Source organism: Pseudomonas koreensis, assembly GCF_036668835.1.
Taxonomy (GTDB): Bacteria; Pseudomonadota; Gammaproteobacteria; order Pseudomonadales; family Pseudomonadaceae; genus Aquipseudomonas; species Aquipseudomonas koreensis_I.
In genome coordinates this window covers 456,319-568,990 of sequence record NZ_JAZEVW010000003.1, presented here as the reverse complement: position 1 = coordinate 568,990, position 112,672 = coordinate 456,319, and the positions used below count along the sequence as shown (strand labels likewise).

Sequence of the window (112,672 nt, the reverse complement as noted above, 5' to 3'; positions counted from 1 at the left end):
GTCGGTGCGGCGAATGCCGAGGTCTTCGGGCAAGGCGATCAAGCCTTCGCGGCGCATGCGTTCGGTGTCTTTCGGGTTGTGGCGCAGGCCAATCGCGGTGACACCGGCGACGGCGGCGATCATCGCCTGGCGTTCTTCCAGCGAGCGCGCCTTGTACAGGTAGGCGATGCCTTCTTCAGTGAGCAGGTGGGTAACGTCGTCGCCGTAGATCATGATCGGCGCCAGCGGCATGCCGCTTTTCTTCGCCACTTCGACCGCGTCGAGGGTTTCGACGAACGTTGGTTTGCCGCCCTCCTGGAACGTTTCGACCATTTGCACCACGAGCTTCTTGCCGCGTTCGAGCATCGGTTGCGGCGCATCGCCGTGACGCATATCGAGCCACGCCGGCGTGCCGTGACGGCGACCACGCGGGTCGTGGCCCATGTTCGGCGCGCCACCGAAACCGGCGAGGCGCCCACGGGTGACGGTCGAGGAATGCCCGTCGCCATCGACTTGCAGCGTCGCGCCGATAAACAGGTCCACCGCGTACTGCCCGGCGAGTTGGCAGACCATGCGGTTGGAACGCAGCGAGCCATCGCGGCCGGTGAAGAACACGTCCGGCCGGGCGGCGATGTAGTTTTCCATGCCGAGTTCGGTGCCGAAACAATGCACGCTTTCGACCCAGCCGCTTTCGATCGCCGGGATCAGCGTCGGGTGCGGGTTGAGGGTCCAGTTGCGGCAGATCTTGCCTTTGAGGCCGAGGGATTCGCCGTAGGTGGGCAGGATCAGTTCGATGGCGGCGGTGTTGAAACCGATGCCGTGGTTGAGCGACTGCACGTTGTGTTTTTCGTAGATCCCGCGGATCGCCATCATCGCCATCAACACATGCACAGGCTTGATGTGGCGCGGGTCGCGGGTGAACAGCGGTTCGATGTAGAACGGTTTGTCGGCGACAACGACGAAATCGACCCATGAGGCAGGAATGTCCACGCGCGGCAGTTCGCTGACGTCATCCACCAACTGGTTGACCTGGACAATGACGATGCCGTCGCTGAACGCGGCCGGTTCGATCAGTGCCGGGGTGTCTTCGGTACTCGGGCCGGTGTAGATGTTGCCGGCGCGGTCGGCCATGAACCCGGCCGAAAGCACGACGTTGGGGATCAGGTCCACCACCAGCCGTGCATAGAGTTCGATGTAGGTGTGGATCGCGCCGACTTCGAGCAGGCCGTCTTCGAGCAACTGGCTGATGCGCAGGCTCTGGGTGCCGGCGAAAGAGAAGTCGAGCTTGCGAGCGATGCCGCGCTCGAACAGATCAAGGTGCTCGGAGCGGCCAACGCTGGGCATGATCATGTGCAGGTCGTGGAGCTTTTGCGGGTCAGCCTTGGCCAGGGAACGGGAAAGAAAATCCGCCTGCTTCTGGTTATTGCCCTCCAGCACTACACGGTCGCCGGGATGGATCAGCGCTTCGAGCGCGGCGACAATTTTGTCGCTGGGCAACACCGCACCATCGGCCAGCCCGCGCACCATGTCGAGCCGGCGCTGCTTCTCATCGCGCCGCCGCGTCCAGCGCGAGTCGGGGGAAATTATTGTTGTCATGCTCACTCCACGGGGTTCGCTGTCGTGGAGCCAAGGTAGGCGTGTGCGTTGGAGGCATCAATCAAGCGCGGTGGTGAATCGTTACGCTGAGCGTAATGGTCAAGAGCGCCCTCACCCTAGCCCTCTCCCGGAGGGAGAGGGGACCGATTGGGGGATGCTCAAGGGATACGGCGACCTGATCGTGCTTTACCAAATCCATAATCGACTGGGTATTTCAGGTCAATGCATAGCGCCAGACACCTCGGTCGGCCCCCTCTCCCTCCGGGAGAGGGCTGGGGTGAGGGTCGGCTTTTTTTCGCTATTCCGTCGGCACCAACCTGTCCGACACGCGGTTGACCGCCATCTCCGCCACCATCACCACTTGCGCAATACCCTGCACAGTTTTGCGGTGCGTACCTTCCACCATTGCCGCATGGTTATTGAGCATCACCGTAGCCGAGCAGAGGGTTTCGCTGGCGTCGGCCAGCAGGGATTCGGTGTCGGCCTTCGGGTTGGCCATGTACAGCGTATTGGGGTGTAAGGCGTGGCCATGAGGTCCCCCATCGCTGGCAAGCCAGCTCCCACAGTGTCCGAGTTGTATTCGAATTCGGTGTACCACACAAAACCCTGTGGGAGCTGGCTTGCCAGCGATGAGGCCCGTCAGAACAACACAAATTCCGGATCAGTGCACCAGCCCCGCCGCCACCAACAACTGCTCCAGCGCCAACAAATCCGGCACCTTCGCCACCTGCTCGCCGACCTGCACCGCCGCCCGCTCCAGCCCGCACAGCGGCACGTCGACATAACTCAACTGGCTGTCGAGTTTGTACGAGCGCGGAATGCCCTGCACCAGCAACGCGATGAACCTCAGCTCCGGCAACCCGCCCAGCGCATTCAGAATCACAATCCGTACCCGCTCGCCGATAACGATTTTCTGCCCGCACGCCGACTCGAAACTGATCAGCGGGATCTGCCGCTCGCGCCAGGCCACCCGCCCCAGATACCACGGTGGCGTGTCGAGGTCGAAGGCGCTGGCCTGGTAGTCGATCAGTTCGGCGACGGCGACGTTGGGCAGGATCAGGTTGCGGTCCGCCAGCGGCAACAACAGGCCGGTGAGTTGGCTGCTGCGCAGCGAGTGCCCGTGTTCATGCATGTCTGTTGCTCCAATGGGCAATGCTTTCGAGCAGCACCGATTCCTGATACGGCTTGCCGAGATAGTCGTTGACGCCGATGGCAATCGCGCGGTCGCGGTGTTTCTGGCCGGTGCGCGAGGTGATCATGATGATCGGCAGGTGCTGCAGGCGTTCATCGTTGCGCACTTGCGTGGCGACTTCGAAGCCGTCCATGCGCGGCATTTCGATGTCGAGCAGCATCACGTCGGGCAGGTGTTCTTCGAGCAGCAGCATCGCGTCGACGCCGTCCTTGGCAGTCAGCACGTTCATGCCGTGGCGTTCGAGCAAACGGCTGGTGACCTTGCGCACCGTCACCGAGTCGTCGACCACCATCACCAGCAGCGGTTTCTGTGGTTCGCTGTCGAGGTCGCTCAGTGCCTGCGGCTGCGCAACCCGCGCCTGCATCGCGCGGATCGGTGCGAGCAGATCAAGGATCAGCACCACTCGGCCATCGCCGAGAATCGTCGCGCCGGACACGCCCTGCAACGCGGCAAACTGCGGGCCGAGGCTCTTCACCACGATTTCCCGGGTGCCGGCCATGGCGTCGACCAGCACGGCGATGCGCCGGTCGTTGCAGTGCACCAGCAGCACCGGCAGCGGCAGATTCTGCCCGAGCAGTTTCGGCCGTGGCGCGGTTTTCAGCAGCTCGCCCAGGTAGCACAGTTCATAGGTCTGGCCGGCGTAGTGATAGCGCGGCGGATCCTGACGAAAGTGCCCTTCCAGATCATTCGGCAATACGCGCACGATGCCTTCGATGGTGTGCAGCGGAATCGCGTACTGATCCTCGCCGCACTGCACCATCAACGCACGGTTGACCGACACGGTGAACGGCAGCCGGATACGAAAATGCACGCCCTGCCCCGGCACCGAATCGATGCTCATGCTGCCGCCGAGCTGACGCACTTCTTCGTGGACCACGTCCATGCCGACGCCGCGTCCGGAAATCTGCGTGATCTTTTCCGCTGTGGAGAATCCCGGCTGCAGGATGAACTGCAACACATCGCGGTCGCTGATCTCCGCCTCCGGCGCAAGCAGTCCACGTTTGATCGCCTTGCGCCGCACCGCTTCCAGCGGCACACCGGCGCCGTCATCGCGAATATCGAAAACGATGTCGCCGCCTTCTCGGGACAGGTCGAGGGTGATCCGCCCCTGTGCCGGTTTGCCCGCCGCGAGCCGCACTTCGGCGGACTCCAGACCATGGTCGACGGCGTTGCGCAGCATGTGTTCCAGCGGCGCGGCCATGCGTTCCAGTACGTTGCGATCCATCTCGCCCTCAGCGTTGCCGACCACGAAGGCGACGTCCTTGTTCAGCTCTTCAGCGACCTGGCGGACGATGCGTTTGAGTCGCGGCAACATCCGTTCAAACGGCACCATGCGCGTGCGCATCAGGCCTTCCTGCAATTCGGTATTGACGCGCCCCTGCTGCTGCAACAGGTTCTCCGCGTCGTGGTTGCGCCGGTCGAGGGTTTCCTTGAGGTCGAGCAGGTCGGACGCCGATTCGAACAAGGCCCGCGACAGTTGCTGCAACTGCGAATGGCGGTCCATTTCCAGCGGATCGAACTCTTCATAACCAAGGCGTTCGCCGTCGACTTGCTGGCGACTGATAATCCGCCCCTGGGTCTCGGTGTCGAGGCGGCGCAACTGATCACGCATGCGCTCGATGGTGGTTTCCATCTCGTTCAGCGCGACTTGCGCGTCGTTGACCTGCTGCTCGATGCGGCCACGAAAGATTGAGGTTTCGCCGGCCAGGTTGACCAACTCATCGAGCAGCTCGGCGGAGACCTTGACCATGTCCGCGCCGGCCTCGGCGGGCGCTGGCGTCGGTTCGGTTTTCGCCGGCATTGGCAGCACTGGCGGCGTTTCGGCGCTCAGCGGATGGCTGAAATTCTGGATCGCATTGATCAAGCGGTCCGCCGGTGGGCACGGTTGCCCGGCGCGCACCCCATCGAGCATTTGTGCCAGGCGGTCATGACCACGCTGCACCAGAGCGAACAGCTCTGCTGACGGTTGCAAGGCGCCGGTGGACAGGCTTTCGTAGAGGTATTCGAGTTCGTGGGCGAGGTCGCCGATCGGGCCGATCTCGACCATTCGCGCGCCGCCCTTGAGCGTGTGCAGATCGCGCAACAGCGTTTCCACTTCCTGGCGGTTGCCCGGCTCGGCCTGCCAGCGCAGCAACGCGGCGCCGGAGTTTTCGATGATGTCGAAACCTTCTTCGAGGAAGATCTCCAGCAACTCCGGGTCGTGCCCGGCGCTGTCAGAGTCGGCATTGGCCGTCGGCGTTTCGCTGGCGCTCGCGCCATGGCGCGCCTGCCGCAGCGCTTCGATCAACGCCTGCGCCGGCTCCAGCGCTTGCCGGGTTTGCAGTTGCTCGACCAGCAACGCCAGGCGTTCATGGCCGTTGAGCAGCAACTGCGCCAGCGCGCTGCTGTGGCTGAAACGCCGATCGGCCAGACCTTCGTAAAGGTTTTCCAGTTCTTGCGCGAGGTCGCCAATCGCCTCGACCTCAGCCATCCGCGCACCGCCCTTGAGGGTGTGCAGGTCGCGCTGCAACGACGACAGTGGTGCACCGTTATCCGGTTCGCTGAGCCAGCGCTGCAAGGCCTGGCCGGCGCTGTCGAGAATGTCGACGGCCTCTTCGATAAAGATCTCGACGATTTCGTCGTCCGCAGCCAGCGATGCGGCGGATTGCTGCAGTTCGGCGGTGGCGCTGCCCAACTCGCGGATGCTCAGGGTGCGGCTGCCGTCGCTGCGGATCAGACCCATGGATGACGGGTCGAGGCTTTCATCGAGCAGTTCATGCAAGGCACGAACGCGCTCGGGCTGCGGAGTGATTTCCTGGCCGGCGGCGAGTTCGTCGAGCATGTTGATCAGCGCTTCATGGGCCAGCTGCGCCTCATGGAAAAACCGCTCGCTGACCGCCAGGCTGCTTTCTTCAACGGCGCCGTAAAGATCGAGCAAGGCCTCGCAGAGCACGTCGACCGACAGCAGATCGGCCAGATGCGCGCCTTCGCCTAGGGTCGTCAGTTCGTCGAGCAAGGCGCTGAGTTCCTGGCGCTCGCCGGGGTGCTGCTGCCAGCGCTGCAACAGGCTTTCGGCGTCGAGCAGGATGTCCATGCCCTGAGCGAGAAAGCTGTGGATCAGTTGCGGATCGCGCTTGACCCGCAGGCCGGTGTCCGCCGCCTCGAGGATCGACGCCAGCCGCTCGGCAAGCAGGGTTTGCGAACGCTTGATCAATGACTGCGCACCGACAATCGGCGCCAGCGGATCGTGCTTGAGCTGGCGCAGGCCAACGCGCAGAAGACCTTCGGCTTCCAACAGCAATTCGACCTCGTCGAGGTCCAGCGGCAACTGGTGTGCCTTGAATTCGCGGGCCAGTTGATCGAGTGGCGCGGCGAGTTCGGCAATCGGCACTACGCCGGCCATCGACGCGCTGCCCTTGAGCGTATGCAAGGCGCGTTGCAATTCATCGCTGGCCGGCAGTGGAACGTGCTCGGCCGCCTGGTCGAGGAAGCGGTTGAGGCTGGCGAGGTGGGTTTCGGCTTCCTTGCGAAAAATTTCCAGCAACAGCGGATCGAGCGCGGTGACATCGTCGACGTCTTCGGCGGCCAGCGGCTCGTCGCCCTTGGCCAGTGCGTGGGCACGGGCGGCCAGTTGATCGACATCGTTGCGCTGACGCTGGCGCTGCGTGGCGAATTCGCTGATCAGCTCGGGCAGCAGCAAAACGGTGTCGGTGAGCAAGCGCTGCACCACCGAACCCGGTTCGACGCTTTGCTCCAGCACGCGGTTGAGCAGGTTCTCTACCGCCCACGCCAGTTCACCGAGGATCAGCGCGCGGACCATGCGCCCGCTGCCCTTGAGCGTATGGAAGGCCCGGCGCAGTTCGCTCAGCGCTTCGCGATCCTGTGGATCGGCGCTCCAGCGCGGCAGGTGTTCGTGCAGCACGGCGAGCACTTCGTCAGTCTCCTCGAGGAACACCTCGCGCAGCTCGTCATCGACCGGTTCTTCATCGGCGGGCGGCGGCAGCAGGCTGCCGGGGGTACTGCGTGCCGGCGGGTTCACCACCGAAACCGGACTGGCAAGAGCGTCGGCCAGCGATTGCACGACGTCCGGGTCGTCCAGTGTCTGCAGATCCTGCATCACCAGCGCTTCGCCGGGGCTGAGTACCTCGTCGAGCACCGGTACCTGCGGTTCGCCGGGCGCCTCGCTGGCGTGATCGTCGGGGAAGAAACCGAGGCTGGCGAGGCGCTTCTGCGCCACGTCCAGCAGTTGCTCGCTCGGCGCCAGCGGGTCGTCGCCCCAGCGTTCGAGATAATATTCGAGGCTGCTGATGACGTCGGCGAGTGCGTCCAGTTGCTGCCAACCCGGCTCGTGCGGATCGAGCAAAAGATGTTCACGGATAAAACCGTTGCACGCTCCGACCAGACTCGCCGCACGGCTCAAGGCAATCATCGCCAGTGCACCGCGTACTTGCGTCAGCAACGCGGGCAACGCTTGCAGTTGCTGGCGGTCCCAATCGGCGTCGATGTAGTCGACGATCATGTCCTTGGCCTGTTGCAGGCAGATGCGCGCTTCCTTGATCACGATCTGGTGAATCTGCGTCAGGTCGGTGGTCGGCAGTTGCGCGTCTTCCGCGCTTTCCGTTTCGACAGTGCCGACCATGCCGGCCAGGGTCGCTTCGACGTAGAGCAAGGCCCCGGCAACGTCCATCAGGATCGCGTCGTTCGGTTCGCGCTGGCCCTGCGCCAGGCTGAGCACCACCGCCAGTTGATCGATGATGACCTTGCGCGGCTGGCCAAAACCGAGCACCGCGAGGGTGTCGGCGATCTGCCGCAGCGGCGCAAGCAGGCTGTCCAGATCCGCTGCGTGCTGGCGGTCGCTGCGCACGAACAGATCGAGGCGTTCCTTGACCCGCACCAGTTCTTCGCACAGCGCCGTGAGCACCGAGCGCATCGCGTCGCGATCGGGCCCGGCGAGGCGTGCGCGTTCTTCATCGACCATTGCGCTGTCGGGCAGCGCGTCGTCCAGGGAGTAGTGATCTTTCATGGTCAGCATCTGCCCGGTGGGATGTTCGGCTTTGGCAATATAGAACAACAGGCTTTTCAGCAGCTCCGGCGGCGCGGGCTGGTTGAGCCCGGCCATGCCTTGGTCAAGCAGGCGTTTGAGCTGTTTGTCGGCATCCTTGAACAGGCTGCGCAGCGCCGGGCTGTTGGCGATGACGCCGTCGCGCATGCCTTCGACCAGCGCCGCCGCGACCTGCCACAACGGACTCAGCGGCGACTCGCCGCTCAACCCTTCGAGACGGCTGAAGACTTTGCCCAGATAACCGAGATGAGTCGCATCATCCTGCTCGCGCAGCAGACCGACCAGGGCCATTTGCAGCGTTTGCCGCAGTTTGCGCAGCACGTTCGGCAGTTCGGCCGGTTCCAGTTGCGCCAACGCTTGCGCGCTGAGCGGCGCCAGTTCGGGCAATTGCGGGCTGAACAGGCTGGTCTCCGACAGCAGGCTCTCGCCACGGGCGCTGCGCAGATCATTGATCAGCGGCAGCACCACCAACGGCAGGTCACGCCGCGCGTTCTGCACGCGCTCAAGGTAAATCGGCAACTGCCCGAGGGCCTGCAGCAAGAGGTGCAGGGCTTCATCGCGATGATTGACGCGATCGTGTTGCAGGGCTTCGACCAGTTGCTCCATTTCTTCGGCGAGCAGCGCGGCGCCGTAGAATTCGATCATCTGCAAACTGCCATGCACCTGATGAACGTAATCCAGACACTCATCGAGCCCCGGAAAGGCCTGCGGATCATCCAGCACGGCTTCAATCGCCTGATGCGCCTGCTTCAGCGTATCGGCAATTGCGCCTTTGACCCATTCGAGGGCGACATAGTCGTGCCGGGCACCCATAACCACTCCACTCACGCTTTGTCTGTCGCCGCCGGCAAGGTGAATCCGGACACCGAGCGGCGCAGCTGGCTGGCCATTTTCGTCAGGTTGCCAATGCTTTCGGCGGTGGCGGTGGAGCCAGACGAGGTCTGCGAGGTGATCTGCTGGATCACGTTCATCGTCAGCGAGATCTGCCCGGCCGAAGACGTCTGCTGTTGCGCCGCGTTGGAAATGCTCTGGATCAGCGCCGCAAGGGTTTTCGACACGCCTTCGATTTCTTCCAGAGCCACACCGGCATCCTGCGCCAGTCGCGCGCCGCGCACCACTTCGGTGGTGGTCTGCTCCATCGAGATCACGGCTTCGTTGGTGTCGGCCTGAATCGCCCGCACCAGGGTTTCGATCTGCCGGGTCGCGGCAGACGAACGTTCGGCCAGCCGCTGCACTTCGTCAGCGACCACGGCAAAACCGCGCCCGGCATCACCGGCCATCGACGCCTGAATCGCCGCATTGAGCGCCAGAATGTTGGTCTGGTCGGCGATGTCGTCGATCAGGCTGACGATGTCGCCGATTTCCTGGGACGACTCGCCCAGACGCTTGATGCGCTTGGCGGTGTCCTGAATCTGTTCGCGGATGTTGTCCATGCCGTGGATGGTGTTGTGCACCACCTCGTTGCCCTTGTTGGCGATTTCCACCGAGCGCTCGGCAACGGCCGACGACTCCGCTGCGTTGGCCGAAACCTGATCGATCGATTGCGCCATGTCGTTGATTGCCGTCGAGGCTTCGGAAATCTGCTGGGCCTGATGCTCCGAGGCTTGCGCCAGGTGCATGGCAGTGGCCTGGGTTTCCTGCACGGCAGCGGCGACCTGGCCGGCGGTGAGGTTGATGGTCGCGACCAGATCGCGCAACTGGTCGACGGAATAGTTGATCGAGTCGGCGATGGTCCCGGTGAAGTCTTCGGTCACCGAAGCGGTGACGGTGAGGTCGCCATCAGCGAGGTCTTCGATTTCATCGAGCAGGCGCATGATCGCGTTCTGATTACGCTCGTTCTTTTCGGCGGTCTCGCGCAGTTGCCGGTTGGTTTCGCGCACCATCACCAGGCCGATAAGGATGATCGAGGCCAACGCCAGCAAGCCGAGCACGTAACCGCCGATGGTGTCGGTGTTACGTCCGCCGGCGAGATTTTCGAAACGGGTGGCCAGGTGCGAGGCTTCATCGAGCAGGGTTTGCGACAGCGAGAAGATATTGGTCGCCGACTCGCGCACTTTGAACAGCTCGGGGGAGGTTTCGAGGATTTCATCCACCGAGCCTGAGACGAACTGGAACAGCTCGGAGATTTCGCTCAGCCGGGCGCGCGCATCGCGGTCTTCGACCTGAGTGATCTTCAGCGCCGGATTGCCCTGCAGCATGCCATTGAGCACCTGGCCGAACCGAGTGGCATCGCGGCCAAAAGCGTCGGCGGCCTGCTGCGAATTTTCGTCACCGGCCAGCACCGTGTTGACCGCGCCGAGGATGCGTTCGGCCAGCAGCGATTGACGCTGGGCCATCGCCACTTGTGCTGCCGGCGCACCGCGTTGCAGAAGAATTTCGACGACTTTTTCGTATTCGATCTGCAACTGCGGCACGGTTTCGGCCAGGGTTGCGGCGACCTGATGCAGCGACAGCACGGTCTGTTCGCTGGAGAGAATCGCGTCGGTGTTTTTCAGCAGACGTTCCCAGTCCAGCTGCACCGCGCGCATTTCCGGGCGCACGGTGGCCGGTGCCGGCGGCAGGCCGGTGTTCGGATCGCCTTTTTTCAGATAACCCCAGCGCTGGGCGAAATCGTTGCGCGCGTCGCTGAGCAGCTTGAACGCGGCGGCTTTACCGGCGGCGGCTTCGGTGGCGTTCTTGGCGATGCGTTGCGACAGCACGCGCAGCTCACCGGCGTGGCCGATGTACTGTTTGTCGTAGTTCGCCTGGGTGTTGAGGTAGGCGAAGTTGGCGAACAGCAGCATGATGAACACGATCAGCGCGATGAACAGCACGATGATCTGCGCGCGGCTGCGCGACGCTTCTGCCGACTTGCCTGTTTTTGCTGTTGTCATCGGTCCTCGCCTGTCTGAAGCTCACCGGTAGAACCTGTAGGAGTGAGCCTGCTCGCGATTGAACGATAACGCGATGTACTTGATACACCGCGGTGCCTGAATCGCGAGCAGGCTCACTCCTACAAGGGAACTTTGTTGTAACGGCTATATCGCGACGCTCATGAACACCGGCGATTTCGCCAGGGCAAACAGGCTGAACACCCGCCAGTTCTGCTCGCGGCGGAAATAGCCTTTGACGAATTCGGCCTTCGAGCCCTGGCGCTTGCTGATCGACAGCGGTTCGAAGCTGTGCTGATCAAAATGCTGCAGACCGATGACCTCGTCGACCATCACCCCGGCAAACACGTCTTCATGCTCGACCACCAGCACCCGCCGCTGTTTGCGCAACGGCGACAGCTCATGGCCGAAGAAGCCGCACAGATCCATGATCGGCAATAGCCGGCCGCGCAAATTCGCCACGCCCTTCACCCACGGTTTGACCCCAGGCAATTGGGTGAAGCGCGGCTCATGCAGCACTTCGCTGACCTCGCCCATCGGCGCCACGTACCAGTGTTCGCCGAGACGGAAACCGATGCCGCTCCAGCGCTCTTCGCGTGCCGCTTGCGACGGCAGGTCGGCCGCCAGCAAGCGACAGCGCTGGTCGATCTGCCAGAGCAATTCGAAGGCGGTCAGCGATTCGCTCATGATCGCGCGATCAGCCTCTGAGTACGTTGTTCAGGGTCTTGATCAGGGTGTCTTCGTCGACCGGTTTGGTCAGATAGTCCTTGGCGCCCTGGCGTGTGCCCCAGACCTTGTCGGTTTCCTGGTCCTTGGTAGTGATGATGATCACCGGGATGTGGCTGGTCTCGGCGTCCTTGGTCAATTGCCGGGTCGCCTGAAAACCGTTAAGGCCGGGCATGACGATGTCCATCAGCACGGCATCGGGTTTTTCCTGGCGGGCCAGGGCCACGCCGTCGGCGCCGTTCTCGGCCTTGAACACTTCGTGGCCGTGCTTTTCGAGCATGCCGGTCAGTTTGTACATTTCGGTCGGCGAATCATCGACGATCAGGATACGTGCCATGGTTTTCCCCATTTTTCTTGTCGACCCCCGGCCCGCTGGCCGCGTGTCTCTGAACCTTTGTTACTGCGACACAACGGCGGCGAAGCCCGGAACGTGGGCCTGGATCGCGCTGAGCAGTTCTTCCTTGCTGAACGGTTTGGTCAAAAACTGATCGGAGCCGACAATCCGCCCCTTGGCCTTGTCGAACAGCCCGTCACGGGATGACAGCATGATCACCGGCGTGGCCTTGAAGGCGCTGTTGTTCTTGATCAAGGCGCAGGTCTGATAGCCATCCAGACGCGGCATCATGATGTCGACGAAAATGATTCCGGGATGGTGGTCGGCGATCTTCGCCAGGGCGTCGAAACCATCAATGGCGGTAATCACTTCGCAACCGACATTTTTCAGCAATGTTTCGGCGGTGCGGCGAATCGTTTTCGAGTCGTCGATCACCATGACCTTCAAGGCGCTGGACTGCTGTTCCATAAGAGGGCTCTACCGTCGCCTTTGCGAATCAATTTGTCCGTTTTGCACTCAATAATGGCCTCAAACCCTTGATACCCAAGGGTCGGCGCGCTCTGCCAGCCTTTTTAGCACAGTCTCCAGATGCAATCTATCGACGGGTTTTTCCTTGACCGAAAACCCGCCCGGCGCCACTCTGGCGGCACTTTTTCAATACCGATCCGGTAGCCAATTTTCGAGGAAAACCCAATGAGCGTTCGCGTCGGGATTGTCATGGACCCTATCGCCAGCATCTCCTATAAAAAGGATAGCTCGCTGGCCATGCTGCTGGCGGCGCAGAAGCGCGGCTGGGAACTGTTCTATATGGAACAGAAGGACTTGTATCAGGCCGAAGGTCAGGCGCGGGCGCGCATGGCGCCGCTGAAAGTCTTCGCCAACCCGGAAAAATGGTTCGAGCTGGACGCCGAGCAGGACAAGCTGCTGAGCGACCTGGACGTGATCCTGATGCGCAAGGATCCGCCGTTCGACATGGAATTCGTCTATTCCACTTATCTGCTGGAACAGGCCGAAGCTGCCGGCGTGCTGGTGGTAAACAAGCCGCAGAGTCTGCGCGACTGCAATGAAAAGCTGTTCGCCACGCTGTTCCCGCAGTGCACGCCGCCGACCATCGTCAGCCGTCGCCCGGACGTGCTGCGCCAGTTCGCCGATCATCACGGCGATGTGATCCTCAAGCCGCTGGACGGCATGGGCGGTTCGTCGATCTTCCGTCACACCGCTGGCCACCCGAACCTCTCGGTGATCCTCGAAACCCTGACCCTGCACGGCAAGCAGCAGATCATGATTCAAGGCTACCTGCCGGCCATCGTCGATGGCGACAAGCGCATCCTGATGATCGACGGCGAGCCGGTGGATTACTGCCTGGCGCGGATTCCGGCGCTCGGTGAAACCCGCGGCAACCTCGCCGCCGGCGGCCGTGGCGAAGCGCGTCCGCTGACCGACAAGGACCGCTGGATCGCCGCCCAGGTCGGCCCGACCCTGCGCGAGAAAGGCCTGCTGTTCGTCGGTCTGGACGTGATCGGCGAGCACCTGACCGAAATCAACGTCACCAGCCCGACCTGCATCCGCGAAATCGACAATGCCTTTGGTACCGACATTGGCGGCATGCTCATGAATTCTATCGAAAGCAAGCTGCAAGCTTCGAGCCGCAAGCCTCAAGCTTGAAGCCAGGCGGCAAGCTGTTAACTTGCAGCTTGCAGCTAGAAACTTGCAGCTGCCCCTATGCAGCTGCCCCTATGCAGCTTGTCGCTTGAAGCTTCAAGCTTGCAGCTAAAAACCAACATTGCGTTATCATGCCGGGCCCATGAAAACGCGATGTTGGTTTTTCTGTAATGACGCTCCCGTCCGATCTGCCCGCTGAACTCGCCCATCGTGGCGTGCGCCCGGCCGATCGCCTCGGTTTTACCCTGTTTCTGGCAGCGCTGATCCATTTGGCGCTGCTGCTCGGTGTCGGCTTCAGCATGGTCGAGCCGAAACAGATCAGCAAAACCCTGGAAATCACCCTCGCGACTTTCAAGAGCGAAAAGAAGCCGGAAAAGGCTGATTTTCTCGCTCAGGAAAACCAGGAGGGCAGCGGCACGCTGGACAAGAAGGCGTTGCCCAAGACCACCGAAGTGGCGCCATTCCAGGACAATCAGGTCAAGAAGGTTACTCCGCCACCGGCTGCCAGGCCCGCAGTCCCAGAGGCCGCGCCAAAGGCAGCAGTGACCACCGTCGCGCCGCAGCCGAAAAAGGCCCCGACCAAGAAGGAAGAGCGCAAGACCGAGGTCAAACCGACCGTCGACGCGCCGGAATTCGACAGTTCGCAGCTGTCCAGCGACATCGCCAGCCTCGAAGCCGAACTGGCCAAGGAACAACAGCTGTACGCCAAACGCCCGCGCATCCACCGCTTGAGCGCCGCCTCGACCATGCGCGACAAGGGCGCCTGGTACAAGGACGACTGGCGCAAGAAAGTCGAGCGCATCGGCAACCTCAACTACCCCGAAGAAGCCCGGCGCAAGCAGATCTACGGCAACCTGCGCCTGATGGTCTCGATCAACCGCGACGGCTCTCTGTACGAAGTGCTTGTGCTGGAATCCTCCGGCCAGCCGCTGCTGGATCAGGCCGCGCAGCGAATCGTCAGGCTGGCGGCACCGTTTGCGCCGTTTACCGGCGATCTGTCGGATGTCGATCGTCTGGAAATCATCCGCACCTGGAAATTTGCTCGCGGCGATAAACTCTCCAGCAACTGACACACCACAGAACCCTTGTGGGAGCGAGCTTGCTCGCGAAGAGGCCGGCACATGCACCATTGATGTTGCCTGACCTGACGCCTTCGCGAGCAAGCTCGCTCCCACATTTGATCTGCGTTGTTCTCTGATCCTCAGCTTGTCAGTTTGCCCCTTCGACGCCACACTAGCGCACATGAAAAACCTCAGCCCCAGCTACCTCAAGCATCACTTCCTGATCGCCATGCCACACATGGCCGACCCGAACTTTGCCCACACCTTGACCTACATCGTCGAGCACACGGCCAATGGCGCGATGGGGCTGGTGGTCAACAGGCCGCAAGAGTTGAATCTGGCCGACATCCTCGAGCAATTGCGTCCGGACATCGAGCCGCCAGCACTGTGCCAGCACGTACCGATCTTCATCGGCGGTCCGGTGCAAACCGATCGCGGTTTTGTCCTGCATCCCGCCGGCCAGACTTTTCAGGCCACCGCGCAACTCGATGGCGATCTGGCTTTGTCGACCTCGCAAGACGTGCTGTTCGCCATCGCTGACGGCGTCGGTCCGGCGAAAAGCCTGATCACCCTCGGTTACGCTGGTTGGGAAGCCGGACAACTGGAAGCCGAAATGGCTGACAACGCCTGGCTGACCTGCCCGTTCAACGCCGACATCCTCTTCAATACCAGCAGCGAATTGCGCCTTGAAGCAGCGGCGCGGCACTTGGGCATCGATCTGAACCTGCTGACCAGCCAGGCAGGTCACGCCTGATGGCCCTGCGCCTGATTCTCGGCTTCGACTACGGCACCAAACAGATCGGCGTCGCGGTCGGCCAGGTGATTACCGGCCAGGCCCGCGAGCTGTGCACATTGAAAGCGCAAAATGGCGTGCCGAACTGGGATCAGGTCGAAGCGCTGATCAAGGAGTGGAAACCCGACGCCGTGGTAGTCGGCCTGCCGTTGAACATGGACGGCACGCCCAGCGAAATGTGTGTGCGCGCAGAGAAATTCGCCCGACGCCTGAATGGCCGCTACAACCTGCCCTTCTATACCCACGACGAACGTCTGACCACGTTCGAAGCCAAAGGCGAGCGCCTGGTGCGTGGCGGCCAGAAGGGCAGTTACCGCGACAACCCGGTGGATGCCATCGCCGCCGCCCTGCTGTTGCAGGGCTGGCTCGATGAAAACACCGCATTGTTTGAATCCTGACAAGCGCTTCGGCGCTTTTCTTTTGGTTATAAACCGGGCCTGTCCGACAGGACGCGGCCCGGATTCACGAAGGAGCAACCATGAGCCTGCCCAATCCCGCCGATCTGATCAGCCAGATGGCGACCCGCCTCAAGGCGCACCTTGCCCAGCGTGACATCAGCGAACCGCGTTACATCGGCATCCGCACCGGCGGCATCTGGGTCGCGCAGGCGCTGCTCAAGGAGCTGCGCAGCGATGCGCCACTGGGCACGCTGGACGTTTCCTTTTACCGCGACGACTTCAGCCAGAACGGCCTGCACCCGCAAGTGCGCCCGTCCGCCCTGCCCTTCGAGATCGAAGGCCAACATCTGGTGCTGATCGACGACGTGCTGATGAGCGGTCGGACCATCCGCGCCGCGATGAATGAACTGTTCGATTACGGCCGCCCGGCCAGCGTGACCCTGGTCTGCCTGCTGGACCTGGACGCCGGCGAGCTGCCGATCCGCCCGAACGTGGTCGGCGCGACCCTGACGCTGGCCGCCCACCAGCGCGTGAAGCTCTCCGGCCCCGAGCCGCTGGTCCTCGAACTGCAAGACCTGACCCTTTAATCCGCCCTATTGAGAGTCCCCTTCGCGATGACGCCTCTAGATACCAAGCGCCCGCTGCAGCTCAATGATCAGGGCCAGCTGCGCCACTTCCTCTCGCTCGACGGTCTGCGCCGCGAGTTGTTGACGGAAATCCTCGACACCGCCGACTCGTTCCTCGAAGTCGGCGCCCGGGCGGTGAAGAAAGTCCCGTTGCTGCGCGGCAAGACCGTGTGCAACGTGTTCTTCGAAAACTCCACGCGCACCCGCACCACCTTCGAACTGGCGGCCCAGCGGCTGTCGGCGGACGTGATCACGCTGAACGTGTCGACATCGTCGGCGAGCAAAGGCGAAACGTTGCTCGACACCCTGCGCAACCTCGAAGCCATGGCCGCCGACATGTTCGTCGTGCGCCACGGTGATTCCGGTGCGGCGCACTTCATCGCCGAACATGTCTGCCCGCAGGTGGCGATCATCAACGGCGGCGACGGCCGTCACGCCCACCCGACGCAAGGCATGCTCGACATGCTCACCATCCGTCGGCACAAGGGCGGTTTTGAAAACCTCTCGGTGGCGATCGTCGGCGATATCCTGCATTCGCGGGTGGCGCGTTCGAACATGCTCGCGCTGAAAACCCTCGGCTGCCCGGATATCCGTGTGATCGCGCCAATGACCCTGTTGCCGATCGGCATCGAGCAGTACGGCGTCAAGGTCTACACCGACATGACCGAAGGCCTGAAGGACGTCGACGTAGTGATCATGCTGCGCCTGCAGCGTGAGCGCATGACCGGTGGCCTGCTGCCGAGCGAGGGCGAGTTCTACCGCCTGTTCGGCCTGACCACCGCGCGTCTCGCCGGGGCCAAGCCCGATTGCATCGTCATGCACCCGGGGCCGATCAACCGCGGGGTGGAAATCGAGTCGGCCGTGGCCGACGGCCCGCATTCGGTGATCCTCAATCAGGTCACCTACGGCATCGCCATTCGCATGGCCGTGTTGTCCATGGCCATGAGCGGGCAGACCGCGCAACGTCAATTCGAGCAGGAGAACGCCCAGTGAAGCTCAGCATCCTCGGCGCACGTGTCATCGATCCTGCCAGCGGGCTGGATCAAGTCACCGATATTCATGTTGAAGCCTGCAAGATCGTCGCCCTCGGCGCCGCGCCGGCCGGTTTCACGGCTGTCGAAACCATCGATGCCAGCGGTCTGGTTGCCGCGCCGGGGCTGGTGGACCTGAACGTCGCCCTGCGCGAGCCGGGCTACAGCCGCAAGGGCTCGATCGTCAGCGAAACCCGCGCCGCCGCGGCCGGTGGCGTGACCAGCCTGTGCTGCCCCCCGCAGACCAAACCGGTGCTCGACACCTCGGCAGTGGCCGAGCTGATCCTCGACCGCGCCCGCGAGGCCGGCAACACCAAGGTGTTCCCGATCGGTGCGCTGAGCAAAGGCCTGGACGGTGAGCAACTGGCCGAACTGGTAGCCCTGCGCGACGCCGGTTGTGTGGCGTTCGGCAACGGTCTGGAAAGCTTCCGCAACACCCGTACCCTGTGCCGGGCACTGGAATATGCGGCGACGTTCGACCTGACGGTGATTTTCAACTCGCAGGACCACGATCTCGCCGAGGGCGGGCTGGCTCACGAAGGCGCGGTGGCAAGTTTCCTCGGCCTGCCGGGGATTCCGGAAACCGCAGAAACCGTAGCCCTCGCCCGCGACCTGCTGCTGGTCGAGCAGACCGGCGTGCGTGCGCACTTCAGCCAACTGACCAGCGCTCGTGGCGTTGCCCTGATCGCCCAGGCTCAGGCCCGTGGCCTGAAGGTGACGGCAGATGTCGCGCTGTATCAGTTGATCCTGACCGACGAAGCGCTGATCGATTTCAGCAGCCTCTATCACGTACAGCCGCCGCTGCGCACCCGCGCTGACCGCGATGGTTTGCGTGAGGCAGTGAAATCCGGCGTGGTCTCGGCGATTTCCAGCCACCACCAGCCCCACGAGCGCGATGCCAAACTGGCGCCGTTCGGCGCGACCGAGCCGGGGATCAGCAGTGTTGAACTGTTGCTGCCATTGGCGATGACCCTGGTTGCGGATGGCTTGCTCGACCTGCCGACCTTGCTCGCGCGCTTGAGCGCAGGTCCGGCCGAAGCGCTGCGCTTGCCGGCGGGCGAACTGGCGGTGGGCGGTGCGGCGGATATCGTCCTGTTCGATCCACAAGCTTCGACGGTGGCCGGTGAAGGCTGGCTGTCGAAGGGTGAGAACTGCCCGTTCATTGGGCACAGTCTGCCGGGTGTCGTTCGCTATACGCTGGTGGACGGGCGGATTACGCACCAGGCTTGATACCGAGGCGCTTCAATCGCGGGCAAGCCCGCTCCCACAGGGGTTTGTAAAAACACAAATCCCTGTTTACCCCGAAACCTGTGGGAGCGGGCTTGCCAGCGATGGCTTACTGAAAGGCGCCGCGATTCTGCGCGTTGCGCACCGACACCTGATCGTTCAGCGTCCAGAAGTCATACAGCACGCCCAGAAAGAACAACCCGCCGGTCAGCAGGTACACAAGCCCGCTGATCCACTTGCCTTGATACATCCGGTGCACGCCGAGCGCACCGAGGAAGGTCAGCAGAATCCACGCCACGTTGTATTCGATCGGCCCGGCTGCAAAACGCAGGTCGGCCTCGCGATCCATCGCCGGGATCAGAAATACGTCGATCAGCCAGCCAATCCCCAGCAAACCGAAGGTGAAAAACCAGATCGTCCCGGTGACCGGCTTGCCGTAATAAAAGCGGTGGGCACCGGTGAAACCGAAGATCCACAACAGGTAACCGATGACTTTGCTGTGAGTGTCTTTTTCCTTCACGCGGGGTAGCTGATAGCTGTTCATTAAGACCTCATTGCACTCGATAGATAAATATTCTTCATTTCTTTGTGACTTTTTTACAGGTAGCCGACGTATGGCAAATGTTACCGTTGCTAGCGCGAACCCCTTGTAGAACCTGACTTCTGTCGGACAATTGCGTACTTTTTGAGCGTTTTTGGTTCCGTAGCCAGCCGAATGAATCGATGAACGGCCTCGGAGCGGCAAAAAAAGCTGTTATAAAGTTGCGCGCTATCACTCAAGAGCCACGCCTAATGCGACCATTTTTCAAGACATGGCTAACCATCTGCCTGTTAATGCCACTGGCCGCCCACGCCACCAATCGTGAGCAACGTCTTCCCAACGTCAACGGCTTCACCCCTAAATCCCATGCTTCGGCTCCTTCGAGCAAAAGCAGCAAGAGCAAAACCACCACGCTGAGCAGCAAGAGCCACAGCAAGCTGGTGCCACCGATGGCGAGCAAGGAAAGCAGCAACGTGCTCAGCCGTGCGGTGAACGTGCTCGGTACACCTTATCGTTGGGGCGGCAGCAGCCCAAGTAAAGGCTTCGATTGCAGCGGCCTGGTGAAATACGCATTCAACGATGCCACGTTCGACCTGCCACGCACCTCCAACGCCATGGCCAGCGGTCACGGCGAGAAAGTCGAGCGCAAGGATCTGAAACCGGGCGATCTGATCTTCTTCAACATCAAGAGCCGTCGGGTCAACCACGTTGCCATCTACCTGGGCAACGACCGCTTCATCCACGCCCCGCGCCGTGGCAAAGCCGTGAGCATCGACACGCTGAACAAGCCGTACTGGCAGAAGCACTACGTCGTGGCCAAGCGGGTATTGCCGAAGGAACAAGGCCAGTTGCGTGTAGTCCAGCGCTGATCTGATTGCTCCAGAGTTAGCTCCAGCAGTACCGCCCTCTTCGCGAGCAGGCTCGCTCCCACAGGATTAGTGAACGACACATAATCCATGTGGGAGCGAGCCTGCCCGCGAAGGGGCCGGCAGCCGCACCACAGCCCCTCAGAAATTATCGGGGGTGCGCGCTTTCTCCCGTGCACTTTCGCGACTGATCAAGCCCTTGGTCACCAGATCCTTCAGGCACATATCGAGTGTCTGCATGCCCAGCGACCCGCCGGTCTGAATCGCTGAGTACATCTGCGCCACCTTGTCCTCGCGAATCAGGTTACGGATCGCCGACGTCCCCAACATGATCTCGTGCGCCGCCACTCGTCCACCGCCGATTTTCTTGATCAGGGTCTGCGAGACCACCGCCAGCAGTGATTCCGAGAGCATCGAACGGACCATGGATTTCTCGTCACCGGGAAACACATCCACGACGCGGTCGATGGTCTTCGCCGCCGAGGTTGTGTGCAGCGTGCCGAACACCAGATGCCCGGTCTCGGCAGCGGTCAGCGCCAGGCGAATGGTTTCCAGATCACGCATCTCACCGACCAGAATCACGTCCGGGTCTTCACGCAACGCTGAACGCAACGCGGTGGCGAAACTGCGGGTATCGCGGTGGACTTCACGCTGATTGATCAGGCATTTGCGCGATTCGTGGACGAATTCGATCGGGTCTTCAATCGTCAGGATGTGATGGTGGCGGTGGGTGTTGAGATAATCGATCATCGCCGCCAGCGTGGTCGACTTGCCCGAACCGGTCGGCCCGGTGACCAGCACCAGCCCGCGCGGTGCGTCGGTAATCTTGCGGAAGACGTCACCCATACCGAGGTCTTCCATGCTCAGCACTTTGGAGGGAATGGTGCGAAACACCGCACCGGCGCCTCGATTCTGGTTGAAGGCATTGACCCGAAACCGCGCCACGCCGGGGACTTCGAAGGAAAAGTCGGTTTCTAGATGTTTCTCGAAGTCGACCCGCTGAGTGTCGTTCATGATGTCGTAAATCAGTTCGTGCACCTGCTTGTGATCCAGCGCCGGCAGATTGATCCGCCGCACATCGCCGTCAACGCGGATCATCGGCGGCAGCCCGGCCGACAGATGCAGGTCGGAAGCGCCCTGTTTGGCGCTGAAGGCCAGCAGTTCAGTGATATCCATAGCGTCCCTCAATTCCAGTAGAATGCCGCGAACCTACAGACCGCCGGCGCCTCTTGATGTCCACGATAGCAGACAACATCGCCCTCGTTAGTTCACGCATTCAGGCCGCGACTGCTGCTGCCGGGCGTGCCGAAAACAGCGTCCAGCTATTGGCCGTGAGCAAGACCAAACCCGCCGAGGCCCTGCGCGAGGCGTATGCCGCCGGCCTGCGCGACTTCGGCGAGAACTACCTGCAGGAAGCCCTCGGCAAACAGCTGGAGCTGGCCGACCTGCCCTTGATCTGGCACTTCATCGGCCCCATTCAATCGAACAAGACTCGCGCCATCGCCGAGCATTTCGACTGGGTGCACTCCGTGGATCGCCTGAAAATTGCTCAACGCCTGTCCGAACAGCGCCCGGCCGAATTGCCGCCGCTGAACATCTGCATTCAGGTCAACGTCAGCGGCGAAGCGAGCAAATCCGGCTGCACTCCGGCTGACCTGCCAGCGCTGGCCGCAGCCATCAGCGCACTGCCGCGGCTGAAACTGCGCGGACTGATGGCAATTCCCGAGCCAACCGACGATCGCGCTGAGCAGGATGCTGCCTTTGCTGCCGTGCAGCGTTTGCAGGCAAGCCTCGACCTGCCGCTCGACACACTTTCGATGGGCATGAGCCACGACCTCGAGTCGGCCATTGCCCAAGGCGCCACCTGGGTGCGGATCGGAACCGCGCTGTTCGGCGCCCGAGATTATTCCCAGTCTTGAACGTTTCCAGATAAGGACCACACATGAGCAACACACGTATTGCGTTTATCGGTGCGGGCAACATGGCGGCCAGCTTGATCGGCGGCCTGCGCGCCAAAGGTCTGGAAGCGGCGCAGATCCGCGCCAGCGATCCGGGCGAAGACACCCGCGCCAAAGTCAGCGCTGAACACGGCATCGAAACCTTTGCCGACAACGCCCAAGCGATCGACGGCGTTGATGTCATCGTGCTGGCGGTCAAGCCACAAGCGATGAAAGCCGTCTGTGAGGCGATTCGCCCGAGCCTCAAATCCAATCAACTGGTGGTGTCCATCGCCGCTGGCATTACCTGCGCGAGCATGACGGCCTGGCTCGGCGAGCAGCCGATCGTGCGCTGCATGCCCAACACCCCGGCGCTGCTGCGCCAGGGCGTCAGCGGTTTGTACGCGACCAGTGAAGTGACCGCCGAGCAGCGCCAGCAAGCCGAAGAGCTGTTGTCCGCTGTCGGCATTGCCTTGTGGCTGGAAGAAGAACAGCAACTGGACGCAGTGACCGCGGTGTCCGGTTCCGGCCCGGCGTATTTCTTCCTGCTGATCGAAGCCATGACCGCCGCCGGCGTGAAGCTTGGCCTGCCCAAGGAAATCGCCGAGCAACTGACCGTGCAAACCGCTTTGGGCGCCGCGCACATGGCAGTATCCAGCGATGTCGACGCGGCCGAACTGCGCCGCCGTGTGACCTCGCCAAACGGCACCACCGAAGCGGCAATCAAATCATTCCAGGCCAATGGCTTCGAGGCCCTGGTCGAAACCGCACTCGGCGCCGCCGCGCACCGCTCGGCCGAAATGGCCGAACAACTGGGCAAATAAGGAGCCTTTCATGATCGGATTGAACACCGCAGCGGTTTACGTGCTGCAAACCCTCGGCAGCCTGTACCTGCTGATCGTGCTGCTGCGCTTCGTTCTGCAACTGGTACGGGCGAACTTCTACAACCCGCTGTGCCAGTTCGTGGTCAAAGCTACCCAGCCACTGCTCAAGCCTTTGCGCCGGATCATCCCGAGCCTGTTCGGCCTCGACATGTCGTCGCTGGTGCTGGCGATTCTCGTGCAACTGCTGCTGATGGCACTGACCCTGTTGCTGACCTACGGCACCACCGGCAATCCGCTGCAACTGTTGATCTGGTCGCTGATCGGCGTCACCGCGCTGTTCCTGAAGATTTTCTTCTTCGCCCTGATCATTAGCGTGATCCTTTCGTGGGTTGCACCGGGCAGCCACAACCCGGGCGCTGAACTGGTCAACCAGATCTGCGAGCCGGCGCTGGCACCGTTTCGCCGCTTCCTGCCGAATCTGGGCGGTCTGGACCTGTCGCCGATCTTCGCCTTCCTCGCGCTGAAATTGATCGACATGCTGGTCATCAACAATCTGGCGGCGATGACGATGATGCCGGAGATTCTGCGTTTGCTGATGTGAGATAAGGGGATGGGCGGTCGTCTTGATGTCAGCGTCGCCTGCGCCCCTCACCCCAGCCCTCTCCCGAGGGAGAGGGAGCCGATCAGGTTGTTTTCAAGGCCTGAGTCGACCCGATATCTCGGGCCAGCATCACTCTGAAGATCGCTGCGGCCAGTCCCCTCTCCCTCCGGGAGAGGGTTAGGAAGAGGGCCGCTTGCCGCTACTCCCCCCGGTCTTTAGACTTACGCCTCATTTCAACGAGAGCAGGGTCGATGCCAACTGCCTTTCCCCCCGATTCTGTTGGTCTGGTGACGCCGCAAACCGCGCACTTCAGCGAACCGCTGGCGCTGGCCTGTGGTCGTTCGCTGGCCGCCTATGACCTGATCTACGAAACCTACGGCACGCTGAACGCGCAGGCGAGCAACGCCGTGCTGATCTGCCACGCGCTGTCCGGCCATCATCACGCGGCCGGCTATCACAGCCTCGACGACCGCAAACCCGGTTGGTGGGACAGCTGCATCGGTCCCGGCAAGCCGATCGACACCAACAAGTTCTTCGTGGTCAGCCTGAACAACCTCGGCGGCTGCAATGGCTCTACCGGCCCGAGCAGCGTCAACCCGGAAACCGGCAAGCCGTTCGGCGCCGACTTCCCGGTGCTCACCGTAGAAGACTGGGTGCACAGCCAGGCGCGTCTGGCCGACCTGCTCGGCATCGGCCAGTGGGCGGCGGTGATCGGTGGCAGCCTCGGCGGCATGCAGGCGCTGCAATGGACCATCACTTACCCGGACCGCGTGCGTCACTGCCTGGCCATCGCCTCGGCACCGAAGCTGTCAGCGCAGAACATCGCGTTCAACGAAGTGGCGCGACAGGCGATTCTCACCGACCCGGAGTTCCACGGTGGTTCGTTCCAGGAACAAGGCGTGATCCCCAAGCGCGGGCTGATGCTGGCGCGCATGGTCGGGCACATCACCTACCTGTCCGACGACTCGATGGGCGAGAAATTCGGCCGCGGCCTGAAGAGCGAAAAGCTCAACTACGACTTCCACAGTGTCGAGTTCCAGGTCGAAAGCTACCTGCGCTACCAGGGCGAAGAGTTCTCCGGACGCTTCGATGCTAACACTTATCTGTTGATGACCAAGGCGCTGGATTACTTCGATCCGGCGGCGAACTTCAACGACGATCTGGCGAAAACCTTCGAAAACGCCACGGCGAAATTCTGCGTGATGTCGTTCACCACCGACTGGCGTTTCTCCCCGGCCCGCTCACGCGAGCTGGTCGACGCGCTGATGGCCGCGCGCAAGGACGTCAGTTATCTGGAAATCGACGCACCGCAGGGCCACGACGCCTTTCTGATTCCGATCCCGCGTTACTTGCAGGCGTTCGGCAATTACATGAACCGCATCACGCTGTGAGAAAGCCATGAGAGCTGATCTGGAAATCATTCAGGAATGGATCCCCGCCGGCAGCCGCGTCCTCGACCTGGGCTGCGGTAACGGCGAGCTGCTGAGCTGGCTGCGCGACAACAAGCAAGTCACCGGTTATGGCCTGGAAAACGACGCCGAGAACATCGCCGAATGCGTGGCCAAAGGCATCAACGTCATCGAGCAGGATCTGGACAAGGGGCTGGGCAATTTCGCCAGCAACAGTTTCGACATCGTCGTCATGACCCAGGCCCTGCAAGCCGTGCACTACCCGGACAAGATCCTCGACGAGATGCTACGGGTCGGCCGCCAGTGCATCATCACCTTCCCCAACTTCGGCCACTGGCGCTGCCGCTGGTACCTGGCGAGCAAGGGGCGCATGCCGGTGTCCGAATTCCTGCCGTACACCTGGTACAACACGCCGAACATTCACTTCTGCACATTCGAAGACTTTGAAGAACTGTGCCGCGAACGTGACGCCAAGGTCATTGATCGGCTTGCCGTGGATCAACAGCACCGCCACGGGTGGGCCAGTAAGCTATGGCCTAATCTGTTAGGTGAAATCGGTATCTACCGGGTCAGCAGCCCGCTGCTGGCCGACCACAAGGTCGCGGTCTGAGCCGGTTATTCGAGGAGCACGAACATGAGTCGTCTAGCGTTTTTGTTATTGACTGCCTGCCTGAGCGCCGGCGCCTTGGCGGCCGATGTCATCAAGGGCGAGCGCAAGGAAACCTTCGGCGACGTCACGGTGTACTACAACACCTTCAACTCGACGTACCTGCAACCGGATATCGCCAAGGCTGCCGAGCTGATCCGCAGCAAGAACCAGGGCGTGATCAACGTCTCGGTGATCAAGGACGGCAAACCTGTGATCGCCAGTGTCACCGGCACGGTCAAGGACCTGACCAGCAACAGCGTGCCGCTGAATTTCCGTCAGGTGACCGAACAGGGCGCGATCTACTACATCGCTCAGTATCCGGTGCCGCAGCAGGAAACCCGCACCTTCGAAATCAAGGTGCAGAACGGTGACAAGATCAACACCCTCAATTTCAACCAAGAACTCTTTCCCGGCGAATGATGAACATCAAGCAGCTCGTACTGGCCAGCCATAACGCCGGCAAACTCAAAGAACTCCAGGCCATGCTCGGCGACTCGGTGCAACTGCGCTCGATCGGCGAATGGAGCAAGGTCGAGCCGGAAGAGACCGGCCTGTCGTTCGTCGAAAACGCGATCCTCAAGGCGCGCAACGCTGCACGTATTTCCGGGCTGCCGGCGCTGGCCGACGATTCCGGTCTGGCAGTGGATTTCCTTGGCGGTGCGCCGGGCATCTATTCGGCACGTTACGCCGACGGCAAGGGCGATACGGCGAATAACGCCAAACTGCTCGATGCACTGAAGGACGTGCCCGAAGCCGAGCGCGGCGCGCAGTTCGTCTGCGTGCTGGCCCTGGTGCGTCACGCTGACGATCCGTTGCCGATTCTGTGCGAAGGCTTGTGGCATGGGCGGATTCTGACCGCTGCCAGCGGCGAACACGGCTTTGGTTATGACCCGCTGTTCTGGGTGCCGGAACGTGACGTGTCCAGCGCCGAACTGAGCCCGGCCGACAAGAACCAGATCAGCCACCGCGCCCGCGCCATGGTGCTGCTGCGCCAGCGTCTGGGTTTGCAATGACCCGTGACGCTTCTGCGTCGTCGCTGATTGTCGGCGGCGCCGCCTCCTCGCCCCGGGCGCCGCTGCCAACGCTGCCACCCCTGTCGCTGTACATTCATATTCCGTGGTGCGTGCGCAAATGCCCGTATTGCGATTTCAACTCGCATACCGCCAGCCCCGTGCTGCCGGAACAAGAATACGTCGACGCGTTGCTCGCGGACCTCGATCAGGATTTGCATGCGGTGTATGGCCGTAAGCTGACCTCGATTTTCTTTGGCGGGGGCACGCCGAGCCTGTTCAGTGCCGAAGCCCTCGGGCGCTTGTTGAAGGGCGTCGAGCAGCGCATCCCGTTCGCCGACGACATCGAAATCACCCTTGAGGCGAATCCGGGCACTTTCGAGCAAGAGAAGTTCGTCGCTTATCGCAAGCTCGGGATCAATCGGTTGTCGATCGGCATCCAGAGTTTCCAGCAGGAAAAGCTCAAGGCGCTCGGGCGCATCCACAACGGTGACGAAGCGGTGCGCGCCGCCGGTATGGCGCGCCAGGCCGGGTTCGACAACTTCAATCTCGACTTGATGCATGGCCTGCCCGATCAGTCACTGGACGACGCCTTGAGCGATCTGCGCCAGGCCATCGAACTGCAGCCGACGCACATTTCCTGGTATCAGCTGACGCTGGAGCCGAACACGGTGTTCTGGAACCAGCCGCCGGTGCTGCCGGAAGACGACACGCTATGGGACATTCAAGAGGCCGGGCAAGCGCTGCTGGCCGAGCACGGTTACGCACAGTACGAAGTGTCGGCCTATGCCCAGCCCGGTAAACCGGCGCGGCATAACCTCAATTACTGGAGCTTCGGCGACTTCATCGGCATCGGCGCGGGTGCGCACGGCAAGCTCAGCCACCCGGACGGGCGCATTGTGCGTACCTGGAAAACCCGGCTGCCCAAGGACTATCTCAACCCGGCGAAAAACTTCCAGGCCGGCGAAAAAGCCCTGAACAACGATGAGCTGCCGTTCGACTTCCTGATGAACGCGCTGCGCCTGACCGCCGGCGTCGAATCACGCCTCTACCCGGAGCGCACCGGTCTGTCGCTGGACACGCTTGCCGAAGGCCGGCGCGAGGCCGAACAAAGCGGCCTGATGCAGGTCGAACCGTCACGTCTGGCGGCCACCGAGCGCGGACAATTGTTCCTCAACGACTTGCTGCAACAATTTCTGAGCTGAGCCCAATGGCGGCCTAAGGATAAACCCATGGATTTGATACTCGACCTGCTCGCCACCGTCTCCCGCTGGAGCCGCAGCAACCTCTCGGAAATCGCCCTGGCACTGGTCGGTTGCCTGCTGGTGCTGTTCGGTGCGGATTTCAAAGGCTGGGTCGAGCAACGCCTGGGCAGCATCGCCGGCGCCCTGCGCGTGCCACTGATGGCCCTGCTGTGCGTGATCGGCAGCGGCGCCGCACTGATCTACGCCACGCCATGGGTAGTGAAGGGCTTGAGCCAGTTCAACAACTACAGCCTCGCGCCGGTGTTGCTGGTGGTACTGGTGCTGATCGGCGTCGTCGCCGACCGCCGCTGATTCTGCAAATATCCTAAAACAACTGTGGGAGCGAGCCTGCTCGCGAAGACGTCTTAACATTCAACATCATCGTTGACGGTCAGACCGCTTTCGCGAGCAGGCTCGCTCCCACAGTATTTATTGCGTGATGCTTAAGCGAGTTTTTCGAACTTCAGATCCCACACGCCATGACCAAGTCGTTCGCCGCGGCGTTCGAACTTGGTGATCGGGCGTTCGGCCGGGCGCGGCACGCATTTGCCGTCTTCGGCAAGGTTGCGGTAGCCCGGGGCGACGTTCATCACTTCCAGCATGTATTCGGCGTACGGCTCCCAGTCGGTGGCCATGTGCAGAATCCCGCCGACCTTTAACTTGCTGCGCACCAGTTCAGCGAACGACGCCTGTACGATACGGCGCTTGTGGTGACGACTCTTGTGCCATGGATCCGGGAAAAACAGCATCAGGCGATCGAGGCTGTTGTCGGCAATGCAACGGTTGAGCACTTCGATCGCGTCGCAATCGTAGACCCGCAGGTTGGTCAGGCCCTGCGTCAGTACGCCGTTGAGCAGCGCGCCGACACCCGGACGGTGCACTTCAACGCCGATGAAATCCTGCTCCGGTGCAGCCGCGGCCATTTCCAGCAGCGAGTGGCCCATGCCGAAACCGATTTCCAGCGAGCGCGGTGCTGAGCGGCCGAAGACCTGGTCGTAATCCACCGGCGCATCGGCCAGCGGCAGCACGTACAGCGGCGCGCCCTGGTCCAGGCCGCGTTGCTGGCCTTCGGTCATGCGCCCGGCGCGCATCACGAAACTCTTGATGCGGCGGTGTTGGCGCTCGTCGCCTTCGTCCGGCTGGACAGGCGTGTCGTTCGATTCAGTCATCAATGGCTCTTACTTGATCAGACCATCCAGCGGCGAAGAGGCGCTGGCATAGAGTTTTTTCGGCATACGGCCAGCGAGGTAGGCCAGACGACCCGCGACGATGGCGTGTTGCATGGCTTGCGCCATCATCACCGGCTGCTGGGCGTGGGCGATGGCCGAGTTCATCAGCACCGCATCGCAACCCAGTTCCATGGCGATGGTTGCGTCGGACGCAGTGCCGACACCGGCATCGACCAACACAGGGATTGTCGCTTCTTCGAGGATGATCTGCAGGTTGTACGGATTGCAGATGCCCAGACCGGAACCGATCAGACCGGCCAGCGGCATCACCGCTATGCAGCCGATTTCTGCCAACTGGCGAGCAATGATTGGGTCATCGCTGGTGTAGACCATCACGTCGAAGCCTTCCTTGACCAGCGTTTCCGCAGCCTTGAGAGTTTCGATCACGTTGGGAAACAGGGTTTTCTGGTCGGCCAGCACTTCCAGCTTCACCAGATTGTGGCCGTCGAGCAGCTCACGGGCCAGGCGGCAGGTGCGCACGGCTTCGATGGCGTCGTAGCAACCGGCGGTGTTCGGCAGGAAGGTGTAGCGCTCCGGCGACAGCACGTCGAGCAGGTTCGGCTCGCCTTCGATCTGACCGAGGTTGGTGCGGCGCACGGCGAAGGTGACGATCTCGGCACCCGAGGCCTCGATGGCCTGACGGGTTTCTTGCATGTCACGGTACTTGCCGGTACCGACCAGCAAACGCGACTTGTAAGTACGACCGGCCAGCACAAAAGGCTTGTCGCTACGAACGATGCTCATAAGGAATCCTCTTTAGGAGTGAGGGTCTTGCAGAATTCTTCAATAACCAAACGCTGTGAAAACGTCGCGAGCGAAGTAAAGACAAGGCAAAAACAGGCGAGGAAGCGGAGTCTACTGGTTGTAAATGAGCATTCCGAGCCTGTTTTTAACGCAGTATTTACGAGCGCAGCAGTTTTCACAGTGTTTGGATCAGCCGCCGCCGATGGCGTGTACTACTTCGACGTTGTCGCCGTCATTAAGCGTGGTGTCGGCATGCTGGCTGCGCGGGACGATATCCAGATTGAGTTCGACTGCTACCCGGCGTCCGGTCAGCTCCAGGCGGGTAATCAGCGCCGCAACGGTCTCGCCGTCGGGCAATTCAAGGGGTTCGCCGTTCAATTGAATGCGCATGCACAACGCCGCCATCATTTTTAGGGGCTGGCATTCTAGCCCGATCATGACCTAAAGGTCAGCACCAAGCGTCAAGCGGTCGGCTGCAAGCGCCACGCTGCAAGTCCCAGACATACCCAGCCGGCGAGAAAGGCCAGGCCACCGAACGGCGTGATGATGCCGAGCTTGCTGATGCCCGTCATGGTCAGCAGGTACAGGCTGCCGGAGAACAACAGAATGCCGACGGCAAAGGACACGCCGGCCCAAGTGATCAGCCGCCCCGGAATCTGCGTAGCCAGAAGCGCGACCCCGAACAACGCGAGGGTGTGCACCAGCTGATAGGTGACGCCGGTGTGGAAAATCGTCAGGTACTCCGGGGTCAGGCGGTTTTTCAGGCCGTGGGCGGCAAACGCGCCCAACGCGACCCCGGTGAAACCGAAAAAAGCGGCCAGCATCAAAAAGCCACGCAGCATTGGGAACTCCAGTCAGACGCCATCGGCAGGGTCTGTATAATGGCCCGCTCCACCGGTTCGGCCAAGCCATCTCTATGCTGCGTTCAATATTCCGTCGTCTTGTGAAGGCTCTGCTCTGGTTCGCCGGGGGCAGCATTCTGCTGGTGCTGCTGTTTCGCTTCGTGCCGCCACCGGGCACCGCGCTGATGGTCGAGCGCAAGGTCGAATCGTGGATCGACGGCGAGCCGATCGACCTGCAGCGCACCTGGAAGCCGTGGGACGAGATCTCCGATGACCTTAAGGTGGCGGTGATTGCCGGCGAAGACCAGAAATTCCCCGAGCACTGGGGCTTTGATCTGCGCGCGATCCAGGCCGCCCTCGCCCACAACGAACTGGGCGGTTCGATTCGCGGCGCCAGCACCCTGAGTCAGCAAGTGTCGAAAAACCTGTTTCTCTGGGCCGGACGCAGTTATCTGCGCAAAGGCCTCGAGGCCTGGTTCACCGCGCTGATCGAGGTGTTCTGGCCCAAGCAGCGGATTCTCGAGGTTTACCTGAACAGCGTCGAATGGGATGACGGCGTTTTTGGTGCAGAGGCTGCGGCTCGTCATCACTTTGGTGTAAGTGCAAAGGCGCTGTCACGTCAGCAGGCCAGTTATCTGGCCGCGGTATTGCCTAATCCGCGGGTGTGGAGCGCGAGCCATCCGACCGGCTATGTGTCGCGCCGGGCCGGGTGGATTCGCCAGCAGATGAGTCAGTTGGGTGGCGATAGTTATCTAATGGGCCTCAATGATTCGCGGCGGGCGCCTTGGTCTGAGTAGCGCCGAAGATCAAAGGTAGGAGTGAGCCTGCTCGCGATAGCGGTCTGTCAGGCATGGATTCATCAACTGACACACCGCTATCGCGAGCAGGCTCACTCCTACATTGGTTTGTGCTGGCCCATAAAAAACGCCCCGATCATCACTGATCGGGGCGTTTTTGTTTGCCGGTGCGCCGGTTACGCGGCGATCGACAATTTGAGCTTGTTCATCGCGCTTTTCTCAAGCTGACGAATCCGCTCTGCCGACACGTTGTACTTCTGCGCCAGGTCGTGCAGCGTGGCTTTTTCTTCGGCCAGCCAGCGCTGGTAGAGGATGTCGCGGCTGCGTTCGTCCAGCACTTCCAGCGCTTCGTGCAGGTTGCTGTTGGAGTTGTCGCTCCAGTCAGCATCCTCCAGCTGACGCGCCGGGTCGTACCGGTGGTCTTCCAGGTAGTTGGCCGGCGACTGGAAAGCGCTGTCGTCGTCCGCTTCCGCGGCCGGGTCGAAGGCCATGTCATGGCCGGTCAGGCGACTTTCCATCTCGCGCACTTCGCGCGGCTCGACACCGAGGCTTTCCGCCACACGGTGGACTTCCTCGTTGTTCAGCCACGCCAGACGCTTCTTCTGGCTGCGCAGGTTGAAGAACAGCTTGCGCTGGGCCTTGGTGGTCGCGACTTTCACAATGCGCCAGTTGCGCAGGATGAACTCGTGAATTTCCGCCTTGATCCAGTGCACGGCGAACGACACCAGACGCACACCCATTTCCGGGTTGAAGCGCTTCACGGCCTTCATCAGGCCGACGTTACCTTCCTGGATCAGGTCAGCCTGAGCCAGACCGTAGCCGGAATAGCTACGGGCAATGTGTACGACAAAACGCAGGTGGGCGAGCACCATCTGCCGAGCCGCCCCCAAATCCTGCTCATAGTAGAGACTCTCGGCCAGTTCACGCTCCTGCTCCGGCGTCAGCAAGGGAATGCTGTTGACGGTGTGCACATAGGCTTCCAGGTTCGCACCCGGAACCAACGCGTACGCAGGTTGCAAAGAATTGGTCATGCGAAAAAACCTCCCACTTACATACTCGTGCCTCTCGGCACTGCGAAAAATTGACCGGGAACTCAGGTACAAGTTCCCATAAAAACCGCAAGGTCAATCACGCGCAAAAAAGATTCTACTTCGGCGCCAGCTCCCTGAGATGACGTGCGACTGCAATCCATGCACCGATATAACCCAACAGCACCGCGCCAAGCAAGAGCGACAGACCGTCGGCCACTGGCACACCGGCCAGGGCGAAATCACTGCCGTACAAGCCGGCCAGTCCAACCACCGCATCGTTCAGCCAGTTCAGGCCGAACGCCAATACACCCCAGGACAACAGTCCTGCACCGAAGCCGTACAACGCGCCCATATAAAGGAAGGGACGCCTTACATAACTGTCGGTGCCGCCGACGAGTTTAATCACTTCTATCTCGGTGCGGCGGTTTTCAATATGAAGACGAATGGTATTGCCTATCACCAAAAGTAATGCAGAAACCAGCAGTACCGTCAGCCCGAAGACAAATCGATCGCCCAGCTTGAGGATGGCGGCCAGACGCTCGACCCAGACTAGATCAAGTTGTGCCTGTTGTACCTTGGGCAGCTCGGAAAGTTTTTGTCTTAATGCTTCGAGTGTCGGCTTGTCGACTTCGTTCGGTGTCACCAGCACCACACCCGGCAGAGGGTTCTCGGGCAGTTCACGCAGGGCTTCGCCGAGGCCGGACTGTTGCTGGAATTCCTCGAGCGCCTGATCGCGGCCGACATATTCAGCATCAGCGACGCCGGGCATGCCTTTGATCTGCTCGCGCAACGACTCGCCCTGCTCCGGCGTCGCATCGAGTTGCAGGTACAGCGAGATCTGCGCCGCGCGCTGCCACGAACCGCCGAGACGTTCGACATTGTTCAGCAACAGCGACAAGCCCATCGGCAAGCTCAACGCCACAGCCATCACCATGCAGGTGAAGAAGCTGCCGATCGGTTGCTTGCCGAGTCGGCGCAGGCTGTCGAGCAGGCTGGCGCGATGGCTTTCGATCCAGGCACGGAACAGCGTGGCGAAGTCCGGGCCATCATCATCGTCGTGTTTTTTCTTTTTCGGCGGCTGCGGATCAGCGGCTTTCGGGGCCACACGTTCGGAAACCTTCGGGCTGCGTGTCGCACTCATACCCCGGCCTCCCCGTCGCCGATCAAGCGGCCGCGTTGCAAGGTCAGCATGCGGTGACGCATGCGCGCGATCAGCGCCAGGTCGTGACTGGCGATCAGCACGCTGGTGCCCAAACGGTTGATATCTTCGAACACGCCCATGATTTCCGCCGCCAGACGCGGGTCGAGGTTACCGGTCGGTTCGTCCGCCAGCAGCAGGGCCGGGCGATGGACGATGGCGCGGGCAATGCCGACGCGCTGTTGCTGACCGGTGGACAGGTCGCCGGGGTACAGATCGGTTTTATCCGACAGCGCCACGCGCTCCAGCGCCGAATCGACACGCTTGGCGATTTCAGCCTTGGACAGGCCAAGGATCTGCAACGGCAAGGCGACGTTGTTGAACACCGTGCGATCAAACAGCAGCTGGTGATTCTGGAATACCACGCCGATCTGTCGGCGCAGGAACGGAATCTGCGCATTGCTGATAGTGCTCAGGTCCTGCCCGGCGAGCAGCAGCTTGCCGCTGGTCGGCCGCTCCATCGCCAGCAACAGGCGCAAGAGCGTGGATTTACCGGCGCCGGAGTGGCCGGTGACAAACAAGAACTCGCCACGACGTACTCGAAAGCTCAGCTCATGCAAGCCGACGTGACCGTTCGGGTAGCGCTTACCGACCTGTTCGAAACGAATCATGAACGCTCCCGCTCGGCAAACAATGCCTGGACAAAGGGTTCGGCTTCAAAGGTACGCAAGTCGTCGATGCCTTCACCGACGCCGATGTAGCGGATCGGCAGGCCGAACTGCTTGGCCAGGGCGAAAATCACTCCGCCCTTGGCAGTGCCATCGAGCTTGGTCAGGGCCAGGCCAGTCAGTTCAACGGTCTGATTGAATTGCTTTGCCTGGTTGATCGCGTTCTGCCCGGTACCGGCATCGAGCACCAGCAGCACCTCGTGCGGCGCGTCGGCGTCGAGCTTGCCGATCACCCGGCGAACCTTTTTCAGCTCTTCCATCAGGTTGTCTTTGGTGTGCAGACGACCGGCAGTGTCAGCGATCAACACATCGATGCCACGGGCCTTGGCGGCCTGTACGGCGTCGAAGATCACCGAAGCCGAATCGGCACCGGTGTGCTGGGCAATGACCGGAATCTTGTTGCGCTCGCCCCAGACCTGCAATTGCTCGACTGCCGCCGCACGGAAGGTGTCACCGGCGGCCAGCATGACTTTCTTGCCGTCCAGTTGCAGCTTCTTCGCCAGTTTGCCGATGGTGGTGGTTTTGCCGGCGCCGTTGACGCCGACCACCAGAATCACGAACGGCTTGTTCTGCGAGGCGATCTTCAGCGGCTGCTCGACCGGTTTGAGCATGGCTGCCAGTTCGGCCTGCAGCGACTTGTACAGCGCATCGGCGTCGGCCAGCTCTTTGCGCGCGACCTTCTGGGTCAGGCGCTGGATGATCTGCAAGGTGGCTTCGACGCCGACGTCGGCGGTGAGCAGACGGGTTTCGAGGTCATCGAGCAGATCGTCATCGATGGTTTTGCGCCCGAGGAACAGGCTGGCCATGCCCTCGCCGATGCTCGCGCTGGTTTTCGACAGGCCTTGCTTGAGGCGGGCGAAGAAACCGGCTTTGGTTTCTTCGGTGCGCGGGGCTTCTACAGGAGGTTCGGCAGGCGCTTCATCCGGCACGACTGGCGCAGCGACAATCGGCGCAGGCACCGGAGCAGGTGCAGGCGCTGGCTCGGGCGCTTGAATGATCGGTGCCACTGGCGCAGGAACAACCGGCGCCGGCTCGATGACCGCTTCCACCACAGGCTCGGGCTCAACAGCAGGCGCCCCAGCCACTTCCGGAATCGCCGGCGTCACATGCGGCGCTGCCTCTTCAACGAAGGCCACCGGTTCTTCCGCCACCGGCAAGGTCAGCCACGGCTCGGCGGCCGGCGTCAGCGGCAGTTCGGCAGCGGCCGGCGCTTCAGGTTCGGCTTCAGCCTCCGGTTGCAGCACGGGTTCGGCGATCGGCAGCACAATCGGCGCCAGCTCTTCTTCTATAACGGGCGCCGGGGCAGGCTCAGGAATCGCAGGCGGCTGTTCGACGACGGGTTCCTGCGGTTTTTTCCGCAGCCATCCGAACAGGCTTTTCTTCTCGCCAGCCGCAGCTGGGGTCTTCTTGTCGTCGTTGGAACCAAACATGGAGGACGGCTATCTCACGGTAGCGACGCGCCAACAGGGCGCCCCGGCAAATAAATATTCGATGCAGAACAGACTGTGTTTCACCCAGCTTGTTCACGCGCAACCTTTTGTCGAGGCGCTACAGGCACCTCAAGGATCGTTTTAACGATGGTCTAAACCGGTGAAAATCGGCGAAAACGCAGAGTCTGGGTGCCAAACCGCTGCGTTGTTCCGCAAACCCATTCAGCCTTATGAAGTCGCAGAACTTCATAGGCGTGGTCGCCGGTAAAACGGATCAGTATCCTAGCACCTCCTCGCCCGCCTAGGCTAAGACCAGGCAGGCAGCCCAACAGGTTAAAAAACGAATGAATGCTCTAGCCCGCCGCGCTGCAGGCCTGCTGCTTTGCACAGTCTGCCTGCCCCTTTCGGCCCTGGCGGCCGACCCGCAACCGACTCACGAATTCACCCTCGATAACGGCCTCAAGGTCGTCGTGCGCGAAGACCATCGCGCGCCGGTGGTGGTCTCGCAGGTCTGGTACAAGGTCGGTTCCAGTTACGAAACCCCGGGCCAGACCGGTCTGTCTCACGCCCTCGAGCACATGATGTTCAAGGGCAGCGAGAAAGTCGGCCCCGGCGAAGCCTCGCTGATCCTGCGCGATCTGGGCGCCGAAGAGAACGCCTTCACCAGTGACGACTTCACCGCCTACTATCAGGTGCTGGCCCGTGATCGTCTGGGCGTAGCCTTTGAACTGGAAGCCGATCGCATGGCCAACCTGCGCCTGCCGGCCGACGAGTTCGCCAAGGAAATCGAAGTCATCAAGGAAGAACGCCGCCTGCGCACCGATGACAAGCCGATGTCCAAAGCCTACGAGCGTTACAAGGCGATGGCCTACCCGGCGAGCGGCTATCACACGCCGACCATCGGCTGGATGGCTGACCTCGACCGGATGAAGGTCGAAGAGCTGCGCCATTGGTACCAATCCTGGTACGTGCCGAACAACGCCACGCTAGTGGTGGTCGGCGACGTCACCCCGGACGAAGTGAAAACCCTCGCCCAGCGCTATTTCGGCCCGATCGCCAAGCGCGACGTGCCACCGGCGAAAAAACCGCTGGAACTGGCTGAACCGGGCGAACGGCAGATCACCCTGCGCGTGCAGACGCAGCTGCCAAGCCTGATGCTCGGCTTCAACGTACCCAGCATCGCCACCGCTGAAGACAAGCGCTCGGTCAATGCCTTGCGCCTGATCTCGGCACTGCTCGATGGTGGCTACAGCGGTCGTATCCCGACGCAGCTGGAGCGCGGTGAAGAACTGGTGTCCGGCGGCTCGTCGGACTATGACGCCTATACCCGTGGCGACAGCCTGTTCACCCTGTCGGCGACGCCGAACACGCAGAAGAAAAAGACCATCGCTCAGGCTGAAGCCGGGTTGTGGAAACTCCTTGAGCAGCTGAAAACCACCGCGCCGTCGGCCGCAGAGCTGGAACGCGTGCGTGCGCAGGTGATCGCCGGCCTGGTATTCGAACGTGATTCGATCACCAGCCAGGCCACCGCCATCGGCCAACTGGAAACGGTCGGTCTGTCGTGGAAACTGATGGACACCGAGCTGGCCGATCTGGAAAGCGTGACCCCGCAAGACATCCAGAACGCCGCGAAAAAGTATTTCACCCGCGAACGTCTCAGCGTCGCCCACGTCCTGCCTTTGGAGACGACTCATGAGTGAGCGCAAAGCCCCACGCCTGATGCTGCTTGGCCTGATCGCTGTCGCGGTGATCGGCTCGGCAGCGGTTTATCTGTCGCCTAGCGCTGACAGCCATGCCAGCGAAGCGCTGGATAACGCCAAGTCCACACAGAAACTGCAATCGCTGGCCGAACTCGACGGCAAGGCGCCGGCCAGCCGCACGCTCGACGTGCAGACCTGGACCACCACCCAAGGCGCCAAGGTGCTGTTCGTCGAAGCCCATGAGCTGCCGATGTTCGACATGCGCCTGATCTTCGCCGCCGGCAGCAGTCAGGACGGCAATGCGCCGGGGCTGGCGGTGCTGACCAACGCGATGCTCAACGAAGGCGTCGCTGGCAAAGATGTCGGCGCCATCGCGCAGGGTTTTGAAGGCCTCGGTGCGGATTTCGGCAACGGCGCGTTCAAGGACATGGCGCTGGCCTCGTTGCGCAGCCTGAGCGCGGCCGACAAACGTGAGCCGGCGCTCAAGCTGTTTGCCGAAGTGGTTGGCAAACCAACCTTCCCCGCCGACTCCTTCGCGCGTATCAAGAACCAGATGCTGGCCGGTTTCGAATACCAGAAACAGAACCCCGGCAAACTCGCCAGCCTTGAGCTGATGAAACGTTTGTACGGCGATCACCCGTACGCGCATTCAAGCGATGGCAACGCGCAAAGCGTGCCGAAGATCACCCTGGCGCAGCTACGTGATTTCCACGCCAAGGCTTACGCCGCCGGCAATGCGGTGATTGCGCTGGTCGGTGACCTGTCACGCGCCGAGGCCGAGGCGATTGCCAATCAGGTTTCCGGCGCACTGCCAAAAGGCCCGGCGCTGGCAAAAATCGCAGCACCGCAAGAGCCGAAAGCCAGTGTCAACCACATCGAGTTCCCGTCCAAGCAGACCAACCTGATGCTCGCGCAACTGGGCATCGACCGTGACGACCCGGATTACGCCGCCCTGTCGATGGGCAACCAGATCCTCGGTGGCGGCGGTTTCGGCACGCGCCTGATGAGTGAAGTGCGCGAGAAACGTGGCCTGACCTACGGCGTGTACTCGGCATTTAGCCCGATGCAGGCGCGTGGCCCGTTCATGATCAACCTGCAGACCCGCGCGGAAATGAGCGAAGGTACCCTGAGACTGGTGCAGGACGTGCTCGCCGACTACCTGAAAACCGGGCCGACACAAAAAGAACTCGACGACGCCAAACGCGAACTGGCCGGCAGCTTCCCGCTGTCCACTGCGAGCAATGCCGATATCGTCGGCCAGCTCGGGGCGATGGGCTTCTATAATCTGCCGCTGAGCTATCTCGACGACTTCATGCGTCAGTCGCAAAGCCTCACCGTCGAACAAGTGCGCGACGCACTGAACAAACACCTGAGCACGGACAAAATGGTCATCGTCACCGCTGGCCCGACCGTGCCGCAAAAGCCGTTACCGGCCCCATCTGATAAACCTGCCGAGCAACCGCTCGGGGTTCCGGAGCATTAATGGCGACTCGTTCCCCTAAAAAACCTGCGCACAACGTCCACAACGGCGTGAATCAATTGCGCATCATTGGCGGCCAATGGCGCAGCCGCAAGCTGAGCTTCCCCGACGCGCCGGGCCTGCGCCCGACGCCGGACCGCGTGCGCGAAACCCTGTTCAACTGGCTGGCGCCGTACGTTGAAGGGGCCAAGGTGCTGGACCCGTTCGCCGGCAGCGGCGCGCTGTTTCTCGAAGCGCTGTCCCGTGGCGCGGCGATGGGCCAGGCGCTGGATGCCAGCAACATCGCCGTGTCCAGCCTGAAAGAACACCTCGGCACCCTGCGCTGCACCAACGGCCAGGTGCAAACCGCAGACGCCCTGCGCTATCTGGAAACCCAGACCGCAACGCCGTTCGACCTGGTATTCCTCGACCCACCGTTCAACCAGAACCTGCTGCCGGCGGTGTGCACGCTGCTGGAAGAGCGGCAGTGGCTGGCGGCCGATTCGTGGATCTACACTGAAAGCGAAACCGCGCCGTCGACCCTCGGCCTGCCGGGCAACTGGCGCCTGCACCGCGAGCAGAAATCCGGGCGGGTCTACTACGCGCTGTGGCAGCGTTCGACGCCAATCGACACCTGACCTGTAGCGAGCGACAACCTGTGGCAAGGGAGCCTGCTCCCTTGCCCTACGCACATCGAGAACCATCGTGCCCCCTTCGTCTGAACGCTTCGCCCCCGCCTTCGGCCTGCGCAACCCGCATCTGCAAACCTTGTGGGGGCCGCTGTGGCGCAAAACCGTGCACATCGAGCGCGAGCGTGAGCGCCTATGGCTGGAGGACGGCGATTTTCTCGATCTCGACTGGCACGGCCCGCACAGCGCCGAAGCGCCATTGGTTCTGGTATTGCACGGGCTGACCGGCTCTTCCAACTCGCCTTATGTGGCCGGCATTCAAAAGGCCTTGGCTGATCAGGGCTGGGCCAGCGTTGCGCTGAACTGGCGTGGCTGTTCGGGCGAACCGAACCTGCTGCCGCGCAGCTATCATTCCGGCGCCAGCGAAGATCTGGCCGAGACCATCAAACACTTGCATGCGAAACGCCCGCTGGCGCCGCTGTTTGCGGTCGGCTATTCACTCGGTGGCAACGTTCTGCTCAAGCATCTGGGCGAGACCGGCAGCGGCAGTGGCCTGATGGGCGCAGTGGCGGTGTCGGTGCCGTTTCGCCTCGATCAGTGCGCCGACCGTATCGGCCAGGGCTTTTCCAAGGTTTATCAGGCGCACTTCATGCGTGAGATGGTCGCTTACATCAAGAACAAGCAGCGGCAGTTTCAGCATGACGGTCGTGAGGATGGCCTGGCCAAACTGGCGGCGCTCGGTTCGCTGGAAAACATGCGCACGTTTTGGGATTTCGATGGCCGGGTGACCGCGCCATTGCACGGCTTCAGCGACGCCGAGGATTACTACCGGCGCGCCTCGAGTCGCTATTTCCTCGGCGAGATTCGCACGCCGACCCTGATCATTCAGGCGGCGGACGATCCGTTCGTATTCCCGTACAGCCTGCCGCAGGCCGATGAGCTGTCGGCCTGCACGCAATTCGAGTTGCAGCCGCGCGGCGGGCATGTCGGTTTCGTCGATGGCTCGGTTCGCAAACCCGGTTATTACCTGGAGCGACGGATTCCGCAGTGGTTGCGCACACAGCTCCTGTAGGAGTGAGCCTGCTCGCGATGGCGCCCTGTCAGTCACTTCATCTTTAACTGACACACCCGCTATCGCGAGCAGGCTCACTCCTACAGGGGCACGCGCTGATTACTCGCCCGTGGCAACGCCCCGCGAGGGCTCATTGATCCACTCGCTCCACGACCCGGCATACAGCGCACCCAGCGGGTAACCGGCCAGGCACAGGGCGAACAGGTTATGACACGCCGTCACCCCCGAGCCGCAGTAAGCCACCAGATCTGAAGGCGAGCGATCGCCCAGTTTCGCCGCAAAACGCTGCTTGAGCTGATCAGCCGGCAGAAAGCGCCCGTCGCTGCCGAGGTTGTCGGTGAACGCCGCGCACTGCGCACCGGGAATGTGCCCGGCGACCGGATCAATCGGTTCCACTTCGCCCTTGAAGCGCGGCAGTGCGCGGGCATCGATCAAGGTCAATGACGGTTGACCCAGGCGCTGCTGCAATTGCTCGGCGCTAAGCAGCAGGCTCATGTCCGGCTGGCCGCTGAAATGGCCGCGGGCAACGGTCGGCGGATCCAGACTCAGCGGCAGCCCCGCCGCATGCCAGGCCTTGAGCCCGCCGTCGAGAATGAACACCCCGTCGCGCTTGCCCAGCCATGCCAGCAACCACCACGCCCGTGCCGCGTAGGCACCCGGGCCGTCGTCGTAGAGAACCACGTCGCTGTCATTGCTGATGCCCCAATCTCGCAGGCGTTCGATCAGCGCCGCCGGCTCGGGCAGCGGATGACGGCCGCTCACGCCTTTGATGACTTTGCCGCTCAGGTCCCGTTCGAGATCGGCGAAGCTCGCTTCGGCGATGTGCCCTTCGGCGTAGCTGCGCTGACCGTAGTCGGGGTCTTCGAGGGCGAAGCGACAATCGAGAATCACCAGTCCCGGCTGCGCCTTGCGGGCGTCCAGTGCGACAGGGCTGATCAGTTGCGCAATCGGCATAACGGGCTCCTGGGTATCAACACAAAAGGCTTATTTGACGTCTTCGAGGGCCTGGGCCAGCGGCACGTAGAATTCTTCGAACAGCGCATTGACCTCGTCGCGCGCCTGCGCGGTGACAAACCCGGCTTCCAGCACCAGCACCTGGTACACGCCACGCTTGATGGCTTGTTCGCTGAGGTGATTGGAGTTTTCCCGAGTGGTGCACAGAAACCGCACCCACGAAGTCAGGATGATCCACGCATTGAGGGTCAGGGATTCGATCTGCACGCGGTCCATGTCGAGAATCCCAGCGGCGACAAAACCTTCGTAGATCGCCGCCCCCTGAATTACGCAGCGCTGGGAAAAGCGCCGGTAACGTGCTGCCAGCTCCGGATCGCTGTCGAGCAGATGCTCGAGGTCGCGGTGCAGAAAGCGGTAGCGCCACATCGCCGAGAGCAGTTCCTTGAGATAGAAACGCTTGTCCTCGACCGTCGCTGCGCGGCCCTGCGGCGGGCGGAGAAAGCTGTCGACGAGGCTTTCGTACTCACTGAACAGCACGGCGATGATCGCCTGCTTGTTGGGGAAGTGGTAGTACAAGTTGCCCGGAGAGATCTCCATGTGGGCGGCAATGTGATTGGTGCTGATACTGCGCTCGCCCTGCTGATTGAACAGTTCGAGGCTGTTGAGCACGATACGCTCGCTGGTTTTTATTCGTGGGGCCATGGCTTGAGCTTTAATTCAGAGTGCGTGTGTGGGCATCTTACGACCTAACCGGAAATGGATAAAACACCGCCGTGCACGGAAGTCATTTGACTTTCTAGAGCATAGACTCTAAAAAGCTCGTCACTACAATAAAATCCGGAGCAGACCATGACTGCCGATATTGCCTATCTGCAAACGCTGCAGCCCGCGCTGGCCGAGCTGGATCGGTTGTTCGAGGCGCAACGTGCCGCCTACGCCGCCAATCCGATGCCGCCCGCCGCCCAGCGCCGGCAATGGCTCAAGGCTCTGGCGGATCTGCTCAGCAGCGAACGGCAGGCCTTGATTGCCGCCATCAGCGCGGATTTCAGTCATCGCAGCGCCGATGAAACCCTGCTCGCCGAACTGATGCCGAGCCTGCACGGTATTCATTACGCCAGCCGTCATCTCAAAAGCTGGATGAAGGCCTCGCGGCGCAAGGTCGGCATGGCGTTCCAGCCGGCTTCGGCAAAAGTGGTCTATCAGCCGCTGGGCGTGGTCGGCGTGATCGTGCCGTGGAATTACCCGTTGTATCTGGCCGTCGGCCCGTTGGTCGGCGCGCTGGCGGCGGGCAATCGGGTGATGCTCAAACTCAGCGAATCGACCCCGACTACCGGCCTGTTGCTCAAGGAACTGCTGTCGCGCATCTTCCCCGAAGATCTGGTCTGCGTAGTCCTCGGCGAGGCCGATATCGGCGTGGCATTTTCCCGCCTGCGCTTCGATCACTTGCTGTTCACCGGCGCCACCAGCATCGGCAAACATGTGATGCGCGCCGCGGCGGAAAACCTCACCCCGGTGACCCTCGAACTGGGCGGCAAATCCCCGGCCATCGTCTCGCACGACGTGCCGCTCAAGGACGCCGCCGAACGCATCGCCTTCGGCAAGACCCTGAACGCCGGCCAGACCTGCGTTGCCCCCGATTACGTGCTGGTGCCGGAAGATCGCGTCGGCGCTTTCGTCGAAGCCTACCGCCAGGCCGTGCAAGGTTTTTACCCGACGCTCGCCGACAATCCGGACTACACAGCGATCATCAACGACCGTCAGCTGGCCCGCCTCAACGGCTACGTCAGCGATGCCACCAGCAAGGGCGCGCTGTTGATTCCGCTGTTCGAACAGGGCCAAGGCCGGCGCATGCCGCACAGCGTGCTGCTGAATGTCAGCGACGAGATGACCGTGATGCAGGACGAAATCTTCGGCCCGCTGCTGCCGATCGTGCCTTACCGCGATCTGCAGCAGGCATTTGCTTACATCAATCAGCGCCCACGTCCTCTGGCTCTTTACTACTTTGGCTACGACAAACGCGAACAGAACCGCGTGCTGCACGAAACCCATTCCGGCGGCGTGTGCCTCAACGACACGTTGCTGCATGTCGCGCAGGACGACATGCCGTTTGGCGGCATCGGTGCGTCCGGCATGGGTCATTACCACGGTCACGAAGGTTTCCTGACGTTCAGCAAAGCCAAAGGCGTGTTGGTCAAACAGCGTTTCAATGCCGCCAGGCTGATCTACCCGCCCTATGGCAAAACCTTGCAGAAACTGATTCAGAAACTGTTCATTCGCTAAACGCGGGTCACCGCCGGGTAATAAAAACAATGCACCCAAGCCTGACTGAAACACCCGCGCTGTCGCGCCGTGGCCTGCTGAAATTCAGCCTCGGCGCAACGGCCTTCCTCGCCACCGCCGGCCTCGGCGCCAGCCTCAGCGGCTGCTCGTCGAGCATCGCGGCCAACGGTTTTGTCTCACTGCGCGACGGCGATCTGCTGTTTCTGCGCGCGCTGATCCCGGTGATGCTCGACGGCGCCGTCGCGGCCGAGAAGCTGCCGACTGCGGTCGATGGCACGCTCAAGTCGCTGGACTACAGCCTCGATCACCTGTCGCCGGAAATGCTCAAGCTCACCCGGCAATTGTTCGACGTGCTGGGCATGGCCGTCACCCGCGGGCCGCTCACCGGCATCTGGGGCAGTTGGGAAAACGCCAGCCCCGCGGCCATGCGGCATTTTCTCGAGCGCTGGGAAAACAGCTCGCTGAGTCTTTTGCGCATGGGCCATAGCTCGCTGCAGCAGATGGTGACGATGGCGTGGTACACGCGGCCGCAATCCTGGGCGCACTGCGGATATCCGGGGCCGCCCACCGTTTGAAATCGGCGGCGCGGCCTTCGCGAGCAGGCTCGCTCCACAGAGGCAATGCATTTCAAATGTGGTAGCGAGCCTGCTCGCGAAGAGGCCAGTCGCCACACCTTGCATCCAAAAATAATAAAAGAGAGCCCGACCGATGCCCGTACCCGATCCTTTCCGCGAAGGCCTCGCCCGCGGCTGGAAAACCTACAACGGTTCGCAACTGACCGACGACCTGACCCTTGAAGCCGATGTAGCGATCATCGGCAGCGGCGCTGGCGGCGGTACCACTGCGGAAATTCTCAGCGCGGCCGGTTATAAAGTCCTGCTGATCGAAGAAGGCCCGCTGAAAACCAGCTCCGACTTCAAGATGCTTGAAGCCCAGGCCTACAGCAGCCTTTATCAGGAAGGCATCGGGCGCATGAGCAAGGACGGCGCGATTACCATCCTGCAAGGCCGTGCAGTGGGCGGCACGACGCTGATCAACTGGACCTCGAGCTTCCGCACGCCCGATCCGACCCTTGAGCACTGGGCCCGGGAACACAACGTCAAAGGCCACAGCCCGGCCGAGATGGCGCCGTGGTTCGAAAAAATGGAGCAGCGCCTTGGCGTCGCGCCATGGCTGGTGCCGCCGAACGCCAATAACGACGTGATCCGCAAGGGCTGCGAACAGCTCGGCTACAGTTGGCATGTGATCCCACGCAACGTGCGCGGCTGCTGGAATCTCGGCTATTGCGGCATGGGCTGCCCGGCCAATGCCAAGCAATCGATGCTGGTCACGACCATTCCGGCGACCCTGGAAAAGGGTGGCGAGCTGCTCTATCTGGCGCGCGCGGAAAAACTGTTGATCAGCGGCGACAAGGTCACCGGTCTGCAATGCGTGGCCATGGACGAGCGCTGCGTCGAGCCGAGCGGTCGGCGCATCACTGTGCAAGCGCGGCATTACGTGCTGGCCGGCGGTGGCATCAACAGCCCGGCACTGCTGCTGCGGTCCGACGCGCCGGACCCGCATCAAACCCTTGGCAAGCGCACCTTTCTGCACCCTGTAAACATGTCCGCCGCGCGCTTCGACGAAGTCATCAACCCGTTCTACGGCGCGCCACAGTCGATCTACTCCGACCATTTCCAATGGAAGGACGGCACCACCGGGCCGATGGCCTTCAAACTCGAAGTACCGCCGCTGCACCCGGCACTGGCGGCAACCCTGCTCGGCGGCTTCGGCGCAGAAAATGCGCAACACATGGCCGACCTGCCGCACACCCACGCCATGCTCGCCTTGCTGCGCGACGGTTTTCACCCGGACAGCGTTGGCGGCTCGGTCGAGCTGCGCGGCGACGGTTCGCCGGTGCTCGACTATCAGGTTTCGCCCTACGCTTGGGATGGTTTGCGCCGGGCCTTTCATGTCATGGCGGAAATCCAGTTCGCCGGCGGCGCGAAATCGGTGATGCCGATGCACGCCGACGCCCGCTACGTGAAAACCCTGGGCGAAGCGCGCAGCCTGATCGACGGGCTGAGCCTTGAGCTGTACCGCACACGCTTGGGCAGCGCCCATGTGATGGGCGGCTGCGCCATGGGTGAGGAGGCCAGAAGCGCGGTGAGCGACAGCCTCGGGCGCCATCATCAATTGGCCAATCTGTCGATCCACGACGGCTCGCTATTCCCCACCAGCATTGGCGCCAACCCGCAATTGTCGGTGTATGGCCTGACCGCGCAACTGGCGACGTCGCTCGCCGATCGGCTGAGAAATCCATGAAAGAACCGATGATTGCTGGCGTCTATAGTGCTTTCTTACCGCACAGGCGACTTGGCCGACCGGTTAGGCTGCGATACCATCCGACTCCCCAACGGACTCCCGCCAGGACGACGCGATGAACCGAGTGTTGTACCCAGGTACCTTCGACCCTATTACCAAGGGCCATGGCGATCTGGTCGAACGCGCCTCGCGCCTGTTCGACCACGTGATCATTGCCGTCGCCGCCAGCCCGAAAAAGAACCCGCTGTTCCCCTTGGAACAACGTGTGGAACTGGCGCGCGAAGTCACCCGGCACTTGCCGAACGTGGAAGTGGTCGGCTTTTCGACGCTGCTGGCGCATTTCGCCAAAGAGCAGAACGCCAATGTGTTCCTGCGTGGTTTGCGCGCGGTGTCGGACTTCGAATACGAATTCCAGCTGGCCAACATGAACCGTCAGCTGGCGCCGGATGTGGAGAGCCTGTTTCTCACGCCATCGGAACGCTATTCGTTCATTTCCTCGACGCTGGTGCGGGAAATTGCCGCGCTGGGCGGCGATATCAGCAAGTTCGTCCACCCGGCCGTGGCCGACGCGCTGACCCTGCGCTTCAAAAAGTAACGACCGTTCAAACGGCGCCCGCGTGCACTGCGGGCGCCAATGCGGCACAATTGCGCGCATTGATTTATAGCGCCCGGGCCTGCCGCCCCGGCTGGAGTTAGCATGTCCCTGATCATCACCGACGATTGCATCAATTGCGACGTCTGCGAACCCGAGTGCCCGAACGCCGCCATCTCCCAGGGCGAAGAGATCTACGTGATCGACCCCAACCTGTGCACTCAGTGCGTCGGCCACTACGACGAACCGCAGTGCCAGCAGGTCTGCCCGGTGGATTGCATTCCGCTGGACGAAGCGCATCCAGAGACTGAAGAGCAGTTGATGGAGAAGTACCGCAAGATCACGGGTAAGGCCTGATTCTTCAGCGCCAATCCGGTCCTCTTCGCGAGCAGGCTCGCTCCCACATTTGCAATGCACTCCAATGTGGGAGCGAGCCTGCTCGCGAAAAGGCCATCAGCAGCACCACAAAACCTGGCTCACTCGCGCTGCTCAAACCCCTCCCCTATACACCCCAGACACCGCACAAACGCCGCCTTCGCCGGGTCGACCACCAGCGCCTGCCCGGCATCGCCGACCCCGCCGCCCAGCGCGGTGAAAGGCAACGACACGACAAACGCCCCGGCGCCAATCACCGTCGCCACGACTAACAATGGCCGAGCGATCAGCAGGTCGCCGAGCATTGCATACGCCGGTGGGTTCTGGATGGTGTAGCGCGGATCACCGCTGCCGTTTTCCGAGGCCCGGGCGACCAGGCTGGAACACAACAGCAGCGTGACGAAGAGGACTTGCAGGCATTTCATGGCGCGATCCTTCGGGCTGAACAGTGAGACCTCACTATAGACCCGAGATTTTTTTCAGGTCTGGCAGCGCGGGCAGAATACGCTGGCGCGCTGCCCAAGCTTGACCTCGCGCAGGCCGGTGCCGCAGACCTTGCAGTGTTCACCGCCGCGGCCGTAGACAAACAGCTCCTGCTGGAAATATCCCGGTTGCCCGTCGCCACCGATGAAATCACGCAACGTGGTGCCGCCGCGCTCGATGGCCGCAGCGAGGATGCGTTTGATCTCGATCGCCAGCTTCAGATAGCGTCCGCGGGAAATCCCGCCGGCCGCCCGACGCGGGTCGATCCCGGCGGCAAACAGCGCTTCGGTCGCATAGATATTGCCGACCCCGACCACCACCGCATTGTCCATGATGAACGGCTTGACCGCCATCGCCCGCCCGCGTGACAGCTGAAACAGCCGCTCGCCATCGAACAGGTCGGTCAACGGCTCCGGCCCGAGGCGAAGCAGCAATTCATGATTGAGCGGATCGCTGCTCCACAACATCGCACCGAAACGCCGTGGATCGGTGTAGCGCAGCGCCAGCCCCGACTCCAGCTCGATGTCGACGTGCTCGTGCTTGAGCGCCGGCAACCCGGCTTCGACCAGACGCAGATTGCCTGACATGCCCAGATGGCTGATCAGCGTGCCGACCTCGGCATTGATCAACAGGTATTTGGCGCGGCGCTCGACCAGCACGATGCGCTGCCCCGACAGGCGCACATCCAGATCGTCGGGGATCGGCCAGCGCAGCCGCCGGTCACGCACGATCACCCGGCTGACGCGCTGGCCTTCCAGATGCGGGGCAATGCCGCGGCGGGTGGTTTCGACTTCCGGCAGTTCAGGCATGCTGTCCTCGAATCAATGCGCGCCGAGGTCGCGGATCGTTTGCTTGAGGGTTTCGAAGTCGTAGTCCGACAGGCCGATGTAATCGAGCACCAGCGGGCCAACGGCGTTCCACTCGAAGTCTTCGGTCTGGTTGCCCAGCACCCGATACGATGCGCAGATGTTTTCGGCCATTTTCAGAATCGCCAGGAGATTTTTCAGCTGACTGTTCTTCGACGACTCGTCGCTGAAAATCGCCAAAGCGTTGTGGTGATTGGCGATGGCCGCGCTGACATGCTCCGGCAGGCGCCAGGATTTTGCGGTGTAGTAACCGACCACGGCATGGTTGGTGTTGAACACGCGGTTTTCGGTGTCGACCACACGGCATTCCGGACTGGCGCTGGCGTAGGCCTCTTCCAGCACGGTCATGTAATCGGGGAAACGCTGCAGCATCAACGGCACGCCGCAATCGTGGAACAACCCCAACGCATAGGCTTCATCGCCGGCCTGGGTGCCGATGCGCTTGGCCAGGGTCAGGCAGGTCATCGCCACGTCCTGGGCGGTGTCCCAGAAACGGTTGAGGGTGACGATGGTGGCGTCGTTCATCTCGCCCTTGATCGACTGCGCGTTGATCAGGTTGATGATCGAACGGCTGCCCAACAGGTTCACCGCGCGCTGGATCGAGGTGATCTTGTTGCTCAGGCCGTAATACGGCGAATTGACGATTTTCAGCAGCGCGCCGGACAGGCCCGGGTCCTGGGAGATCAGCTTGGCGATCACCTCCAGGTCCGGGTCGGGCATGTACTGCTCCATTTGCAGATCCACCATGATCTGCGGTTGCGCCGGGACACTGATGCCTTGCAGCGATTGTTGAATCTGTTCGGTGGTCAGCTCTTGGGACATAAGTACACACTCTGGGACAGGCGGCGATTCTAACCGCTGAAACCGCACGGCGACACACCGACGGGCATATCGCCGGAACTTTCATTCAAGCCCAGGCTTCGGAGTCTGTGAGGCCCGCTGCACTTTTCACGTCCGGCGCGGTGAAAAATCCCCACAGACTCAGGAGCTTATCGATGGTTAATTCCCTGAACGGCAAACGCGTCGCTTTTTTGGTAACCGATGGTTTCGAACAGGTGGAACTGACAGGTCCCAAGGAAGCCCTTGACCAGGCGGGCGCTCAGACCGAAATCCTCTCGGCGAAGGCCGGCACGGTCAAAGGCTGGAACCATGACAAACCGGCGGACGACTTCCCCGTCGCCAACACCTTCCAGGCCGTGAACATCGATCAATACGACGCCGTGGTCCTGCCCGGCGGTGTGCAGAACTCGGACACCATCCGCATCGATGAAAATGCCCAGCAACTGGTCAAGTCTGCCGCCTCGGCCGGCAAGCCGATCGCGGTGATCTGTCATGGCGGCTGGCTGCTGATTTCGGCGGGGCTGGTCGATGGCAAGACCATGACCAGTTACAAAACCCTCAAGGACGATCTGGTCAACGCCGGTGCCAACTGGGTCGATCAGGAAGTGGTCAAGGACGGTAAGCTGATCAGCAGCCGCCAGCCGGACGACGTGCCGGCATTCAGTCAGGCCCTGATTGACGCACTGGCTGCGTAAGGGCTGAATTTGCTTTCGCGAGCAGGCTCGCTCCCACACTGGAACGCATTCCAAATGTGGGAGCGAGCCTGCTCGCGAAAGCGCCATCAGCGTTTCATCGCTTCCCCGGCCCTGCGCAAACCTCAACACGCTATACTCCCGCTCTTTTTTCCGGAGCGACGTCATGTCCCTGCCTAGCTTGCGCCTTAAAGCCAACGCCGACCGTCGCCTGCGCGCCGGTCACCTGTGGGTCTACAGCAACGAAATCGATGTAGCCGCGACCCCGCTGCACGGCTTCAACGCTGGCGATCAAGCCATCCTCGAAGCCGCAGGTGGCAAGCCGTTGGGCATCGTCGCGATGAGCCCGAACAACCTGATCTGTGCACGCCTGCTGTCGCGCGACATTAAAGTAGCGCTGGACAAGTCCTTGCTGGTGCACCGTTTGAACGTGGCCCTGTCGCTGCGCGAGCGTCTGTTCGACAAGCCGTTCTACCGTCTGGTCTACGGCGATTCCGATCTGCTGCCAGGCTTGGTGGTTGACCGCTTCGGCGACATTCTGGTGGTGCAGATTGCTTCGGCGACCATGGAAGCGCACAAGGACGACGTGATCGCCGCTCTGACTCAGGTGCTCAAGCCAAGTGGCATTCTGTTCAAGAACGACTCCGCCGCCCGTGATGCCGAAGGCCTCAACCGCTACGTCGAGACCGTGTTCGGTCTGGTGCCGGAATGGGTTGCACTGGAAGAAAACGGCGTGAAATTCGAAGCACCGGTGATTCAGGGGCAGAAAACCGGCTGGTTCTACGATCACCGCATGAACCGCGCCCGCCTCGCCCCTTACGCCAAAGGCAAACGCGTCCTCGACCTCTACAGCTACATCGGTGGCTGGGGTGTGCAAGCGGCAGCCTTCGGCGCCAGTGAAGTGTTCTGCGTCGACGCTTCGGCATTCGCCCTCGACGGCGTTGAGCGTAACGCGGCGCTGAACGGTTTCGCCGACAAGATGACCTGCATCGAAGGCGATGTCTTCGAAGCCCTGAAAGAATTGAAGGCCAGCGAAGAGCGTTTCGACGTGATCGTTGCCGACCCGCCCGCCTTCATCAAGCGCAAGAAAGACATGAAAAACGGCGAAGGCGCTTACCGTCGCCTGAACGAGCAAGCCATGCGCCTGCTCAACAAGGACGGCATCCTGGTCAGCGCGTCGTGCTCGATGCACCTGCCCGAGGACGACCTGCAGAACATCCTGCTGACCAGTGCCCGTCACCTGGATCGCAACATTCAGTTGCTGGAGCGTGGCGGTCAGGGTCCGGACCATCCGGTGCACCCGGCGATCGCCGAGACACGCTACATCAAGAGCATCACCTGCCGCCTGCTGCCCAACAGCTGATTCACGCGCAGAACGGGGGAGCCAGCAAGCTCCCCCGTTTGTTTTGCACGCCGCTCAGGCGTAAGTTTTATTCAAACTTCCTACAATTACTTTCCTCCAGTCATGCAGGACGTTTCTCTGCACCTTTTAATTGATGAAATTTTGCCTACAAGTGTAACCAAGCACAAAGATAGCTCCGACAAAATTACTGGAATTTTCCTACCCAATATCCCCTTGCCAATAATCCATTACAAACTATTATGAAGTTGTCACCACGAGGTGACTTCAACTATCAATGAACATGGAGTTCACATTATGAAAAGCATTTCTCTGGAAAGTAAAAAACTCGCAAACCTGGCTTTTCTGGTTGCCGCTAAAGCCCGCTAAGTAAGGCAGGACGCCGGGGAGTGCCGGCAACCCGGCGTCCTTTCAGACTTTACCCAGAGTGAAACGCCCTCATGCACATCAATCCCTTTCTCTTCATATTGCCGCGCCCTTCCGGACAAGTCATATGGAATTACAAAGACCATACCCAACATGAACTTGATCTCAACCATACAATTCGCCTGGCGCACTTGATCGACAACCCTAAACTCTTCGACCCGCAAAACATCATAGACACCGAACTATTAAACGCAGGCATTCTAACCATTTCAAAACTCGACAACTCATCCTGGGGCTGGGACGAATTGTCGAAGATTTATCATATCGGCACACAAAATATTCCCTGTGAACATACGCCCCAGAATATCCAGGAGTGGTCCAGACATTATCTGGCGCACTGCAAGGAAGTGCTCGCCGTAACACCACCGGCGACAAATCGTCCGAAATGCAAGGCAGAGCGACACATTGCCTTGCCCAGGCCCCGCGCATTGATGAACGAGAGCCTGACGCGCGCCCTGCTGCAGCGCAAAACCTGTCGCACTTACACAGACGCAGCGGTCACGCTGGATGAGGTCGGTACGCTGCTTTATCTTTCTTTCGGTTATCTCGAAGAGCGCGAGCATGACCGCGACGACAGCATCGCCCCAGGGCTCGGTGCTCGTCGAAGCAGCCCTTCCGCTGGCGGGCTGAACGCCTGCGAAGCCTTTCTGCTGGTGCAAAACGTCGATGGCCTGGAGTCGGGCGTCTATAGCTACCGCCCGACCGAGCACTCACTGAGCCCGGTCAATCCTTTGCCAGAGCCCGCGCTGGGTCAGTTGCTCGCTGGCCAGCATTTCATCAACAACCTGCCGCTTGGGGTGTTCATTACTGCTCGCTTCGACCGGCTCTGGTGGAAATATGAACACTCACGGGCCTACCGCATGGCCTTCGTAGAGGCCGGCCACCTGTCGCAAACTTTCCAGTTGGTTGCCACGGCGCTCGGCCTCAATACCTGGCTGACCGGTGCGTTTGCCGATCGGCAGGTCGAAACCCTGCTTGCTCTTGAGGACAGCGCCGAACAACCGCTGTTCTTCGTCGGCTGTGGGCGAAGCGACGGCCAAGCGATGTGCTACGAGATGCACGAACTGTTGAGCGAGGGCCAAGCATGAGCCAGACGACTGCCGAGCCGGATGAGGCGCCTGTGTCTTGGGCATTGAAGTTCACCCTCAAGGACTGGGAAAGCCGCGCCTCGGTGCGCAGCAGCACCCACGATTATCTGTTACCGGACGACGTGGCCGTGCAACTGCAAACCCGTCACTGGTTTCCCCCGGCCTTCATTCCCTATCTGGCGCACCCCGCGATCCAGGCGGCGGGGCGCGACGTGCAGCAACGATTGTCCGCCAACCACCTGGTGCACTTTCTCGATTACACCACCCTGCTCGAACACCGCATCGTCAATCGCGCCGTCGAAGTGATCGTGCATCGCGAACTGCCGGTTTTCGTGCCGCTGGCGATGAAACACGCGGCGTTGCAGCTCTATACCGACGAGGGCTACCACGCGCTGTTCTCCAATCGGCTGGCTGAGCAGATCGCCGGTTTCTATGACATCAGCGGACGTCCGGCACTGCCGAAGCGCATCGCACGCCTCAACGCCTTGATCGCCCGCACCCCGGAAAAGCACCGACCACTGGCATGGTTTCTGCTCGGCTTCGTCTCGGAAACCATCATTGCCCGCGAGCTGCTGGACGTTTGTCGCGACAGCCTGGTGTCCAGCGTCAGCGACATGCTGCGCGATCATCTGACCGACGAGGCTCGCCACAGCCGTTATTTCACCGAAGTGTTCCATTACCTGTGGCTGTCGATGCTCAGCCGTCAGCGCACGTTCGTGAGCAGAACCCTGCTGGAAATCATCGGCATTTTTTTTGAGGCCGACGAGCGCTGGTTGCAGCAGAGCCTGCGTGGCGCAGGCATTGCCGAGGCGGACGTGATGGAAATCGTCGGTGGCATGGCCGCGGTGCAGGCCAATCGTACTCGCGCACGATCAGGCGCCGTCGCCACGCTGGATGCACTGAACAAGGCCGGTTTTTTTGCACTGGCCCATAACCGGACACTTTTTGCCAGGGCAGGACTGATCGATGGATAACGCAACATCCGTGGTAACCGCCCGCCAACGCCGCGCAGCGGTGGGCCTGTTGCTGGCGATGGTGCTGCTTGGCGTGTTCCCGCTGGATGTGTTGCTACCCTCATTTCCGGCACTGGCAGCTCATTTTGCCCGTTCGCCGGCAGACATTGCGCTGTCGATCAGCCTGTTCGCGGTGGGCATCGCGTTTGCCCAGTTGTTGATCGGGCCCCTGTCGGACGTGATCGGACGCAAGGGCTTGCTGCTGGCGGGCATGAGCGTGTCGATGCTCGGCGCGCTCGGTTGCGTGATGACCAGCGATTACACCCTGTTCCTGATATTTCGGGTCATGCAAGCAGTGGGGTGCGGATGCTTCGTGCTGTCCCAAGCGCTGGTGCAGGATCTGTTCGAAGGGGCTGAGCGCGACCGGCTGCGCATCCTGATGGTCACGGCCACCGGGATTTTCATCTCGGTATCGCCACTGGCCGGAACCTTCTTGCAGGCCACGCTCGGCTGGCGCGGCAGTTTCTGGGTGTTCACGGCGCTGTCCGCGGCGGTGCTGGTCAAGGCCTGGATGTTTTTGCAAAACAGCCGGCCGGCGGACAGCAGCGCGCGGGTCGGCTTCATCCGGTCCTATCGCCGCGTGCTGGGAGATGTCGAGTTCGTCGGCTACTGGCTGATTTCGGCATTTGCCTTCGCCTGTCATTTTTCCTTCATCGTGATCTCACCGCTGATCTTCATGGATCAATTGCAGCTCGCGCCGTATGATTTTTCGTTGATTCTGCTGGTGTACGGTGCCGCCTATGTCGTCGGCGGCATTCTTGCTGCCGTGCTGAACCGGCGCATCACCCCGGTTCAGCAGATATTCACCGGGCTGAGCCTGATATTGCTGGCGGGGCTGGCGATGCTGTATCTGGCCGCCGAGCATGCGCTGGCCCCGGTCACGGTGCTGATTCCGATGCTGATCTGCACCGCCGGCACCACCATCGCCCGCCCCGCCGCGACATCGCGGGCCATGAGCCTGTTTCCTGAAAACGCCGGTACCTCGGCTTCAGCGGGCAGCACGATCATCTTCATCTGCGGCGGGCTGATCAGTGCACTGATCAGCCTTGGTCCGAGCAATCTGCAAGCGACACTGGGCTATTGCTTCGTGCTGCTGAGTGCAATAGCCCTGCTGCTCAACCACCGGCTCAGCCGGCATGCGAGCAATCTTGCTGCCGCAGCCCTGGCGCAGCCCGGCGGCGATTGAAGCTGCCGGTCGTCATTCCGCACCGACCGTCTGCACGGCGCAGCACGTTGCGCCATTCCCTCCAGACGCCAGCGGTGTAGAATCGCCTCATTCATCGCCATTCATCCCCGGCGGGTTTATGAGCTCAGGCTGAGACCAGCGGCGATCCCGCAACGTCATCGGCAACTTGCGTAACACACGGCTATTTCCGTGGGTTGCAGAGGTCCATAGAAGCTCACTCCCCTTTAGCACCTGATTAGCACCTGATTAGCCGCCCGGAGTGTTCCATGCCAGATTATCGTTCCAAAACATCCACCCACGGCCGCAACATGGCCGGCGCCCGCGCACTGTGGCGCGCCACGGGGATGAAGGATGACGACTTCAAAAAGCCGATCATCGCCATTGCCAACTCGTTCACCCAGTTCGTACCGGGCCATGTACACCTGAAGGATCTGGGCCAACTGGTCGCCCGCGAAATCGAACGCGCCGGCGGTGTGGCAAAAGAGTTCAATACCATTGCCGTGGATGACGGCATCGCCATGGGCCACGACGGCATGCTCTATTCGCTGCCGAGCCGCGAGATCATCGCCGACTCCGTCGAGTACATGGTCAACGCCCACTGCGCCGACGCCATCGTCTGCATCTCCAACTGCGACAAGATCACCCCGGGCATGTTGATGGCAGCCTTGCGCCTGAACATTCCGGTGATCTTCGTTTCCGGCGGCCCGATGGAAGCCGGCAAGACCAAACTCGCTTCCCACGGCCTCGATCTGGTCGACGCCATGGTGATCGCCGCCGACTCCAGCGCTTCTGACGAGAAAGTCGCCGAGTACGAGCGCAGCGCCTGCCCGACGTGCGGTTCGTGCTCCGGCATGTTCACCGCCAACTCGATGAACTGCCTGACCGAAGCATTGGGCCTGGCCTTGCCGGGCAATGGTTCGACCCTCGCCACCCACAGCGACCGCGAGCAATTGTTCCTGCAGGCTGGCCGTACCATCGTCGAGCTGTGCAAGCGTTACTACGGCGAGAACGACGAGTCGGTGTTGCCGCGCAACATCGCCAACTTCAAGGCGTTCGAGAACGCGATGATGCTCGACATCGCCATGGGCGGGTCGACCAACACCATCCTGCACTTGCTCGCCGCCGCCCAGGAAGCCGAGATCGATTTCGACCTGCGCGACATCGACCGTCTCTCACGCAGCGTTCCGCAGCTGTGCAAGGTTGCGCCGAACATTCAGAAGTACCACATGGAAGACGTGCACCGCGCCGGCGGCATTTTCAGCATCCTCGGTTCGCTGGCCCGTGGCGGCCTGCTGCATACCGACTTGCCGACCGTGCACAGCCGCAGCATGGAAGAAGCCATCGCCAAGTGGGACATCACCCAGACCAGCGACGAGGCTGTGCATCACTTCTTCAAGGCCGGCCCTGCGGGCATCCCGACGCAGACCGCCTTCAGCCAGTCGACCCGCTGGGAAACCCTGGACGACGACCGTGAAAACGGCTGCATCCGCAGCTTCGAGCACGCCTACTCGAAAGAAGGCGGCCTCGCCGTGCTGTACGGCAACATCGCGCAGGACGGTTGTGTGGTGAAAACCGCGGGTGTCGACGAGTCGATCCACGTCTTTGAAGGCAACGCGAAGATCTTCGAAAGCCAGGACAGCGCCGTGCGCGGCATCCTTGCCGACGAAGTGAAGGAAGGCGACATCGTCATCATTCGCTACGAGGGCCCGAAAGGCGGCCCGGGCATGCAGGAAATGCTCTACCCGACCTCGTACCTGAAATCCAAAGGTCTGGGCAAAGCCTGTGCCTTGCTGACGGATGGCCGTTTCTCCGGCGGCACGTCGGGCCTGTCCATCGGTCACGCTTCGCCAGAAGCTGCCGCTGGCGGCGCGATCGGCCTGGTGCAGGATGGCGACAAAGTGCTGATCGACATTCCGAATCGCTCAATCAACCTGTTGGTCAGCGACGAAGAACTGGCGGCACGCCGCGCCGAGCAGGACAAGAAAGGCTGGAAACCGGTCGAACAGCGCCCACGCAAAGTGACCACCGCCCTCAAGGCCTACGCCTTGCTGGCGACCAGCGCCGACAAGGGCGCAGTGCGCAATAAAGCGATGCTCGACGGGATTTAAAACAGCTGCAAGTGGCAAGCTGCAAGCTGCAAGCAGGAGCTGCGTTGCTCTTACTTGCGGCTTGCAGCTGGCCGCTATCAGCTGCGTTTATTGAATATCTTCCGGCTTGACGATCACCCAGTTCTTGTCCGCCGTCACCGGCAACCCTTCCTTGGCCTGCGCTGCAGCATGCTTGGCCATCATGCCGTTGATCTGCGTCATGTACTTGTCCTTGCGGTTGATCCACAAGTGGATGCCGCCCTTGGCCACGTCGACATCGTGGAACAGCATGTAGCCGTCGCTGGTCGGGGTGTCGCCGCCAACCAGTACCGGTTTTTTCCATTCATCAATGTAGGTGAGGATCGCCGCGTGCTTGCCGGCCATCCACGTCGCCGGGGTCCACAGGTACGGCGTCAGCTCCAGGCCAAGGTTGGCTTTCTCGTCATACTTGCCCGCGGTGATCTGCTTGCGCGCGGTAGTCAGTTCTTGCGTCTCGCGGTTCTTCAGCAGCAGGCTGACACCAATGACATTCTGCGGTTTGACGTTGTAGCCGTACTTCGGATCCGCCGCGACCATGCGCACCAGTTCCTCGGAGGCGGCGGTCATCACGTAGACCTCGATGCCGTTTTCCATCAGCTTGTTGTACAGCTCTTGCTGGCCGGTGAAGATCTTCGGCGGATTGACGTCGAGCTTCTTCACCACATCGCCTTCGTAATACGTCGCCGGCACCGGTTTGCCCGAGGCCATCAGCTCATCGACGTAGCCCTTGAGTTCCTTGAGGGTGAAACCGGAGAACACCTGCGCGACCCAGGGGTAGCAGACCATGTCGTCGACTTCGCAGAGGCGATAGTAGTAACTGAACAGGCTCTCCTTGTGCTCGGCGGTGTCCTTGAACGGCATCAGTTTCAACGACGGGTCGAGTTTGTCGCGAGTGATCAGGCCCTTGTTTTCCATGAATGGCAGCAAGGACTCTTCGAGGTCGTAACGGTAACTGGTGTTGTCCATGTCGAACACAGCATAGTTACCCTTGTTGGCATTCGCCGCGATCATCGCGTCCAGCGCCTTGGCCTGATCCGCCGGCCAGTGCTTAAGGTCCGTGGCCAAGGCCTGACCAGCCAGGCCCGCCGCCAGTGCGACTGCCCACAACGTGCGTGCAACTCTCATAGCGCTACTCCCCGATCGAAAGAGCTCGACGCTAACAAATAAGTGTGACAACCCCCGCCTGTCTGCGACCGCCTGCGTCTCTATCGCGCCAGACGCATTGCCGACAGCGACAAGCGCTTATTCCAAAAACGACGGACGCCCAGCCATTTCGGTATTAAATCATTGCAAATCAAGCTGTTAGGCTTGCCGGTTCGCAGCAGCCCCGGATGGCTGTTGGCAAAGTCTTTTCTGGAGTACTCATGAATCTACCGTTGATTCTCAACCTGCTGGTGTTCCTCGCCCTGCTCGTCGGTCTGGCGCAAACCCGCCACACCACCTGGAGCCTGGCAAAAAAGGTCCTGCTGGCGCTGGTGCTTGGCGTGGCGTTCGGCGTGGCGCTGCACACCATTTACGGTGCCGGCAACCCGGTACTGAAAGCTTCGATCGGCTGGTTCGATCTGGTCGGCAATGGTTACGTGCAGTTGCTGCAGATGATCGTCATCCCGCTGGTGTTCGCCTCGATCCTCAGCGCGGTGGCGCGCCTGCACAACGCTTCGTCGCTGGGCAAGATCAGCTTCCTGACCATCGGCACGCTGCTGTTCACCACGGCAATTGCCGCGCTGATCGGCATCGGCCTGACCAACCTGTTCGGCCTCACCGCCGAGGGGCTGGTTGCTGGCACGCAGGAAATGGCTCGTCTGCAAACCATTCAGAACGACTACGCCGGCAAGGTCGCCGACCTGAATGTGCCGCAACTGCTGCTGTCGTTCATTCCGCAGAACCCGTTCGCTGATCTGGCACGGGCAAAGCCGACCTCGATCATCAGCGTGGTGATTTTCGCCGCATTCCTCGGCGTGGCTGCGCTGCAACTGCTCAAGGATGACGTCGAGAAAGGTCAGAAAGTGATCAACGCCATCGACACCCTGCAAGCCTGGGTGATGCGTCTGGTGCGGCTGGTGATGAAACTGACCCCGTACGGTGTACTGGCGCTGATGACCAAAGTGGTCGCCGGCTCCAACCTGCAGGACATCATCAAGCTCGGCAGTTTCGTCGTGGTGTCGTATCTGGGTCTGGGCCTGATGTTCGTGGTCCACGGCATGCTGGTGTCGGCGGCCGGGATCAACCCGCTGCGGTTCTTCCGCAAGATCTGGCCGGTGCTGACGTTCGCGTTCACCAGCCGTTCGAGCGCAGCGACCATCCCGCTGAGCATCGAAGCGCAGACCCGTCGATTGGGTATCCCGTCGTCGGTGGCGAGTTTCGCTGCATCGTTCGGCGCGACCATCGGCCAGAACGGTTGCGCCGGCCTTTATCCAGCCATGCTGGCAGTCATGGTTGCACCGACCGTGGGCATCAACCCGCTGGATCCGCTGTGGATCGCGACACTGGTGGCGATTGTGACCTTGAGTTCGGCGGGCGTGGCCGGCGTTGGCGGCGGCGCGACTTTCGCCGCGCTGATCGTGCTGCCGGCGATGGGGTTGCCGGTGTCGCTGGTGGCGTTGCTGATTTCGGTTGAGCCGCTGATCGATATGGGGCGTACGGCGTTGAACGTCAGTGGTTCGATCACCGCCGGTGCGATTACCAGCCAGGTGATGCAGCAGACCGATAAAGAACTGCTGGATGCTGATGAGCATGTGCAGCTAGCAAGCTAGCAAGCTGCAAGCTGCAAGCTGCAAGCTGCAAGCTAAGAGCCAATCGGCTTTTACTTGCAACTTGCAACTTGCGGCTTGAGGCTTGAGGCTTATAGCTGCTTTTTCCTCCAGACTTCGAAGCTGTACGCCGGCTTATCTTCAACCGCCGGGTTTTCCACGTTGGAAACCAGCGTCCACTGGTTTACATCAAACTGCGGAAACCACGCATCCCCCTCCGGGCTCAGCGCGACGCGGGTCAGGTACAGACGATCCGCTTGAGCCAGCCCTTGCGCATACAACTGCGCGCCGCCAATCAGCATCAACTCATCGACGCCTTGCTCTTTCGCCCATTCCTCGGCGCGAGCCACGGCGGCGTCCAGCGACGGATACACTTCGGCGCCTTCGAGCGACAGGTCGGCCTGGCGACTGACGACGATGTTCAAGCGCCCCGGCAACGGTCGGCCGAGCGAATCCCAGGTCTTGCGGCCCATGATGATCGGCTTGCCGAGGGTCATGGCCTTGAAGTATTTGAAATCCCCCGGCAGGTGCCAGGGCATGCTGTTGTCGACGCCGATCACGCGGTTTTCACCGAGGGCTGCGATCAGGCTGAGGGGCAGTGATTTAGTCATGCCGGCGAGGATACCAGAGCCGTGCTTACCCCGATAAGCGCCACAGCGGTTATGCTCAACGCTCATTTAAGCGACGGGACGCCGCGTGACTGAACTGACTCCACTGCAAAACCTCTGGCTCACCGAAACCATCCGCCTGCGCGAAGAACACGCAGGCCCCCTGGAAGATCTGGAAGCCAATCGTCTGGCGCGCACCGGTGGCGGCGATCTGCCGGGCCGTATTCAGCGCCGGGCGCGCTGGCTGGCCGACCGCGACGGGCTGACGACTGCACTCAAGCACTGGCTGCAAGGTGCTCGTCTGGCGTTGCTGCTGCTGAGCATTTTCGCCGTGTTGAGCGGCGCCGGGCTGGCCTTCGCCGCGCTGGGGCAGACGCCGGTCAACGTATTCTGGGCCTTGGGCAGCCTGCTCGGGCTGAACCTGATCCTGCTGTTGAGCTGGGCGCTGGGCCTGGTGTTTGCCGGCGAACACGGCGCGACGCTGGGCCGCTTGTGGCTGTGGCTCAGCGAAAAACTCGCACGCGATGCCAAAGCCGCGCAACTGGCGCCGGCGCTGCTATTGATGCTGCAACGCCGCAAACTCAATCGCTGGGCACTCGGCACGCTGGTCAACGGTTTATGGTCGCTGGCCATGCTCAGTGCCTTGGTCGTACTGCTGATGCTGATGGCCACCCGACGCTACGGCTTCGTCTGGGAAACCACGATTCTCAACGCCGAGACCTTTATCCACCTGACCCGGACGTTGGGCAGCCTGCCGGCGCTGCTCGGCTTCAATGTGCCGACGGTCGAGATGATTCGCGCCAGCGGCGACGCCGCGCTGGATATCGAAAGCGCCCGGCAGGCCTGGGCCACATGGCTGGTCGGGGTGCTGGTGGTCTACGGCGTGTTGCCGCGCCTGCTGTTGACGCTGCTGTGCTGGTGGCGCTGGAACAGCGGCAAAGCCGCGCTGCGTCTGGACCTGAACCTGCCCGGTCATGCGCAACTGCGCGAACGACTGATGCCGACCAGCGAACGCCTCGGCGTCAACGACCCTGCGCCTGCGCAACTGCACCGCGTCGAAAGCAGCATTGGCGAACTCGCCAGCGAAGGCGCGCTGCTGGTCGCCATCGAACTCGACGAACAGCGCCCATGGCCGCCCGCGTTACCGAAAAACGTCAGCAACGCCGGCATCCTCGACAGCCGGGAATCGCGGCACAAACTGCTCGAACAACTCAGCCGTTTTCCCCCGGCACGGCTGGCGATTGCCTGTGATCCCCGGCGCTCGCCGGATCGCGGCAGTCTCGCGCTGATCGCCGAACTGGCACGCAATGCCGGCGCCACCCGCGTCTGGCTGCTGCAAGCGCCGCCCGGCGAAGCGCTGGATGCCGACCGTTTGGGCGACTGGCATGTCGCCTTGCAACAGCTGGAGCTGCCTTTCGCCGATTGCGCGCCGCTGAACTGGCTGGAGACGGGCCATGATTGATCTGCACAAAGCGCCGCTGAAACTGGCAGTGGTCGGCCACACCAACGTCGGCAAGACCTCACTGCTGCGCACGCTGACCCGCGATGTCGGCTTCGGCGAAGTCTCCCATCGCCCAAGCACCACACGGCATGTCGAAGGCGCACGATTGTCGGTGGACGGCGAACCGTTGCTCGATCTCTACGACACGCCGGGGCTGGAAGATGCGATCGCCCTGCTGGATTTTCTCGAACGCCTGGAACGCCCCGGCGAACGCCTCGACGGTCCGGCGCGACTGGCGCGGTTCCTCGACGGCAGCGAGGCGCGCCAGCGCTTCGAGCAGGAAGCCAAAGTGTTGCGACAACTGCTCGCCTGCGACGCCGGCCTGTACGTGATCGATGCCCGCGAACCTGTTTTGGCCAAATACCGCGATGAACTGGAAGTGCTCGCCAGTTGCGGCAAACCGTTGCTGCCGGTGCTGAATTTCGTCAGCAGCGCCAACCATCGGGAACCTGATTGGCGCGAAGCGCTGGCACGCTTGGGCCTGCATGCGCTGGTGCGTTTCGACAGCGTGGCGCCGCCGGAAGATGGCGAGCGACGTTTGTATGAAAGCCTGGCGTTGTTGCTGGAAACCGCCCGCCCGCAACTCGAGCGGCTGATCGCTGACCAACAGGCCCAGCGCCTCGCCCGCCAGCACAGCGCTGCGCGCTTGATCGCCGAATTGTTGATCGACTGCGCCGCCTGCCGACGCAGCGTGGTCAGCGAGCCCAAGCAGGAACAGCAGGCGATCAGCGAACTGCGCAAAGCGGTGCGTCAGCGCGAGCAGAAATGCGTCGAGACGTTGCTCAAGCTTTACGCGTTCCGCCCGCAGGACGCCGCAGCCAGCGATTTACCGTTGCTCGACGGGCGTTGGGGCGATGATTTGTTCAATCCGGAGACCTTGAAACAGCTCGGCGTACGGGTCGGCGGCGGGATCGCGGCAGGCGCAGCCGCCGGGGCCGGCGTCGATCTGTTGGTCGGCGGCATCACCCTCGGCGCGGCGGCGCTGGCAGGGGCGATCGCCGGCGGCGCACTGCAGACCGCACGCAGTTATGGCAGCCGCTTGCTCGGCAAGATCAAAGGTCAGCGGGAACTGACAGTGGACGACGCCGTGCTGCGCCTGTTGGCGTTGCGTCAGCGCCAACTGCTGCTGGCGCTCGATCAACGCGGGCATGCGGCGATGGACGCGGTTCAGGTTGCAGCACCTGTGGATAAAACCTGGCGCGAAGGCAAGTTGCCGGAAGCCTTGAACAAGGCGCGGGCGCATCCGCAGTGGTCGTCGCTCAATCCGCATCCGAAGCTGAATCAGGCGCAAAGGCAGGAGCAGGTTGAGGCGTTGGTCGATAAGGTGCTTGAGCTTTAGATCGCTACCCCCTCACCCCAGCCCTTTCCCAAAGGGAGAGGGGGCCGACCGGGTTGTTCTCCCGTCATACACCGACCTGAGATATCCAGCCGAACTCAGATTCTGAAAAGCACACAAAGCGGCTCCCTCTCCCTCCGGGAGAGGGCTGGGGTGAGGGTAGCGATTATGAGCACGACAGCAAACTCACTGCCTTGCGCCTGAGAACCGCCAGATCCACCACCGGCACCGCCACCTCCTTCGCCAACTCATCCCACTGGCGCATCCGCAGGCTGAGCGCACACAACGGAGCCCGCGCAAACACATCTGCCTCAGCCTCCGTCATCACCCCGCCCTGATACTCCAGCGTGCGCCGACTCGCCTCACTCAACCGCGCGTAATACCCCGGCTCGCGCAAGGTCAGATAACGCTTGGCCTGAACGTGATATTCCACCAGCCGCGCCAGCCGCTCACTGAAACCCGCCTCACGCAGATAATCCGCACCCAGCCGCTCATGACTGACCACGCCATAACCGCCCATGTTTTCCGCGCCCTCGGCACATAGATGGCCGATGTCATGAAAGAACGCGGCGAGCACCACTTCATCATCGCAGCCCTCAGCCATGGCCAGCCCGGCCGCTTGCGACATGTGCTCGAGCTGCGACACCGGTTCGCCGATGTAATCACTGGCGCCGAAACGCTCGTACAAGCCGAACACCCGCGCCACCACTTCTTCCGGATTCATGCCTCCTCCAGCAACTGCACAATGTTGCGCTCGGCCATGGCCGGGCCGACGCTCATGCCGACGCCGGTGTGCATCAGCGCCACGCTCAAACCCGGTGCCGGGCGCAGAAATGAAAACGGACCCGGCCCGCGAGCACCATAGACACCCTGCCAACGCTCGATCACTTGTACCTTGCAACCGAGGGTCTGCTCGGCCAGTTCGAGCATCCAGTTATCCACTTGATCGGCGTTGAAGGGTGACGGATCGCTACCATAGTGGTGCGAGTCGCCGATGATCAGTTCGCCATACGGCGTCGGGCTGATCAGCAGGTGGATGCCGTTGTCGTGCAGGTATGGTTGTTCGCGCAGGATCTGCGCCTGCACCGCCGCCGCTTCGGGCAGATCGGCGAAGGCGCCGTAGTGCACGCAGCTCAGACCGGTGAGCAAGGCGTGTTGCAGGTTCAGCTCACTGTGCGGTTTGGCGCGCAGCATTTGCAGGCGACAGATCTGCGGCTCGAGCGCGGCAATCGGCTCGGCGAGCAAGGTCTGATAATCGTGGCCGGAGCAGACGATAATCTTCGGCGCGGTAAAACTGCCGGCGGTGCTGTGCAACCGCCCTGGCTCAACGTCGCGTACCAGGGTGGAGAAATGGAATTCCACACCGAGATCGCGGCGCAGGTAGTCGATCAGCGCCGGAATCGCTTCACGCGAATACAGCTGTTGGTCGTCCCTGCCATGCAGCGCAGCGCGGTGATGGCTGAATTGACCGCCATACAGATCACGCAATGCGGCACCGCGCAGCAGGTCAACGTTGTAGTCGTGTTCCTGCGCACGACCGGCGCAAAACGCTTCGAGCAGATGCTCTTCGGCTTCGCTGCGGGCGAACAGGTAGGAGCCATTGCGCTTGATCTGCAGACCGGCGAGTTGCGCCCAGTCGCCCCAGATCTCGCGGCTGGCCTTGGCCAGTTCCAACAGGGTGCCGGGCGGCTGGCCGGTGACCAGCGCCTGGCCGAAGTTGCGCACCGAGGCGCCGAGGGGCGTGGCGGTGCGTTCGAACACGGCGACCTTGAGGCCGCGTTTTGCCGCCGCGTACGCGTGGGACAAGCCGAGGATGCCGGCGCCTACAATGAGCAGGTCTTTGTGGTGTGTCATTGAGAGGTACTCTGAATGCGCGACCGCTTTCGCGAGCAGGCTCGCTCCCACAGGTGAGTTGTGTTGTGAACACGGTCCACTGTGGGAGCGAGCCCGCTCGCGAAGAGGCCCTGTCAGTCGATACAGATCTTACTTGGCAGCGACTTTCTCGGACTTGCCGTCATAGCGCTTGCGCCACTCGGTCAGGATCTCGTCGCGATTCTTCGAGGCCCAGGCGAAGTCGTTCTTGATCAGACGCTGCTCGTAATCGGCGGGCAGTTCGGTCTGCGGCTTGGCGATCCCTTGCTGGGCGAGCACGGCGAAGTTCTCTTTATACAAATCCATCGCCTCGGCGCTGGCGGAGAAATCGGCGAGTTTCTTCGCCGCCTCTTCATGCGGCGTGCCTTTGATCACAGCCGTTGCTTCGATCTCCCAACCCAGGCCTTCCTTCGGCAGGATGATGTCCAGCGGCGCGCCCTGGCGCTTCAGTTGAACGGCCGGGTATTCAAAGGAAATACCGATCGGGAATTCCCCCGCCGCCGCCAGTTTGCACGGCTTGGAACCGGAGTGAACGTACTGGCCGATGTTCTGGTGCAGGCCGTCCATATACGCCCAGCCCTGCTTCTCGCCGAAGGTCTGCAACCACGCACTGACGTCGAGGAAACCGGTGCCGGACGAAGCCGGATTTGGCATGACGATCTTGCCCTTGTACTCAGGCTTGGTCAGGTCCTGCCAGCTCACTGGCTTGGTCAAACCCTGTTTTTCGGCCTCGACCGTGTTGAAGCAAATGGTCGCCGCCCAGACGTCCATGCCGACCCACGCTGGCGGGTTGGCGGCGTCGCGGTAGTTCGCGCCGATCTTGCCGAGGTCCTTCGGCGCATAGCTTTGCAGCATGCCTTGCTGATCAAGGATCGCCAGACTGGAAGCAGCCAGGCCCCACACTGCGTCAGCCTGCGGCCGCGCCTTCTCGGCGAGGAGTTTGGCGGTGATGATCCCGGTGGAGTCGCGCACCCATTTGATCTCGACGTCGGGGTTGGCTTTCTCAAACGCTTCCTTGTAAGACTTCAGTTGTTCGGCTTCGAGGGCGGTGTAAACCGTCAACTCGGTTTTTGCCGCGAAGGCATTCAGGCTGAAAGTAGCGAGCACAGCAGCGGCCAGGGTCATAGGCTTGAACATGATCGATTTCCTGTCTTTTGAGTTGAGGGCAGTTGGAATCAGTGACCGGGCGTGGTTTGCCGCCAGGCCTGGGAACGGCGCAGCAAGCCGCGCGAAGCCCACGCCAGCAGCAAGGACACGCCCGCCGAGGTGAACAGAATCAGGGTCGACATCGCCGCCGCGCCGCCAACGTTGCCGGCGTCGTCCATGTTCAGCACCGCTACCGCCGCGAGGATGGTGTCGGGGCTATAAAGGAAGATGGCTGCGGACACCGTGGTCATCGCCGAAACGAACAGGTAGCGCACGATGTCCAGCAGCGCCGGCAGGCAGATCGGCACGGTTACACGCAGGTAATGCCGGTACAGCGGCGCCTTGAGCGACAGCGCCGCCGCTTCGAACTCGGCATCGAGCTGGCGCAGCGCGGTGGTCGCGGTCATTTGCGCGGTGGTCAGATAATGCGCAATGGTGCAGACGATCAGCAGCGTCATCGTCCCGTACAGCACGTGCAGCGGGTTGCCGCTGAGGTTGAAGAAAAAAACGTAACCCAGGCCGAGTACCAGCCCCGGCACTGCCATCGGCACGAAGCTGAGCATGCGCAAAGCCAGGTTCAAGCCGCGCTGGGTGCGGGTTTTCTCCATCAGATAAGCACCGGTGAAAATCAGCACACTGCCGATCAGCGCCGTGCCCAGCGCCATCTTCAAACTGTTGCCGTAGGCCAGCCAGCCACCGCCAGCGGTCTCGTTGAACTGGTAATGGTTGAGCGACAGCGACAGGTTGTACGGCCAGAACTTCACCAAGGACGAGAACACCGCCATGCCGAACACCAGGATCAATGCGGCGCTGATCAGCACGACAATCGCCAGATAGCAGCCGTCGCGCAGTCTCGACGGCGCCGGTTTGAACACCTGCGCGCGACCGCTCATGGAGTCGCCATGCCGACGCCGCAGCCACGCATCGACACCAAAGCTGAACAGCGCCGGCAGCAACAACACCATGCCGATCAACGCGCCGCGCCCGAATTGCTGCTGGCCGACCACGGCTTTGTAAGCCTCTAACGCCAGCACTTGATAGTCGCCACCGACCACCACCGGCACACCAAAATCAGTGATGGTCAGGGTGAACACCAGGCAGAACGCGGCAAACACTGCCTGCCGCGTCGCCGGCCAGGTAATGCTGCGAAACGCCTTGGCCGGGCTCGCACCCATGCTCGATGCGGCGTCGAACAGGCGCGCATCGGCCAGCGACAACGCCGAGAGCAAAATCATCAGCGCATGCGGGAAGGTGTAAATCACCTCGCCGAGCACGATGCCCCAGAATCCGTAGATGTTGTCCGAGAGCAGTCCGCGCAACATGCCCTGGTTGCCGAACAGATAGACCAGCGCAATCCCCGGCAGCATCGACGGGGCCATCAGCGGCAGCAAAGAAATGCCGCGCCAGATGCCCTTCGCTGGAATCAGTGTGCGTTGCAGGGCGTAGGCAAACAGGTAGGCCAGCGGTACGACGATGGCCGCGACGCTGAGAGAAACCTTCAGGCTGTTGCCGAGCAGCCAGTGGAAATTCGCGCTGGTTATGAGCTCTTTCGCTGCGAGCAAACCACCGCCCTGCCCGGCCTCACTGCTGAAGCCGCGCCAAAAGATCGCCAACAATGGCAGCAGTACCGCGACACCGAGCAACAGCAGCAAGAGGATTTTGCCGCCGACTACAAAAATCCGATCGCCGATTTCGGCTCTGGAGGTCTGCCGTACCTGCTTGGTCGGCAAGGGCAAGGCAATCCCGGCGCTCATCAGGCAAACACCTGCAGACTGCGCGGCGGCAAGGCGACCATGATCTGCTGGGCGCCCAGGCGCGGCATCGCTTCCGGTGCCAGTTCGGCGAGCAGCGCATGGCCGGGTAATTGATCGAGTTCAAAGCTCATGCGGCAGCGGTTGCCGAGAAAGGTGATCTCGCGGACCTTGGCCGGGAACAGGTTCTCTTCGTGCACCGGCGGGTTGACGTTAATCGCCTCCGGGCGGCAGAACAGTCGACCCGAGGCGCTCTGCACGCTGCCATCGGCCAGACGCAGACTCATTCCGCCGACCTGAGCATGACTGTCGCTGCTGCGCTGGAACGGCAGCCAGTTACCCTGCCCGACGAACTCGGCCACGAACGGCGTGGCCGGGCGGTTGTAGATTTCCTGCGGGGTGGCGTATTGCTCGACGCGGCCGTTGTTCATCACCGCGATGCGGTCGGCCATCAGCATGGCTTCGTCCTGATTGTGCGTGACCATCAGGGTGGTGATGCCGAGGCTGCGCTGCAGTTGGCGCAGCTCGGTGCACAGATGCTCACGGACGCGGGCATCGAGGGCCGACATCGGCTCATCGAGCAACAGCAGCGACGGTGCCGGCGCTAGCGCGCGGGCCAGCGCCACACGCTGTTGTTGGCCGCCGGACAATTGGCCGGGGTACTTTTTCTCGCTGCCGGTGAGGCCGACCAGCTCGAGCATCTGCCCGACGCGGCGGCGTACTTCATCGCGACCGCTGCCGGCGAGGCCGTAGGCAATGTTCGCTTCGACGGTCAGGTTGGGGAACAGCGCGTAGGACTGGAACAGAATTCCGTAGTCCCGCGCTTGCGGGGCGAGGTGCGAGACGTCGCGATCGCCGAGGTACAGCTCGCCACTGTCCTGTTTCTCCAGCCCGGCGATACAGCGCAGCAATGTGGTCTTGCCACAGCCCGACGGGCCGAGCAGGCACACCAGTTCACCAGCGGCGACATCAAGCGAGACGTTATCAAGCGCGGTAAACGCGCCGAAGCGCTTCTGCACGCCGCGCACTTTCATCGGCGCACCGGGATGGGTCAGGGCAGTTGCGATGGCAGGGTTCATGGACAGGCCTCATCAAACGGATGAGGCCAATCCTAGGGTTGTAATGCGTCCGTCATATGGCAGTGAGGCAAAAACCGCCGATAGTGACATTCGGGGATTTTGGTTCAGAAGATTCAGGTCTTGGGTTGTTTGAACCGACACCTTCGCGAGCAAGCTCGCTCCCACAGGGGGAACGCATTCCAATGTGGGAGCGAGCTTGCTCGCGAATAGGCCGGCACAGGCACTGAAGATCTCAGGCGGGAGACATTTCCTGTGCCAGCCCAAGAAACGCCGCCGGTAACCGCGCGCCTTTGCGCTCCTTCAGGCAATAGAGGTACTCCGGAATCTGCGGTGCATTCTCGATCGTCAGCACGCGCAACTGCGGATCGTGCGGCACTTCCTGGCGGGCGATGATGCTGATGCCGATGTTGCGCAGCACCGCCTCGCGGATCGACTCGCGGCTGCCGATCTCGAGCAACGGCCCGAAGCTCACGCCGACGCCGGCCAGCAACTCTTCGGTCAATCGTCGCGTAGTCGAGCCGGATTCACGCATCAACAAGGTATGCCCGGCCAGCGCCGCCAACGCCACATGCGTCTGCGTCGCCAACGGATGGTTGCGGTGCACCGCCAGCACCAGCGGATCGGTGCCCAGCACCCGGCGAATCAGCCGCGCGTCATCCAGCAGCTGCGATGACGCGGCGATGTCCACCCGGTAATCCTCCAGCGCTTCAAGCACCTGCTGTGAATTGCCGATTTCCACCGACACTCCCACCTGCGGCAAGCGCTCGCGAAAGGTCTTCACCAGATCGAGGATGTAATACGGCGCCGTCGCGGCGATGCGCAAGGTGCCCTGCACCTGGCCGCTGTTACGCAGAAAGAACTCGATATCGGCCTCTTGCTGCAACAGCGTCTTGACCATCGGCAGCAACCGCGCACCTTCGTCACTGACGCTCAGACGCCGACCGCCGCGGTAGAACAGCTCCACCGAATACTGGCTTTCCAGGTTGCGGATCTGCGTGGTCACGGTCGGTTGGCTGAGGCCGAGTTTCTTCGCCGCCAGCGTGATGCTGCCCAGGCGGGCGACCATGTAAAACGCTTTCAGCTCGGCACTCAGCACAACCCACCCTCGTCAATTACTTGCGCAGCAGGCGCAAACCGTTGAACACCACCAGCAAACTCACGCCCATGTCGGCGAAAACTGCCATCCACATGGTGGCGAGCCCGGCGAAGGTTACCCCAAGAAAGATAGCCTTGATCACCAGGGCCAGAGCGATGTTCTGTTTCAGGATACTGGCGGTGTTGCGCGACAGGCTGATGAACGCCGGGATCTTGCGCAGATCGTCGTCCATCAGCGCGACATCGGCGGTTTCAATCGCAGTGTCGGTGCCAGCAGCGGCCATGGCAAAACCGATCTCGGCGCGGGCCAGTGCCGGCGCATCATTGATGCCGTCACCGACCATGCCGACACGGTGGCCTTTTTTAAACAGATCTTCGATGGCTTGCAGCTTGTCGGTCGGCAGCAAATCGCCTCGGGCTTCGTCGATACCGACCTGCGCGGCAATCGCCTCGGCCGTGTGCACATTGTCGCCGGTGAGCATCAGGGTTTTCACCCCGAGTGCATGCAACTGACGAATCGCCTCGCGGCTGCTTTCCTTGACCGTGTCAGCCACGGCGAACAGCGCCAGCGGGCCAGAGTTGTCGAGCAGCAGCACCACCGATTTGCCCTGCTTCTCCAGCGCGAACAGTTTCTCTTCCAGTTGCGGCGAGCACAGGCCCAGCTCTTCAACCAGACGATGGTTGCCCAAATGGTAGGTCTGGCCGTCGATCTCGCCTTTGACGCCACGCCCGCCGAGCGCTTCGAAGTTATCCACAATCGGCGCGGCGGAATTTTTATCCACAGCCGCATTGGCGATGGCCAGCGATACCGGGTGATCGGAGCGCCCGGCCAAGGCTGCGGCGATCGCCGGCGCTGTGCTCTTGGCGGTTGCCTCAAGGCACAGGTAATCGGTCTGCACCGGTTTGCCGTGGGTGATCGTTCCGGTTTTATCCAGTGCCAGATAATCGAGCTTGAAACCGCCTTCCAGGTACACGCCGCCCTTGACCAGAATGCCTTTGCGCGCCGCTGCGGCGAGGCCGCTGACGATGGTCACCGGGGTGGAAATCACCAGCGCGCACGGGCACGCAACCACCAGCAACACCAGGGCACGATAGATCCAGTCGAACCACTCGGCGCCCATGAACAGCGGCGGGATGATCGCCACGGCCATGGCAAACACGAACACTGCCGGTGTGTAGATTTTCGAAAACTGATCGACGAAACGCTGGGTCGGTGCGCGCGCACCCTGAGCCTGTTCGACGGCGTGGATGATCCGCGCCAGGGTCGAGTTGTTCGCCGCAGCAGTGACCGTGTATTCCAGCGAACCGGCCTGGTTGATGGTGCCGGCGAAGACCTTGTCACCGACGGACTTTTCCACCGGCAGGCTTTCACCGGTGATCGGCGCCTGATCAATCGTTGAGTTGCCGCTGACCACCTCACCGTCCAGCGCAATGCGCTCGCCCGGCTTCACCCGCACGCGGGCACCGAGTTCGACGCTTTTCACCTCTTGTTCGACCCAGCTTCCATCCGCTTGCAATACCGTGGCCTGTTCCGGCGTCATCTGCATCAAACCACTGATCGCATTGCGCGCCCGGTCCAGCGAACGTGCTTCGATCAGTTCGGCAACGGTGAACAGGAACATCACCATTGCCGCTTCCGGCCACTGGCCGATGAGGATCGCGCCCGTCACGGCGATGCTCATCAGCGCGTTGATGTTGAGGTTGAAGTTTTTCAGGGCAATCCAGCCCTTTTTATAAGTACCGAGGCCGCCACTGAGGATCGAGACCAAGGCAATGATCGCCACTACCCAGGTCGGCGCAGCATCAGTGAAGTGGATAACTTCGGCAGCCAGCGCTGCGATACCGGACAGCGCCAGCGGCCACCAATGCTTTTTCACCGGCGCCGGGGCCGGCGCTTCGACGCCCGCCTCAAGCGGCTCGGCGTGCATGCCAATCGACTTGATCGCGTCCACGATTGGCGCGGTGTCCGCCAAGTTGTGGGTGACGCCCAGCACACGGTTGATCAGGTTGAATTCCAGCTGCTGAATGCCGGGGAGTTTGCCCAGCTTGTTCTGGATCAGCGTCTGCTCGGTCGGGCAGTCCATCGCCTCGATGCGAAAACTGCTAAGACGCGCATCGGCGCTGGTCGTTTCGCTCAGTTGCACCAAGGCAGGCGCAGCGACTTTCGACGAACAGCAGGACTCTGGGTGCGCATGAACCGGCGCAGGCGTTGCGACTTTCGACCCGCAGCAGGCATCGCCGCCATGTGCATGTTGATGCACAGGCTGCAATTTATGGCTGTGGTCTTGGCCGTCGCCGGGCTTGTGGGTGTGCAGGGAATCGCTCATTGGTCGCGTCCATGAAGGTGCCTGTTGCCAAGTAAAGACCCTGTAGCCACTATAGGGTCAAGCACCCTTTTTGGAGATGACCGTCATGAAGATCGGCGAACTGGCGAAACTCACCGACTGCGCGGTGGAAACCATCCGTTACTACGAACGCGAGAACCTGCTGCCGGAACCGGCCCGCAGCGACGGCAACTACCGCGTCTACACCCAGGCCCACGCCGAACGCCTGACGTTCATCCGCAACTGCCGCACCCTCGATATGACCCTCGAAGAAATCCGCAGCCTGCTCGCCCTGCGCGACAGCCCGCAGGACCAGTGCGAAAGTGTCAATGCACTGATCGACGAACACATTCAGCATGTGAAGGCGCGGATTGATGGGTTGCTGGCGTTGCAGACGCAACTGCTGGATCTGCGTCAACGCTGTGGCGAAGGACCGGAGGCGGATCAATGCGGGATTCTGCAGCGGCTGGAGGTGAGTGGCGGGGTTGTCGCGACGGAAGTTGAGCATTCCCACGTCGGCCGTAGCCACGGCCATTGAGCCCAACACACAACCAAATGTGGGAGCGAGCCTGCTCGCGAAAGCGGTGTATCAGTCGACACATCTGTGACTGACACGCCCTCTTCGCGAGCAGGCTCGCTCCCACAGGGATATTGCGGTGTGGTTTAGACCGCCATCGGCGCGGTCATCGGCGCATGGTGCTCATAACCTTCCAGCGAGAAATCGCTCGGCTCGACCCGCTCCAGCCATTCCGGCTGGTACACGCCAGTCTTGGCAAACTCCGGCACGCGGTCGGAGATTTTCAGTTTCGGCATGGCGAACGGCTCGCGCTTGAGCTGTTCGTTGAGCATGTCCAGATGGTTCTCGTAGACGTGCGCATCGCCGATGAAATAGGTGAACCAGCGCGGCGTGTAGCCGGTCAGACGACCGATCAGGCTCAGCAGCGCGGCGCCTTCGGTGAGGTTGAACGGCGTGCCCAGGCCCAGGTCATTCGAACGGATGTAGAGGGTCAGAGAAATCTCTTTGGTCTCGACGTTCGGGTGGAACTGGTACAGCAGATGGCATGGCGGCAGGGCCATTTCATCGAGCTGAGCGACATTCCAGCCGTGGAACAGAATGCGACGGCTGCCCGGATCCTTGATGATCGTGTCGACGCACTGACGCACCTGGTCGATGGCTTTGTACAGCACCACGTAGGCCTGGCCGTCTTCTTCGCCTTGGGCAATCTGCTTGTAGCCGTTGCTCAAGGTTTGTTCGATGGCTGCGGTGTTGCTCAGCGGGATCTGCTTGTACGCCGGCCATTTGCGCCATTGCACGCCGTAGATCTCGCCGAGGTCGTCGTCGCCCTGACGGAACGGGTTGGCCAGCCACTGCGCGTTTTCGTTGGCGTTCTGGTCCCAGACCTTGCAGCCCAGCGCACGAAACTCGGCAGCGTTGTTCACGCCCCGCAGGAAGCCGCACATCTCGCCGATGGCCGACTTGAAGGCCATTTTGCGCGTGGTGATCGCCGGGAAACCTTCCTGCAGATCGAAACGCAGCATCGCCCCCGGAAAACTGATGGTGTTGATGCCGGTACGGTTGGCCTGTTTGGTGCCGTTCTGGATGACGTGCGAGACCAGTTCGAGATATTGCTTCATGAGTTACCTGTGTCCTTTGAGCCCCGGCGTCGCGCGCCGGGGTTCGTAGTTTAAGCCGTCGGTGCGAGCGGCGCTGCCGGGGCGCGACGATAGGCCAGCCAGATCAGGAACAGCCCGCCGACGATCATCGGCACGCACAGCACCTGGCCCATGGTCAGCCAGTTCCACGCCAGATAACCCAACTGGGCATCCGGCACACGGACGAACTCGACAATGAAACGGAAGATGCCATAGAACAGCGCGAACATGCCCGACACTGCCATGGTTGGCCGCGGTTTGCGCGAGAACAGCCAGAGAATCAGGAACAGCGCCACGCCTTCGAGAGCGAACTGATACAGCTGCGAGGGGTGACGCGGCAGTTGCGCCGGGTCGCTGAACGGCGGGAACACCATCGCCCATGGCACGTCGGTGGCCTTGCCCCACAACTCGGCGTTGATGAAGTTGCCGATGCGCCCGGCGCCCAGACCGATCGGCACCATCGGTGCAACGAAGTCCATCAACTGGAAGAACGACTTGCCGTTACGCTTGCCGAACCACAGGGCCGCGAGCATTACGCCGATGAAGCCGCCGTGGAACGACATGCCGCCCTTCCACACTTCGAAAATCAGCGTCGGGTTGGCCAGGTAAGCGCTCAGGTCGTAGAACAGCACATAACCCAAGCGCCCACCGACGATTACCCCCATCGACAGCCAGAACACCAGATCGGAAAGTTTCTCCTTGGTCCAGGTCGGGTCGAAACGGTTGAGCCGGCTCGATGCCAGCAGCCACGCACCGCCGATGCCGACGAGGTACATGAGACCGTACCAGTGGATTTTCAGCGGACCGATGGCCAGGGCCACCGGGTCGATCTGCGGGTAAGGCAGCATTGCGACTCCTTGTAAGAGTGAAACCAATATTCCCGGGCGACGCTGCCACCACAGGATTAAGCCAGGATTTTTACAGCAGGAAGCTCAACCCGACGCTGAACAGCAAAGCGGCGAACAGCCGTTTCAGCAAGCGCGGCGACAATCTGTGCGCCAGACGCGCGCCGAGACGGGCGAAGACCATGCTGGTCAGGGCAATGCCCAACAACGCCGGCAAATACACAAAGCCGAGACTATGCGGTGGCAACAACGGATCGTGCCACCCCAGAATCATGAAACTTGCCGCACTGGCCAGAGCGATCGGCAGCCCACACGCCGACGACGTCGCCACGGCCTGCTGCATCGGCACGCTGCGCCAGGTCAGAAACGGCACGGTCAGCGAGCCGCCACCAATACCGAAAATCGCCGAGGCCCAGCCAATCACCGTGCCCGCTGCGGTCAGACCGAGTTTACCCGGCACCGTTCGGCTGGCCTTGGGTTTGACATCCAGGGCCAGTTGCACGGAGACCAGCAGGGCGAACACACCGATGATCTTCTGCAGGTTCGGCCCGGAAATCGCCTCGGCCGTCAGCGCGCCGAAACCGGCGCCGAGCAGGATACCGACGGTCATCCACAGGAAGATCGGCCAGCGCACCGCGCCCCGGCGATGATGCTCACGCACGGCGTTGACCGAGGTGAAGATGATCGTCGCCAGCGACGTGCCGACCGCCAGATGGGTGAGGATCGACTGATCGAAACCCTGCAGGGTGAAACTGAACACCAGCACCGGGACGATAATGATCCCGCCACCGACGCCAAACAGCCCGGCCAGCACGCCCGCACAGGCGCCCAGCGCCAGATACAGCAGAAATTCCACGAGCGTCTCCCCGGAGCGCATCCGCAAAACAGGAGCGGCATGGTAACGGATGCACACCCTTTGGCTCCACTGGCGATGGATGCACGGACGCCGGATGCGTAGAGTGAGCACAAAACACACAAGGACCACCTTATGTGCCTGATCGTATTTGCCTGGCGCCCGGGCCATGCCCAGCCGCTGATCGTCGCGGCCAACCGCGACGAGTTCTACGCCCGGCCGAGCCTGCCACTGGCGCCCTGGCCGGAGGCGCCGCAAGTGCATGCCGGGCGCGACCTGGAGGCTGGCGGCACCTGGCTGGGGATTGGCGCCAACGGGCGCTTTGCCGCGCTGACCAACATTCGCGACCCGCAGCAGCCGCCGGCGCTGAAGTCGCGCGGGGAACTGGTGGCGCGCTTTCTCAGCGGCAATGCGTCGATTGATGATTATTTGAGCGATGTGGTTGGCCGCGCCGAGGAATATGCCGGGTTCAATCTGTTGCTCGGCAACAGTCATGAGCTGTGGCACTTCAATGCGCGCGCGTCCGAGCCGGTGATGTTGGCGCCGGGGGTTTATGGCTTGTCCAACGCCGGGCTCGATACGCCGTGGCCGAAACTGCTCAAGGCCAAGGCGGCGCTGAACGCGGTGCTTGACGATCCGCAGCCCAAGCGGTTGCTGGAATTACTGAGTGATGCGCAGACGCCGCCCGAAGCCGAGTTGCCGGATACCGGGGTGGGGATGGCGACTGAAGCGCTGCTGTCGAGTGTGTTTATTGCCAGCCAGAGTTACGGGACGCGGGCGAGTACGGCGCTGGTGGTGCAGGCGGATGGGACGCGGCGGATGGTTGAGCGCAGTTTTGGACCGTATGGGGGGCATCTTGGGGAAGTTGAGATAAAAGCTTGAAAAGCTACCCTCACCCCAGCCCTCTCCCAGAGGGAGAGGGGGGGGCCGACCGAGGTGTCTTGGGCCATACATCGACCTGAAAGACCGAGTCGACTATGGATTCTGAACCGCACTTTAAATCGGTGTGAATCAATTACGGATTCAACACAGCACTTTCAGGTCGGCGTAACTCTGCAGCATCCCCCAATCAGTCCCCTCTCCCTTTGGGAGAGGGTTAGGGTGAGGGGGCTCTTGATCTTCAGAGGGCCTTGATAACCACCGGCGCATTCATCTTCGCCAACCCAAGATTCTTCAGCGCCAGTTGCAGCGAGCTGTGGATCACTTGCGGGTTATCAATCGTCATCAACTCCGCCAACAATTCCTGCGCCTTGCTCAGATTGACCTGACGCAGCATCCACTTGACCTTCGGCAAGTTGGTGGCGTTCATCGACAGGCTGTCGAACCCCATCGCCATCAACAGCACCGCCGCCGCCGGGTCACCGGCCATCTCGCCGCAGATACTCACCGGTTTGCCTTCGGCATGCGCGTCACGCACCACGGTTTGCAGGGCTTGCAGCACCGCCGGGTGCAGGTAGTCGTAGAGATCGGCCACCCGCGGGTTATTGCGGTCGACCGCCAGCAGATACTGGGTCAGGTCGTTGGAACCGACCGAGAGGAAGTCGACCATCCGCGCCAGCTCTTTGGTCTGGTAGACCGCGGCAGGGATTTCGATCATCACGCCGATCGGCGGCATCGGCACGTCGGTGCCTTCGTCGCGCACCTCGCCCCAGGCTCGGTGAATCAGGTGCAGGGCTTCTTCGAGTTCGTGGGTGCCGGAGATCATCGGCAGCAGAATCCGCAGGTTGTTCAGGCCTTCACTGGCCTTGAGCATTGCGCGGGTCTGCACCAGGAAAATTTCCGGGTGGTCGAGGGTGACGCGAATGCCGCGCCAGCCGAGGAACGGGTTGTCTTCCTTGATCGGGAAGTACGACAGCGACTTGTCGCCGCCGATGTCGAGGCTACGCATGGTCACCGGTTGCGGATGGAACGCGGCGAGCTGCTCACGGTAGATCGCCAGTTGTTCCTTCTCGCTCGGGAAGCGCTGGTTGATCATGAACGGCACTTCGGTGCGGTACAGACCAACGCCTTCTGCGCCACGCTTCTGCGCCCGCGCCACGTCCGCCAGCAGGCCGGTGTTGACCCACAGCGGCATGCGGTGGCCGTCGAGGGTCACGCACGGCAGGTCGCGCAGGGCATCGAGGCCCAGCGCCAGTTGTTTTTCTTCTTCGACGATTTCCGCGAACTGCTTGCGCAGCACTTCGCTCGGGTTGGTGTAGACCTCACCGCGTACGCCGTCGACGATCATTTCGATGCCGTCGACCTTGGCGTACGGCAGATCGACCAGACCCATTACCGTCGGAATGCCCATCGCGCGGGCGAGGATCGCGACGTGAGAGTTACCCGAACCGAGTACCGACACCAGACCGACCAGCGTGCCTTCCGGTACTTCGCCGAGCATCGCCGGGGTCAGTTCTTCACTGACCAGAATGGTTTTTTCCGGGTAGACCAGATTCTGCTGACGCTCTTCCTGCAAATAGGCCAGCAAGCGGCGGCCGAGGTCTTTGACGTCCGAGGCGCGCTCACGCAGGTAGGCGTCGTCCATCAGTTCGAAACGGTTGACGTGATCGGTCACCACCTGGCGCAGCGCGCCCTGGGCCCACTGGCCGGTCTTGATCACGGTGGTGACTTCGCTGCCCAGCGAGGCATCGTCGAGCATCATCAGGTAGACGTCGAACAGCGCCCGTTCTTCCGGGCGCAACTGCGTGGCAAGTTTGGCCGACAGGGTGCGCATGTCGGCACGCACGCCTTCGATGGCGGTCTTGAACAGCGCCAGCTCGGCGTTGATGTCGGTGATGGTCTTGTCCGGGACCACGTCCAGATCCGCCGGCGGCAGCATGACCACCGCCGTACCGACCGCCGCCCCCGGCGAGCCCGGCACGCCGACAAACTTGGCTTCCTGAATGCCCTTGCCCTGCCGGCCCAGGCCGCGGATCGATCCGGTGGCCTCGGCGTGGGCGATTACCCCGGCAAGCTGCGCGCTCATGGTCACGAGGAAGGCTTCTTCACCTTCATCGAACTGGCGGCGTTCTTTCTGCTGAATGACCAGCACGCCGACGACGCGGCGGTGGTGAATGATCGGCGCGCCGAGGAACGAGGCATAACGCTCTTCACCGGTTTCGGCAAAGTAGCGATAACGCGGGTGATCCGCGGCGTTTTCGAGGTTCAGGGGTTCTTCACGCGTGCCGACCAGACCGACCAGACCTTCGTTGGGTGCCATGCTGACCTTGCCGATCGAGCGCTTGTTCAAGCCCTCGGTGGCCATCAGGACGAAGCGGTTGGTCTCGGGATCAAGCAGGTAGACCGAGCAGACCTGGCTGCCCATGGCCTCTTTGACGCGCAACACAATAATCCCCAACGCCGCCTTGAGATCCTTGGCGGAGTTAACTTCCTGGACGATCTTGCGCAGCGTATTGAGCATGGCTCGGGGTCGAACTCCGTCGTCAGTCGCGCGCTAAAAGGCGCGGGGCAAGCTCTTTGAGAGCGCGTCGATACACCTCGCGCTTGAATGTCACCACCTGGCCCAACGGATACCAATAGCTGACCCAGCGCCAGCCATCGAATTCCGGTTTACCGGTCAAATCCATCCGCACCCGCTGCTCGTTGGAGATCAGGCGCAGGAGAAACCATTTCTGTTTCTGGCCGATGCACAGCGGTTGGCTGTGGGTACGCACCAGGCGTTGCGGCAAACGATAGCGCAACCAGCCCCGGGTACAGGCCAGTATTTCAACATCTTCACGTTCCAGGCCAACTTCTTCGTTCAGCTCGCGGTACAAGGCGTCTTCCGGCGTCTCTTCAGGGTTGATTCCCCCTTGCGGAAACTGCCAGGCGTCCTGATTGATACGGCGAGCCCATAGCACCTGGCCGGCGTCATTCGTCAGAATGATCCCGACATTGGGACGGAAACCATCGGGGTCGATCACGGCAACAACCTCGCAAACGCATGTCGCCGCATTGTTCCACAAAGGTTGATCAGGCGGCAACGAAGCTTCCCAGCTTATGTGCACTCTTGTGAAAAGACCGTATTCTTGTCGCCTTTTTACTGACTTTTCAGCGGGTAACTGCAATGCGCCTGGCTCTATTCGATTTGGACAACACCCTTCTGGGCGGCGACAGCGATCACGCCTGGGGTGACTATCTGTGCGAGCGCGGCTTCCTCGATCCGATCGCCTACAAGGCGCGCAACGACGAGTTCTATCAGGATTACCTGGCCGGCAAGCTGGATAACGCGGCATACCTGAATTTCTGCCTGGAGATCCTTGGCCGTACGGAAATGGCCGTGCTGGACGCCTGGCACAGCGATTACATGCGCGACTGCATCGAACCGATCATGTTACCCAAGGCGCTGGAACTGCTGAAAAAACACCGCGACGCTGGTGACAAACTGGTGATCATCACCGCGACCAACCGCTTCGTCACCGCACCGATTGCCGTGCGCCTGGGCGTGGAAACCCTCATCGCCACCGAATGCGAAATGATTGACGGCCGCTACAGCGGGCGCAGCACTGACATTCCGTGCTTCCGTGAGGGCAAAGTGACGCGTTTGAATCGTTGGCTGGAAGAGACCGGCTATTCACTGGAGGGCAGCTATTTCTACAGCGATTCGATGAATGATCTGCCGTTGCTGGAGCAGGTGGCGAATCCGGTGGCGGTTGATCCGGACCCGAATTTGCGCGCCGAGGCCGAGAAGCGTGGCTGGCCGGTGATCAGTCTGCGCGGCTGACTACGCCTTCGCGAGCAAGCTCGCTCCCACAGGGAATTTGTGAACGACACAGATCCAATGTGGGAGCGAGCTTGCTCGCGAATAGGATCGACTCGGTACCGGACCTTAAACAGGCTTGGCCCCCATCAACCCTGCGATGGCCAGAAATCCAACGCCGCTGACAATCGCCAGCGCCAGATTGAATCTGCGGTTACCCACCCCGGTTGTCCAAAGCCGATCCAGCCGCACCAGCAGCCAGACCGCACTGAACGTGGCCACGGCATAGATCACGCTGGAGCCCAAAATCCACAGTTGTCCCAATGGCCAGCCAATCAGGTGCACCAGCCACCAGCCGGTGAAAGGCATGCTCAGCATACCGATCAGCATCAAACACCAGATAAACAGCCAGGGCCGCCGCATCGTCGTGGCCGGCCCTTCGCTGCGATTACGCCAGGTCAGGACGGCGAGCACCAGCCCGCTCGCGAGGATGACCACGGTCGCCACGACGTGAAGGACCTTCAGGGTTGTCAGGGTTTCCATGCGTTTCTCTTCCTTGGGACATGCCCTTCAGCGTAGCCGCTCAGCCAAGAAACAGCTGATAGGCCGGGTTCTCGCTTTCATCCCAGTACGGGTAGCCGATTTCCGCCAGTGCCGCTGGCACCAGATGGCGCTCGTCGTGGGGAACCTGCAGGCCCGCGACCACGCGGCCATCGGCGGCGCCATGGTTGCGGTAGTGGAACATTGAAATGTTCCAGCGCCCGCCGAGTTTATTGAGGAAGTTGAACAGCGCCCCCGGGCGTTCCGGGAATTCGAAGCGGAACACCATCTCGTCGATGACATGCGCGGCATGGCCGCCGACCATGTGACGAATGTGCAACTTGGCCAGTTCGTTGTCGGTCAGGTCGACTACCGGGAAACCCTGCTCGGTCAGACTCGCCAGCAGTGCGCTGCGCGGGTCGTTGTCCGGGTGCGTCTGTACGCCAACGAAGATGTGCGCTTCGCTGCCGGTGTTGTAGCGGTAGTTGAATTCGGTGATCTGGCGTTTGCCGACGGCCTCGCAGAACGCCTTGAAGCTGCCGGCCTGCTCGGGGATGGTCACGGCGATGATCGCTTCGCGGCCTTCACCCAGCTCGGCGCGCTCGGCGACGTGGCGCAGGCGGTCGAAGTTGACGTTGGCGCCGGAGTCGATGGCGACGAAGGTCTGCCCGCTGACACCGCGCTGCTCAACGTACTTCTTGATCCCGGCCACGCCCAGCGCGCCGGCAGGTTCGGTGATCGAGCGCGTATCGTCGTAGATATCCTTGATCGCCGCACAGATCTCATCGGTGCTGACGGTGATCACTTCATCGACGTAATCTTTGCAGATTTCAAAGGTGTACTGACCGATCTGCGCCACCGCCACGCCGTCGGCAAAGATACCCACGGTCGGCAGAACCACACGCTCGCCCGCCGCCATCGCCGCTTGGAGGCAGTTGGAATCGTCCGGCTCGACGCCGATGACCTTGATGTCCGGACGCAGGTATTTCACGTACGCCGCGATGCCGGCGATCAGCCCGCCGCCGCCCACCGGAACGAAAATCGCGTCCAGTGGCTGCGGGTGCTGACGCAGGATTTCCATCGCCACGGTGCCTTGGCCGGCAATGGTGTGTGGGTCGTCGTACGGATGGATGTAAACGTAGCCTTTCTCATCGACCAGTTTCAGCGAGTAGGCCAGCGCCTCCGGGAACGAATCACCGTGCAGCACCACTTTGCCGCCGCGCGAACGCACGCCTTCGACCTTGATCTCCGGGGTGGTCTTGGGCATGACGATGGTGGCTTTGACGCCCAGCACTTTCGCCGCCAGCGCCAGACCCTGCGCATGGTTGCCCGCCGAGGCGGTGACCACGCCGCGGGCGCGTTCTTCGTCGCTCAGTTGCGTCAGCTTGTTGTAGGCCCCGCGAATCTTGAACGAGAACACCGGCTGCAAGTCTTCGCGCTTGAGCCAGATGTCATTGCCCAGCCGCTCGGAGAGCTGACGGGCGTTATGCAGCGGGGTTTCTACGGCAACGTCATAAACGCGCGAGGTGAGGATCTTTTTGACGTACTGTTCAAGCATCGGAAAGCATCACTGAGCGGTTGGGCGGGACCCGGGAGTCTAACCCGGCTTTTGCCGATGCGACCACACGAATCCAGAGGTTTTAGCCGCGCTTGCGGCTATAATGCCGGCCTTTCTGCCCACCCCTTGCCCGCTTCGGAGCCCGCATGACCCAGGATCAACTCAAACAGGCCGTGGCCCAGGCCGCCGTCGACTTCATCCTGCCGAAACTCGATGACAAGAGCATCGTCGGCGTCGGCACCGGCTCCACCGCCAACTGCTTCATCGATGCCCTGGCCCAGCACAAGGGCGCTTTCGATGGCGCCGTTGCCAGCTCCGAAGCCACTGCCGCACGCCTCAAGGGCCACGGCATTCCGGTGTATGAGCTGAACACAGTCAGCGACCTGGAGTTCTACGTCGACGGCGCCGATGAAAGCGACGCACACCTGAACCTGATCAAGGGCGGTGGCGCAGCCCTGACTCGCGAGAAGATCGTCGCGGCCGTAGCCAAGACCTTCATCTGCATCGCCGATGCCAGCAAACTGGTGCCGGTACTGGGCGAGTTCCCGCTGCCGGTCGAAGTGATCCCGATGGCCCGCAGCCACGTCGCGCGCCAACTGGTGAAACTCGGCGGCGACCCGGTGTATCGCGAAGGCGTGTTGACCGACAACGGCAACATCATTCTCGACGTGTTCAACCTGCAGATCACCAACCCGGTGGAGCTGGAAGCACAGATCAACGCGATTGTCGGCGTGGTCACCAACGGCCTGTTCGCCGCGCGCCCGGCGGATTTGCTGTTGCTGGGCACCCCTGAAGGCGTGAAAACCCTTAAGGCTGAGTAAGCTCAGACTGCCCGAAATTTATGGGCAGACAAATAAACCTGTGGGAGCGAGCTTGCTCGCGAATGCGGTGGATCAGCCAACCTCTTCATTGGCTGACCCGACGCCTTCGCGAGCAGGCTCGCTCCCACAGTGTTTTGGGGTGTTGGTCAGGGCTGTGCCGGTTTCTTGAACACATAAAACAAATTCGGCTCGCTCACCAGATACAACGTCCCCTCATCATCCATGGCGATGCCTTCAGCCTGCGGCACGGTCTTCTGCAAACCCTGGCGACCACCGCTGATGGACATGGTGCTCAGCGGGCGCCCGTCGACATCCAGTTCCAGAATCAGCCGCGACTCATCCGACAGCGCCAGCAAATGGCCGCTGCGCTCGTCGTATTGCAGGCTCGACAGATCGCGCACGAACATCCCGGCATCGCGCTTGGGGTTGTTGATCACATGCACCGCGTAGGATTTTTCCGGGTTGAAATGCGGGAAGCCGTGCACTTCATAGATCAGCATCGGGTTGCGCTCTTTGGCGACAAACAGGCGCTTGCCCACCGAATCGTACGCCAGCCCTTCGAAACCCTTGTTGCTGGCCATGTGCACACCGAGGGTCATTTGCTCGGCATCGTCAGCATCGAGAAACGTGGTGTCGGCATCCAGGTGCACCTTGATCAGGCGCTGCTGGCGCTCGTCGGTGATCACGTAGGTATCGGCGCTGATGAACTCGACGGCTTCCGGATCGCCGAAGCCCACCAGGGCGATACGCCGCAGAATCTGGCCTTGCAGCGACAGCTCGATCAGCTCCGAGTTTTTGTTGGTGACGGTGAACAGGCTCTTGCGCACCGGATCGTAGGTCAGTGCTGACACATCATCGTCCAGGCCCTCGATCGCTCGCGCTTCGATGTCCACGCGATATTGGTCCAGACCGATGGCCTCGCCACTCAGCGGCTGCCACAACGTATGCAGGTTGAACCAGGCGCGCTCGAACAGGCGCATGTATTGGCCGATGCCAATCAACGCGATCAGGGCGATCACCGACAGGAAAATAACCAGAGGCTTGGGACGGGCAAGTCGACGCATTCGGATGGGCTCGGGATCAGAACAGGCGGATGAAATATCACGCCTGTCTGAACTGAAGCTTAATGGCCACTTGCCTTCGAGGACAACCGCAGAAGTCTGCAATTGTCACAGGCGAAGTTACCGCTGCTTTTCGAAGCGATAGAACAGGTTCGGCTCGCTGACGATATACAGCGTACCGGCCTCGTCCATGGTCACGCCTTCGGCGCGCGGGATGGTGTCTTTCAGGCCATTGAAGCCACCGAGCAGCGTCATGAAGCTGACTTGTCCACCCTTTTCATCCAGCTCCAGCAGCAGGTGCGAATCGGCGGACAGCAACAAGGTATGACCGGTCCGCGGATCGATTTCCAGCGCGGAGAGATTGCGGATATCCAGTTCATCGCTGGCCAGCTTTTGTTTGTCGCCCTTGAGGGCCTGGCTGCCATCGCTCTTCCAGCTGAACAGCGCCGGCGGCCGCTCCTCGCCCAGCAACAATTGCTGGTTGCGCGCGTCCCAGGTGATGGCCTCGAAGGCCTTGTTCTGGTCTTTCGATGGGCCAAGGTCATATTTCGGAAAATCAGCGATGTTCAGTTCGCGAGTATCGGCATCGACCTTGACGATCGACAGCGTGTGCTGACGTTCATCGACAATCGCCATCAAGCTGTTTTCCATCACAGTCAGGCCTTCCGGATTGCTCCAGCCCACCAGCGGCATCTTGCGCAGCACCTCGCCTTGCAGACTCAGCTCAACCAGAAACGGGTTTTTACCCATCACCGAAAACAGGGTTTTGCTCTGCGGGTTGTAGGACAGGTCCGAAGCCTCGTCTTTTTCCATGCCCGGCAACGGCTTGGCATCGATCACCACGTGGTAATCCGGCAGCCAGATGCTCTCCTTCTGCTCGGCCTTGCTCTCGAACCGCTCAAGCACCCAGAGCACGCCACGATCATCCCAGTGCATGGCGAATGCCAGCGCATAAGCGGCGGCCAGCGCGAGCAGCAACCAGACATACCAGCGCAGGGCAAAACGCGAGCGGCGGGGAGTTTTGAGCTGAGTTTGAGATGACATCGAAGGACGCGTTCCGAAAATTCAGGCTATGGGTAATAGCACAAACAGGCCGGCTCAGACGCCAGAATGCGCGGAATTATCCGTACAGGATGTGAAAAAAACGGCAAATGGCGGGATTGTCGTGTGCTGCCAACCATCTTCAGGGCACCACAAAGCGATGTGGGAGCGAGCTTGCTCGCGAAGGCAGAGTGTCAGTCGATATCTTTGTTGACTGAAAAAATGCTTTCGCGAGCAAGCTCGCTCCCACAGGGGATTTGCGGCGTGGCGGTTAGCGCACGCTGCTGGTGAAGCGGCTCGCGCCCACCAGTTCGAGGACGATATCGTCGCCGACATTCAGCGGGCCGACGCCCACTGGCGTGCCGGTCAGGATCACGTCACCGGCCTGCAGCGAGAAGCAGCCGGCCATGTGCTGGATCATCGGCACGATCGGGTTGAGCATGGCGCTGCTATTGCCGTCCTGGCGTACTTCGCCGTTGATGGTCAGGCGGATGCCGATGTCGGTCAGGTCGGGGAAGGTGCTGCCGACCACAAACGGCGCCAGTACCGCTGCGCCGTCAAACGACTTGGCAATTTCCCACGGCAGACCCTTGGCCTTGAGTTCGGCCTGCTTGTCGCGCAGGGTCAAGTCCAGCGCCGGGGCGAAACCGGAGATCGCATCGAGCACTTCTTCGCGGCTCGGCTTGGTCGACAGCGGTTTGCCGATCAACACGGCGATTTCCGCTTCGTAGTGCACCGAACCGCGCTCGGTGGGAATGCTGAAACCGCCTTCCAGCGGCACCACGCAACTGCCCGGTTTGATGAACAGCAGCGGCTCGGTCGGGACCGGATTGTCCAGCTCCTTGGCGTGCTCGGCGTAATTACGGCCAATGCACACGACTTTCCCGATCGGGAAGTGGATGCGCGTGCCGTCGACATACTGGTGCTGATAGCTCATTTACCGACTCCTGCGTTCATTGATTCATCAGAGGTTGCTGATCAAACCGCGAAAATCTTGCCCGGGTTCATGATGCCGTTCGGGTCGAATACCGCTTTGACCGCTTTCATGTACTCGATCTCGGCCGGCGAACGGCTGTAGGTCAGGTAATCACGCTTGGTCATACCGACGCCGTGCTCGGCAGAAATCGACCCGTTGTACTTCTCGACGGTTTCGAACACCCACTTGTTGACCGTGGCGCACTTGGCGAAGAACTCGTCCTTGCTCAGGCTATCCGGCTTGAGGATGTTCAGGTGCAGGTTGCCGTCGCCGATGTGGCCGAACCAGACGATTTCGAAATCCGGGTAGTGCTCGCCGACGATCGCGTCGATTTCCTTAAGGAACGCCGGGACTTTGGAAACGGTGACCGAGATGTCGTTTTTGTACGGCGTCCAGTGCGAGATGGTTTCGGAGATGTACTCGCGCAGCTTCCACAGGTTGTGAAGCTGGGTTTCGCTCTGGCTCATCACGCCATCGAGCACCCAGCCCTGTTCGACGCAGTGCTCGAAGGTTTCCAGGGCGCTGTTGGCCACTTCTTCGGTGGTCGCCTCGAATTCGAGCAGGGCGTAGAACGGGCAGTCGGTGTCGAACGGCGCCGGCACATCGCCGCGGCCCATGACTTTGGCCAGCGCCTTGTCGGAGAAAAATTCGAAGGCGGTCAGGTCGAGCTTGCCCTGGAAGGCGTGCAACACCGGCATGATCGAGTCGAAATCAGCGGTGCCGAGGACCATCGCCGTGAGGTTTTTCGGTGCACGATCCAGACGCATGGTCGCTTCGACGACGAAACCGAGGGTGCCTTCGGCGCCGATGAACAGCTGCCGCAGATCGTAACCGGTGGCGTTCTTGATCAGGTCCTTGTTCAGTTCGAGCACATCGCCCTTGCCGGTGACCACTTTCATGCCGGCCACCCAGTTGCGGGTCATGCCGTAGCGAATCACCTTGATCCCGCCGGCATTGGTGCCGATGTTGCCGCCAATCTGGCTGGAACCCGCGGAAGCAAAATCGACCGGGTAGTAGAGGCCGTTTTCTTCGGCGACGTTCTGCAAATGCTCGGTGACTACCCCCGGCTGACACACGGCGGTGCGATCCGTGAGATTCACATCGAGAATCTGGTTCATGTAATCGAACGAGACCACCACTTCGCCATTGGCCGCGACCGCGGCGGCGGATAGCCCGGTGCGCCCACCCGATGGCACCAGCGCGACCTTGTGGGTATTGGCCCAGCGCACCACAGCCTGCACCTGCTCGATGGTCTTGGGAAACACGATGGCACTCGGCGCCGGGGCGAAGTGCTTGGTCCAATCCTTGCCGTAAGCATTCAGGGAGTCGGCGTCGGTCAGGACCTTGCCGGGCTCGACCAGGGTCTTCAGTTCATCAATCAGCGCAGGATTGGTCATCGACAGAACTCTCGAACAATTCATGGTCATCCTGAGAACGCTTCACGTCGCAGGAATGAGTGTTTAGCGGGGTGGCTATGCTAGCATACCGACCCCGCAGGACAGTGCCCAAGGCCAGATCCGCGGTGACGGCTTTGTTGCCGTGCGGGTCAGCTCCAGGCTGCTCCCTCCCTGCCATTTTTCTCCGGGATACAGGTTTACGCAGATGAGCAAGACTTCTCTCGATAAGAGCAAGATCAAGTTCCTTCTTCTCGAAGGCGTCCACCAATCGGCTGTCGACGTCCTCAAGGCGGCGGGCTACACCAGCATCGAGTACCACACCAGTTCTCTGCCGGATGCCCAGCTCAAGGAAAAGATCGCTGACGCTCACTTCATCGGCATTCGTTCGCGCACGCAACTGACCGAAGAGATCTTCGATCACGCGAAGAAGCTGGTCGCGGTCGGCTGTTTCTGCATCGGCACCAACCAGGTTGACCTGGGCGCAGCTCGCGAGCGCGGCATCGCCGTGTTCAACGCGCCGTACTCCAACACCCGCTCGGTCGCCGAGCTGGTATTGGCCGAAGCGATCCTGCTGCTGCGCGGCATCCCGGAGAAAAACGCTTCCTGCCACCGTGGCGGCTGGATCAAATCCGCAGCCAACTCCTTCGAGATCCGTGGCAAGAAGCTGGGCATCGTCGGCTACGGCTCGATCGGCACGCAGCTGTCGGTTCTGGCCGAAGGTCTGGGCATGCAGGTGTTCTTCTATGACACCGTGACCAAGCTGCCGCTGGGCAACGCCACGCAGGTCAACAACCTGCACGAGCTGCTGGGCATGTCCGATATCGTCACCCTGCACGTTCCGGAAACCGCGGCTACCCAGTGGATGATCGGCGAGAAGGAGATCCGTGCCATCAAGAAAGGCGGCATCCTGATCAACGCCGCTCGCGGCACCGTGGTCGAGCTCGACCACCTGGCGGCAGCGATCAAGGACAAGCACCTGATCGGCGCAGCCATCGACGTGTTCCCGGTCGAACCGCGCTCCAACGACGAAGAGTTCGAAAGCCCGCTGCGTGGCCTCGACAACGTCATCCTGACCCCGCACATCGGTGGCTCGACCGCCGAAGCGCAAGCCAACATCGGTCTGGAAGTGGCGGAAAAACTGGTCAAGTACAGCGACAACGGTACGTCGGTGTCGTCGGTCAACTTCCCGGAAGTGGCCCTGCCGGCTCACCCGGGCAAGCACCGCCTGCTGCACATCCACGAGAACATCCCGGGTGTGATGAGCGAGATCAACAAGGTCTTCGCCGAAAACGGCATCAACATCTCCGGTCAGTTCCTGCAGACCAACGAGAAGGTCGGCTACGTGGTGATCGACGTCGACGCCGAGTACTCGGAGCTGGCGCAAGAGAAGCTGCAGCACGTCAACGGTACTATCCGTAGCCGCGTTCTTTTCTAAAGAAGCAGCGGCAAGCTACTAGCTTCAAGCGGCAAGGGAAAAGCGCTTTTGCTTTTACTTGAAGCTCGTAGCTTGAAGCTTGAAGCTTGAAGCTTGCAACTTGCAGCGATAAAAAAAGGGAGCCCCGCAGGGCTCCCTTTTTTTATTCCACGTTAACGGTGATTTTCTTCGAGACGATGGGCGGGTCGAACGCCATGTGGCCGCTGTCACCCAGTTCCAGCTGCAAGGTGTGCTTGCCCGGAGCGAGCTTGATGTCAGCCTGGGTCTGCGCCTTGCCAAAGTGCATGTGGTTGGCGTCGGTAGGAACTACGGAACCGGCCGGCACGATTTCCTTGGCGTCGATCAGCAGGTGATGATGCCCGGTGTTCTTGGTGACGTCACCGGCCGGGGCCAGTGCAACGTTTTTGGTACCAAACTTGACGGTGAACGTCTGCGAAACCGTGGCCCCGTCCTCGGGCGAAACGATGAACACTTCGGCGCCTTTTGGCGCCGGCGTGGCCGCAGTGGCCAGCACCGAAACACCCATCAGCACACCGGCCAACGCTGCACGTGACATAAAGCTTTTCATTTTCTTCTCCAGTTTTTCCGTAAAATCCGCACGGTCATGACAACTTCATGACCATTCGTTGTCGAAGGCACTCGACAACCATAGCAAAGCGAGCCTGAATCAGAGCATCGCCATAATGATTTCAAAGGAGTGACCATGCGCTTTCTGCCTGGCCTGATCTGCCTGCTACCCCTTCTGAGCCCGCTGGCTCACGCCGAACTGATTGATGACGTCAACGACCGTGGTGAGCTGCGTATAGCCCTTGAGGCTAATACACCGCCCTTCAATTACAAGGAAGGCGACACCCTGACAGGGTTCGAAGTCGAGCTTGGGCAAATGCTGGCCAAGGAGCTGGATGTGCGCGCCGATTTCATCGTCACCGACGAAGGCGATCTGCTCCAGGGCGTCGAGAGCGGCAAGTACGACGTCGCGCTGAATCACATAGCACTGACACCGGAACTCAAGGAACGTTTCGACTTCAGCGCGCCGTATGGCAAGGTCGACGGGCAGTTGCTGGCGAAGAAGGATGAGACGCCACGGCCGATGGTGCTGGTGCAGGCGTTGAATGCAGAGAAGCCGAAAACGGCGGAGCCAGTGGATTTGGCAATTCCGTTTCAGAAGGGCAATCCGGCGTTCCAGGCCAGCCTGCAAAGTGCGCTGGAGCGGATCAAGGCGGATGGGCGTCTGGCGGCGCTTTCCGAGAAGTGGTTGAAACCGTAAGAGCCCCCTCACCCTAGCCCTCTCCCGGAGGGAGAGGGGACTGAATGGGGGATGTTTTAGAGGTACGCCGACCTGAAACTGCCTCGCCGAATCCAAAGCCGGCTGATCATTGCTGTGCCAAAGCCATAATCGCCAAGGTCTTTCAGCTCGATGGACAGCGCCAGACACCTCGGTAGGCCCCCTCTCCCTCAGGGAGAGGGCTGGGGTGAGGGTAAACGATTCCGGATCAGTCCAAAGCAACCAGAGCCTGCGCCGCCTGCGGCAGCTCCAGCTCGCTGAACACCTGAACCCCATGACGCTTGAGCAACGCCGCCGTCACCCCTTCGCCGCTGACCTTCACGCCACTGAATGTCCCGTCATACGTCAGCAGATTCCCGCACGACGGACTGTTGGCCTTGAGCACCGCCACCCGAATGCCGTGCTTTTGCACCAACGCCAGCGCCTGCCGCGCACCGTCGAGAAACTGCGCGCTGACATCCTCACCCTCGGTGGTGATCACCGACGCCGTGCCATCCAGCACCTCAGCACCCTGCCCGCCGGGGATCTCCGCCGCCGCCCGTGGCGTTGGCAGTCCGCCTGCGACCTCGGGACACAATGGCACCACTCGCCCCTCGGCAATCCATCGCTCGAGCAGATCAAATGGCCCGCTGGCCCCGCCGTCATAGCGCACGCGATGGCCCAACAGGCAGCGGCTGACCAGAATTTTGTGCATCTCAGAACGGCTCGTTGCCACGGCGGCGGAACCAACCGGTCAGCGACAGCCGCTCGCGGTTGGCCGGCAGCACTTCATGCGGCACTTCTCCGGAAAGAAACACCACCAGACAGCCGCCGGTAGGCTGCACGTCATGCACGCGTTCTTCATTCAGGTACATGCGCAGCTGGCCGCCATCCTCCGGCAGCCAGGCGTCGTTGAGGTAGACCACCACCGAGACCATGCGCTTGTCATCGTCGCGAAAACGGTCGACATGCCGGCGATAAAACGCACCGGGCGGATACAGCGCGAAGTGGCATTCGAAATCTTCCAGACCGAGGAACAAGCCGCGGTTGAGCGCTTCGCGCAGGCTCTCCATCAGGTTCAGATAGCGGTCGCTGGCTTCGGCCTGGCCCGGGTCGATCCACTGAATATGGTCGCCACGAATCCCCTCGCGAATCTCTGAAAACGGCCCGCGCCCGACCGCCGCCGGCGCCAGCTCACCCTCGGCTTCACGTTTGCGGCATTCGGCCGCCAGCTCGCGGGTCAGACCGGCGGGCAGGAAAATGTTCTGCTGCGACCAGCCATGCTCGGCCAGGTCGTCGACAATGCGTAACAGCAGTGGGTGTTCAGAGGATATTTGCATGGCGCGCATAGTATGCCTGCGGCAACAAATCCGACAGAGCCACGCAGCGGCTTGATACGAATTCTCGACAAGTACCGGCACCGCACGGAGAATAGTCCGCTGCTGACAGGAGTCCCTATGCGCCGTTTGCTTTTTTCATTGTTGATGTTCTGTGTGTTGCCCGCCTGGGCGGACGGCTACGACCAGTTGTACAAGGTCGCCGGCTGGCCAGATCAACGTGCGCATTTCAATGATGCCCTGAGTGCCGCGCAGCAGCGCTATCAAAACAGCCTGCCGCCGGCGGTGTTTCAAGCGCTGGTCAACAACAGCAACCAGCGCTTCGCCCCGCAGGCCGTGGATCAACGCGCCGAGGCGCAACTGCGGCAGAAGCTTGCCGACCCGAAACCGGCGCTGACCTTTTTCCAGTCGCCGCTGGGCAAGAAAATCGTCGCCGCCGAACTGCTCGCGACACGCCGCGATCAACTGGCGAAAAACGCCAAGGGCCTGCCGAAAATGCAGGTCAGCGACAACCGCCAACTGATCATCGGCCACCTCGCCCAAGCCTTGCCGGCCCGTGAAGCCGGTGCCGAAGTCAGCTTGGCGATTGCCGGCGTCGCGGCGGACAGTTTGAGTTCGATGATTCCGGGATTGCTGGGTGGCGGTCAGGCGCAGGGCATGCTTAACGGCCAGCGCCAGCGCTTGATGGACCAGATCGGCGCGGATCTGAACAACACGCTGCTGTACGTCTATCGCGACCTGTCGGATGAAGAGCTGGAAGAGTTTGCGACGTTTGCCGAGTCGACTGAGGGCAAGGCCTACTACCAGGCGGCGCTGGCGGCGATTCGCGCCGGGCTTGCGGTCGGACAGTGATCATCGGCGCCTGACAGACCGCCTTCGCGAGCAGGCTCGCTCCCACAGTGGATCTTCAGTGGACACAACATTTTGAACACACCCTCAACCCCCTTGTGGGAGCGAGCCTGCTCGCGAAGAGGCCCTCACGGACGCTAGAGATTCCGGCCCTTGATGCGCTTGCTCAGGAACTCGAAATACTCCTCGCGCATCTCCGCCGTTTCATTGGCCAGATGATGCCGCGCCTCGGCCAGCAGCAGGATTTGCGGCCGGTCGAATTTCCACTTCAACACTTGCAGGTTGTGCTGCCAGTCCACCGTCATGTCCGCCTGCCCCTGAATGATCAGTGGCCGTCGCGGGCTTTTTTTGGCGTGCTCGACGCGAATGATCCAGCGTGACAACGCGCCCACCCATTGGGTCGGCAAGCGCCGCGGCTGCAACGGATCGGCCTGCAGGAACGGCAGAAAATCCGGGTCATTGGAGTTCTCGCTGAACCGCCGCGCGACGCCGCGAACGAATGGCCTGAGCAGGTAATAACTGAGCTGCGACCAGCCCCAGGCCCGTGGTCGCACCAGCGGCGCCAGCAAAATCACCTGGCCCTGCGCCGGGCTGCCCTCGCCATGATTGAGCAGATGATCGACCACGATCGCCCCGCCGGTGCTTTGCCCGCACAAGTGCCACGGTTGCGGCAGCGCAATCGACTGCGCTTGGGCGAACAACGCCTGGAGCATGTGCTGATATTCCGCGAAATCGCGAATGCTCGCCCGCGGCCCGCTCGACAGACCGTGCCCCGGCAAGTCACAGGCGATCACGGCAAAGTCCTGATCCAGCGCCCACTCGATCACATGCCGATAGAGCCCAGTGTGATCGTAATAACCGTGCAGCAGGAACAGCGTCGCCTTGACCTTCTCCGGCCACCAGCAATGGCTGACCAGTTCGTAGCCATCGACTTCGAAACGGCCCATGCCGCGCCAGACATCGCGCTCGGGAAAATCGGTCTGGTAGAAGCGCTGATACGCCTTCGCCTCGTCCGACAACGGCTGCCACTCGGCCAGAGGCTTGAGGCTCGCGCGGATTTGATCGGGGTCGAAAGTATCAGGCATGCGGACATTCCAAAGCGGTAAACGGACTTTATCGGCCTGCGATATTCATCTGTCGCGGCAAGCATGGCAAGCTAGCCGGCCTCTGAGGAACCAAATCCATGCGTTCGCCCTACCGCACCGCACTGTTCGCCAGCCTGCTCGCGCTGATCTGCGCCGGCGTGCTGTGGGCCGCGTATGACTGGTTTCAGGGCCGTTATCTGCGCGCATTCAGCGAGCACACGGCAGTGTTTTCCGGCGATCCGCTGCGCCTGCCGGATGACCTCGCCGGGCCGGGCAATATTCGCCTCGTGCATTTCTGGGACCCGGCCTGCCCGTGCAACGTCGGCAATCAGCAACACCTGAGCGAGATGGTCGAGCAGTTCGGCGCCCGCGGTGTGGAATTCTTCGCCGTGCAAAAGCCTGGCAGCCACGGCCAGTTGCCGGCGACCCTCGCCAGCCTGAAAACCATCGTCGTCCTGCCCGGTTCTGAGCAGATCCCGGCCAGCCCGGCCGTGGCGATCTGGGACCGCAGCGGCAAACTGGCCTACTTTGGCCCGTACAGCGAAGGCCTGACCTGCAACTCCAGCAACAGCTTCATCGAACCGATCTTGCATGCGCTGACGGAAGATCGACCGGTCAACGCCACGCACACACTGGCGGTGGGTTGTTATTGCCCGTGGCCGGTGGAGGCGAAGTAAGGCATTCCGGACATTTAAAGGATTGCGCTGCACGGCACAGAGCCTTTGTGCTAATTGTTTGCAGCCCGACGGGCGGCAACTCCCGCCTGCACAAGGAGTCACCATGAAGCGCGTGTTCACCCTTCTCGCTTTGCTCATTGTCGCCCTGCTCGGCGCCCTGGGCTGGTACGTCTACAGCAAACAACCGACGCGCCAGGGTCAGATCGAGCTGCGCGATCTGCAGGGCTCGGTGACCGTGCGCTACGACGAGCGCGGTGTGCCGCACATTCGCGCCGAGAACGAAACCGACCTTTATCGTGCCCTCGGCTATGTGCATGCCCAGGATCGACTGTTCCAGATGGAAGCCATGCGCCGCCTCGCCCGTGGCGAGCTGGCCGAGGTGCTTGGGCCGAAACTGCTCGACACCGACAAACTGTTTCGCAGCCTGCGCATTCGCGAGCGCGCCGCCAGTTACGTCGCCAGTCTGGATAAACAGTCGCCGGCATGGAAGGGCCTGCAAGCCTATCTGGATGGCATCAACCAATATCAGGACAGCCACGCCGCGCCGATCGAGTTCGACGTGCTGGGCATCCCCAAGCGGCCGTTCACCGCCGAAGACAGCATCAGCGTCGCCGGTTACATGGCTTACAGTTTCGCCGCGGCGTTTCGCACCGAGCCGCTGCTGACGTTCGTCCGTGATCAACTCGGCGCCGATTACCTCAACGTGTTCGACCTCGACTGGCAAGGCAAAGGCGTCCTCGCCAACGATCACAACCACACCGCGCCCGCCCTCGCCGCTGGGGACTGGAAAGACCTCAACGCCCTCGCCCGCCTCAGTGAACAGGCGCTGATCGACAACGGCCTGCCGCAGTTCGAAGGCAGCAACGCCTGGGTGATCGCCGGCAGTCGCAGCCAGAGCGGCAAGCCGTTGCTGGCTGGTGACCCGCACATCCGTTTCTCGGTGCCGTCGGTGTGGTACGAGGCGCAGCTGTCGGCGCCGGGTTTCGAGCTGTACGGCCATCATCAGGCGTTGGTGCCGTTCGCGTTTCTCGGCCACAACATGGAGTTCGGCTGGAGCCTGACCATGTTCCAGAACGACGATCTGGATCTGATCGCCGAAAAGGTCAACCCGGACAACCCCCATCAGATCTGGTATCGCGGCCAGTGGACCGACCTGCTCGTCAGCGAACAGCAGATCAAGGTGAAAGGCCAGGCACCGGTGACTCTCACTCTGCGCCAATCGCCCCACGGCCCGATCGTCAACGATGCACTGGGTGCGGCGGCCGGCAAAACCCCGATCGCCATGTGGTGGGCGTTTCTCGAAACGCCAAACCCGATCCTTGAAGGTTTCTATCAGCTCAACCGCGCCGACACTTTGGCCAAGGCCCGCGCCGCCGCCGCGAAAGTCCAGGCGCCGGGGCTGAATCTGGTTTATGCCAATGCCAAGGGCGATATCGCCTGGTGGGCGTCGGCACTGCTGCCCAAGCGGCCCGCCGGGGTCAGGCCAGAATTCATTCTCGACGGCAGCACGAATCAGGCGGACAAGGACGGCTATTACCCGTTCAGTGCCAACCCGCAGGAAGAGAACCCGCCGCGCGGCTATATCGTTTCGGCGAACTTCCAGCCCGTGTCGCCGACCGGCATGCCAATTCCTGGTTACTACAACCTCGCCGATCGCGGGCAGCAGCTCAATCGTCAGCTCAGCGAGAAGAATCTGAAGTGGAGCAACGAAGCCAATCAGAAGCTGCAACTCGGCACCGTGACCGGCTACGGCCCGCGCCTGCTCGCCGCATTGCTGCCGGTGTTGCGCGAGGTGGTGAGCGATCCCGCGCAACTGAAACTGGTCGAGCAACTGGCGCAGTGGCCCGGCGATTATCCGCTGGATTCGGTCAGTGCGACGCTGTTCAACCAGTTCCTGTACGACCTGGCCGATGCGGCGATGCGCGATGAGTTGGGCGATGACTTTTTCGACACGCTGCTGTCGACGCGGGTGATCGATGCAGCGCTACCGAGGCTGGCGGCGAATGCCGATTCGCCGTGGTGGGATAATCGCAGCACGCCGGCGAAGGAAACTCGTGCCGACATTGTCCGCGCGGCATGGCAGGCGAGCCTTCAGCACCTCAAGCTGACTCTGGGCGACGATGTGGCGGCGTGGCAATGGGGCGCGGCGCATACCCTCACTCATGGCCATCCACTGGGCCAGCAGAAACCGCTGGATCGTCTGTTCAACGTCGGGCCATTCGCGGCGCCGGGCAGCCATGAAGTGCCGAACAACCTCTCGGCGAAGATCGGCCCGGCGCCGTGGCCTGTTACGTACGGACCGTCAACGCGGCGGCTGGTGGATTTCGCTGATCCGGCGCACGGGCTGACGATCAACCCGGTGGGCCAGAGCGGCGTGCCGTTCGACAGTCACTACGACGATCAGGCTGAGGCGTATGTCGAGGGGATTTATGTGCAGGCGCACCTCAGCGAGGAAGAGGTGACGGCGAATACGCGCAGTACCTTGAAGCTGTTGCCGATGCGGGCAACGCCTTAAAAGCCCCTCACCCTAACCCTCTCCCCGAGGGAGAGGGGACTGATTGGGGGATGCTCATGGCTTACACCGACCTGATCCTGCTTTGCCGAATCCATAATCGACAGGTCTTTCAGGTCGATGTAAAACACCAGACACTGCGGTCGGCTCCCTCTCACTCTGGGAGAGGGCTGGGGTGAGGGTTAGAGCGCCAGCGCAAAATTCAACCGAAACTGCTGCGGCGTCACCCCCAGCCGCCGGTTGAACACGCTGCGCATATGCTGCGCATCGCGAAACCCGCACTGATAGGCCACGGTCTTCAGCGGCGCCGCAGTGCTTTCCAGCATCACCCGCGCAGCATCAACCCGCGCCCGCTCAACGAACTCTGCCGGCGTGACTTTCGCCTCACGGGCAAACACCCGGGAAAAATTGCGCGCGCTCATGTTCGCTGCGTTGGCCAGATCGGCAATCGTCAGATCGCCGGTGAGATTGGCCAGCACATACAACTGCACCATCGCTACCGCTGACGTCGGCTCGGCGTGCGGGGTGAGGAACGGGCTGAATTGCGACTGCCCACCGGAGCGCTGGGTGAACACCACCAGTCGCTTGGCCACGCTGAGCGCCACCTCGGCGCCATGATCACGCGCCACCAGATACAACGACAGATCGATCCCCGCCGTGACCCCGGCCGAGGTGTAGAGCGTGCCGTCTTCGACGTACAAACGATCAGCCTCGACCTGTGTGGTCGGACACAACCGCGCCAACGCCTCGGCATCGTTCCAGTGAGTGGTCACCCTGCGCCCGTCCAGCAGCCCCGCCCGCGCCAGCATGAACGCGCCATTGCAGATCGAACCGAAGCGCTGCGCTCGCGCGCAGGCCTCACGCAGCCAACTGTCGAAAGCGCGGCCGAAATCCATAAACGGCAACTGCGGCCCACCGGCGGCCAACAACAGGTCGTAGGCCCCGAGCGCTTCGCTGAAATGTCGATGTGAATTCACGCTCAGGCCGTTGGAACAGGCCATCGCCCCGCGCTCGACGCCGATCACTTCCAGCCGATAGTGATCCGGTGGTGCGAGGAAACGATTGGCCTCGGCAAACACATCCAGCGGCCCGCTGACGTCCAGCGACTGCACGCCGGGAAACACCACGATGGCGACGGATTTACTCATGCTCTGACGCTCCGCTGGGTCTGTTCGCCGAGTTGGCACGATTTGCAGGTCGATTGGCAAGGATCGCAGCTACGCCTCGATTGTTCGCCTTTGGCGCGGGGAACAGACTTTCCTCATCAGCGCCACGAAGGCGTTTTCGACGAGGAAAGCGTTATGAGCACCACAATCGCCGGCATCAAAATCCCTGACAGCGCCCTCGCCCGGGCCACTACCGAGTACATTCGCGACCTCGAATCCGACCTGCTCTATCACCATTCACGCCGGGTGTTTCTGTTCGGCGCGCTGAGCGGCGAGCGCCAGCAACTGGCCTATAACCCGGAGCTGTTGTACGTCGGCGCGATGTTCCACGACCTCGGTCTGGTCGAAGGTCATCGCAGCGATGACGAACGCTTCGAAGTGGATGGCGCCAACGCCGCCGCGGCGTTTCTCAAGCCGTACGGATTGAGCGACGACGATATCGAGCAGGTGTGGTTGTCGATTGCGCTGCACACGACACCGGGCGTGCCGAAGCATCTGCGTCCGACCGTGGCGCTGGTCACTGCGGGGGTGGAGATGGATGTGCTGGGCATGGATTACGCGGCGTTCAGCAGCGTGCAGCGCGAGGCGGTGGTGCATGCGCATCCACGCGGGGAAGGCTTCAAGGAATGCATCATCTGCGCATTCGCCGATGGCTTGCGCCACCGCCCGCAGACTACATTTGGCAATGTGAAGACCGATGTGCTGGTGGATCAGGAATCGGGGTTCAAACCGCTGAACTTCGTCGAGGTCATCCGCAACTCTCCGTGGACTGCCTGAGCACCGCAAAACCTGTAGGAGCGAGCTTGCTCGCGAAAGCGGTGTATCAGCTACATGGACATTGACTGACAAATCGCATTCGCGAGCAAGCTCGCTCCCACAGGAGACCGAGTTGATCGCCGAACCGCAATCAACCCGGTCGGCCTAAACGGCCTAAACGGCCTGCGGCGCTGGTGCGCGACGCGCATCCGGTTGCTTCCATGAATCGGCTGCGCTTTCTTCGATGGCTTGCTGAATGGCTTTCTTGCGCGCTTCTTCGGCACGGCGACTGAAGAACCATACCAGGAAGGTCACCAGCGATACCGCCAGCAGAATGAGGCTGGCCACGGCGTTGATTTCCGGCTTCACGCCCAGGCGCACCGCCGAGAACACTTCCATCGGCAGGGTCGTCGAACCCGGCCCGGAGACGAAGCTCGCCAGCACCAGGTCATCCAGCGACAGGGCGAACGACATCATGCCGCCCGCTGCCAGCGACGGTGCGATCATCGGAATGGTGATCAGGAAGAACACCTTCCACGGCCGCGCGCCGAGGTCCATTGCCGCCTCTTCGATCGACAGGTCCAGCTCACGCAGTCGCGCCGACACCACCACCGCCACATACGCCGCACAGAACGTGGTGTGAGCGATCCAGATGGTGACGATGCCACGTTCCTGCGGCCAGCCGATCATCTGCGCCATGGCCACGAACAGCAGCAACAGCGACAGACCGGTGATCACTTCCGGCATGACCAGCGGCGCCGTCACCAGGCCGCCGAACAACGTGCGGCCCTTGAAGTGGGTGATACGGGTCAGCACGAAGGCCGCCAGCGTACCCAGCGCCACCGCCGCTACCGCCGTGTAGCAGGCGATTTCCAGCGAGCGCAACACCGAGCCCATCAGTTGCGAGTTATCGAGCAGGCCGACGTACCACTTCACCGACCAGCCACCCCACACCGTCACCAGTTTCGAGGCGTTGAACGAGTAGATCACCAGGATCAGCATCGGCAGATAGATGAAGATCAGACCCAGTACCAGCATCAGGCTGGAGAAACGGAAGCGCTTCATTCTTTACCCTCCATTTCCTTGGCCTGACTGCGGTTGAACAGGATGATCGGCACAATCAGGATCGCCAGCATCACCACCGCCAGCGCGGACGCCACCGGCCAGTCACGGTTGTTGAAGAATTCCTGCCAGAGCACTTTACCGATCATCAGGGTTTCCGGACCGCCGAGCAGTTCCGGGATGACGAACTCACCGACCACCGGAATGAACACCAGCATGCAGCCGGCAATGATGCCGTTCTTGGACAGCGGAATGGTGATTTTCCAGAAGCTGTTGAAGGTGCTCGAACCGAGGTCCGAGGCCGCTTCGAGCAGACTGTTGTCGTGCTTCACCAGGTTGGCGTACAGCGGCAGGATCATGAACGGCAGGTACGAATAGACCACGCCGATGTACACCGCCAGGTTGGTGTTGAGGATCTGCAGCGGCTCGTCGATCAGGCCCATGCTCATCAGGAAACCGTTGAGCAGGCCGTTGTTGCTGAGAATGCCCATCCACGCATAAACGCGGATCAGGATCGCCGTCCAGGTCGGCATCATGATCAGCAGCACCAACACCGTTTGCAGCTCTTTGCGCGCACTGGCGATGGCGTAAGCCATCGGATAGCCGATCAACAGGCACAGCAGCGTGCTGATGAAGGCCATCTTCAGCGAGCCGAGGTAGGCGGCGATGTACAGCTCGTCGTCGCCCAGCAGCGCGTAATTGCCCAGGTTGAGCAGCAATTGCAGCTTCTGCTCGGCAAACGTGTAGATCTCGGTGTACGGCGGGATCGCCACGTCGGCTTCGGCAAAACTGATCTTCAGGACGATGAAGAACGGCAGCATGAAGAACAGGAACAGCCAGATGAACGGCACGCCAATGACCAGTTGCCGGCCATTGGGAATGATCCGGTTGATGCGGCGTTTGAATTTGCGCATGTTCATGAGCGAAGTACCACGCCGCTGTCGTCTTCCCACCACACGTAAACCTGATCGCCCCAGGTCGGACGTGCGCCACGGCGTTCGGCGTTGGCCACGAACGACTGCACCAGTTTGCCGCTTGGCAACTCGACGTAGAACACCGAGTGACCGCCCAGATAGGCAATGTCGTGAACCTTGCCGCTCGACCAGTTGTATTCGCACGTCGGCATTTCGGCGGTGACCAGCAGCTTCTCGGGACGAATCGCGTAGGTGACCGATTTGTCCTGCACCGAGGTGCTGATGCCGTGGCCGACGTAGATCTGCCGGTCGAGATCCTTGCAGGTGATGGTCGCGTGGCCCTCGGCGTCGTCGATCACTTCGCCTTCGAAGATGTTGACGTTGCCGATGAATTCGCAGACCAGTCGGCTGGTCGGGGTTTCGTAGATGTCGATCGGGCTGCCGATCTGGGCGATCCAGCCCAGGTGCATGATCGCAATGCGCTCGGCCATGGTCATGGCCTCTTCCTGGTCGTGGGTCACCATCACGCAGGTCACGCCGACTCGCTCGATGATTTCCACCAGCTCCAGCTGCATCTGCGAACGCAGCTTCTTGTCCAGAGCGCCCATCGGCTCGTCGAGCAGCAGCAGCTTCGGCCGCTTTGCCAGCGAACGCGCCAGTGCCACACGCTGACGCTGGCCGCCGGACAGCTGATGCGGCTTGCGCTTGGCATACTGGCTCATCTGCACCAGCTTGAGCATTTCGGCCACGCGCGCGTCGATCTCGGCCTTGGGAATCTTGTCCTGCTGCAGGCCGAAGGCGATGTTCTGCGCCACGGTCATGTGCGGGAACAAGGCGTACGACTGGAACATCATGTTGATCGGGCGTTCGTACGGCGGCATGTCGGTGATGTCGACGCCGTCGAGGAAAATGCGCCCCTCCGTGGGCCGTTCAAACCCTGCGAGCATGCGCAGCAGAGTGGATTTGCCCGATCCCGAACCGCCGAGCAGGGCGAAGATCTCGCCTTTCTTGATTTCCAGAGACACGTCGTCCACGGCAATCGTCTCGTCGAACTTCTTCGTGACCCGGTCGATTTTGACCAGCACCTGTTTTGGTGTCTGGTCGCCCTCGAGGGCTTTCTTGTAGGCGCCGGAGGCAACTGCCATTTACGAAACTCCCAACAGAAGCAGCGGTTCGCCACGCAAGACGAACACTGGATAGTTTGTGCGTTATTTGCCCGACTTGACCTTGGTCCAGCTGCGGGTCATCAAACGCTGAATATTGGCTGGCAACTCGGTCGACACGTAGGTCTTGTCGAGGACTGCTTGCGGCGGGTAGACCGCTTCGTCGGTGCGGATGGATTGTTCCATCAGCTTGTCCGAACCCGGGTTGGGGTTGGCGTAACCGACGTAATCACTGACCTGGGCGATCACCTCAGGTTTCAGCAAATAGTTGATGAAGGCGTGGGCTTCCTTGACGTTGGACGAGTCCTTGGGGATCGCCAGCATGTCGAACCACAGCGCGCCACCCTCTTTCGGAATCGAGTAGGCGATGTTCACGCCTTTCTTGGCTTCCTCGGCACGGTTCTTCGCCTGGAAGATGTCGCCGGAGAAACCGATCGCCACGCAGATGTCGCCGTTGGCCAGATCACCGATGTATTTCGAGGAATGGAAATAGGTCACGTAAGGACGCACCGCGAGCAGCTTGGCGGTGGCTTTTTCGTAGTCCTTGGTGTTGGTGCTGTTGGCGTTCAGGCCCAGGTAATTGAGCATGGTCGGCATCATTTCATCGGCCGAATCGAGGAACGCGACGCCGCAGCTGTGCAGCTTCTTAATGTTTTCCGGCTCGAACAGCACGGCCCAGGAATCGATCTTGTCGATACCGAGCACGGCCTTGACCTTGTCGACGTTGTAGCCGATGCCGTTGGTGCCCCACAGATACGGCACGGCGTAGAGGTTGCCGGGATCGTTCTGCTCCAGGCGCTTGAGCAGCACCGGGTCGAGGTTGGAATAATTCGGCAGCTGCGCCTTGTCGAGCTTCTGGAACGCGCCCGCCTTGATCTGCTTGCCAAGGAAGTGGTTCGACGGCACGACCACGTCGTAGCCGGTGCGCCCGGCGAGCAGTTTGCCTTCCAGGGTTTCGTTGGAATCGAAGACGTCGTAGACCGGCTTGATCCCGGTCGCTTTCTCGAAGTCGGCCAGGGTCGATTCGCCGATGTAATCGGACCAGTTATAAATATGCACCGTACCGGCGGCCTGGGCTCCGACAGCGAGGGTCAGACCGGCAGCGGCCAGCAGGGCTTTGCGCAAAGAAGAAAATACAGGCAAGTGGAGGTCCTCTAAATTGATCGGGCCCAAGTTGCCCGCGCTGCATGACAGCCATGGCTGCCCGACAACAAAACCGGCGCGCAACTTACCCTCGAAAAACCGATCCAGCAAAACTTTCTGTCAATTAATTATCCGCTGGCCGCCGTCGCGCGGACGACGGCCAGTGGTTGTGGCGACAAACCGGCTTATTTACCCGATTTGATTTTGGTCCAGCTGCGGGTGATCAGGCGCAGCGTCGCCGCGTCCAGGTCACTGATCGCGTAGAGCTGTTTCTTCACTTCAGCCGACGGGTAGATGCTCGGATCGCTGGTGATGTCCTTGTCCACCAGTGGCGTTGCCGCCTTGTTGCCGTTCGGGAAACGTACGGCGTTGGTGATCCCGGCCATCACTTGCGGCTCGAGCAGGTAATTCATGAACTTGTAGGCGGCTTCGACGTTTTCGGCATCCTTGGGAATGGCGACCATGTCGTAGAACGTACCGGCGCCTTCTTTTGGAATGGTGTAGGCCAGTTTGACCTTGTCACCGGCTTCCTGGGCGCGGGTCTTGGACTGTTCGAGGTCACCCGAGTAACCGACGGCGACGCAGATGTTGCCGTTGGCCAGGTCCGAGATGTACTTGGAGGAGTGGAAGTAGGCGACCGACGGACGAATTTTCAGGAACAGGTCTTCGGCGGCTTTCAGGTCAGCCTTGTCCTTGCTGTTGGTCGGCTTGCCCAGGTAATGCAGCGCAGCCGGAATCATCTCGGTCGGGGCGTCGAGGAAACTCACGCCGCAGCTTTTGAGTTTTTCGATGTTTTCAGGCTTGAACACCACGTCCCACGAATCGATCTTGTCGATGCCCAGCGCAGCCTTGACCTTGGCCGGGTTGTAGCCGATGCCGATCGAGCCCCACATGTACGGGAAGGCGTGTTTGTTGCCCTGGTCGCTGGCGTCGCCAACGGCCTTGAGCAGGTCTTCATCGAGGTTTTTCCAGTTCGGCAGCCTGGACTTGTCCAGCTCCTGGTAAACGCCGGCCTTGATCTGCTTGGCGAGGAAGTTGTTGGAAGGCACCACGATGTCGTAGCCGGACTTGCCGGCCAGCAGCTTGGCTTCCAGGGTTTCGTTACTGTCGAAGACGTCGTAGACGACTTTGATCCCGGTGGCTTTCTCGAAGTTGGCCACGGTGTCCGGCGCGATGTAATCGGACCAGTTGTAAACGTGCAGCACTTTGTCGTCCGCGTGAACCGCACCCGCCATCATGCCCGCCACGGACAGCGCGAGAAGTGTCTTGCCAGCAAGCTTTTTACCTAATGCCTTCATGCGTCATGCTCCAAATTTTTCTTTTTTGAACCACATTGTTCAGCGGCCGAACCCGGACAACTGGAACCGCGGCTAGTCTGGCAAGATCCGAGGCGGTCTTTCAACAAAAGACCAGCCTTTCTGACAGCTTTGACCGCGCAAGCCGCAACCCGCTCGGTCAAAGCCTAGCACTTAGCCCTGCAGCGCACCGAGGGTCAGGTCCAGACACTTGCGTGCCTTTGTAACCAGCTCATCGATCTCGGCTTTGCTGATCACCAGCGGCGGCGCGATGATCATCGTGTCACCCACCGCGCGCATGATCAGGCCGTTATCGAAGCAGAACTGCCGGCAGATCATGCCCACGCCCTTACCTTCGTAACGCTTGCGCGTGGCCTTGTCCTGCACCAGCTCGATCGCCCCCAGCAGACCGACGCCGCGAACTTCACCCACCAACGGATGATCGTTCAGCTCGCGCAGACGTTTCTGCAAATACGGTGCCGTTTCGTTGTGCGCGTTCTCGATAATCTTTTCATCGCGCAGAATGCGGATGTTTTCCAGACCCACCGCGGCTGCCACCGGATGCCCGGAATAGGTAAAGCCGTGGTTGAAATCGCCGCCTTCGTTGAGCACCGCCACCACACTGTCACGGACGATCAGGCCACCCATCGGGATGTAACCGGAGGTCAGGCCTTTGGCGATGGTCATCATGTCCGGTTTGAGGTCGTAGAAATCGCTACCGAACCACTCACCGGTGCGGCCGAAACCGCAGATCACTTCGTCGGCCACAAACAGGATGTCGTATTTGGTGAGGATTTCCTTGATGCGCGGCCAGTAGGTGTCGGGCGGAATGATCACGCCACCGGCACCCTGGATCGGCTCGGCGATAAAGGCACCGACGTTGTCGACGCCGACTTCGAGAATCTTTTCTTCGAGCTGATTGGCCGCCCAGATACCGAACTCTTCCGGCGTCATGTCGCCGCCTTCGGCAAACCAGTACGGCTGCGCGATGTGCTCGATGCCCGGGATCGGCAAGTCGCCCTGTTCGTGCATGTAAGTCATGCCGCCGAGGCTGGCGCCGGCCACGGTTGAACCGTGATAACCGTTCTTGCGGCTGATGATGACTTTCTTGTTCGGCTGGCCCTTGATCGCCCAGTAGTGGCGAACCATGCGCAGCATGGTGTCGTTGCCTTCGGAGCCGGAGCCGGTGAAGAACACATGGTTCATGCCTTCTGGCGCCACGTCGGCAATCGACTTGGCCAGTTGCAGTGCCGGCGGGTGTGCGGTCTGGAAGAACAGGTTGTAGTACGGCAGCTCGCGCATCTGTTTCGCGGCAGCGTCGGCCAGTTCATCGCGGCCGTAACCGATCGCCACGCACCAGAGCCCGGCCATGCCGTCGAGGATCTTGTTGCCTTCGCTGTCCCACAGGTAAACACCCTTGGCGTGGGTGATGATCCGCGGGCCCTTCTCTTTCAATTGCTTGAAATCGCTGAACGGGGCCAGGTGGTGATCACTGCTGAGTGCTTGCCACTCGCGGGTTTGCGGGTTGTTGCTGGTCATGCCAATTCTCCTTGTTATCGGTGAAGGCGCGCCGCCTGCGCGGCGCGCCCGGCGTATCAGACGGCGAAGAGCAGGTACTCACGCTCCCAGGAACTGATCACGCGCTTGAAGTTTTCATGCTCGGCCCGCTTGACCGCGACGTAGCCTGTGATGAAAGTCTTGCCGAGGTATTTTTCGACGGTCTTGCTGTTTTCCATGCGTTCCAGCGCGTCTTCGATGGTCAGCGGCAGGCGCAGGTTGCGGCGCTCGTAGCCACGACCCACCACGGGCGCGCTCGGGTTGAGGCCTTCGACCATGCCGATGTAACCGCACAGCAGGCTCGCGGCGATCGCCAGGTAGGGGTTGGCGTCAGCGCCCGGCAGACGGTTTTCCACACGGCGGTTCTGCGGGCCGGCGTCCGGCACGCGCAGGCCGACGGTGCGGTTTTCTTCGCCCCACTCGACGTTCACCGGTGCCGAAGTGTCTGGCAGGAAGCGGCGGAACGAATTGACGTTGGGGGCGAACAGCGGCAGCAGTTCCGGGATCAACTTCTGCAAGCCACCGATGTGGTGCAGGAACAGCTGGCTCATGGTCCCGTCTTCATTGGAGAAGACGTTCTTGCCGGTATGGATGTCGATGATGCTCTGGTGCAAGTGCATGGCACTGCCCGGCTCGCCGGTCATCGGTTTGGCCATGAACGTCGCAGCCACGTCATGTTTGAGCGCGGCTTCACGCATGGTGCGTTTGAACACCAGAATCTGGTCGGCCAGCGACAACGCGTCACCGTGACGGAAGTTGATTTCCATCTGCGCCGTGCCGTCCTCGTGGATCAGCGTGTCGAGGTCCAGCTCCTGCAATTCGCACCAGTCGTAGACGTCTTCGAACAGCGGATCGAATTCGTTCGCCGCTTCGATGGAGAACGACTGACGACCGATTTCCGGGCGACCGGAGCGACCAATCGGCGGCTGCAACGGATAGTCAGGGTCGTCACTGCGCTTGGTCAGGTAGAACTCCATCTCCGGCGCGACGATTGGCTGCCAGCCCTTGTCGGCATACAGCTTGAGGACTTTCTTGAGGACGTTGCGCGGCGACAGCTCGATCGGGTTGCCTTGCTTGTCGTAGGTATCGTGGATCACCTGCGCGGTCGGCTCGATGGCCCACGGCACCAGGTACACGGCGTTCTGGTCGGGGCGGCAGATCATGTCGATGTCGGCCGGGTCGAGCAGTTCGTAATAGATGTCGTCTTCGACGTAGTCGCCGGTTACGGTCTGCAACAAAACACTTTCCGGAAGACGCATGCCTTTTTCGGCGATGAACTTGTTGGTCGGGGAAATCTTGCCACGGGTAATGCCGGTCAAGTCGCCGATCATGCATTCGACTTCTGTGATCTTGCGGTCTTTCAACCAATCGGTGAGCTGGTCGAGGTTGGTACTCATAAATGCCTCTGGGCTGAGTCTCCTGACGCGATGTCAGGCAAGTTTGACGCTGAGAGCGTCGCGTTAAAGGGGGCTTGCTCGCGCAGTGCCGGCTTACGCCTGGCACCGCGCATAGACAATGAAAGAGGAGCTTACCTGCCCTTTACGCTGGCGTTGCATTTCCTGTGCACATGCAAGGCGTGCAGAATCGTGAGCACGGCTGGGGAAGCGGCACAGGCTGTGACGATGAAAGCGATCTATATTGAAAGGAGACGCCATAAACAGGATGCTGTCGTCTGCGTCCAGAATATCGGACGCTGCCGTTTGACGAGTCGCTGCGCAGGGCTGTGTCGACATGCCGCGAGCCTCGCTGGCCGCGCTGCGGACGGATGGATCGCCACTGATGTGATAAGCATGCAGACCGGACTGTTGCGAGCAGTCGGTGACGCCGATTAACGGCAGGCGAGACATGAAGCACCCCGGTATTATTGCTGTTATGGGTTTGATCGGAGCTTAGCCTTGTTCATTTTTTTACACAACACCCCCGTAAAAAATACAACACGGCCTGCTCAAGCCTGCGGGTGCCCGACTCATGCAGGACGCAAAAACGCCCCGAAATGCCCCATAAATGCCCTCACGGCGCTTTTTTAGGGCGAAAAAGGCCTCGCTTGACTTCGGCAGGCTGTTCGGGTTGACTGAAACCAGAAAAGATCAATGATTGATATTTTTAACAACAAAGGTGTTGCATCATGTCGGTACCCCCGCGTGCCGTTCAGCTTAACGAAGCGAACGCGTTCCTTAAGGAACATCCTGAGGTTCTGTACGTTGACCTTCTGATTGCGGATATGAATGGTGTGGTGCGCGGCAAGCGCATCGAACGCACCAGCCTCCACAAGGTTTACGAGAAAGGCATCAACCTGCCGGCCTCTCTATTTGCTCTGGATATCAATGGTTCGACGGTGGAAAGCACCGGCCTGGGCCTGGACATCGGCGACGCCGATCGTATCTGCTATCCGATCCCCGATACCCTGTGCAACGAGCCATGGCAGAAGCGCCCGACCGCGCAACTGCTGATGACCATGCATGAACTCGAAGGCGACCCGTTCTTCGCCGACCCGCGTGAAGTGCTGCGCCAGGTGGTGACCAAGTTCGACGAACTGGGCCTGACCATCTGCGCCGCATTCGAACTTGAGTTCTACCTGATCGACCAGGAAAACGTGAACGGCCGTCCGCAGCCGCCACGCTCGCCTATCTCCGGCAAACGTCCGCACTCGACGCAGGTCTACCTGATCGACGACCTCGACGAATACGTCGACTGCCTCCAGGACATTCTGGAAGGTGCCAAAGAGCAAGGCATCCCGGCCGATGCGATCGTCAAGGAAAGTGCCCCGGCGCAGTTCGAAGTGAACCTGCACCACGTCGCCGACCCGATCAAGGCGTGCGACTACGCGGTCCTGCTCAAGCGCCTGATCAAGAACATCGCCTACGACCATGAAATGGACACCACCTTCATGGCCAAGCCGTATCCGGGCCAGGCGGGCAATGGTCTGCACGTACACATTTCGATTCTGGACAAGGCCGGCAAGAACATTTTTGCCAGCGAGGATCCCGAGCAGAACGCCGCGCTGCGTCACGCGATCGGCGGTGTGCTCGAGACCCTGCCCGCGCAGATGGCGTTCCTCTGCCCGAACGTCAACTCGTACCGCCGTTTCGGCGCGCAGTTCTACGTACCGAACTCGCCGTGCTGGGGTCTGGACAACCGTACCGTGGCGATTCGCGTGCCGACCGGCTCTGCCGATGCCGTGCGTATCGAACATCGGGTCGCCGGTGCCGACGCCAACCCGTACCTGCTGATGGCTTCGGTGCTGGCCGGTGTGCATCACGGTCTGGTCAACAAGATCGAGCCGGGCGCGCCTGTCGAAGGCAACAGCTACGAGCAGAACGAGCAAAGCCTGCCGAACAACTTGCGCGATGCCCTGCGCGAGCTGGACGACAGCGAGGTGATGGCCAAGTACATCGATCCGAAGTACATCGATATCTTCGTCGCCTGCAAGGAAAGCGAGCTGGAGGAGTTTGAACACTCCATCTCCGACCTTGAGTACAACTGGTATCTGCATACCGTGTAAGCGGATTGCGAACCGGATAAAAACGCCGTCGGCTGTCATAGCCCACGGCGTTTTTATGGCCGAACACAAATTCCTGGGGTTGGGGTGAATGGCCGCCTGCGGCGGTTCGCGAGCAAGCTCGCTCCCACAGGGATCTCCATTCAACATTACTTGTGCGTACACAGGAGATCCCCTGTTCGCGATGGCGGCCGAGAAGACAACACACAAACCGGCTCGTACAATGCCCGCTGCCCCGCAGGAGACTTCCATGACGCGTCCCGCCACCGTCCGCAAACCCCGTGCCCGCAGTCAGGCGCGGATCGATTCGATTCTCGATGCCGCCCGCACGCTGCTGGCTGCTGAGGGCGTGGCGAGCCTGTCGATCTACAGCGTGGCCGAGCGGGCGCAGATTCCGCCCTCCTCCGTTTATCATTTCTTCGCCAGCGTGCCGGCCTTGCTCGAAGCGTTGACCGCCGACGTACACGCAGCCTTTCGCGCCTGCCTGCAAGCTCCGATTGATCATGACGCGTTGCGCGACTGGCGCGATCTGTCGCGACTGGTCGAACAGCGCATGCTGGAGATCTACGGCGAAGACGCTGCGGCACGCCAGTTGATTCTTGCCCAGCACGGACTGACTGAAGTGACCCAAGCAGACCGCCAGCACGATCTGGAACTGGGCGAGCTGATGCACAAACTGTTCGACCATCACTTCGAACTGCCAAGGCTGCCGGACGATGTCGATGTGTTTGCCTTGGCGATGGAACTGGGCGACCGCGTGTACGCCCGCTCGGTACAGCAGCACGAGCAGATCACCCCGCGCATGGCTGAGGAAGGGATGCGTGTGTTTGATGCCTACATTGGCCTGTATCTGCCGCAGTATTTGCCGAAGAGAAATCTTTAGCGCATGCACCGGCCTCTTCGCGAGCAAGCTCGCTCCCACATTTGAAATGCATTCCCCTGTGGGAGCGAGCCTGCTCGCGAAGGCCGCGCTGCCGATTTCAAGCCAGGCACAAGACCCCGAAGGGCTCACACCCTTCGGGGTTGTTTTTTATCCACCGGCTTACAACTTGGCGATCGACACTTCGGTGGATTTCACAAAGGCAATCACCTCACTGCCCACCACCAGCTCCAGCTCTTTCACCGAACGAGTGGTGATTACCGAAGTGACGATGCCCGAAGCGGTCTGCACGTCGATTTCCGACAGTACGTCGCCGAGGACGATTTCCTTGATCGAGCCTTTGAACTGGTTGCGCACGTTGATGGCCTTGATAGTCATGATATTTCTCCTGAGGTCGAAATAAGCTGCAAGTGGCTAGCTACAAGCGGCAAGTAAAAGCACAGTGCTTCTACTTGCAGCTTGCAGCTTGTAGCTTGCAGCTGCGTCACTGCGCCCAACGCAATTGCGTAGGCAGGGGTGAAACGGGTTCCGGCGCCGGCGGTTCGCCGGGCAGGGACAGAACACGGTTGAGTACTTCGCTTTCCAGTGCGGCCAGGCGATGCGAGCCACGCACGCGTGGGCGCGGCAGGTCGACGTGCAGATCAAGGCCGACTTCGCCGTCCTCGATCAGAATCACCCGATCGGCAATCGCGACCGCTTCGCTGACGTCGTGAGTCACCAGCAGCACGGTGAAGCCGTGTTGCTGCCACAGCCGTTCGATCAGTTGCTGCATCTCGATGCGGGTCAGGGCATCCAGCGCGCCGAGTGGTTCGTCGAGCAACAGCAGGCGCGGTTTATGAATCAGCGCCCGAGCCAGGGCGACACGTTGCTTCTGGCCGCCGGACAACGCCGCCGGCCATTCGTTGGCGCGATCGGCCAAGCCCACCGCTTCGAGTGCTTCCAGCGCTTGCGGGCGCCAGTTGCCAGCGAGGCCGAGGCCAACGTTGTCGATGATTTTTTTCCACGGCAGCAGGCGCGCCTCCTGAAACATCAACCGGGTGTCTTCGCGCGCATCGCTGAGCGGCGCAGACCCCGCGAGCAAGTCACCGCCCGTGGGTTGGTCGAGGCCGGCGAGCAAGCGCAGAAACGTGCTTTTGCCACAACCGCTGCGCCCGACCACGGCGACGAATTGCCCCGCCGGGATGTGCAGATCGATGTCACGCAGCACCTGGCGCGAGCCGAAGGTTTTCTGCAGGTTGCGCAGCGCCAGCGGAATCCCGCGCAGCAAGCGTGGAGGTTGTTGAGCGGTCATGCCGCACCTCCTTTGGCAGCCTGATAGGCCGGGTGCCAGCGCAACCACACACGTTCAAGTCCACGGGCAGCGAGGTCGGCCAGTTTGCCCAGCACCGCGTAAAGCAGGATCGCCAGCACCACCACGTCAGTCTGCAGAAACTCGCGGGCGTTCATCGCCAGATAGCCGATGCCGGAGCTCGCCGAGATGGTTTCAGCGACGATCAGCGTCAGCCACATGAAGCCCAGGGCGAAGCGCACGCCGACCAGGATCGATGGCAGCGCGCCCGGCAGAATCACCTGCCAGAACAGGCCAAAACCGCTCAAGCCATAACTGCGCGCCATCTCCACCAGCGCCGGGTCGACGTTGCGGATGCCGTGATAAGTGTTGAGATAAATCGGGAACAACGTGCCCAGTGCCACGAGAAAAATCTTCGCCGACTCGTCGATGCCGAACCACAGGATCACCAGTGGAATCAACGCCAGATGCGGCACGTTGCGGATCATCTGCACCGAGCTGTCGAGCAGGCGTTCGCCCCATTTCGACAGGCCGGTGATGAAACCCAGCACCAGGCCGATGCTGCCGCCGATGGTAAAACCGAGTGCCGCGCGCCAGCCGCTGATCGCCAGGTGCGTCCAGATTTCGCCGCTGCGCACCAGACTGACGCCGGCCTCGATCACCGCCACCGGTGCCGGCAGAATCCGTGTCGACAACCAGCCCGCCGACACCGACAACTGCCACACCGCCACCAGTAACACCGGCAACGCCCAGGGCGCGAGGCTGTGGATAAATTTTTTCATGGCCGCGCCTCAGCTCTGCGACGCGGCTTTGGGCAGGATGTCGTTGGCGACCATCTCGCCGAACGGGCTGACATAACCGGCACTTTTCGGCAGTTCCGGGCGCTCGACGTCGAGGTGCGGAA

General features: G+C 61.4%; 107 protein-coding genes and 1 pseudogene (2 of these 108 running past the window's edge). 48 read left to right on the top strand and 60 right to left on the bottom strand.

The genetic code is table 11. The features are described from left to right. The 8 genes and pseudogenes from mdcA to pilG form a co-directional block, all read right to left on the bottom strand. Window positions 1–1,575, bottom strand: partial view of a malonate decarboxylase subunit alpha gene (gene mdcA / locus V6F91_RS11835; RefSeq protein ID WP_332764547.1) — the 5' portion only. Its footprint begins 96 nt before the window's first position; 1,575 of the gene's 1,671 nt are visible here — the first part of the coding sequence; the start codon lies at window positions 1,573–1,575; its stop codon lies off the left edge, out of view. A 298-nt stretch (window positions 1,576–1,873) separates the two neighbouring features. Beyond that, window positions 1,874–2,124: pseudogene (locus tag V6F91_RS11830) on the bottom strand (DUF6124 family protein); the annotation flags it as partial. Between the two features lie 112 nt (window positions 2,125–2,236). Then, complete coding sequence (locus V6F91_RS11825) at window positions 2,237–2,707, bottom strand: chemotaxis protein CheW (protein WP_332764545.1); 471 nt, start codon at window positions 2,705–2,707, stop codon at window positions 2,237–2,239. Next, complete coding sequence (locus V6F91_RS11820; RefSeq protein WP_332764543.1) at window positions 2,700–8,621, bottom strand: Hpt domain-containing protein; 5,922 nt, start codon at window positions 8,619–8,621, stop codon at window positions 2,700–2,702. Before V6F91_RS11820 ends, V6F91_RS11825 begins: the two co-directional genes overlap by 8 nt. 11 nt (window positions 8,622–8,632) lie before the next feature. Further along, window positions 8,633–10,681 (bottom strand): methyl-accepting chemotaxis protein, encoded by a 2,049-nt coding sequence (locus V6F91_RS11815; protein ID WP_332764541.1) that lies wholly within the window; start codon window positions 10,679–10,681, stop codon window positions 8,633–8,635. A 144-nt stretch (window positions 10,682–10,825) separates the two neighbouring features. Beyond that, window positions 10,826–11,365, bottom strand: a complete 540-nt coding sequence (locus V6F91_RS11810) for a chemotaxis protein CheW (RefSeq protein WP_090287127.1) — start codon at window positions 11,363–11,365, stop codon at window positions 10,826–10,828. A gap of 10 nt (window positions 11,366–11,375) precedes the next feature. Then, window positions 11,376–11,741 (bottom strand): twitching motility response regulator PilH, encoded by a 366-nt coding sequence (pilH, locus tag V6F91_RS11805; RefSeq protein WP_332764537.1) that lies wholly within the window; start codon window positions 11,739–11,741, stop codon window positions 11,376–11,378. Between the two features lie 60 nt (window positions 11,742–11,801). Continuing rightward, the gene (pilG, locus tag V6F91_RS11800; RefSeq protein ID WP_090287129.1) at window positions 11,802–12,206 is read right to left on the bottom strand and encodes a twitching motility response regulator PilG; all 405 of its coding nucleotides are present in this window, start codon (window positions 12,204–12,206) and stop codon (window positions 11,802–11,804) included. Between the two features lie 225 nt (window positions 12,207–12,431). On the opposite strand from pilG, the gene gshB reads away from it, so the two are divergent. From gshB to V6F91_RS11765, 7 genes are all read left to right on the top strand, one after another. Continuing rightward, complete coding sequence (gene gshB, locus V6F91_RS11795) at window positions 12,432–13,403, top strand: glutathione synthase (RefSeq protein WP_332764534.1); 972 nt, start codon at window positions 12,432–12,434, stop codon at window positions 13,401–13,403. A 167-nt stretch (window positions 13,404–13,570) separates the two neighbouring features. Further along, complete coding sequence (locus V6F91_RS11790) at window positions 13,571–14,470, top strand: energy transducer TonB (RefSeq protein ID WP_332764532.1); 900 nt, start codon at window positions 13,571–13,573, stop codon at window positions 14,468–14,470. Between the two features lie 172 nt (window positions 14,471–14,642). After that, the gene (locus V6F91_RS11785) at window positions 14,643–15,215 is read left to right on the top strand and encodes a YqgE/AlgH family protein (RefSeq protein ID WP_332764530.1); all 573 of its coding nucleotides are present in this window, start codon (window positions 14,643–14,645) and stop codon (window positions 15,213–15,215) included. Further along, entirely contained in the window at window positions 15,215–15,652 is a 438-nt protein-coding gene (gene ruvX, locus V6F91_RS11780) for a Holliday junction resolvase RuvX (protein WP_016772738.1), read from the top strand. The genes V6F91_RS11785 and ruvX overlap by 1 nt, the downstream gene beginning before the upstream one ends. A gap of 80 nt (window positions 15,653–15,732) precedes the next feature. Then, the gene (pyrR, locus tag V6F91_RS11775) at window positions 15,733–16,239 is read left to right on the top strand and encodes a bifunctional pyr operon transcriptional regulator/uracil phosphoribosyltransferase PyrR (RefSeq protein WP_332764527.1); all 507 of its coding nucleotides are present in this window, start codon (window positions 15,733–15,735) and stop codon (window positions 16,237–16,239) included. 27 nt (window positions 16,240–16,266) lie between these two features. Then, window positions 16,267–17,271, top strand: coding sequence for an aspartate carbamoyltransferase catalytic subunit (locus V6F91_RS11770; RefSeq protein WP_332764525.1), 1,005 nt, complete (start codon window positions 16,267–16,269; stop codon window positions 17,269–17,271). After that, a complete protein-coding gene (locus tag V6F91_RS11765; protein ID WP_332764523.1) occupies window positions 17,268–18,539 on the top strand; it encodes a dihydroorotase in 1,272 nt (423 codons plus the stop codon). Before V6F91_RS11770 ends, V6F91_RS11765 begins: the two co-directional genes overlap by 4 nt. A gap of 106 nt (window positions 18,540–18,645) precedes the next feature. Here V6F91_RS11765 and V6F91_RS11760 read toward each other — a convergent pair whose 3' ends face one another. After that, the gene (locus tag V6F91_RS11760) at window positions 18,646–19,080 is read right to left on the bottom strand and encodes an NINE protein (protein WP_090287138.1); all 435 of its coding nucleotides are present in this window, start codon (window positions 19,078–19,080) and stop codon (window positions 18,646–18,648) included. A gap of 248 nt (window positions 19,081–19,328) precedes the next feature. On the opposite strand from V6F91_RS11760, the gene V6F91_RS11755 reads away from it, so the two are divergent. Next, complete coding sequence (locus tag V6F91_RS11755; protein ID WP_090287140.1) at window positions 19,329–19,946, top strand: C40 family peptidase; 618 nt, start codon at window positions 19,329–19,331, stop codon at window positions 19,944–19,946. Between the two features lie 138 nt (window positions 19,947–20,084). Here V6F91_RS11755 and V6F91_RS11750 read toward each other — a convergent pair whose 3' ends face one another. Then, window positions 20,085–21,119 (bottom strand): type IV pilus twitching motility protein PilT, encoded by a 1,035-nt coding sequence (locus V6F91_RS11750; RefSeq protein WP_332764520.1) that lies wholly within the window; start codon window positions 21,117–21,119, stop codon window positions 20,085–20,087. Window positions 21,120–21,175: 56 nt separating this feature from the next. On the opposite strand from V6F91_RS11750, the gene V6F91_RS11745 reads away from it, so the two are divergent. The 9 genes from V6F91_RS11745 (at window position 21,176) to V6F91_RS11705 (ending at window position 27,929) form a co-directional block, all read left to right on the top strand. After that, a complete protein-coding gene (locus V6F91_RS11745; protein WP_332764518.1) occupies window positions 21,176–21,862 on the top strand; it encodes a YggS family pyridoxal phosphate-dependent enzyme in 687 nt (228 codons plus the stop codon). Window positions 21,863–21,885: 23 nt separating this feature from the next. Continuing rightward, window positions 21,886–22,704 carry a pyrroline-5-carboxylate reductase gene (gene proC, locus V6F91_RS11740; protein ID WP_332764516.1) on the top strand — a complete coding sequence of 273 codons (819 nt, stop codon included), beginning with the start codon at window positions 21,886–21,888 and terminating at the stop codon, window positions 22,702–22,704. Window positions 22,705–22,714: 10 nt separating this feature from the next. Beyond that, entirely contained in the window at window positions 22,715–23,305 is a 591-nt protein-coding gene (locus V6F91_RS11735) for a YggT family protein (protein ID WP_039757546.1), read from the top strand. A gap of 251 nt (window positions 23,306–23,556) precedes the next feature. Next, on the top strand, window positions 23,557–24,696 hold the full coding sequence (gene metX / locus V6F91_RS11730; protein ID WP_332764512.1) for a homoserine O-succinyltransferase MetX: 1,140 nt from the start codon (window positions 23,557–23,559) through the stop codon (window positions 24,694–24,696). 7 nt (window positions 24,697–24,703) lie between these two features. Next, window positions 24,704–25,324: a methionine biosynthesis protein MetW gene (gene metW / locus V6F91_RS11725; protein ID WP_332764510.1), complete on the top strand. Its 621-nt coding sequence runs from the start codon at window positions 24,704–24,706 to the stop codon at window positions 25,322–25,324. Between the two features lie 24 nt (window positions 25,325–25,348). Beyond that, window positions 25,349–25,783, top strand: a complete 435-nt coding sequence (locus V6F91_RS11720; protein WP_332764508.1) for a DUF4426 domain-containing protein — start codon at window positions 25,349–25,351, stop codon at window positions 25,781–25,783. Continuing rightward, window positions 25,780–26,376 (top strand): RdgB/HAM1 family non-canonical purine NTP pyrophosphatase, encoded by a 597-nt coding sequence (rdgB, locus tag V6F91_RS11715; RefSeq protein WP_332764507.1) that lies wholly within the window; start codon window positions 25,780–25,782, stop codon window positions 26,374–26,376. Before V6F91_RS11720 ends, rdgB begins: the two co-directional genes overlap by 4 nt. Next, window positions 26,373–27,578, top strand: a complete 1,206-nt coding sequence (hemW, locus tag V6F91_RS11710) for a radical SAM family heme chaperone HemW (RefSeq protein ID WP_332764504.1) — start codon at window positions 26,373–26,375, stop codon at window positions 27,576–27,578. The genes rdgB and hemW overlap by 4 nt, the downstream gene beginning before the upstream one ends. A gap of 27 nt (window positions 27,579–27,605) precedes the next feature. Continuing rightward, window positions 27,606–27,929 carry a DUF3392 domain-containing protein gene (locus V6F91_RS11705; protein WP_003229134.1) on the top strand — a complete coding sequence of 108 codons (324 nt, stop codon included), beginning with the start codon at window positions 27,606–27,608 and terminating at the stop codon, window positions 27,927–27,929. Between the two features lie 131 nt (window positions 27,930–28,060). Here the strand turns inward: V6F91_RS11705 and trmB are convergent, their stop codons facing one another. The 4 genes from trmB to V6F91_RS11685 form a co-directional block, all read right to left on the bottom strand. After that, window positions 28,061–28,786, bottom strand: a complete 726-nt coding sequence (trmB, locus tag V6F91_RS11700; protein ID WP_253496804.1) for a tRNA (guanosine(46)-N7)-methyltransferase TrmB — start codon at window positions 28,784–28,786, stop codon at window positions 28,061–28,063. A gap of 9 nt (window positions 28,787–28,795) precedes the next feature. Further along, entirely contained in the window at window positions 28,796–29,590 is a 795-nt protein-coding gene (locus tag V6F91_RS11695; protein ID WP_332764498.1) for a thiazole synthase, read from the bottom strand. Window positions 29,591–29,779: 189 nt separating this feature from the next. Next, window positions 29,780–29,980 (bottom strand): sulfur carrier protein ThiS, encoded by a 201-nt coding sequence (gene thiS / locus V6F91_RS11690; protein ID WP_172833235.1) that lies wholly within the window; start codon window positions 29,978–29,980, stop codon window positions 29,780–29,782. Window positions 29,981–30,051: 71 nt separating this feature from the next. Further along, on the bottom strand, window positions 30,052–30,432 hold the full coding sequence (locus V6F91_RS11685) for a DUF423 domain-containing protein (protein ID WP_332764495.1): 381 nt from the start codon (window positions 30,430–30,432) through the stop codon (window positions 30,052–30,054). Window positions 30,433–30,506: 74 nt separating this feature from the next. On the opposite strand from V6F91_RS11685, the gene mtgA reads away from it, so the two are divergent. Next, window positions 30,507–31,229: a monofunctional biosynthetic peptidoglycan transglycosylase gene (gene mtgA / locus V6F91_RS11680; protein WP_332764493.1), complete on the top strand. Its 723-nt coding sequence runs from the start codon at window positions 30,507–30,509 to the stop codon at window positions 31,227–31,229. Between the two features lie 176 nt (window positions 31,230–31,405). Here mtgA and rpoH read toward each other — a convergent pair whose 3' ends face one another. The 4 genes from rpoH to ftsY all read right to left on the bottom strand — a co-directional run bounded on the left by rpoH (window position 31,406) and on the right by ftsY (window position 35,556). Further along, complete coding sequence (gene rpoH / locus V6F91_RS11675) at window positions 31,406–32,260, bottom strand: RNA polymerase sigma factor RpoH (protein ID WP_007913617.1); 855 nt, start codon at window positions 32,258–32,260, stop codon at window positions 31,406–31,408. Between the two features lie 115 nt (window positions 32,261–32,375). Continuing rightward, window positions 32,376–33,401 carry a permease-like cell division protein FtsX gene (gene ftsX / locus V6F91_RS11670; RefSeq protein WP_093097439.1) on the bottom strand — a complete coding sequence of 342 codons (1,026 nt, stop codon included), beginning with the start codon at window positions 33,399–33,401 and terminating at the stop codon, window positions 32,376–32,378. Beyond that, on the bottom strand, window positions 33,398–34,069 hold the full coding sequence (ftsE, locus tag V6F91_RS11665) for a cell division ATP-binding protein FtsE (protein ID WP_003229148.1): 672 nt from the start codon (window positions 34,067–34,069) through the stop codon (window positions 33,398–33,400). The genes ftsX and ftsE overlap by 4 nt, the downstream gene beginning before the upstream one ends. Then, window positions 34,066–35,556, bottom strand: coding sequence for a signal recognition particle-docking protein FtsY (gene ftsY / locus V6F91_RS11660; protein ID WP_332764487.1), 1,491 nt, complete (start codon window positions 35,554–35,556; stop codon window positions 34,066–34,068). Before ftsY ends, ftsE begins: the two co-directional genes overlap by 4 nt. A gap of 344 nt (window positions 35,557–35,900) precedes the next feature. Between ftsY and V6F91_RS11655 the strand changes: the two genes are divergently transcribed. The 4 genes from V6F91_RS11655 to V6F91_RS11640 all read left to right on the top strand — a co-directional run bounded on the left by V6F91_RS11655 (window position 35,901) and on the right by V6F91_RS11640 (window position 40,416). Then, complete coding sequence (locus V6F91_RS11655; RefSeq protein ID WP_332764484.1) at window positions 35,901–37,256, top strand: M16 family metallopeptidase; 1,356 nt, start codon at window positions 35,901–35,903, stop codon at window positions 37,254–37,256. Further along, entirely contained in the window at window positions 37,249–38,739 is a 1,491-nt protein-coding gene (locus V6F91_RS11650) for a pitrilysin family protein (protein ID WP_332764482.1), read from the top strand. Before V6F91_RS11655 ends, V6F91_RS11650 begins: the two co-directional genes overlap by 8 nt. Further along, window positions 38,739–39,353 carry a 16S rRNA (guanine(966)-N(2))-methyltransferase RsmD gene (gene rsmD, locus V6F91_RS11645; RefSeq protein WP_332764480.1) on the top strand — a complete coding sequence of 205 codons (615 nt, stop codon included), beginning with the start codon at window positions 38,739–38,741 and terminating at the stop codon, window positions 39,351–39,353. The genes V6F91_RS11650 and rsmD overlap by 1 nt, the downstream gene beginning before the upstream one ends. 67 nt (window positions 39,354–39,420) lie before the next feature. Continuing rightward, window positions 39,421–40,416: a hydrolase gene (locus V6F91_RS11640; protein ID WP_332764478.1), complete on the top strand. Its 996-nt coding sequence runs from the start codon at window positions 39,421–39,423 to the stop codon at window positions 40,414–40,416. A gap of 99 nt (window positions 40,417–40,515) precedes the next feature. On the opposite strand, the gene V6F91_RS11635 is transcribed toward V6F91_RS11640, so the two are convergent. Further along, entirely contained in the window at window positions 40,516–41,370 is an 855-nt protein-coding gene (locus V6F91_RS11635; RefSeq protein WP_332764476.1) for a sulfurtransferase, read from the bottom strand. A 30-nt stretch (window positions 41,371–41,400) separates the two neighbouring features. Then, on the bottom strand, window positions 41,401–42,072 hold the full coding sequence (locus V6F91_RS11630; protein WP_122596593.1) for a TetR/AcrR family transcriptional regulator: 672 nt from the start codon (window positions 42,070–42,072) through the stop codon (window positions 41,401–41,403). Between the two features lie 147 nt (window positions 42,073–42,219). Between V6F91_RS11630 and V6F91_RS11625 the strand changes: the two genes are divergently transcribed. The 5 genes from V6F91_RS11625 to V6F91_RS11605 all read left to right on the top strand — a co-directional run bounded on the left by V6F91_RS11625 (window position 42,220) and on the right by V6F91_RS11605 (window position 46,903). Beyond that, window positions 42,220–43,650 (top strand): coniferyl aldehyde dehydrogenase, encoded by a 1,431-nt coding sequence (locus V6F91_RS11625; RefSeq protein WP_332764472.1) that lies wholly within the window; start codon window positions 42,220–42,222, stop codon window positions 43,648–43,650. A 29-nt stretch (window positions 43,651–43,679) separates the two neighbouring features. Continuing rightward, window positions 43,680–44,225, top strand: coding sequence for a twin-arginine translocation pathway signal protein (locus V6F91_RS11620; protein ID WP_332764469.1), 546 nt, complete (start codon window positions 43,680–43,682; stop codon window positions 44,223–44,225). A gap of 133 nt (window positions 44,226–44,358) precedes the next feature. After that, complete coding sequence (locus tag V6F91_RS11615; RefSeq protein ID WP_332764467.1) at window positions 44,359–45,954, top strand: GMC family oxidoreductase; 1,596 nt, start codon at window positions 44,359–44,361, stop codon at window positions 45,952–45,954. 115 nt (window positions 45,955–46,069) lie between these two features. Beyond that, on the top strand, window positions 46,070–46,549 hold the full coding sequence (coaD, locus tag V6F91_RS11610; protein WP_042606545.1) for a pantetheine-phosphate adenylyltransferase: 480 nt from the start codon (window positions 46,070–46,072) through the stop codon (window positions 46,547–46,549). A gap of 102 nt (window positions 46,550–46,651) precedes the next feature. Further along, window positions 46,652–46,903 (top strand): YfhL family 4Fe-4S dicluster ferredoxin, encoded by a 252-nt coding sequence (locus V6F91_RS11605; RefSeq protein ID WP_003195146.1) that lies wholly within the window; start codon window positions 46,652–46,654, stop codon window positions 46,901–46,903. Window positions 46,904–47,022: 119 nt separating this feature from the next. Here V6F91_RS11605 and V6F91_RS11600 read toward each other — a convergent pair whose 3' ends face one another. Genes V6F91_RS11600 through V6F91_RS11590 form a run of 3 tightly spaced genes read right to left on the bottom strand, consistent with a single transcriptional unit; the run spans window position 47,023 to window position 49,092 of the window. Then, entirely contained in the window at window positions 47,023–47,346 is a 324-nt protein-coding gene (locus tag V6F91_RS11600; RefSeq protein WP_332764463.1) for a multidrug transporter, read from the bottom strand. Between the two features lie 54 nt (window positions 47,347–47,400). Then, window positions 47,401–48,213: a bifunctional DNA-formamidopyrimidine glycosylase/DNA-(apurinic or apyrimidinic site) lyase gene (mutM, locus tag V6F91_RS11595; protein ID WP_332764461.1), complete on the bottom strand. Its 813-nt coding sequence runs from the start codon at window positions 48,211–48,213 to the stop codon at window positions 47,401–47,403. 12 nt (window positions 48,214–48,225) lie between these two features. Continuing rightward, on the bottom strand, window positions 48,226–49,092 hold the full coding sequence (locus V6F91_RS11590; protein ID WP_332764459.1) for an HDOD domain-containing protein: 867 nt from the start codon (window positions 49,090–49,092) through the stop codon (window positions 48,226–48,228). A 173-nt stretch (window positions 49,093–49,265) separates the two neighbouring features. Here V6F91_RS11590 and V6F91_RS11585 point away from each other — a divergent pair, with 173 nt between their 5' ends. The 6 genes from V6F91_RS11585 (at window position 49,266) to ilvD (ending at window position 56,983) form a co-directional block, all read left to right on the top strand. Next, on the top strand, window positions 49,266–49,805 hold the full coding sequence (locus tag V6F91_RS11585) for a type 1 glutamine amidotransferase domain-containing protein (protein ID WP_332764457.1): 540 nt from the start codon (window positions 49,266–49,268) through the stop codon (window positions 49,803–49,805). Between the two features lie 163 nt (window positions 49,806–49,968). Then, window positions 49,969–51,165 carry a class I SAM-dependent rRNA methyltransferase gene (locus V6F91_RS11580; protein WP_093429813.1) on the top strand — a complete coding sequence of 399 codons (1,197 nt, stop codon included), beginning with the start codon at window positions 49,969–49,971 and terminating at the stop codon, window positions 51,163–51,165. Between the two features lie 437 nt (window positions 51,166–51,602). Next, a complete protein-coding gene (locus V6F91_RS11575; protein WP_332764453.1) occupies window positions 51,603–52,676 on the top strand; it encodes a SagB family peptide dehydrogenase in 1,074 nt (357 codons plus the stop codon). Next, entirely contained in the window at window positions 52,673–53,650 is a 978-nt protein-coding gene (locus V6F91_RS11570; protein ID WP_332764451.1) for a diiron oxygenase, read from the top strand. Before V6F91_RS11575 ends, V6F91_RS11570 begins: the two co-directional genes overlap by 4 nt. Continuing rightward, window positions 53,643–54,875, top strand: a complete 1,233-nt coding sequence (locus tag V6F91_RS11565; RefSeq protein WP_332764449.1) for a multidrug effflux MFS transporter — start codon at window positions 53,643–53,645, stop codon at window positions 54,873–54,875. Before V6F91_RS11570 ends, V6F91_RS11565 begins: the two co-directional genes overlap by 8 nt. Before the next feature lie 266 nt (window positions 54,876–55,141). Next, window positions 55,142–56,983 (top strand): dihydroxy-acid dehydratase, encoded by a 1,842-nt coding sequence (ilvD, locus tag V6F91_RS11560; RefSeq protein ID WP_332764446.1) that lies wholly within the window; start codon window positions 55,142–55,144, stop codon window positions 56,981–56,983. A gap of 87 nt (window positions 56,984–57,070) precedes the next feature. Here ilvD and V6F91_RS11555 read toward each other — a convergent pair whose 3' ends face one another. Continuing rightward, window positions 57,071–58,126 (bottom strand): haloacid dehalogenase-like hydrolase, encoded by a 1,056-nt coding sequence (locus tag V6F91_RS11555; RefSeq protein WP_332764444.1) that lies wholly within the window; start codon window positions 58,124–58,126, stop codon window positions 57,071–57,073. A 239-nt stretch (window positions 58,127–58,365) separates the two neighbouring features. On the opposite strand from V6F91_RS11555, the gene V6F91_RS11550 reads away from it, so the two are divergent. Next, on the top strand, window positions 58,366–59,754 hold the full coding sequence (locus tag V6F91_RS11550) for an L-cystine transporter (protein WP_332764442.1): 1,389 nt from the start codon (window positions 58,366–58,368) through the stop codon (window positions 59,752–59,754). A gap of 89 nt (window positions 59,755–59,843) precedes the next feature. Here the strand turns inward: V6F91_RS11550 and V6F91_RS11545 are convergent, their stop codons facing one another. After that, on the bottom strand, window positions 59,844–60,362 hold the full coding sequence (locus tag V6F91_RS11545; RefSeq protein ID WP_332764440.1) for a dihydrofolate reductase: 519 nt from the start codon (window positions 60,360–60,362) through the stop codon (window positions 59,844–59,846). A gap of 85 nt (window positions 60,363–60,447) precedes the next feature. Here V6F91_RS11545 and V6F91_RS11540 point away from each other — a divergent pair, with 85 nt between their 5' ends. Both V6F91_RS11540 and V6F91_RS11535 read left to right on the top strand, forming a co-directional pair. Beyond that, window positions 60,448–61,821 carry a DUF2868 domain-containing protein gene (locus V6F91_RS11540; RefSeq protein WP_332764438.1) on the top strand — a complete coding sequence of 458 codons (1,374 nt, stop codon included), beginning with the start codon at window positions 60,448–60,450 and terminating at the stop codon, window positions 61,819–61,821. Further along, window positions 61,814–63,199 (top strand): GTPase/DUF3482 domain-containing protein, encoded by a 1,386-nt coding sequence (locus V6F91_RS11535; protein ID WP_332764436.1) that lies wholly within the window; start codon window positions 61,814–61,816, stop codon window positions 63,197–63,199. The genes V6F91_RS11540 and V6F91_RS11535 overlap by 8 nt, the downstream gene beginning before the upstream one ends. 163 nt (window positions 63,200–63,362) lie before the next feature. On the opposite strand, the gene V6F91_RS11530 is transcribed toward V6F91_RS11535, so the two are convergent. The 7 genes from V6F91_RS11530 to V6F91_RS11500 form a co-directional block, all read right to left on the bottom strand. After that, window positions 63,363–63,920 carry a phosphonate degradation HD-domain oxygenase gene (locus tag V6F91_RS11530; RefSeq protein ID WP_332764434.1) on the bottom strand — a complete coding sequence of 186 codons (558 nt, stop codon included), beginning with the start codon at window positions 63,918–63,920 and terminating at the stop codon, window positions 63,363–63,365. Continuing rightward, complete coding sequence (locus tag V6F91_RS11525) at window positions 63,917–65,050, bottom strand: TIGR03364 family FAD-dependent oxidoreductase (protein WP_332764432.1); 1,134 nt, start codon at window positions 65,048–65,050, stop codon at window positions 63,917–63,919. Before V6F91_RS11525 ends, V6F91_RS11530 begins: the two co-directional genes overlap by 4 nt. Window positions 65,051–65,179: 129 nt before the next feature. Next, window positions 65,180–66,205 (bottom strand): putative 2-aminoethylphosphonate ABC transporter substrate-binding protein, encoded by a 1,026-nt coding sequence (locus tag V6F91_RS11520; RefSeq protein ID WP_332764430.1) that lies wholly within the window; start codon window positions 66,203–66,205, stop codon window positions 65,180–65,182. A 38-nt stretch (window positions 66,206–66,243) separates the two neighbouring features. Beyond that, window positions 66,244–67,968 (bottom strand): putative 2-aminoethylphosphonate ABC transporter permease subunit, encoded by a 1,725-nt coding sequence (locus V6F91_RS11515; RefSeq protein ID WP_332764428.1) that lies wholly within the window; start codon window positions 67,966–67,968, stop codon window positions 66,244–66,246. Further along, entirely contained in the window at window positions 67,968–69,044 is a 1,077-nt protein-coding gene (locus V6F91_RS11510; protein ID WP_332764425.1) for a putative 2-aminoethylphosphonate ABC transporter ATP-binding protein, read from the bottom strand. Before V6F91_RS11510 ends, V6F91_RS11515 begins: the two co-directional genes overlap by 1 nt. Before the next feature lie 232 nt (window positions 69,045–69,276). Continuing rightward, entirely contained in the window at window positions 69,277–70,140 is an 864-nt protein-coding gene (locus tag V6F91_RS11505; protein WP_332764423.1) for a LysR family transcriptional regulator, read from the bottom strand. A gap of 16 nt (window positions 70,141–70,156) precedes the next feature. Continuing rightward, complete coding sequence (locus V6F91_RS11500) at window positions 70,157–72,466, bottom strand: heavy metal translocating P-type ATPase (RefSeq protein ID WP_332764421.1); 2,310 nt, start codon at window positions 72,464–72,466, stop codon at window positions 70,157–70,159. 85 nt (window positions 72,467–72,551) lie between these two features. Here V6F91_RS11500 and cadR point away from each other — a divergent pair, with 85 nt between their 5' ends. Next, on the top strand, window positions 72,552–73,001 hold the full coding sequence (cadR, locus tag V6F91_RS11495; protein ID WP_016772685.1) for a Cd(II)/Pb(II)-responsive transcriptional regulator: 450 nt from the start codon (window positions 72,552–72,554) through the stop codon (window positions 72,999–73,001). 125 nt (window positions 73,002–73,126) lie between these two features. Here the strand turns inward: cadR and V6F91_RS11490 are convergent, their stop codons facing one another. The 3 genes from V6F91_RS11490 to V6F91_RS11480 form a co-directional block, all read right to left on the bottom strand. Next, on the bottom strand, window positions 73,127–74,098 hold the full coding sequence (locus V6F91_RS11490) for a thymidylate synthase (protein WP_208939368.1): 972 nt from the start codon (window positions 74,096–74,098) through the stop codon (window positions 73,127–73,129). Between the two features lie 50 nt (window positions 74,099–74,148). After that, window positions 74,149–74,964 (bottom strand): prolipoprotein diacylglyceryl transferase, encoded by an 816-nt coding sequence (gene lgt / locus V6F91_RS11485; protein ID WP_095137577.1) that lies wholly within the window; start codon window positions 74,962–74,964, stop codon window positions 74,149–74,151. Window positions 74,965–75,034: 70 nt separating this feature from the next. Then, the gene (locus V6F91_RS11480) at window positions 75,035–75,817 is read right to left on the bottom strand and encodes a sulfite exporter TauE/SafE family protein (protein WP_203419886.1); all 783 of its coding nucleotides are present in this window, start codon (window positions 75,815–75,817) and stop codon (window positions 75,035–75,037) included. A 132-nt stretch (window positions 75,818–75,949) separates the two neighbouring features. Between V6F91_RS11480 and V6F91_RS11475 the strand changes: the two genes are divergently transcribed. After that, window positions 75,950–76,696: an NRDE family protein gene (locus tag V6F91_RS11475; RefSeq protein WP_332764414.1), complete on the top strand. Its 747-nt coding sequence runs from the start codon at window positions 75,950–75,952 to the stop codon at window positions 76,694–76,696. Window positions 76,697–76,934: 238 nt separating this feature from the next. On the opposite strand, the gene ptsP is transcribed toward V6F91_RS11475, so the two are convergent. Together ptsP and V6F91_RS11465 are read right to left on the bottom strand one after the other, a co-directional pair. Beyond that, window positions 76,935–79,214, bottom strand: coding sequence for a phosphoenolpyruvate--protein phosphotransferase (gene ptsP / locus V6F91_RS11470; RefSeq protein ID WP_332764412.1), 2,280 nt, complete (start codon window positions 79,212–79,214; stop codon window positions 76,935–76,937). A gap of 22 nt (window positions 79,215–79,236) precedes the next feature. Next, on the bottom strand, window positions 79,237–79,716 hold the full coding sequence (locus tag V6F91_RS11465; RefSeq protein WP_003229203.1) for an RNA pyrophosphohydrolase: 480 nt from the start codon (window positions 79,714–79,716) through the stop codon (window positions 79,237–79,239). Between the two features lie 143 nt (window positions 79,717–79,859). Between V6F91_RS11465 and V6F91_RS11460 the strand changes: the two genes are divergently transcribed. Continuing rightward, on the top strand, window positions 79,860–80,516 hold the full coding sequence (locus tag V6F91_RS11460; protein ID WP_208939364.1) for an HAD family hydrolase: 657 nt from the start codon (window positions 79,860–79,862) through the stop codon (window positions 80,514–80,516). 105 nt (window positions 80,517–80,621) lie between these two features. Here V6F91_RS11460 and V6F91_RS11455 read toward each other — a convergent pair whose 3' ends face one another. Together V6F91_RS11455 and ilvA are read right to left on the bottom strand one after the other, a co-directional pair. Continuing rightward, window positions 80,622–81,035 (bottom strand): DUF2269 family protein, encoded by a 414-nt coding sequence (locus V6F91_RS11455; protein WP_332764408.1) that lies wholly within the window; start codon window positions 81,033–81,035, stop codon window positions 80,622–80,624. Window positions 81,036–81,075: 40 nt separating this feature from the next. Next, entirely contained in the window at window positions 81,076–82,590 is a 1,515-nt protein-coding gene (gene ilvA / locus V6F91_RS11450; protein WP_332764406.1) for a threonine ammonia-lyase, biosynthetic, read from the bottom strand. 146 nt (window positions 82,591–82,736) lie between these two features. Here ilvA and rpiA point away from each other — a divergent pair, with 146 nt between their 5' ends. Next, complete coding sequence (gene rpiA, locus V6F91_RS11445; protein ID WP_008088454.1) at window positions 82,737–83,411, top strand: ribose-5-phosphate isomerase RpiA; 675 nt, start codon at window positions 82,737–82,739, stop codon at window positions 83,409–83,411. Window positions 83,412–83,557: 146 nt separating this feature from the next. Here rpiA and V6F91_RS11435 read toward each other — a convergent pair whose 3' ends face one another. From V6F91_RS11435 to V6F91_RS11420, 4 genes are all read right to left on the bottom strand, one after another. Continuing rightward, window positions 83,558–84,475, bottom strand: coding sequence for an SdiA-regulated domain-containing protein (locus V6F91_RS11435; RefSeq protein ID WP_332764403.1), 918 nt, complete (start codon window positions 84,473–84,475; stop codon window positions 83,558–83,560). Window positions 84,476–84,592: 117 nt separating this feature from the next. Continuing rightward, a complete protein-coding gene (locus tag V6F91_RS11430; RefSeq protein ID WP_332764401.1) occupies window positions 84,593–85,516 on the bottom strand; it encodes an SdiA-regulated domain-containing protein in 924 nt (307 codons plus the stop codon). A 268-nt stretch (window positions 85,517–85,784) separates the two neighbouring features. Beyond that, window positions 85,785–86,450 carry a fumarylacetoacetate hydrolase family protein gene (locus tag V6F91_RS11425; RefSeq protein WP_332764399.1) on the bottom strand — a complete coding sequence of 222 codons (666 nt, stop codon included), beginning with the start codon at window positions 86,448–86,450 and terminating at the stop codon, window positions 85,785–85,787. 41 nt (window positions 86,451–86,491) lie between these two features. Then, window positions 86,492–87,886 (bottom strand): FAD-binding oxidoreductase, encoded by a 1,395-nt coding sequence (locus V6F91_RS11420; RefSeq protein WP_332764397.1) that lies wholly within the window; start codon window positions 87,884–87,886, stop codon window positions 86,492–86,494. Window positions 87,887–88,091: 205 nt separating this feature from the next. Between V6F91_RS11420 and serA the strand changes: the two genes are divergently transcribed. After that, window positions 88,092–89,321, top strand: coding sequence for a phosphoglycerate dehydrogenase (serA, locus tag V6F91_RS11415; protein WP_090287262.1), 1,230 nt, complete (start codon window positions 88,092–88,094; stop codon window positions 89,319–89,321). 142 nt (window positions 89,322–89,463) lie between these two features. Here serA and V6F91_RS11410 read toward each other — a convergent pair whose 3' ends face one another. Next, window positions 89,464–89,889 (bottom strand): DUF4399 domain-containing protein, encoded by a 426-nt coding sequence (locus V6F91_RS11410; protein WP_332764395.1) that lies wholly within the window; start codon window positions 89,887–89,889, stop codon window positions 89,464–89,466. Window positions 89,890–90,024: 135 nt separating this feature from the next. Between V6F91_RS11410 and V6F91_RS11405 the strand changes: the two genes are divergently transcribed. Continuing rightward, window positions 90,025–90,588, top strand: a complete 564-nt coding sequence (locus V6F91_RS11405; RefSeq protein WP_332764393.1) for a transporter substrate-binding domain-containing protein — start codon at window positions 90,025–90,027, stop codon at window positions 90,586–90,588. A gap of 226 nt (window positions 90,589–90,814) precedes the next feature. Here the strand turns inward: V6F91_RS11405 and V6F91_RS11400 are convergent, their stop codons facing one another. Together V6F91_RS11400 and V6F91_RS11395 are read right to left on the bottom strand one after the other, a co-directional pair. Beyond that, complete coding sequence (locus V6F91_RS11400) at window positions 90,815–91,300, bottom strand: DUF523 domain-containing protein (RefSeq protein ID WP_332764391.1); 486 nt, start codon at window positions 91,298–91,300, stop codon at window positions 90,815–90,817. A 1-nt stretch (window position 91,301) separates the two neighbouring features. Next, window positions 91,302–91,934: a 2OG-Fe(II) oxygenase gene (locus V6F91_RS11395; protein WP_332764389.1), complete on the bottom strand. Its 633-nt coding sequence runs from the start codon at window positions 91,932–91,934 to the stop codon at window positions 91,302–91,304. A gap of 108 nt (window positions 91,935–92,042) precedes the next feature. Here V6F91_RS11395 and V6F91_RS11390 point away from each other — a divergent pair, with 108 nt between their 5' ends. Then, on the top strand, window positions 92,043–92,774 hold the full coding sequence (locus tag V6F91_RS11390; protein ID WP_332764387.1) for a DUF2059 domain-containing protein: 732 nt from the start codon (window positions 92,043–92,045) through the stop codon (window positions 92,772–92,774). 134 nt (window positions 92,775–92,908) lie between these two features. Here the strand turns inward: V6F91_RS11390 and V6F91_RS11385 are convergent, their stop codons facing one another. After that, window positions 92,909–93,856: an alpha/beta hydrolase gene (locus V6F91_RS11385; protein WP_332764385.1), complete on the bottom strand. Its 948-nt coding sequence runs from the start codon at window positions 93,854–93,856 to the stop codon at window positions 92,909–92,911. A 98-nt stretch (window positions 93,857–93,954) separates the two neighbouring features. On the opposite strand from V6F91_RS11385, the gene V6F91_RS11380 reads away from it, so the two are divergent. Both V6F91_RS11380 and V6F91_RS11375 read left to right on the top strand, forming a co-directional pair. Next, the gene (locus V6F91_RS11380) at window positions 93,955–94,533 is read left to right on the top strand and encodes a DUF6436 domain-containing protein (RefSeq protein WP_258451236.1); all 579 of its coding nucleotides are present in this window, start codon (window positions 93,955–93,957) and stop codon (window positions 94,531–94,533) included. A 103-nt stretch (window positions 94,534–94,636) separates the two neighbouring features. Further along, complete coding sequence (locus V6F91_RS11375; RefSeq protein WP_332764382.1) at window positions 94,637–97,048, top strand: penicillin acylase family protein; 2,412 nt, start codon at window positions 94,637–94,639, stop codon at window positions 97,046–97,048. A 179-nt stretch (window positions 97,049–97,227) separates the two neighbouring features. On the opposite strand, the gene V6F91_RS11370 is transcribed toward V6F91_RS11375, so the two are convergent. After that, window positions 97,228–98,193, bottom strand: a complete 966-nt coding sequence (locus V6F91_RS11370) for a GlxA family transcriptional regulator (RefSeq protein WP_332764380.1) — start codon at window positions 98,191–98,193, stop codon at window positions 97,228–97,230. 153 nt (window positions 98,194–98,346) lie between these two features. On the opposite strand from V6F91_RS11370, the gene V6F91_RS11365 reads away from it, so the two are divergent. Next, the gene (locus tag V6F91_RS11365; protein WP_332764378.1) at window positions 98,347–98,988 is read left to right on the top strand and encodes an HD domain-containing protein; all 642 of its coding nucleotides are present in this window, start codon (window positions 98,347–98,349) and stop codon (window positions 98,986–98,988) included. Between the two features lie 153 nt (window positions 98,989–99,141). On the opposite strand, the gene V6F91_RS11360 is transcribed toward V6F91_RS11365, so the two are convergent. The 8 genes from V6F91_RS11360 to V6F91_RS11325 all read right to left on the bottom strand — a co-directional run bounded on the left by V6F91_RS11360 (window position 99,142) and on the right by V6F91_RS11325 (window position 107,948). Continuing rightward, on the bottom strand, window positions 99,142–100,032 hold the full coding sequence (locus tag V6F91_RS11360; RefSeq protein WP_332764376.1) for an ABC transporter permease subunit: 891 nt from the start codon (window positions 100,030–100,032) through the stop codon (window positions 99,142–99,144). Beyond that, on the bottom strand, window positions 100,029–100,910 hold the full coding sequence (locus V6F91_RS11355; protein WP_172833310.1) for an ABC transporter permease subunit: 882 nt from the start codon (window positions 100,908–100,910) through the stop codon (window positions 100,029–100,031). Before V6F91_RS11355 ends, V6F91_RS11360 begins: the two co-directional genes overlap by 4 nt. A 35-nt stretch (window positions 100,911–100,945) precedes the next feature. Further along, window positions 100,946–102,088 carry an ABC transporter ATP-binding protein gene (locus tag V6F91_RS11350; RefSeq protein ID WP_203419905.1) on the bottom strand — a complete coding sequence of 381 codons (1,143 nt, stop codon included), beginning with the start codon at window positions 102,086–102,088 and terminating at the stop codon, window positions 100,946–100,948. A 63-nt stretch (window positions 102,089–102,151) separates the two neighbouring features. Beyond that, window positions 102,152–103,249 (bottom strand): polyamine ABC transporter substrate-binding protein, encoded by a 1,098-nt coding sequence (locus tag V6F91_RS11345; RefSeq protein ID WP_332764373.1) that lies wholly within the window; start codon window positions 103,247–103,249, stop codon window positions 102,152–102,154. Window positions 103,250–103,434: 185 nt separating this feature from the next. Continuing rightward, on the bottom strand, window positions 103,435–104,547 hold the full coding sequence (locus V6F91_RS11340; RefSeq protein WP_332764371.1) for a polyamine ABC transporter substrate-binding protein: 1,113 nt from the start codon (window positions 104,545–104,547) through the stop codon (window positions 103,435–103,437). A 171-nt stretch (window positions 104,548–104,718) separates the two neighbouring features. After that, window positions 104,719–106,083, bottom strand: coding sequence for an aspartate aminotransferase family protein (locus V6F91_RS11335; RefSeq protein WP_332764369.1), 1,365 nt, complete (start codon window positions 106,081–106,083; stop codon window positions 104,719–104,721). Window positions 106,084–106,139: 56 nt separating this feature from the next. Next, a complete protein-coding gene (locus V6F91_RS11330; RefSeq protein ID WP_203419909.1) occupies window positions 106,140–107,498 on the bottom strand; it encodes a glutamine synthetase family protein in 1,359 nt (452 codons plus the stop codon). 93 nt (window positions 107,499–107,591) lie between these two features. Next, window positions 107,592–107,948, bottom strand: a complete 357-nt coding sequence (locus V6F91_RS11325) for a glutamine amidotransferase (protein WP_332764365.1) — start codon at window positions 107,946–107,948, stop codon at window positions 107,592–107,594. A gap of 278 nt (window positions 107,949–108,226) precedes the next feature. Between V6F91_RS11325 and V6F91_RS11320 the strand changes: the two genes are divergently transcribed. Together V6F91_RS11320 and V6F91_RS11315 are read left to right on the top strand one after the other, a co-directional pair. Then, window positions 108,227–109,603 (top strand): glutamine synthetase family protein, encoded by a 1,377-nt coding sequence (locus V6F91_RS11320; RefSeq protein WP_016772657.1) that lies wholly within the window; start codon window positions 108,227–108,229, stop codon window positions 109,601–109,603. Between the two features lie 247 nt (window positions 109,604–109,850). Then, the gene (locus V6F91_RS11315) at window positions 109,851–110,483 is read left to right on the top strand and encodes a TetR/AcrR family transcriptional regulator (RefSeq protein WP_332764363.1); all 633 of its coding nucleotides are present in this window, start codon (window positions 109,851–109,853) and stop codon (window positions 110,481–110,483) included. Between the two features lie 159 nt (window positions 110,484–110,642). Here the strand turns inward: V6F91_RS11315 and V6F91_RS11310 are convergent, their stop codons facing one another. The 4 genes from V6F91_RS11310 to ssuD all read right to left on the bottom strand — a co-directional run. Continuing rightward, complete coding sequence (locus tag V6F91_RS11310; protein WP_003229256.1) at window positions 110,643–110,858, bottom strand: TOBE domain-containing protein; 216 nt, start codon at window positions 110,856–110,858, stop codon at window positions 110,643–110,645. Window positions 110,859–110,964: 106 nt separating this feature from the next. After that, window positions 110,965–111,771 carry an aliphatic sulfonates ABC transporter ATP-binding protein gene (ssuB, locus tag V6F91_RS11305; RefSeq protein ID WP_332764360.1) on the bottom strand — a complete coding sequence of 269 codons (807 nt, stop codon included), beginning with the start codon at window positions 111,769–111,771 and terminating at the stop codon, window positions 110,965–110,967. After that, window positions 111,768–112,550, bottom strand: coding sequence for an aliphatic sulfonate ABC transporter permease SsuC (gene ssuC / locus V6F91_RS11300; protein ID WP_332764358.1), 783 nt, complete (start codon window positions 112,548–112,550; stop codon window positions 111,768–111,770). Before ssuC ends, ssuB begins: the two co-directional genes overlap by 4 nt. Before the next feature lie 9 nt (window positions 112,551–112,559). Next, a protein-coding gene (ssuD, locus tag V6F91_RS11295; RefSeq protein WP_186549553.1) for an FMNH2-dependent alkanesulfonate monooxygenase crosses the window boundary here: on the bottom strand, window positions 112,560–112,672 show its end. The gene runs 1,036 nt beyond the window's last position; only the last 113 of its 1,149 coding nucleotides appear in the window; its start codon lies beyond the right edge, outside the window — the gene reads right to left on this strand; its stop codon occupies window positions 112,560–112,562.

Coding starts and splice junctions, on each gene's coding strand:
- V6F91_RS11825 (WP_332764545.1), bottom strand. CDS start 2,707: ATGCATGAACACGGGCACTCGCTGCGCAGCAGCCAACTCACCGGCCTG.
- V6F91_RS11820 (WP_332764543.1), bottom strand. CDS start 8,621: ATGGGTGCCCGGCACGACTATGTCGCCCTCGAATGGGTCAAAGGCGCA.
- V6F91_RS11815 (WP_332764541.1), bottom strand. CDS start 10,681: ATGACAACAGCAAAAACAGGCAAGTCGGCAGAAGCGTCGCGCAGCCGC.
- V6F91_RS11810 (WP_090287127.1), bottom strand. CDS start 11,365: ATGAGCGAATCGCTGACCGCCTTCGAATTGCTCTGGCAGATCGACCAG.
- pilH (WP_332764537.1), bottom strand. CDS start 11,741: ATGGCACGTATCCTGATCGTCGATGATTCGCCGACCGAAATGTACAAA.
- pilG (WP_090287129.1), bottom strand. CDS start 12,206: ATGGAACAGCAGTCCAGCGCCTTGAAGGTCATGGTGATCGACGACTCG.
- gshB (WP_332764534.1), top strand. CDS start 12,432: ATGAGCGTTCGCGTCGGGATTGTCATGGACCCTATCGCCAGCATCTCC.
- V6F91_RS11790 (WP_332764532.1), top strand. CDS start 13,571: ATGACGCTCCCGTCCGATCTGCCCGCTGAACTCGCCCATCGTGGCGTG.
- V6F91_RS11785 (WP_332764530.1), top strand. CDS start 14,643: ATGAAAAACCTCAGCCCCAGCTACCTCAAGCATCACTTCCTGATCGCC.
- ruvX (WP_016772738.1), top strand. CDS start 15,215: ATGGCCCTGCGCCTGATTCTCGGCTTCGACTACGGCACCAAACAGATC.
- pyrR (WP_332764527.1), top strand. CDS start 15,733: ATGAGCCTGCCCAATCCCGCCGATCTGATCAGCCAGATGGCGACCCGC.
- V6F91_RS11770 (WP_332764525.1), top strand. CDS start 16,267: ATGACGCCTCTAGATACCAAGCGCCCGCTGCAGCTCAATGATCAGGGC.
- V6F91_RS11760 (WP_090287138.1), bottom strand. CDS start 19,080: ATGAACAGCTATCAGCTACCCCGCGTGAAGGAAAAAGACACTCACAGC.
- V6F91_RS11755 (WP_090287140.1), top strand. CDS start 19,329: ATGCGACCATTTTTCAAGACATGGCTAACCATCTGCCTGTTAATGCCA.
- V6F91_RS11750 (WP_332764520.1), bottom strand. CDS start 21,119: ATGGATATCACTGAACTGCTGGCCTTCAGCGCCAAACAGGGCGCTTCC.
- V6F91_RS11745 (WP_332764518.1), top strand. CDS start 21,176: ATGTCCACGATAGCAGACAACATCGCCCTCGTTAGTTCACGCATTCAG.
- proC (WP_332764516.1), top strand. CDS start 21,886: ATGAGCAACACACGTATTGCGTTTATCGGTGCGGGCAACATGGCGGCC.
- V6F91_RS11735 (WP_039757546.1), top strand. CDS start 22,715: ATGATCGGATTGAACACCGCAGCGGTTTACGTGCTGCAAACCCTCGGC.
- metX (WP_332764512.1), top strand. CDS start 23,557: ATGCCAACTGCCTTTCCCCCCGATTCTGTTGGTCTGGTGACGCCGCAA.
- metW (WP_332764510.1), top strand. CDS start 24,704: ATGAGAGCTGATCTGGAAATCATTCAGGAATGGATCCCCGCCGGCAGC.
- V6F91_RS11720 (WP_332764508.1), top strand. CDS start 25,349: ATGAGTCGTCTAGCGTTTTTGTTATTGACTGCCTGCCTGAGCGCCGGC.
- rdgB (WP_332764507.1), top strand. CDS start 25,780: ATGATGAACATCAAGCAGCTCGTACTGGCCAGCCATAACGCCGGCAAA.
- hemW (WP_332764504.1), top strand. CDS start 26,373: ATGACCCGTGACGCTTCTGCGTCGTCGCTGATTGTCGGCGGCGCCGCC.
- V6F91_RS11705 (WP_003229134.1), top strand. CDS start 27,606: ATGGATTTGATACTCGACCTGCTCGCCACCGTCTCCCGCTGGAGCCGC.
- trmB (WP_253496804.1), bottom strand. CDS start 28,786: ATGACTGAATCGAACGACACGCCTGTCCAGCCGGACGAAGGCGACGAG.
- V6F91_RS11695 (WP_332764498.1), bottom strand. CDS start 29,590: ATGAGCATCGTTCGTAGCGACAAGCCTTTTGTGCTGGCCGGTCGTACT.
- thiS (WP_172833235.1), bottom strand. CDS start 29,980: ATGCGCATTCAATTGAACGGCGAACCCCTTGAATTGCCCGACGGCGAG.
- V6F91_RS11685 (WP_332764495.1), bottom strand. CDS start 30,432: ATGCTGCGTGGCTTTTTGATGCTGGCCGCTTTTTTCGGTTTCACCGGG.
- mtgA (WP_332764493.1), top strand. CDS start 30,507: ATGCTGCGTTCAATATTCCGTCGTCTTGTGAAGGCTCTGCTCTGGTTC.
- rpoH (WP_007913617.1), bottom strand. CDS start 32,260: ATGACCAATTCTTTGCAACCTGCGTACGCGTTGGTTCCGGGTGCGAAC.
- ftsX (WP_093097439.1), bottom strand. CDS start 33,401: ATGAGTGCGACACGCAGCCCGAAGGTTTCCGAACGTGTGGCCCCGAAA.
- ftsE (WP_003229148.1), bottom strand. CDS start 34,069: ATGATTCGTTTCGAACAGGTCGGTAAGCGCTACCCGAACGGTCACGTC.
- ftsY (WP_332764487.1), bottom strand. CDS start 35,556: ATGTTTGGTTCCAACGACGACAAGAAGACCCCAGCTGCGGCTGGCGAG.
- V6F91_RS11655 (WP_332764484.1), top strand. CDS start 35,901: ATGAATGCTCTAGCCCGCCGCGCTGCAGGCCTGCTGCTTTGCACAGTC.
- V6F91_RS11650 (WP_332764482.1), top strand. CDS start 37,249: ATGAGTGAGCGCAAAGCCCCACGCCTGATGCTGCTTGGCCTGATCGCT.
- rsmD (WP_332764480.1), top strand. CDS start 38,739: ATGGCGACTCGTTCCCCTAAAAAACCTGCGCACAACGTCCACAACGGC.
- V6F91_RS11635 (WP_332764476.1), bottom strand. CDS start 41,370: ATGCCGATTGCGCAACTGATCAGCCCTGTCGCACTGGACGCCCGCAAG.
- V6F91_RS11630 (WP_122596593.1), bottom strand. CDS start 42,072: ATGGCCCCACGAATAAAAACCAGCGAGCGTATCGTGCTCAACAGCCTC.
- V6F91_RS11625 (WP_332764472.1), top strand. CDS start 42,220: ATGACTGCCGATATTGCCTATCTGCAAACGCTGCAGCCCGCGCTGGCC.
- V6F91_RS11620 (WP_332764469.1), top strand. CDS start 43,680: ATGCACCCAAGCCTGACTGAAACACCCGCGCTGTCGCGCCGTGGCCTG.
- V6F91_RS11615 (WP_332764467.1), top strand. CDS start 44,359: ATGCCCGTACCCGATCCTTTCCGCGAAGGCCTCGCCCGCGGCTGGAAA.
- coaD (WP_042606545.1), top strand. CDS start 46,070: ATGAACCGAGTGTTGTACCCAGGTACCTTCGACCCTATTACCAAGGGC.
- V6F91_RS11605 (WP_003195146.1), top strand. CDS start 46,652: ATGTCCCTGATCATCACCGACGATTGCATCAATTGCGACGTCTGCGAA.
- V6F91_RS11600 (WP_332764463.1), bottom strand. CDS start 47,346: ATGAAATGCCTGCAAGTCCTCTTCGTCACGCTGCTGTTGTGTTCCAGC.
- mutM (WP_332764461.1), bottom strand. CDS start 48,213: ATGCCTGAACTGCCGGAAGTCGAAACCACCCGCCGCGGCATTGCCCCG.
- V6F91_RS11590 (WP_332764459.1), bottom strand. CDS start 49,092: ATGTCCCAAGAGCTGACCACCGAACAGATTCAACAATCGCTGCAAGGC.
- V6F91_RS11585 (WP_332764457.1), top strand. CDS start 49,266: ATGGTTAATTCCCTGAACGGCAAACGCGTCGCTTTTTTGGTAACCGAT.
- V6F91_RS11580 (WP_093429813.1), top strand. CDS start 49,969: ATGTCCCTGCCTAGCTTGCGCCTTAAAGCCAACGCCGACCGTCGCCTG.
- V6F91_RS11575 (WP_332764453.1), top strand. CDS start 51,603: ATGCACATCAATCCCTTTCTCTTCATATTGCCGCGCCCTTCCGGACAA.
- V6F91_RS11570 (WP_332764451.1), top strand. CDS start 52,673: ATGAGCCAGACGACTGCCGAGCCGGATGAGGCGCCTGTGTCTTGGGCA.
- V6F91_RS11565 (WP_332764449.1), top strand. CDS start 53,643: ATGGATAACGCAACATCCGTGGTAACCGCCCGCCAACGCCGCGCAGCG.
- ilvD (WP_332764446.1), top strand. CDS start 55,142: ATGCCAGATTATCGTTCCAAAACATCCACCCACGGCCGCAACATGGCC.
- V6F91_RS11555 (WP_332764444.1), bottom strand. CDS start 58,126: ATGAGAGTTGCACGCACGTTGTGGGCAGTCGCACTGGCGGCGGGCCTG.
- V6F91_RS11550 (WP_332764442.1), top strand. CDS start 58,366: ATGAATCTACCGTTGATTCTCAACCTGCTGGTGTTCCTCGCCCTGCTC.
- V6F91_RS11545 (WP_332764440.1), bottom strand. CDS start 60,362: ATGACTAAATCACTGCCCCTCAGCCTGATCGCAGCCCTCGGTGAAAAC.
- V6F91_RS11535 (WP_332764436.1), top strand. CDS start 61,814: ATGATTGATCTGCACAAAGCGCCGCTGAAACTGGCAGTGGTCGGCCAC.
- V6F91_RS11530 (WP_332764434.1), bottom strand. CDS start 63,920: ATGAATCCGGAAGAAGTGGTGGCGCGGGTGTTCGGCTTGTACGAGCGT.
- V6F91_RS11525 (WP_332764432.1), bottom strand. CDS start 65,050: ATGACACACCACAAAGACCTGCTCATTGTAGGCGCCGGCATCCTCGGC.
- V6F91_RS11520 (WP_332764430.1), bottom strand. CDS start 66,205: ATGTTCAAGCCTATGACCCTGGCCGCTGCTGTGCTCGCTACTTTCAGC.
- V6F91_RS11515 (WP_332764428.1), bottom strand. CDS start 67,968: ATGAGCGCCGGGATTGCCTTGCCCTTGCCGACCAAGCAGGTACGGCAG.
- V6F91_RS11510 (WP_332764425.1), bottom strand. CDS start 69,044: ATGAACCCTGCCATCGCAACTGCCCTGACCCATCCCGGTGCGCCGATG.
- V6F91_RS11500 (WP_332764421.1), bottom strand. CDS start 72,466: ATGAGCGATTCCCTGCACACCCACAAGCCCGGCGACGGCCAAGACCAC.
- cadR (WP_016772685.1), top strand. CDS start 72,552: ATGAAGATCGGCGAACTGGCGAAACTCACCGACTGCGCGGTGGAAACC.
- V6F91_RS11490 (WP_208939368.1), bottom strand. CDS start 74,098: ATGAAGCAATATCTCGAACTGGTCTCGCACGTCATCCAGAACGGCACC.
- lgt (WP_095137577.1), bottom strand. CDS start 74,964: ATGCTGCCTTACCCGCAGATCGACCCGGTGGCCCTGGCCATCGGTCCG.
- V6F91_RS11475 (WP_332764414.1), top strand. CDS start 75,950: ATGTGCCTGATCGTATTTGCCTGGCGCCCGGGCCATGCCCAGCCGCTG.
- ptsP (WP_332764412.1), bottom strand. CDS start 79,214: ATGCTCAATACGCTGCGCAAGATCGTCCAGGAAGTTAACTCCGCCAAG.
- V6F91_RS11460 (WP_208939364.1), top strand. CDS start 79,860: ATGCGCCTGGCTCTATTCGATTTGGACAACACCCTTCTGGGCGGCGAC.
- V6F91_RS11455 (WP_332764408.1), bottom strand. CDS start 81,035: ATGGAAACCCTGACAACCCTGAAGGTCCTTCACGTCGTGGCGACCGTG.
- ilvA (WP_332764406.1), bottom strand. CDS start 82,590: ATGCTTGAACAGTACGTCAAAAAGATCCTCACCTCGCGCGTTTATGAC.
- rpiA (WP_008088454.1), top strand. CDS start 82,737: ATGACCCAGGATCAACTCAAACAGGCCGTGGCCCAGGCCGCCGTCGAC.
- V6F91_RS11435 (WP_332764403.1), bottom strand. CDS start 84,475: ATGCGTCGACTTGCCCGTCCCAAGCCTCTGGTTATTTTCCTGTCGGTG.
- V6F91_RS11430 (WP_332764401.1), bottom strand. CDS start 85,516: ATGTCATCTCAAACTCAGCTCAAAACTCCCCGCCGCTCGCGTTTTGCC.
- V6F91_RS11425 (WP_332764399.1), bottom strand. CDS start 86,450: ATGAGCTATCAGCACCAGTATGTCGACGGCACGCGCATCCACTTCCCG.
- V6F91_RS11420 (WP_332764397.1), bottom strand. CDS start 87,886: ATGACCAATCCTGCGCTGATTGATGAACTGAAGACCCTGGTCGAGCCC.
- serA (WP_090287262.1), top strand. CDS start 88,092: ATGAGCAAGACTTCTCTCGATAAGAGCAAGATCAAGTTCCTTCTTCTC.
- V6F91_RS11410 (WP_332764395.1), bottom strand. CDS start 89,889: ATGAAAAGCTTTATGTCACGTGCAGCGTTGGCCGGTGTGCTGATGGGT.
- V6F91_RS11405 (WP_332764393.1), top strand. CDS start 90,025: ATGCGCTTTCTGCCTGGCCTGATCTGCCTGCTACCCCTTCTGAGCCCG.
- V6F91_RS11400 (WP_332764391.1), bottom strand. CDS start 91,300: ATGCACAAAATTCTGGTCAGCCGCTGCCTGTTGGGCCATCGCGTGCGC.
- V6F91_RS11395 (WP_332764389.1), bottom strand. CDS start 91,934: ATGCGCGCCATGCAAATATCCTCTGAACACCCACTGCTGTTACGCATT.
- V6F91_RS11390 (WP_332764387.1), top strand. CDS start 92,043: ATGCGCCGTTTGCTTTTTTCATTGTTGATGTTCTGTGTGTTGCCCGCC.
- V6F91_RS11385 (WP_332764385.1), bottom strand. CDS start 93,856: ATGCCTGATACTTTCGACCCCGATCAAATCCGCGCGAGCCTCAAGCCT.
- V6F91_RS11380 (WP_258451236.1), top strand. CDS start 93,955: ATGCGTTCGCCCTACCGCACCGCACTGTTCGCCAGCCTGCTCGCGCTG.
- V6F91_RS11375 (WP_332764382.1), top strand. CDS start 94,637: ATGAAGCGCGTGTTCACCCTTCTCGCTTTGCTCATTGTCGCCCTGCTC.
- V6F91_RS11370 (WP_332764380.1), bottom strand. CDS start 98,193: ATGAGTAAATCCGTCGCCATCGTGGTGTTTCCCGGCGTGCAGTCGCTG.
- V6F91_RS11365 (WP_332764378.1), top strand. CDS start 98,347: ATGAGCACCACAATCGCCGGCATCAAAATCCCTGACAGCGCCCTCGCC.
- V6F91_RS11360 (WP_332764376.1), bottom strand. CDS start 100,032: ATGAAGCGCTTCCGTTTCTCCAGCCTGATGCTGGTACTGGGTCTGATC.
- V6F91_RS11350 (WP_203419905.1), bottom strand. CDS start 102,088: ATGGCAGTTGCCTCCGGCGCCTACAAGAAAGCCCTCGAGGGCGACCAG.
- V6F91_RS11340 (WP_332764371.1), bottom strand. CDS start 104,547: ATGAAGGCATTAGGTAAAAAGCTTGCTGGCAAGACACTTCTCGCGCTG.
- V6F91_RS11335 (WP_332764369.1), bottom strand. CDS start 106,083: ATGACCAGCAACAACCCGCAAACCCGCGAGTGGCAAGCACTCAGCAGT.
- V6F91_RS11330 (WP_203419909.1), bottom strand. CDS start 107,498: ATGAGTACCAACCTCGACCAGCTCACCGATTGGTTGAAAGACCGCAAG.
- V6F91_RS11325 (WP_332764365.1), bottom strand. CDS start 107,948: ATGTCTCGCCTGCCGTTAATCGGCGTCACCGACTGCTCGCAACAGTCC.
- V6F91_RS11320 (WP_016772657.1), top strand. CDS start 108,227: ATGTCGGTACCCCCGCGTGCCGTTCAGCTTAACGAAGCGAACGCGTTC.
- V6F91_RS11315 (WP_332764363.1), top strand. CDS start 109,851: ATGACGCGTCCCGCCACCGTCCGCAAACCCCGTGCCCGCAGTCAGGCG.
- V6F91_RS11310 (WP_003229256.1), bottom strand. CDS start 110,858: ATGACTATCAAGGCCATCAACGTGCGCAACCAGTTCAAAGGCTCGATC.
- ssuB (WP_332764360.1), bottom strand. CDS start 111,771: ATGACCGCTCAACAACCTCCACGCTTGCTGCGCGGGATTCCGCTGGCG.
- ssuC (WP_332764358.1), bottom strand. CDS start 112,550: ATGAAAAAATTTATCCACAGCCTCGCGCCCTGGGCGTTGCCGGTGTTA.